This is a genomic window from Neorhizobium sp. T6_25 (assembly GCF_002968555.1).
In the GTDB taxonomy this organism is placed as follows: domain Bacteria; phylum Pseudomonadota; class Alphaproteobacteria; order Rhizobiales; family Rhizobiaceae; genus Neorhizobium.
This window is the reverse complement of the sequence record NZ_PVBL01000005.1, coordinates 1-113671: the sequence shown is the minus strand read 5'-3', so window position 1 is coordinate 113671 and position 113671 is coordinate 1. Positions and strand designations below refer to the sequence as shown.

General features: G+C 61.6%; 113 protein-coding genes, 2 tRNA genes and 1 pseudogene (1 of these 116 cut by a window edge). 61 read left to right on the top strand and 55 right to left on the bottom strand.

What is annotated here, in order from left to right; all coding sequences use genetic code 11:
* A protein-coding gene (locus C5L10_RS08770) for a translation factor GTPase family protein (RefSeq protein WP_105429325.1) crosses the window boundary here: on the bottom strand, positions 1-620 show its 5' end (the start). It extends 1318 nt beyond the left edge of the window; the window shows 620 of its 1938 coding nt (coding positions 1-620); the start codon lies at positions 618-620; its stop codon lies off the left edge, out of view.
* Between the two features lie 269 nt (positions 621-889).
* Between C5L10_RS08770 and C5L10_RS08765 the strand changes: the two genes are divergently transcribed.
* Entirely contained in the window at positions 890-2431 is a 1542-nt protein-coding gene (locus C5L10_RS08765) for a sodium:proton antiporter (RefSeq protein ID WP_105429324.1), read from the top strand.
* A gap of 136 nt (positions 2432-2567) precedes the next feature.
* On the opposite strand, the gene C5L10_RS08760 is transcribed toward C5L10_RS08765, so the two are convergent.
* Positions 2568-2882 (bottom strand): hypothetical protein, encoded by a 315-nt coding sequence (locus C5L10_RS08760; RefSeq protein ID WP_046630933.1) that lies wholly within the window; start codon positions 2880-2882, stop codon positions 2568-2570.
* Between the two features lie 273 nt (positions 2883-3155).
* Between C5L10_RS08760 and C5L10_RS08755 the strand changes: the two genes are divergently transcribed.
* On the top strand, positions 3156-3605 hold the full coding sequence (locus C5L10_RS08755) for a DoxX family protein (RefSeq protein ID WP_105429323.1): 450 nt from the start codon (positions 3156-3158) through the stop codon (positions 3603-3605).
* Positions 3606-3670: 65 nt separating this feature from the next.
* Here C5L10_RS08755 and C5L10_RS08750 read toward each other — a convergent pair whose 3' ends face one another.
* The 4 genes from C5L10_RS08750 to hisS all read right to left on the bottom strand — a co-directional run bounded on the left by C5L10_RS08750 (position 3671) and on the right by hisS (position 7669).
* Positions 3671-4066, bottom strand: coding sequence for a GFA family protein (locus tag C5L10_RS08750; protein ID WP_105429322.1), 396 nt, complete (start codon positions 4064-4066; stop codon positions 3671-3673).
* Positions 4067-4088: 22 nt separating this feature from the next.
* On the bottom strand, positions 4089-4787 hold the full coding sequence (gene hisG, locus C5L10_RS08745; protein WP_105418592.1) for an ATP phosphoribosyltransferase: 699 nt from the start codon (positions 4785-4787) through the stop codon (positions 4089-4091).
* The gene (locus C5L10_RS08740) at positions 4784-5905 is read right to left on the bottom strand and encodes an ATP phosphoribosyltransferase regulatory subunit (RefSeq protein WP_105429321.1); all 1122 of its coding nucleotides are present in this window, start codon (positions 5903-5905) and stop codon (positions 4784-4786) included. The genes hisG and C5L10_RS08740 overlap by 4 nt, the downstream gene beginning before the upstream one ends.
* A gap of 192 nt (positions 5906-6097) precedes the next feature.
* Complete coding sequence (gene hisS, locus C5L10_RS08735; RefSeq protein ID WP_105429320.1) at positions 6098-7669, bottom strand: histidine--tRNA ligase; 1572 nt, start codon at positions 7667-7669, stop codon at positions 6098-6100.
* Positions 7670-7813: 144 nt separating this feature from the next.
* Here hisS and C5L10_RS08730 point away from each other — a divergent pair, with 144 nt between their 5' ends.
* The 5 genes from C5L10_RS08730 (at position 7814) to C5L10_RS08710 (ending at position 10360) form a co-directional block, all read left to right on the top strand.
* The gene (locus C5L10_RS08730) at positions 7814-8044 is read left to right on the top strand and encodes a DUF6290 family protein (protein ID WP_038583958.1); all 231 of its coding nucleotides are present in this window, start codon (positions 7814-7816) and stop codon (positions 8042-8044) included.
* Positions 8028-8297: a type II toxin-antitoxin system RelE/ParE family toxin gene (locus C5L10_RS08725; RefSeq protein ID WP_046664638.1), complete on the top strand. Its 270-nt coding sequence runs from the start codon at positions 8028-8030 to the stop codon at positions 8295-8297. Before C5L10_RS08730 ends, C5L10_RS08725 begins: the two co-directional genes overlap by 17 nt.
* A 3-nt stretch (positions 8298-8300) precedes the next feature.
* Positions 8301-9053, top strand: a complete 753-nt coding sequence (locus tag C5L10_RS08720; RefSeq protein ID WP_105429319.1) for a hypothetical protein — start codon at positions 8301-8303, stop codon at positions 9051-9053.
* A gap of 143 nt (positions 9054-9196) precedes the next feature.
* Complete coding sequence (locus C5L10_RS08715; protein WP_105429318.1) at positions 9197-9568, top strand: DUF305 domain-containing protein; 372 nt, start codon at positions 9197-9199, stop codon at positions 9566-9568.
* 87 nt (positions 9569-9655) lie between these two features.
* Positions 9656-10360 carry an HAD family hydrolase gene (locus C5L10_RS08710; protein WP_046664908.1) on the top strand — a complete coding sequence of 235 codons (705 nt, stop codon included), beginning with the start codon at positions 9656-9658 and terminating at the stop codon, positions 10358-10360.
* Here C5L10_RS08710 and C5L10_RS08705 read toward each other — a convergent pair.
* Positions 10347-10976: a DNA-3-methyladenine glycosylase I gene (locus tag C5L10_RS08705; protein ID WP_105429317.1), complete on the bottom strand. Its 630-nt coding sequence runs from the start codon at positions 10974-10976 to the stop codon at positions 10347-10349. The genes C5L10_RS08710 and C5L10_RS08705 overlap by 14 nt on opposite strands.
* Positions 10977-11235: 259 nt before the next feature.
* Between C5L10_RS08705 and C5L10_RS08700 the strand changes: the two genes are divergently transcribed.
* From C5L10_RS08700 to C5L10_RS08690, 3 genes are all read left to right on the top strand, one after another.
* The gene (locus C5L10_RS08700; protein WP_371411927.1) at positions 11236-11991 is read left to right on the top strand and encodes a L,D-transpeptidase; all 756 of its coding nucleotides are present in this window, start codon (positions 11236-11238) and stop codon (positions 11989-11991) included.
* 198 nt (positions 11992-12189) lie between these two features.
* Positions 12190-12846, top strand: a complete 657-nt coding sequence (locus C5L10_RS08695) for a L,D-transpeptidase (RefSeq protein WP_245447964.1) — start codon at positions 12190-12192, stop codon at positions 12844-12846.
* Positions 12847-13027: 181 nt separating this feature from the next.
* Entirely contained in the window at positions 13028-13747 is a 720-nt protein-coding gene (locus C5L10_RS08690) for an outer membrane protein (protein WP_105429316.1), read from the top strand.
* A gap of 61 nt (positions 13748-13808) precedes the next feature.
* Here the strand turns inward: C5L10_RS08690 and glcF are convergent, their stop codons facing one another.
* The 3 genes from glcF to C5L10_RS08675 are packed head-to-tail and all read right to left on the bottom strand — an operon-like array spanning position 13809 to position 17775.
* Complete coding sequence (glcF, locus tag C5L10_RS08685; protein WP_105429315.1) at positions 13809-15113, bottom strand: glycolate oxidase subunit GlcF; 1305 nt, start codon at positions 15111-15113, stop codon at positions 13809-13811.
* Positions 15113-16339, bottom strand: coding sequence for an FAD-binding protein (locus C5L10_RS08680; RefSeq protein ID WP_105429314.1), 1227 nt, complete (start codon positions 16337-16339; stop codon positions 15113-15115). Before C5L10_RS08680 ends, glcF begins: the two co-directional genes overlap by 1 nt.
* On the bottom strand, positions 16336-17775 hold the full coding sequence (locus C5L10_RS08675) for an FAD-linked oxidase C-terminal domain-containing protein (protein ID WP_105429313.1): 1440 nt from the start codon (positions 17773-17775) through the stop codon (positions 16336-16338). Before C5L10_RS08675 ends, C5L10_RS08680 begins: the two co-directional genes overlap by 4 nt.
* Before the next feature lie 98 nt (positions 17776-17873).
* Between C5L10_RS08675 and C5L10_RS08670 the strand changes: the two genes are divergently transcribed.
* The 6 genes from C5L10_RS08670 (at position 17874) to C5L10_RS08645 (ending at position 24264) form a co-directional block, all read left to right on the top strand.
* Positions 17874-18647 (top strand): FadR/GntR family transcriptional regulator, encoded by a 774-nt coding sequence (locus tag C5L10_RS08670; protein WP_105429312.1) that lies wholly within the window; start codon positions 17874-17876, stop codon positions 18645-18647.
* Positions 18648-18861: 214 nt separating this feature from the next.
* On the top strand, positions 18862-19368 hold the full coding sequence (locus tag C5L10_RS08665) for an NUDIX hydrolase (protein ID WP_105429311.1): 507 nt from the start codon (positions 18862-18864) through the stop codon (positions 19366-19368).
* 143 nt (positions 19369-19511) lie between these two features.
* Positions 19512-21017, top strand: a complete 1506-nt coding sequence (locus C5L10_RS08660; protein ID WP_105429310.1) for an inorganic phosphate transporter — start codon at positions 19512-19514, stop codon at positions 21015-21017.
* Positions 21018-21030: 13 nt separating this feature from the next.
* A complete protein-coding gene (locus tag C5L10_RS08655; protein ID WP_105429309.1) occupies positions 21031-21768 on the top strand; it encodes a 16S rRNA (uracil(1498)-N(3))-methyltransferase in 738 nt (245 codons plus the stop codon).
* A 127-nt stretch (positions 21769-21895) separates the two neighbouring features.
* The gene (locus C5L10_RS08650) at positions 21896-23269 is read left to right on the top strand and encodes a glutamate--cysteine ligase (RefSeq protein ID WP_105429308.1); all 1374 of its coding nucleotides are present in this window, start codon (positions 21896-21898) and stop codon (positions 23267-23269) included.
* Positions 23270-23358: 89 nt separating this feature from the next.
* Complete coding sequence (locus C5L10_RS08645) at positions 23359-24264, top strand: DUF937 domain-containing protein (RefSeq protein ID WP_105429307.1); 906 nt, start codon at positions 23359-23361, stop codon at positions 24262-24264.
* Between the two features lie 80 nt (positions 24265-24344).
* On the opposite strand, the gene C5L10_RS08640 is transcribed toward C5L10_RS08645, so the two are convergent.
* Positions 24345-24644, bottom strand: a complete 300-nt coding sequence (locus C5L10_RS08640; protein WP_052751621.1) for a DUF1127 domain-containing protein — start codon at positions 24642-24644, stop codon at positions 24345-24347.
* Between the two features lie 195 nt (positions 24645-24839).
* On the opposite strand from C5L10_RS08640, the gene C5L10_RS08635 reads away from it, so the two are divergent.
* Positions 24840-25790: a LysR substrate-binding domain-containing protein gene (locus C5L10_RS08635; protein ID WP_105429306.1), complete on the top strand. Its 951-nt coding sequence runs from the start codon at positions 24840-24842 to the stop codon at positions 25788-25790.
* A gap of 30 nt (positions 25791-25820) precedes the next feature.
* On the opposite strand, the gene C5L10_RS08630 is transcribed toward C5L10_RS08635, so the two are convergent.
* From C5L10_RS08630 to C5L10_RS08610, 5 genes are all read right to left on the bottom strand, one after another.
* The gene (locus C5L10_RS08630; RefSeq protein ID WP_205837030.1) at positions 25821-26102 is read right to left on the bottom strand and encodes a hypothetical protein; all 282 of its coding nucleotides are present in this window, start codon (positions 26100-26102) and stop codon (positions 25821-25823) included.
* Positions 26103-26240: 138 nt separating this feature from the next.
* The gene (locus C5L10_RS08625; protein WP_105429305.1) at positions 26241-27125 is read right to left on the bottom strand and encodes a dienelactone hydrolase family protein; all 885 of its coding nucleotides are present in this window, start codon (positions 27123-27125) and stop codon (positions 26241-26243) included.
* A 180-nt stretch (positions 27126-27305) separates the two neighbouring features.
* Positions 27306-27725 carry an MAPEG family protein gene (locus C5L10_RS08620; RefSeq protein WP_105429304.1) on the bottom strand — a complete coding sequence of 140 codons (420 nt, stop codon included), beginning with the start codon at positions 27723-27725 and terminating at the stop codon, positions 27306-27308.
* A gap of 181 nt (positions 27726-27906) precedes the next feature.
* Positions 27907-29409, bottom strand: a complete 1503-nt coding sequence (gene guaB / locus C5L10_RS08615; protein ID WP_105429303.1) for an IMP dehydrogenase — start codon at positions 29407-29409, stop codon at positions 27907-27909.
* A 180-nt stretch (positions 29410-29589) separates the two neighbouring features.
* Positions 29590-30579, bottom strand: a complete 990-nt coding sequence (locus tag C5L10_RS08610) for an MBL fold metallo-hydrolase (RefSeq protein WP_172716954.1) — start codon at positions 30577-30579, stop codon at positions 29590-29592.
* Positions 30580-30774: 195 nt separating this feature from the next.
* Between C5L10_RS08610 and C5L10_RS08605 the strand changes: the two genes are divergently transcribed.
* Positions 30775-32178 (top strand): DHA2 family efflux MFS transporter permease subunit, encoded by a 1404-nt coding sequence (locus C5L10_RS08605; protein ID WP_105429301.1) that lies wholly within the window; start codon positions 30775-30777, stop codon positions 32176-32178.
* Here the strand turns inward: C5L10_RS08605 and C5L10_RS08600 are convergent, their stop codons facing one another.
* Both C5L10_RS08600 and C5L10_RS08595 read right to left on the bottom strand, forming a co-directional pair.
* Positions 32179-32988 carry an RlmE family RNA methyltransferase gene (locus C5L10_RS08600; protein ID WP_105429300.1) on the bottom strand — a complete coding sequence of 270 codons (810 nt, stop codon included), beginning with the start codon at positions 32986-32988 and terminating at the stop codon, positions 32179-32181.
* A complete protein-coding gene (locus C5L10_RS08595; RefSeq protein WP_371411929.1) occupies positions 32985-34577 on the bottom strand; it encodes an exopolyphosphatase in 1593 nt (530 codons plus the stop codon). The genes C5L10_RS08600 and C5L10_RS08595 overlap by 4 nt, the downstream gene beginning before the upstream one ends.
* A 278-nt stretch (positions 34578-34855) precedes the next feature.
* Between C5L10_RS08595 and C5L10_RS08585 the strand changes: the two genes are divergently transcribed.
* Positions 34856-34929, top strand: a tRNA-Gln gene (locus C5L10_RS08585).
* An 87-nt stretch (positions 34930-35016) separates the two neighbouring features.
* Complete coding sequence (locus tag C5L10_RS34270) at positions 35017-35517, top strand: DUF6538 domain-containing protein (protein ID WP_245447955.1); 501 nt, start codon at positions 35017-35019, stop codon at positions 35515-35517.
* Positions 35518-35654: 137 nt separating this feature from the next.
* Here the strand turns inward: C5L10_RS34270 and C5L10_RS08575 are convergent, their stop codons facing one another.
* Entirely contained in the window at positions 35655-36389 is a 735-nt protein-coding gene (locus tag C5L10_RS08575) for an NADPH-dependent F420 reductase (protein WP_105429297.1), read from the bottom strand.
* 136 nt (positions 36390-36525) lie between these two features.
* On the opposite strand from C5L10_RS08575, the gene C5L10_RS08570 reads away from it, so the two are divergent.
* Positions 36526-36909 carry a helix-turn-helix domain-containing protein gene (locus C5L10_RS08570; RefSeq protein ID WP_105429296.1) on the top strand — a complete coding sequence of 128 codons (384 nt, stop codon included), beginning with the start codon at positions 36526-36528 and terminating at the stop codon, positions 36907-36909.
* A gap of 98 nt (positions 36910-37007) precedes the next feature.
* Here C5L10_RS08570 and C5L10_RS08565 read toward each other — a convergent pair whose 3' ends face one another.
* Entirely contained in the window at positions 37008-37652 is a 645-nt protein-coding gene (locus C5L10_RS08565) for a TetR/AcrR family transcriptional regulator (protein ID WP_105429295.1), read from the bottom strand.
* 125 nt (positions 37653-37777) lie between these two features.
* On the opposite strand from C5L10_RS08565, the gene C5L10_RS08560 reads away from it, so the two are divergent.
* The gene (locus C5L10_RS08560) at positions 37778-38656 is read left to right on the top strand and encodes an SDR family oxidoreductase (protein WP_105429294.1); all 879 of its coding nucleotides are present in this window, start codon (positions 37778-37780) and stop codon (positions 38654-38656) included.
* A 148-nt stretch (positions 38657-38804) separates the two neighbouring features.
* Positions 38805-38969 (top strand): annotated as a pseudogene (locus tag C5L10_RS34875) (integrase); the annotation flags it as partial.
* Positions 38970-39015: 46 nt separating this feature from the next.
* Here the strand turns inward: C5L10_RS34875 and C5L10_RS08550 are convergent.
* The 3 genes from C5L10_RS08550 to C5L10_RS08540 all read right to left on the bottom strand — a co-directional run bounded on the left by C5L10_RS08550 (position 39016) and on the right by C5L10_RS08540 (position 42556).
* Positions 39016-40179: a mandelate racemase/muconate lactonizing enzyme family protein gene (locus C5L10_RS08550; protein WP_105429293.1), complete on the bottom strand. Its 1164-nt coding sequence runs from the start codon at positions 40177-40179 to the stop codon at positions 39016-39018.
* Positions 40180-40287: 108 nt separating this feature from the next.
* Positions 40288-41373 (bottom strand): tartrate dehydrogenase, encoded by a 1086-nt coding sequence (locus C5L10_RS08545; protein ID WP_105429292.1) that lies wholly within the window; start codon positions 41371-41373, stop codon positions 40288-40290.
* 217 nt (positions 41374-41590) lie between these two features.
* Positions 41591-42556 carry a tripartite tricarboxylate transporter substrate-binding protein gene (locus tag C5L10_RS08540; protein WP_046664672.1) on the bottom strand — a complete coding sequence of 322 codons (966 nt, stop codon included), beginning with the start codon at positions 42554-42556 and terminating at the stop codon, positions 41591-41593.
* Positions 42557-42676: 120 nt separating this feature from the next.
* Between C5L10_RS08540 and C5L10_RS08535 the strand changes: the two genes are divergently transcribed.
* From C5L10_RS08535 to C5L10_RS08505, 7 genes are all read left to right on the top strand, one after another.
* Entirely contained in the window at positions 42677-43582 is a 906-nt protein-coding gene (locus C5L10_RS08535) for a LysR family transcriptional regulator (RefSeq protein WP_046664673.1), read from the top strand.
* A gap of 505 nt (positions 43583-44087) precedes the next feature.
* A complete protein-coding gene (locus C5L10_RS08530) occupies positions 44088-44477 on the top strand; it encodes a cytochrome c family protein (protein ID WP_105429291.1) in 390 nt (129 codons plus the stop codon).
* A 130-nt stretch (positions 44478-44607) separates the two neighbouring features.
* Positions 44608-45423: a cytochrome c oxidase subunit II gene (locus tag C5L10_RS08525; protein ID WP_105429290.1), complete on the top strand. Its 816-nt coding sequence runs from the start codon at positions 44608-44610 to the stop codon at positions 45421-45423.
* Between the two features lie 48 nt (positions 45424-45471).
* The gene (locus tag C5L10_RS08520) at positions 45472-47250 is read left to right on the top strand and encodes a cytochrome c oxidase subunit I (protein ID WP_105429289.1); all 1779 of its coding nucleotides are present in this window, start codon (positions 45472-45474) and stop codon (positions 47248-47250) included.
* Positions 47247-47966 (top strand): cytochrome c oxidase subunit 3, encoded by a 720-nt coding sequence (locus tag C5L10_RS08515; protein ID WP_105429288.1) that lies wholly within the window; start codon positions 47247-47249, stop codon positions 47964-47966. Before C5L10_RS08520 ends, C5L10_RS08515 begins: the two co-directional genes overlap by 4 nt.
* Positions 47967-48003: 37 nt before the next feature.
* Complete coding sequence (locus C5L10_RS08510; protein ID WP_105429287.1) at positions 48004-48723, top strand: heme-copper oxidase subunit III family protein; 720 nt, start codon at positions 48004-48006, stop codon at positions 48721-48723.
* Between the two features lie 7 nt (positions 48724-48730).
* Positions 48731-49093: a cytochrome C oxidase subunit IV family protein gene (locus C5L10_RS08505; protein WP_105429286.1), complete on the top strand. Its 363-nt coding sequence runs from the start codon at positions 48731-48733 to the stop codon at positions 49091-49093.
* 26 nt (positions 49094-49119) lie between these two features.
* Here C5L10_RS08505 and C5L10_RS08500 read toward each other — a convergent pair whose 3' ends face one another.
* On the bottom strand, positions 49120-49944 hold the full coding sequence (locus C5L10_RS08500; protein WP_105429285.1) for a DUF2189 domain-containing protein: 825 nt from the start codon (positions 49942-49944) through the stop codon (positions 49120-49122).
* 547 nt (positions 49945-50491) lie between these two features.
* Between C5L10_RS08500 and C5L10_RS08495 the strand changes: the two genes are divergently transcribed.
* Together C5L10_RS08495 and C5L10_RS33570 are read left to right on the top strand one after the other, a co-directional pair.
* The gene (locus C5L10_RS08495; RefSeq protein WP_205837029.1) at positions 50492-50827 is read left to right on the top strand and encodes a phospholipase D-like domain-containing protein; all 336 of its coding nucleotides are present in this window, start codon (positions 50492-50494) and stop codon (positions 50825-50827) included.
* A gap of 194 nt (positions 50828-51021) precedes the next feature.
* A complete protein-coding gene (locus C5L10_RS33570; RefSeq protein ID WP_172716953.1) occupies positions 51022-51195 on the top strand; it encodes a hypothetical protein in 174 nt (57 codons plus the stop codon).
* A 125-nt stretch (positions 51196-51320) separates the two neighbouring features.
* On the opposite strand, the gene C5L10_RS33565 is transcribed toward C5L10_RS33570, so the two are convergent.
* The gene (locus tag C5L10_RS33565; protein ID WP_172716952.1) at positions 51321-51491 is read right to left on the bottom strand and encodes a hypothetical protein; all 171 of its coding nucleotides are present in this window, start codon (positions 51489-51491) and stop codon (positions 51321-51323) included.
* A 109-nt stretch (positions 51492-51600) separates the two neighbouring features.
* Positions 51601-51810 carry a cold-shock protein gene (locus C5L10_RS08490; RefSeq protein ID WP_038548738.1) on the bottom strand — a complete coding sequence of 70 codons (210 nt, stop codon included), beginning with the start codon at positions 51808-51810 and terminating at the stop codon, positions 51601-51603.
* Here C5L10_RS08490 and C5L10_RS33560 point away from each other — a divergent pair.
* The 13 genes from C5L10_RS33560 (at position 51809) to C5L10_RS08435 (ending at position 59079) form a co-directional block, all read left to right on the top strand.
* A complete protein-coding gene (locus tag C5L10_RS33560; protein WP_172716951.1) occupies positions 51809-52084 on the top strand; it encodes a hypothetical protein in 276 nt (91 codons plus the stop codon). The genes C5L10_RS08490 and C5L10_RS33560 overlap by 2 nt on opposite strands.
* 21 nt (positions 52085-52105) lie before the next feature.
* The gene (locus C5L10_RS08485; RefSeq protein ID WP_046664681.1) at positions 52106-52360 is read left to right on the top strand and encodes a hypothetical protein; all 255 of its coding nucleotides are present in this window, start codon (positions 52106-52108) and stop codon (positions 52358-52360) included.
* 110 nt (positions 52361-52470) lie between these two features.
* Complete coding sequence (locus C5L10_RS33555; RefSeq protein WP_172716950.1) at positions 52471-52611, top strand: hypothetical protein; 141 nt, start codon at positions 52471-52473, stop codon at positions 52609-52611.
* 689 nt (positions 52612-53300) lie between these two features.
* A complete protein-coding gene (locus C5L10_RS08475; RefSeq protein WP_046603328.1) occupies positions 53301-53483 on the top strand; it encodes a hypothetical protein in 183 nt (60 codons plus the stop codon).
* 74 nt (positions 53484-53557) lie between these two features.
* Positions 53558-53803: a hypothetical protein gene (locus C5L10_RS08470; RefSeq protein ID WP_046603327.1), complete on the top strand. Its 246-nt coding sequence runs from the start codon at positions 53558-53560 to the stop codon at positions 53801-53803.
* A gap of 176 nt (positions 53804-53979) precedes the next feature.
* The gene (locus C5L10_RS08465; RefSeq protein ID WP_046630870.1) at positions 53980-54876 is read left to right on the top strand and encodes a transglutaminase family protein; all 897 of its coding nucleotides are present in this window, start codon (positions 53980-53982) and stop codon (positions 54874-54876) included.
* 75 nt (positions 54877-54951) lie between these two features.
* Positions 54952-55767, top strand: a complete 816-nt coding sequence (locus C5L10_RS08460; RefSeq protein WP_105402129.1) for a transglutaminase family protein — start codon at positions 54952-54954, stop codon at positions 55765-55767.
* A 285-nt stretch (positions 55768-56052) separates the two neighbouring features.
* The gene (locus tag C5L10_RS08455; protein WP_037085395.1) at positions 56053-56262 is read left to right on the top strand and encodes a cold-shock protein; all 210 of its coding nucleotides are present in this window, start codon (positions 56053-56055) and stop codon (positions 56260-56262) included.
* 195 nt (positions 56263-56457) lie between these two features.
* Positions 56458-56838, top strand: a complete 381-nt coding sequence (locus tag C5L10_RS08450; RefSeq protein WP_105402130.1) for a DUF6481 family protein — start codon at positions 56458-56460, stop codon at positions 56836-56838.
* An 86-nt stretch (positions 56839-56924) separates the two neighbouring features.
* Positions 56925-57965: a fatty acid desaturase gene (locus tag C5L10_RS08445; protein WP_105429283.1), complete on the top strand. Its 1041-nt coding sequence runs from the start codon at positions 56925-56927 to the stop codon at positions 57963-57965.
* A gap of 139 nt (positions 57966-58104) precedes the next feature.
* Entirely contained in the window at positions 58105-58395 is a 291-nt protein-coding gene (locus tag C5L10_RS08440; protein WP_046603538.1) for a hypothetical protein, read from the top strand.
* Between the two features lie 199 nt (positions 58396-58594).
* Positions 58595-58738, top strand: coding sequence for a hypothetical protein (locus tag C5L10_RS33550; protein WP_172716949.1), 144 nt, complete (start codon positions 58595-58597; stop codon positions 58736-58738).
* 77 nt (positions 58739-58815) lie between these two features.
* Positions 58816-59079 (top strand): DUF1488 domain-containing protein, encoded by a 264-nt coding sequence (locus C5L10_RS08435; RefSeq protein WP_046664684.1) that lies wholly within the window; start codon positions 58816-58818, stop codon positions 59077-59079.
* 38 nt (positions 59080-59117) lie between these two features.
* Here C5L10_RS08435 and C5L10_RS08430 read toward each other — a convergent pair whose 3' ends face one another.
* The gene (locus C5L10_RS08430) at positions 59118-59567 is read right to left on the bottom strand and encodes a hypothetical protein (protein WP_105429282.1); all 450 of its coding nucleotides are present in this window, start codon (positions 59565-59567) and stop codon (positions 59118-59120) included.
* Positions 59568-60062: 495 nt separating this feature from the next.
* Between C5L10_RS08430 and C5L10_RS08420 the strand changes: the two genes are divergently transcribed.
* The 4 genes from C5L10_RS08420 to msrA all read left to right on the top strand — a co-directional run bounded on the left by C5L10_RS08420 (position 60063) and on the right by msrA (position 65121).
* Entirely contained in the window at positions 60063-61247 is a 1185-nt protein-coding gene (locus C5L10_RS08420; RefSeq protein ID WP_105429280.1) for an acetate/propionate family kinase, read from the top strand.
* A gap of 64 nt (positions 61248-61311) precedes the next feature.
* On the top strand, positions 61312-63705 hold the full coding sequence (locus tag C5L10_RS08415; RefSeq protein WP_105429279.1) for a phosphoketolase: 2394 nt from the start codon (positions 61312-61314) through the stop codon (positions 63703-63705).
* 152 nt (positions 63706-63857) lie between these two features.
* On the top strand, positions 63858-64349 hold the full coding sequence (gene msrB / locus C5L10_RS08410) for a peptide-methionine (R)-S-oxide reductase MsrB (RefSeq protein ID WP_105429482.1): 492 nt from the start codon (positions 63858-63860) through the stop codon (positions 64347-64349).
* A 43-nt stretch (positions 64350-64392) separates the two neighbouring features.
* Positions 64393-65121, top strand: a complete 729-nt coding sequence (gene msrA, locus C5L10_RS08405; protein ID WP_105429278.1) for a peptide-methionine (S)-S-oxide reductase MsrA — start codon at positions 64393-64395, stop codon at positions 65119-65121.
* Between the two features lie 60 nt (positions 65122-65181).
* Here msrA and C5L10_RS08400 read toward each other — a convergent pair whose 3' ends face one another.
* The 9 genes from C5L10_RS08400 to C5L10_RS08355 all read right to left on the bottom strand — a co-directional run bounded on the left by C5L10_RS08400 (position 65182) and on the right by C5L10_RS08355 (position 77635).
* A complete protein-coding gene (locus C5L10_RS08400) occupies positions 65182-66642 on the bottom strand; it encodes an MDR family MFS transporter (RefSeq protein WP_105429277.1) in 1461 nt (486 codons plus the stop codon).
* Between the two features lie 165 nt (positions 66643-66807).
* A complete protein-coding gene (locus tag C5L10_RS08395) occupies positions 66808-68715 on the bottom strand; it encodes a diguanylate cyclase (RefSeq protein ID WP_105429276.1) in 1908 nt (635 codons plus the stop codon).
* Positions 68716-68827: 112 nt separating this feature from the next.
* On the bottom strand, positions 68828-69277 hold the full coding sequence (locus C5L10_RS08390) for a PTS sugar transporter subunit IIA (RefSeq protein ID WP_105418493.1): 450 nt from the start codon (positions 69275-69277) through the stop codon (positions 68828-68830).
* Between the two features lie 28 nt (positions 69278-69305).
* Positions 69306-69998, bottom strand: a complete 693-nt coding sequence (locus tag C5L10_RS08385; protein WP_105429275.1) for a response regulator transcription factor — start codon at positions 69996-69998, stop codon at positions 69306-69308.
* Positions 69995-72700, bottom strand: coding sequence for a sensor histidine kinase KdpD (locus tag C5L10_RS08380; RefSeq protein ID WP_105429274.1), 2706 nt, complete (start codon positions 72698-72700; stop codon positions 69995-69997). The genes C5L10_RS08385 and C5L10_RS08380 overlap by 4 nt, the downstream gene beginning before the upstream one ends.
* A gap of 174 nt (positions 72701-72874) precedes the next feature.
* Entirely contained in the window at positions 72875-73444 is a 570-nt protein-coding gene (kdpC, locus tag C5L10_RS08370) for a potassium-transporting ATPase subunit KdpC (RefSeq protein ID WP_105429272.1), read from the bottom strand.
* Between the two features lie 12 nt (positions 73445-73456).
* A complete protein-coding gene (kdpB, locus tag C5L10_RS08365) occupies positions 73457-75544 on the bottom strand; it encodes a potassium-transporting ATPase subunit KdpB (RefSeq protein WP_105429271.1) in 2088 nt (695 codons plus the stop codon).
* Positions 75545-75762: 218 nt separating this feature from the next.
* Complete coding sequence (kdpA, locus tag C5L10_RS08360; protein ID WP_105429270.1) at positions 75763-77478, bottom strand: potassium-transporting ATPase subunit KdpA; 1716 nt, start codon at positions 77476-77478, stop codon at positions 75763-75765.
* A 67-nt stretch (positions 77479-77545) separates the two neighbouring features.
* Positions 77546-77635: a K(+)-transporting ATPase subunit F gene (locus tag C5L10_RS08355; protein WP_007760774.1), complete on the bottom strand. Its 90-nt coding sequence runs from the start codon at positions 77633-77635 to the stop codon at positions 77546-77548.
* Between the two features lie 509 nt (positions 77636-78144).
* Between C5L10_RS08355 and C5L10_RS08350 the strand changes: the two genes are divergently transcribed.
* Complete coding sequence (locus tag C5L10_RS08350) at positions 78145-79392, top strand: FAD-binding oxidoreductase (protein ID WP_105429269.1); 1248 nt, start codon at positions 78145-78147, stop codon at positions 79390-79392.
* A 105-nt stretch (positions 79393-79497) separates the two neighbouring features.
* Positions 79498-80817 carry an FAD-binding oxidoreductase gene (locus C5L10_RS08345; protein WP_105429268.1) on the top strand — a complete coding sequence of 440 codons (1320 nt, stop codon included), beginning with the start codon at positions 79498-79500 and terminating at the stop codon, positions 80815-80817.
* Between the two features lie 8 nt (positions 80818-80825).
* Here C5L10_RS08345 and C5L10_RS08340 read toward each other — a convergent pair whose 3' ends face one another.
* Together C5L10_RS08340 and C5L10_RS08335 are read right to left on the bottom strand one after the other, a co-directional pair.
* Entirely contained in the window at positions 80826-81482 is a 657-nt protein-coding gene (locus tag C5L10_RS08340; protein WP_105429267.1) for a TetR/AcrR family transcriptional regulator, read from the bottom strand.
* 212 nt (positions 81483-81694) lie between these two features.
* On the bottom strand, positions 81695-82231 hold the full coding sequence (locus tag C5L10_RS08335; protein ID WP_046664699.1) for a gluconokinase: 537 nt from the start codon (positions 82229-82231) through the stop codon (positions 81695-81697).
* 170 nt (positions 82232-82401) lie between these two features.
* Here C5L10_RS08335 and C5L10_RS08330 point away from each other — a divergent pair, with 170 nt between their 5' ends.
* Complete coding sequence (locus C5L10_RS08330) at positions 82402-83640, top strand: TadE/TadG family type IV pilus assembly protein (RefSeq protein WP_046664700.1); 1239 nt, start codon at positions 82402-82404, stop codon at positions 83638-83640.
* 3 nt (positions 83641-83643) lie between these two features.
* Here the strand turns inward: C5L10_RS08330 and C5L10_RS08325 are convergent, their stop codons facing one another.
* From C5L10_RS08325 to C5L10_RS08305, 6 genes are all read right to left on the bottom strand, one after another.
* Positions 83644-84675 carry an AbrB family transcriptional regulator gene (locus C5L10_RS08325; RefSeq protein ID WP_105429266.1) on the bottom strand — a complete coding sequence of 344 codons (1032 nt, stop codon included), beginning with the start codon at positions 84673-84675 and terminating at the stop codon, positions 83644-83646.
* Positions 84676-84845: 170 nt separating this feature from the next.
* Positions 84846-85328, bottom strand: a complete 483-nt coding sequence (gene rirA / locus C5L10_RS08320) for an iron-responsive transcriptional regulator RirA (RefSeq protein ID WP_105429265.1) — start codon at positions 85326-85328, stop codon at positions 84846-84848.
* A gap of 312 nt (positions 85329-85640) precedes the next feature.
* Complete coding sequence (locus C5L10_RS34710; protein ID WP_256384668.1) at positions 85641-85772, bottom strand: hypothetical protein; 132 nt, start codon at positions 85770-85772, stop codon at positions 85641-85643.
* 73 nt (positions 85773-85845) lie between these two features.
* Entirely contained in the window at positions 85846-86910 is a 1065-nt protein-coding gene (locus C5L10_RS08315) for a M48 family metallopeptidase (RefSeq protein ID WP_105429264.1), read from the bottom strand.
* On the bottom strand, positions 86900-87994 hold the full coding sequence (locus C5L10_RS08310) for a YjgN family protein (protein WP_105429263.1): 1095 nt from the start codon (positions 87992-87994) through the stop codon (positions 86900-86902). Before C5L10_RS08310 ends, C5L10_RS08315 begins: the two co-directional genes overlap by 11 nt.
* Before the next feature lie 179 nt (positions 87995-88173).
* Complete coding sequence (locus C5L10_RS08305; RefSeq protein ID WP_105429262.1) at positions 88174-89670, bottom strand: CoA-acylating methylmalonate-semialdehyde dehydrogenase; 1497 nt, start codon at positions 89668-89670, stop codon at positions 88174-88176.
* Between the two features lie 113 nt (positions 89671-89783).
* Between C5L10_RS08305 and C5L10_RS08300 the strand changes: the two genes are divergently transcribed.
* Positions 89784-90083: a putative quinol monooxygenase gene (locus C5L10_RS08300; protein ID WP_105429481.1), complete on the top strand. Its 300-nt coding sequence runs from the start codon at positions 89784-89786 to the stop codon at positions 90081-90083.
* 27 nt (positions 90084-90110) lie between these two features.
* On the top strand, positions 90111-90992 hold the full coding sequence (locus tag C5L10_RS08295) for a LysR family transcriptional regulator (protein WP_105429261.1): 882 nt from the start codon (positions 90111-90113) through the stop codon (positions 90990-90992).
* Positions 90993-91072: 80 nt separating this feature from the next.
* On the opposite strand, the gene C5L10_RS08290 is transcribed toward C5L10_RS08295, so the two are convergent.
* The 3 genes from C5L10_RS08290 to C5L10_RS08280 form a co-directional block, all read right to left on the bottom strand.
* Positions 91073-91318 carry a helix-turn-helix domain-containing protein gene (locus tag C5L10_RS08290; RefSeq protein WP_046630812.1) on the bottom strand — a complete coding sequence of 82 codons (246 nt, stop codon included), beginning with the start codon at positions 91316-91318 and terminating at the stop codon, positions 91073-91075.
* A 312-nt stretch (positions 91319-91630) separates the two neighbouring features.
* Positions 91631-92629: a TRAP transporter substrate-binding protein gene (locus C5L10_RS08285; RefSeq protein WP_105429260.1), complete on the bottom strand. Its 999-nt coding sequence runs from the start codon at positions 92627-92629 to the stop codon at positions 91631-91633.
* Positions 92630-92657: 28 nt separating this feature from the next.
* Positions 92658-94490 (bottom strand): TRAP transporter large permease subunit, encoded by a 1833-nt coding sequence (locus C5L10_RS08280; RefSeq protein WP_105429259.1) that lies wholly within the window; start codon positions 94488-94490, stop codon positions 92658-92660.
* 372 nt (positions 94491-94862) lie between these two features.
* On the opposite strand from C5L10_RS08280, the gene C5L10_RS08275 reads away from it, so the two are divergent.
* On the top strand, positions 94863-97115 hold the full coding sequence (locus tag C5L10_RS08275; RefSeq protein ID WP_105429258.1) for a bifunctional diguanylate cyclase/phosphodiesterase: 2253 nt from the start codon (positions 94863-94865) through the stop codon (positions 97113-97115).
* Positions 97116-97121: 6 nt separating this feature from the next.
* The gene (locus tag C5L10_RS08270; protein WP_105429257.1) at positions 97122-99032 is read left to right on the top strand and encodes a sensor histidine kinase; all 1911 of its coding nucleotides are present in this window, start codon (positions 97122-97124) and stop codon (positions 99030-99032) included.
* A gap of 7 nt (positions 99033-99039) precedes the next feature.
* On the opposite strand, the gene C5L10_RS08265 is transcribed toward C5L10_RS08270, so the two are convergent.
* From C5L10_RS08265 to C5L10_RS08255, 3 genes are all read right to left on the bottom strand, one after another.
* A complete protein-coding gene (locus C5L10_RS08265; protein WP_105429256.1) occupies positions 99040-99816 on the bottom strand; it encodes a molybdopterin-dependent oxidoreductase in 777 nt (258 codons plus the stop codon).
* Positions 99813-100667 (bottom strand): cytochrome b/b6 domain-containing protein, encoded by an 855-nt coding sequence (locus C5L10_RS08260; RefSeq protein ID WP_105429255.1) that lies wholly within the window; start codon positions 100665-100667, stop codon positions 99813-99815. Before C5L10_RS08260 ends, C5L10_RS08265 begins: the two co-directional genes overlap by 4 nt.
* 94 nt (positions 100668-100761) lie before the next feature.
* Positions 100762-101025 carry a pentapeptide MXKDX repeat protein gene (locus C5L10_RS08255; RefSeq protein ID WP_105429254.1) on the bottom strand — a complete coding sequence of 88 codons (264 nt, stop codon included), beginning with the start codon at positions 101023-101025 and terminating at the stop codon, positions 100762-100764.
* 185 nt (positions 101026-101210) lie between these two features.
* On the opposite strand from C5L10_RS08255, the gene C5L10_RS08250 reads away from it, so the two are divergent.
* A complete protein-coding gene (locus tag C5L10_RS08250) occupies positions 101211-101759 on the top strand; it encodes a sigma-70 family RNA polymerase sigma factor (protein WP_105429253.1) in 549 nt (182 codons plus the stop codon).
* Positions 101756-102400, top strand: coding sequence for an NrsF family protein (locus C5L10_RS08245; RefSeq protein ID WP_105429252.1), 645 nt, complete (start codon positions 101756-101758; stop codon positions 102398-102400). The genes C5L10_RS08250 and C5L10_RS08245 overlap by 4 nt, the downstream gene beginning before the upstream one ends.
* A 165-nt stretch (positions 102401-102565) precedes the next feature.
* Here the strand turns inward: C5L10_RS08245 and C5L10_RS08240 are convergent.
* Positions 102566-102642, bottom strand: a tRNA-His gene (locus C5L10_RS08240).
* Between the two features lie 147 nt (positions 102643-102789).
* Positions 102790-103236 (bottom strand): phasin, encoded by a 447-nt coding sequence (locus C5L10_RS08235; RefSeq protein WP_105429251.1) that lies wholly within the window; start codon positions 103234-103236, stop codon positions 102790-102792.
* A 237-nt stretch (positions 103237-103473) separates the two neighbouring features.
* Here C5L10_RS08235 and C5L10_RS08230 point away from each other — a divergent pair, with 237 nt between their 5' ends.
* Positions 103474-107325 carry an ATP-binding protein gene (locus C5L10_RS08230; RefSeq protein WP_105429250.1) on the top strand — a complete coding sequence of 1284 codons (3852 nt, stop codon included), beginning with the start codon at positions 103474-103476 and terminating at the stop codon, positions 107323-107325.
* 348 nt (positions 107326-107673) lie between these two features.
* Here C5L10_RS08230 and C5L10_RS08225 read toward each other — a convergent pair whose 3' ends face one another.
* A complete protein-coding gene (locus tag C5L10_RS08225; RefSeq protein WP_105429249.1) occupies positions 107674-109626 on the bottom strand; it encodes an acetoacetate--CoA ligase in 1953 nt (650 codons plus the stop codon).
* 181 nt (positions 109627-109807) lie between these two features.
* On the opposite strand from C5L10_RS08225, the gene C5L10_RS08220 reads away from it, so the two are divergent.
* Both C5L10_RS08220 and C5L10_RS08215 read left to right on the top strand, forming a co-directional pair.
* Complete coding sequence (locus C5L10_RS08220; protein ID WP_172716948.1) at positions 109808-111682, top strand: AsmA-like C-terminal region-containing protein; 1875 nt, start codon at positions 109808-109810, stop codon at positions 111680-111682.
* Between the two features lie 28 nt (positions 111683-111710).
* Positions 111711-111959 (top strand): hypothetical protein, encoded by a 249-nt coding sequence (locus tag C5L10_RS08215; protein ID WP_105418443.1) that lies wholly within the window; start codon positions 111711-111713, stop codon positions 111957-111959.
* A gap of 3 nt (positions 111960-111962) precedes the next feature.
* On the opposite strand, the gene C5L10_RS08210 is transcribed toward C5L10_RS08215, so the two are convergent.
* Entirely contained in the window at positions 111963-112781 is an 819-nt protein-coding gene (locus C5L10_RS08210) for an ABC transporter permease (protein ID WP_105429247.1), read from the bottom strand.
* A 1-nt stretch (position 112782) separates the two neighbouring features.
* The coding region (locus C5L10_RS08205; protein WP_245447954.1) for an ABC transporter permease subunit at positions 112783-113671 on the bottom strand (889 nt) is incomplete at its 5' end.

The following is a 113671-nucleotide window of genomic DNA, read 5'->3' as shown; positions in this document are numbered from 1 at the left end:
TCTGCGGTCAGACGGTCGGGGGCCGTGACATAGTCACGGAGCAGTGCGTCGTCGTTGTCCGCCAGCATTTCACTGAGTACCGTGAACAACGGTTCGGCAAGCAGGTCGGGTGTCTCCACCTGTACGAGTTTGCTGCCGGGGTCGATGACGGCGGACATCGCAATTGGCCGAACCGCCAGCTGGCGGGCGATATCCTCCAGCACGAGGTCATACCGAGCGCCTACCCGATCGACCTTGTTGATGAAGAAGACGAACGGCACGGCCAGGCGCTGCAACGCCCGCACCAATATGCGTGTTTGCGCCTGCACTCCCTCGACCGCCGAGACGACGACGACCGCAGCGTCCAGCAATCCAAGGACCCGCTCGACCTCGGCAATGAAATCGGGATGGCCGGGCGTATCGACGAGGTTGACGGCCGTGTCGCCAATCGTAAAGGACACGACCGCAGCGCGAATGGTGATACCGCGCTGGCGCTCGATCTCAAGGCTGTCGGTCTGCGTGTCGCCGGTATCGACGCTGCCCAGCCTGTCGATCACACCGGCATTAAAAAGGAGTCTTTCCGTAAGGCTAGTCTTGCCTGCGTCCACATGGGCGAGGATGCCCAGATTCAAAGTGCGCATAGATCCTCAACTTCTCAGAATTTCGAACGTGATTTTCGTGAGAAGGGACTCGGCGCATTGGGACCTCTATGTGCTGATGACCACGGTTTGATGCAAAACCTCTCGTCTTTAACGGAGGCGCATGTCCAGCTGTAGGAAAGTCTTCGAGGATATGTCAAGCGTGGCCATTCTGTCCTGGCCGAACACGAGGCAAGCGGCGCCCATATGCCTGAAACCAATTGCGCAAACCCGCAGCTGACAAAGACGCAGACCACAATTACAGTCGCGCCATGAGTTTCTTCGAGAGCCTGCTCGTCCTGCTGCTTGTCGCGATCGTGCTCCTGCAGATCTCGCGCCGGCTTTCCGTGCCCTATCCGTCGATGCTGGCGCTGGCGGGTGCCGCGGTCGCGCTGGTGCCGGGCATGCCCTATATCTCGCTCGATCCGCACACAGCGCTGGCGCTGTTCATCGCGCCGGCGCTGCTCGATGCCGCGTTCGATTTTCCGCTCGGGACGGCCCGCCGGTTCTGGGTTCCGCTGCTCGTCTTTGCGATCGGCGGCGTATGTGCGACGGCGGCGGTCGTTGCCTTTGCGGGATGGGCTTTTGCCGGGTTGCCGATTGCAGCAGCGCTGGTGCTCGGTGCGATCGTCGCTCCCCCCGATGCGGCGGCGGCGACGGCGGTGCTGTCTTCGATGTCGATCCCGCGCACCACCGATACCGTCCTCCGCGGCGAGAGCCTGTTCAACGACGCGGCCGCGCTGCTGATCTTCGACGCGGCGCTCTCCGTACAATCGGCCGGCAGCCTCGACACGGGCGTCGCGCTGCATCTTTCCGTTGCCGTGCCCGGCGGCCTGCTGCTCGGCATCCTTGCCGCCTGGGTGGTCCGGTATCTCATGCGGTTCGTCGCCGGCACGCTCGGCGGCATCCTCCTGCAGTTCGTCCAGACCTTCCTTCTGTGGATTTTGGCCGAACGGCTTGGCCTGTCGGCGGTGCTCGCCATCGTCGCCTTCGCAATGACGCTGGCGAGAAGCAGCGAAGCCCGCTCCTCGGCCCGCATGCGGGTGCAGTCCTATGCGGTCTGGACCGCAGTCGTCTTCGTGCTCAACGTCATGGCCTTCCTGCTGATGGGCATGCAGGTTCGCGACATCGTCGGTGGGATGCCGGCGGATCATCTTTGGGATGCCGCGCAGTTTTCGCTGATCACCATCGTGATCGTCGTCGCCGTCCGTTTTATCGTCTGCGTCGGCTACAATCGCCTCACTGCCTGGTACGAGCGCAGCCGCGGCAGGCCGGAACCCGCGACGACGACGCAGGCGCTGTTGGCCGGCTGGTGCGGCATGCGCGGCTTGGTGACGCTTGCGACCGCCTTTGCCCTGCCGATGGATTTTCCACAGCGCGACGTGGTGGTGCTGACCGCTTTTTCGGTGGTTCTTGCGACCCTCGTCGTCCAGGGACTGACGCTCACGCCGATCATCCGCTGGCTCGGCCTCGACCGCCGTGCCGAAGGGCATGGCGAACTCGCCGTCCTGCGCGGCAAGATCGCCCTCGCCGGCCTTTCCAGGCTCGACGGCGCGACCGAGACGGAGGCGGAACTGCTGCGCTCCAAGTTCCGCCTCGAGCAGCTGGCCGCTTCCCGTATCGAGGACGCCAACGCGCTCGAGACCTACCGGCGGCTTGCCCTGACGGCGATTGCCGCGCAGCGGGAAGAGCTGGAAAAGCTTCGCTCGGTGCACAAGGTCAATGTCGACGAATACAATCTGCTGCTCGAGGAGATCGACTGGCGCGAACTTTCGGTCCTCCCGGAAGACGCACGCAGGATCGAGGAGAGCTGATCTGCCGTTCACTCAGTGTTGTGGCGGGTAACGGCGAGCCGGTGCCGATCGGTGTTGTCGGATCAAGCTCCCTGACATGCGAAGGGCGGCCCGAAAGCCGCCCCGTTACACTGATCTACAGTTTCGCGTTGCGCGATCAGTAGATATCGCGGCCGTTGTTGCTCTTGCGGTAGATGTTGCGCGAGGCGCGGTCCTGCATGCGCTCGATCCGCTGACGCTCCCTATAGGAAATGTAGCCGTCACGGCCGGCACGGGACTGCGCCCGGTCGATGCGATATTGCTGGCGGGAGAGGTTGCGCAATTCGCGCGGCGTCAGCTCACCCCGGGCCATGCCGCGATAGATGCGGTATTCCTGGCGGTTTTCCCGCGCCTCGCTGCGGTAGGTCTGGGCAAGGCTCGGAACGGCGGATGCGACCAGGAGGGCGAGTGCGGTGATGATGATCTTCTTCATGAGGGGTTCCTTTCATCGGCAATGATCGCATGTTGAAGGAGAAACGATGAACCTTTGCTGAAGGTTGCGTTCAGCAAAGAGAACGCCCTTTAAGATCTACGCCGAGTGGAGCAGAAGGCGGCGCAGCATCGGCCGTGCGAACGATTGTCTCGTTTTGTCGAACAAACCGTCAATCATTGTTCATCTTCCGGATACGGATAAAATGGGGCACATACGGTCCCAGAGAATTCAACCCGCGTGTCCAACCAGAGACACCGATCCGGAGATCCCAAAATGTCCACCACCGCTACCAATTCCCTGCTTCTCGTCGGCCGTGTCCTCCTGTCCGGCATGTTCGTCATGTCCGGTTTCCAGAAGCTCATCGATCCCGCCGGCACCGCCGGCATGATCACCGGTGCCGGCCTTCCGGCCGGCATGCTGCTCGCCTATGTCGCAGGCCTGTTCGAACTGGTCACCGGCCTTGCCGTGCTGACCGGCTTCCAGACGCGCATCGCAGCGCTGCTGCTGGCCGCCTTCTCGGCTTTCACCGCGTTCGTCTTCCATTCCGGCGCCATCAACGTCCCGAACTTCCCGGAGGCCGCCAACGGTCTGCTGACGCTCTTTAACAGCCTGATGATGATGAAGAACCTGACGATTGCCGGTGGTTTCCTGGCTCTCGCCGCCGTCGGCGCCGGTGCATTTTCTATCGACGCCCGCCGCGGTTCTGTCGCAATCGCTGCCTAAGCTTTCGAAATTCCCTGCCCAAGACTGCCCGCCGGATGAGAAGTCCGGCGGGTATTTTTTTGATCTCAATCGGTCTGGACGGTCGGCAGTTCGCTCATTTCGGGCAGCCAGGAAACGGCCGAGCGGCACCAGATCTGGCGCTGCGGCCTCAACTCCGCCCGCTGGTCGATACTGCCCCAGCGGATGCCCCAGATTTTGGCCGCCTCACCTTCGCCGTTGACGAAAAGCGGCGAGCCGCATTCGGGGCAAAAATACTGCTGGCGGACGCGGCCGCTCTCGGCCACCTTGCGATAGAGCTTTGGCTCATGCCCGGTGAGCTTCAGATCGCTTTCCGGGACGACGGCGGTGACTCGAAACGGCGAGCCGCTGAGCGTCTGGCAATCGGTGCAATGGCAGATACTGATCCGCTTCGGATCGAGTTCGGCCTCATAGCCGCAATGGCATCGACCGGTTACATGCATCGTGCTTCCTCCTCTTCAAAACTCAGAGCGCGGCGCGGACTGCCTCCACGATCCTGGCGATCCTCGGATCCTGCTCGTGAGCCTGCTTGCGGGCCCTGACCAGGCAGGCTTCCGACTTCAGGATCACCCCATCCGAGAGGATCTTCAGGTGGTTGGCCCTGAGCGTCGAACCCGTGGAGGTGATATCGACGATGATATCCGCCTGGCCGGCAGCCGGCGCACCCTCGGTGGCGCCGAGGCTTTCGACGATGCGGTAGAGCTGGATGCCGTGCTGGCTCGAAAAGAACTGCTGGGTGAGCCGCCAGTATTTGGTGGCTATGGCAAGCCGCCGGCCATGGCGGGCGCGAAAATCCGCCGCCACGTCGCCAAGGTCGGCCATGGTTTCGACGTCGAGCCAGATTTCCGGCACCGCGACGACCACATCCGCGTGGCCGAAGCCGAGGCGGGCGCAGAATTCCACCCGTCCGTCGGCGCCGGCCATGCCTTCGCGTACCAGGTCTTCGCCGGTGACGCCGAAATCGACGGCGCCGCTCGCAAGCTCGCGGGCAATCTCGGAGGCCGAGAGATAGGCGATCTCGACGCCTTCCATGCCCTCGATGCGGCCGCGATAGGAGCGGTCGTTGCCGACCGCGGAAATGGCAAGCCCGGCGCGCTCGAAGATCTCGGCTGTCTCTTCCTTGATACGGCCCTTGGAGGGCAGAGCGATGGTGATCGTGCTCATCGTGATGCCCTCGCAGCTTCAATCCGGTCGAGCCAGAGCGAGAAACCGACCGCCGGGATATGTTCCCTGGCGCCGAGCAGCGTCAGCAGCCGGTCGAAACGGCCGCCGCCTGCGAGCACCGCGGACGAACCCGCTTCAGTCACCTCGAAGACGAGGCCGGTATAATAATCGAGCGGACGGCCGAAGGCGGCGCGATAGGTCATGGCGGAGAGATCGGCGCCGGCATTGGCGAGCGCCGCCAGCCGGGCGTCGAAGCGGGAAACCGCCGCGCCGAGCTTCAGGCCGGCGGCATCGGCAAAGCCGGCCAGGGCGGCGGGCGCTTCTGCGAGCGGCAATTGCAGCGTCAGGAATTCACGCAGCAGCAGCAGCGCGGTGCCGTCGAGCCGGGTTTCGGCCAGTTCCAGCTTTTCCTTGAGCCTTTTTGCGATCTCGGTCGGCGAACGGCTGGCATTGGTGGAATAACCGGTTTCCTGCATGGTGCGGTCGATGCGGGCGACGAGATCCGCCTCGTCGCCCGAAGCGATCAGTTCGGCGATCTGCGGATCGAGGCCGGTGACCGGCTGGGGCCTGGCGAGCCGTTCCAGCAGCGCTTCGAGATGCGCCATGTCGCCGAACGCGTGGATCAGCCGCCGCTGCCAGCCGAACGGCAGGCCGAGCGCCTTGACCACCGCCTCGAACACCGCCTGGTCGCCGAGCGTCAGGCTGAGTTTGCGGCCGGGCAGCAGCGCTTTCAGGATGCCGGTCGCATCACCGATGGCTCGGGCGTCGGAACTGGCGATATCCCTGTCGCCGAGATCCTCGATGCCGGCCTGATAGAATTCGTGGGAACCCTCACGGCGCTGGCGGAACACTTCGCCGAGATAGGAATACCGTTTTGGGGTGCCGGTCGCCGTTTCGATATGGCGCAGGCAGACGGGAATTGTGAATTCCGGCCGCAGGCAGAGATTGGCGCCGGTCTCGCTTTCGGTGAGGAAGATACGACGGCGCAGATCCTCGCCGGCCATGTCGAGGAAGGGTTCGGCCGGCTGGATGACCGGCGTGTTGACCCGCTCGGTGCGGCGGGCAGCGAATTCGGCGAGGAGGTCGGTGGAGAAATCCGGCATGTCGATCAGGGGCATGGGATGGCTCCCCAGGAATACCCCCCTCTGCCCTGCCGGGCATCTCCCCCACAAGGGGGGAGATCACAAGCGGCATGACCGACGCCCCCGAAGGAGCGCTGCGAAGGACGCGACGTTAGAGTGGTGAGCAGGAGCCCAGCCAATCTCCCCCCTTGTGGGGGAGATGTCCGGCAGGACAGAGGGGGGTAGCACTTACGCATTGCCCGCCCTTTTCCGATCCTCCGCCTGAGCGGCGAGAATCTCCTTTACCTTGGCGACCAAGTCCGCCTCGGGAACGGTTTCCTGCGCCACGCGCGCCTCGCGCCAGCTCGCATTGTCCTCGATCTCGCCGGAAAGGCGCTTGCCTTCGATCAGGTCCTTCAGCTGCACGACACCCTCTGCCCGCTCGTCGCCGCCCTGGATGATGGCGATCGGGCAGCCGCGGCGGTCGGCATATTTCAGCTGGTTGCCGAACTTCTTCCAGTTGCCCTGGTACATCTCGGCACGGATGCCTTCGTTGCGCAGTGCCTGGGTGAAGCGCTGGTACCGGCCCATGCTCTCGACATCGCCATCCATGACGGTGATCAGAACCGGGGCGATCACCTCGTCCTGGCCGAGCTTGCCGAGGTTCTTCAGCGCCGTCATCAGGCGCGAGACGCCGATCGAGAAGCCGGTGGCTGGAACCGGCTGGCCCATGAAGCGCGACACGAGGCCATCATAACGCCCGCCGCCGCCGACGGAGCCGAAGACGACCTTTTCGCCCTTTTCGTTGGTGACGTCGAAGGTGAGTTCGGCTTCGTAGACCATCCCGGTGTAGTATTCGAGACCGCGGACAACAGACATGTCGATAAGTACGCGCTCCGGCCCATAACCAGCAGCTGTGACCAAACTCTCAAGGCTAAGCAGCTCATCGATACCGTTCAGGTATGTCTCGTTTTGCTTGTTTCCTCCAAGTACGCCTTGCAACGGCAACATCATCGACCGTCGGGCTTCTTCTGAAGATTGGACCTGCTTAATCGATTCGCTATCTTTCGTTTCCAAGAACAAACTTGCAATGTAATCAATGTGCATTTGTTTGAGCCCCGCACCCTTGGTGAAGTCGCCGGACTCATCCTTACGGCCTTCCCCGAGCAACAGACGCACGCCTTCAATGCCGAACTTATCGAGCTTGTCGATGGCGCGCAGTACCGTCAGTCGCCGCCCCGCATTCTCCTCGCCCCCGAGCCCAATCGCCTCCATGACGCCGTCGAGAACCTTGCGGTTGTTCACCCGGATCACGTAGTCGCCGCGCTTGATGCCGAGCGCTTCCATCGTATCCGCCATCATCATGCACATTTCGGCATCCGCCTGGACGCCCGGCGCGCCGACCGTATCGGCGTCGAACTGCATGAACTGGCGGAAACGGCCAGGACCCGGCTTCTCGTTGCGGAAGACATAACCGGCCCGATAGGTGCGGAACGGCAGCTGGATCTCGTTGAAATTCTCCGCGACATGGCGGGCGAGCGGCGCCGTCAGGTCGTAACGCAGGCTCATCCACTGGTCGTCGTCGTCCTGCAGCGAGAATACGCCCTCGTTCGGACGGTCGCTGTCGGGCAGGAATTTTCCAAGCGCATCGGTATATTCGAACAGCGGCGTCTCGACCGGATCGAAACCGTAGCGTTCGTAGACTTCGCGGATCTTGGCGGTCATCTCGTTGGTGGCATGGATATCGGCGGCGGAACGATCGACGAAGCCGCGCGGCAGGCGGGCTTTGAGTTTCTGCGGTTTCTTGCTCTTGTCGTTCATGATCGGAATTCCATTGCCAAAGGCCCCGGAGAGGCCGGATTTGTGTGCGGTTTCTTAGAGGATAGAGGCCTGAGCGGCAAGGGCGGCGGCTGGTGAAGACGCAGGCGCGATGCTATATATTGTAACGGCGAAAGGGCAAAGGCCATGAACAAGCGCGTCACGATCGAAATGCCGGAAGAGATGCATGAGGCGATTACAGAACATGCGGCCAAGGCCGGTGCTAAAACCGACGCGTATGTTCTGGATCTGATCGAACAGCATCTGGAAGACCTCCACGACATCGCGCTCGCCGAAGCCGCCATGGAGCGCATTCGCGATGGTGAACCGACCTATACTCTGGAAGAAGTGAAGCTCCGCCTTGGCTTGGACGATTGAGCTTCGGGCGAGCGCGGAAAAGCAATTGGGCCGCCTCGCAAAACGGGATGCTGCGCGCATCATTTCCTTTCTTGAAGAACGCCTTGCGACCCACGAAAACCCCAGAGAGATGGGCGACGCGCTGAAAGGACACGCCCTCGGCGGATATTGGCGTTACCGCGTCGGCGACTACCGGATCATCTGCGACATCCAGGACCAGCGACTTGTCGTGCTGGTGATCGAGATCGGCCATCGCCGCGAGGTCTATCGCTAACTCATGCTCACCGAAGCCATCCAATACGCCGCGACCTCGCTAGTCACGCCATCAGAATTCCGTCCCTTCATCCGTTCGTCCGTCAGCCTATGGTCGCGGGCCGGGCGGTGCGCGAAGGATTGGGCGGCGCATGAAGAGAACTGCAAGACCTTCATTCGCGAGACGGTTGCCGGCATGAAGCAGCGGCGCACCGTCGTGGTGCTCGGTTCGGGCCTGCTGCGCGACGTGCCGATCGATGATCTCTCGGCAAAATTCGATACTGTGGTGCTGATCGACCTCGTGCATCTGGCGAACGTGCGGATGCGGCTGAAGGGGAAGCGGTTCCGAAATGTCCGGCTGATTTCGCGCGACCTCTCCGGCTTCGACGATGCGATCGCAGCCAAAAATCCCGAGCCGCTGTCGTTCCTGCGGCAGGTGCCGTATCTCGATCTCGTCGTCTCGGCCAATATCCTGTCGCAGATCGGGGTGGGATCGAAACGCCGGCTGGAAGCCGAGGATAATCCCGCACGCGACGAGATTTTGCAGCGGCTGGTCCGTGCGCATCTCGACGGCCTCACCGCACTGCCCTGCAAGACGGCTCTGATCACCGATACCGCCTATCGCGTCACCGATCGGGCGGGCCAGGTGCTGGAAGAGGCCGACCTGTTCCATGGCGTGCCGGCGCCGGCGGCGAAACGGGCTTGGACCTGGCCGGTCGCGCCCTATGGAGAGCTCAGCAAGGAGTATCAGGCGGTGCACGATGTCATCGCCTTGTGATCTCGGCGCGGTTGATTTCCCCAAGGACGACCGTAGATTCGGAACCATGTCACGCCGCGCCGCTGACGCCCCCTCCCCGCGCCTGACGTAAATTCGGCTCACGTCATCATCAAAACTCTGTCGGACACGGAAAAGGAAACCCTATGTCTGCGAAAATCATTCTCATGACCGCCGCCCTCTCCGCTCTCATGACCGGCTCGCTCGCCGCGCAGGAGATGAAGGGGATGGACCACTCCAAGATGAGCATGCCGACCGGCGGCAGCCCCTCCACCAAGGCATTCCAAGATGCGAACGCCAAAATGCACAAGGACATGGCGATCCGGTATTCCGGTGATCCGGATACGGATTTCGTGCGCAGCATGATCCCTCATCACCAGGGCGCAATCGACATGGCCAAGGTCGAGCTTGCGCATGGCAAGGATCCGGAAATGCGCAAGCTCGCTGAAGCCGTCATCAAGGCGCAGGAGGCGGAAATCGCCGACATGCAGGCCTGGTTGAAGGCGCACGGCAAGTAACGAGGCCTGATGCAGATCGGCGCCGGGCAGGCTTTCATCTTGCCCGGCGCGCCCTTTTTCGCCATATCAGCGGGTGGAGGCAGATCCATGCGCCCGATTACCGCCATCGGCTTCGATGCCGACGATACGCTCTGGCAGAACGAACAGTATTACCGGCTGACGGAGGAGCACTTCGCCAAGCTGCTCGGCGAGTTCGCCGAGGGCACGCACATTGCGGAGCGGCTGCTGGAAGCGGAAAAGCGCAATCTTTCCCATTACGGTTTCGGCATCAAGGGGTTCACCCTGTCGATGATCGAGACGGCGATCGAGATCACCAACGGCAAGGTGCCGACGAGGACGATCAGCGAGATCCTCGATATCGGCCGCGACCTGCTGCGCCATCCGGTCGAAACCCTGCCGCATGTGGAAGAGACGCTGGAGGCCTTGAACGGCGAGTATCTCCTGGTGCTGATCACCAAGGGCGACCTGTTCGACCAGGAGCGCAAGCTTGCCCAGTCGGGCCTCGGCGATTTCTTCGATGCGGTCGAGATCGTCAGCGAGAAGAACGCCACCACCTATCGCCGCATCTTTTCCAAGGTCGCGGACGGACCTGAACGGGCGATGATGGTCGGCAATTCGCTGAAATCCGACATCGTGCCGGCGATCGCGGCCGGGAGCTACGGCGTGTTCGTGCCGCATGCGCTGACCTGGGTTCTGGAACATGTGGACGCGCCGACCGACGCACCGCGCTTCCGCCAGATCGAACATCTGGGCGAACTGGGATCGGTGCTGTCGGAAATTACGGGCGCCTGAACTTCAGCCTGAGTTCATCGACTTCGCGCTGGCAGAAACAGCCGTCGAGATGGTCGTTGACCATGCCCATCGCCTGCATGAAAGCGTAGACGGTGGTCGGCCCGACGAAGGTCCAGCCGCGTTTTTTCAGAGCTTTGGACAAGGTTACCGACACCGGCGTGGTGGGGTTGGCCCTGAGCGTCGCAAGATCCATCACCTCCGGACGCTGGTGCGGACCGGGCTCGAAACTCCAGAAGAACTTTGCGAGCGAACCGAACTCGCGCTTCAGTTCGATGGCGCGGGCGGCATTGTTGATGGTCGAGACGATCTTGCCGCGATGGCGGATGATGCCTGCGTCGGCGAGGCAGCGGGCGATATCCTCCTCGCCAAACTGCGCGACTTCAACGAAATCAAAACCGGCAAAGGCGGCGCGAAAATTGTCGCGCTTCCTCAGGATCGTCAGCCAGGACAGGCCGGACTGGAAACCTTCGAGGCAGATTTTCTCGAACAGGCGGATGTCGTCCGTCACCGGCCGGCCCCATTCCTCGTCATGATAACGCCGGTAGTCTTCGAGACCGCCATGCCAGGCGCAACGTCCCTTGCCGTCTTCGCCGACGATGATTCCCGCCTTTTCCATTCCCAATTCCCTTAAGCCCTGATCCCTCGGGCGAATCCCTGCGATTAACGGCTTTTGGCCGGCTTTAACATTGGTCAACCATGTTTCAAAACCGGGCGGTAACCCTGCCAAAAGGTTTATAGGCCGGCCGGCTTTGAATGTTCCACCCGTTTACCATTCGCTTTCACCTCGCAGTCACCATGTTCGTCAACACCGACGCCAAATTATCCAAAAGTTTGAGGGGCGTCCGGTCGGTGATTTGTAACGTGTGGATCCGATCATGAAGAAAACCCTTTTCCTGGCCTTCGGCCTTGCTGCCGCCTTTTCCAGTTCCGCCACGTTTGCCCAGGACCGCTATCGCGAGCGTCCGCCCGTGGTCGTCAGCCCCGATCTTGCCGCCCCGTGGGTGATGCAGCTCGCCGGTCCCAACGGCCGCCCGGTCGTCCATCCGCGCCAGGCCGCCCAGCAGCGCGCCATCTACCAGCAGCGCGAGCAGCAGCCGATGGTTCGCCGCGGCATCTTCGACCGCTCGCCGGCCCAACAGGTTGCGATGCGGCCGCAGCCGATCCGCGGCCAGATCGAACCGCAGTTCCTGCCGCAGACGGTCGGCTACGACACCAAGGAAAAGGCCGGCACCATCATCATCGATACCAATAACCGTTTCCTCTATCTGGTCACAGGCAACGGCCAGGCGCGGCGTTACGGTGTCGGCGTCGGCAAGCCGGGCTTTGAATGGGCAGGCGAGCACCGGGTGACCCGCAAGGCCGAATGGCCGGACTGGACGCCGCCTTCCGAAATGATCAGCCGCGAAGCCGCCAAGGGACATTACCTGCCGGCCCGCATGGAAGGCGGACCGGAAAACCCGCTCGGCGCCCGCGCCATGTATCTCGGCTCGACGCTCTACCGCATCCACGGCACGAACGCCCCCTGGTCGATCGGCAGCGCGGTCTCTTCCGGCTGCATCCGCATGCGCAACGAAGATGTGACGGATCTTTACGAACGGGTGAATATCGGCACCAAAGTCGTCGTCATGTAACGCCGCCAAATGCCAAAGGTGAGGCGGCGGAGACACAGTACCGCCGTCTTTTTGCCATCACATCTTCTTTATTGCATCTATCCCGGCTTGCTTTGATGCCCGAGTCGGTTAGCCTTCGCCGTTCAACAGAGCGGAGAGGATTTTGGAATGAAGACAGGGGGAATGGGGGCCGGCAAGACCTTCGCGATGGCCGTGGGAATGGCTGGCGCGATCTTCTTTACCGCCGGACATGCGAGCGCAATCAGCCCGGCGGCAACGTCTATCGAACGCCCTGCGGGCGACGTGACGCTTGTCGCGATGCCACGGGAAGTTCCGGAACAATTCAAGCGCCGCGTGGTGCGCTTCTCGACGACCGAGAAACCCGGCACGATCATCGTCGATACCAACAACAAGTTCCTCTATTACATCGAAGGCCCCAACCGGGCGACACGCTACGGCATCGGCGTCGGGCGCGAAGGGTTCGGCTGGTCGGGCGTGGTCAATGTCGGCCGCAAGGCGGAGTGGCCTTCCTGGACGCCGCCGGCCGAGATGCGCGTTCGCGAACGCCGCGCCGGCCGCATTCTGCCGGCCGTGCAGGAAGGCGGCATCGACAACCCGCTCGGCGCCCGCGCCATGTATCTCTACAAGGGCGGCCGCGACACGATCTTCCGCATCCACGGCACCAACCAGCCCTGGACGATCGGCCTCAACATGTCGTCCGGCTGCATCCGGATGATGAACAAGGATGTCGAGCATCTTTATTCGCGCGCCGACATCGGCACGAAGGTGATCGTCATCGGCCCCGGCAACCGGCAGGGCAACGTCGACTTCAAGGATCGCGGCATCGATATTTTCGGCACGATTTTCGGCGGCTGAGAAACCCCGCCAAAGGTCAAAAAGGGCAGCAAAAGCTGCCCTTTTCAGGGGTTTAGACTTCGTTAACCATAAATCGCCTAGCTTCGTCGGCGACTGATGCAGAAAAAGCACAGACCGCCGATGCATCCGCCGCTAAACATTCAGTCATCAAAAGCCAACGTTCCTCCCTGCAGGCTGATTCATGCGCAAAATTCTTTCTTTCGCTTTCGCTTCCACGCTTCTCACCGCTGGTCTTGCTTATATTGCTCCGGCTCAAGCGGCCGACATGACACCAGCGACCCAGGCCTATGTGGCTCCGGTTCACACCGGCGGATTTGAAATCTCCGGTTACGGCGGTTACCAGTTCGCGCCGCACTCCGATGTCGACGTCTCGGACGGACCTGATTTCGCAGCCGGCTGGGATACCAAGCCCTTCGCGATGCCGCCCTACTGGGGCGTCCGCGGCACCTACTGGTTCGACGGCGGTGCCCTCACGAACTGGGGTGTTTCGCTCGATTACACCCACGCCAAGGTTTATGCAGACGACGAGACCATGGCCAAGGCCGGCGGCTGGAGCGTCTTCGAATTCACCGACGGCCTGAACCTGCTGACGCTCAACGCGCTCTACAAGTTCCCGATCGAAGGCAGCAAGTGGACGCCTTATGTCGGCGCCGGTGTCGGTATCAACGTGCCGCATGTCGAAGTGACCCGCGCTTCCGGCCGCACCTTCGAATATCAGTTCGGTGGCGCGACGATCCAGGCCCAGGCCGGCGTGAAGTATCAGCTCACCGAAAAGTGGTCGATGTTCGCCGAATACAAGGGCAACTACTCGTTCGTGGATGTGGATATCGACAGCGGCGCTTCGCTGAAGACCAACATCCTGACGCACGCCATCAACCTCGGCGTCTCCTACAAGTTCTAAGGCTTCAGGCCTTTGACGAAAAAAGCCGGCGATTTCGCCGGCTTTTTTATTGATCAGAGTTTTATCCGGCCGGGATCTTTTCCGGCTTCGGCCCGCCATAAGCCCAGTCCAGAAGCTCCACCGTGTGCAGGATCGGGATCGCGGTGCCGGAGGCGATCTGGGTGATGCAGCCGATATTGCCGGTGGCGATCACATCGGCCTTGGTGGCTTCGATATTCCTGACCTTGCGGGCCTTCAACTGCGCCGAGATGTCCGGCTGCAGGATGTTGTAGGTGCCGGCCGAACCGCAGCACAGATGCCCCTCGCCTGGATCGCGGACAGTGAAGCCCGCCGCCTTCAGCAGGTTCTTCGGCGCCATGGTGATCTTCTGGCCGTGCTGCATCGAACAGGCGGAGTGATAGGCGACGTTGAGCCGTTTCGGTTCGAGCGTCGGCAGGTCGAGCGCCGACAGATATTCGGTAATGTCCTTGGCGAGTTCCGAGACCTTGGCCGCCTTGTCCGCGTAAGCCGGGTCGAGCCTCAGCATGTGGCCGTAGTCCTTGATCGTCGTGCCGCAGCCCGACGCGGTGATGATGATCGCATCGAGGCCGCCCTTGTCGATCTCGCGCATCCAGACATCGACATTTCGGCGGGCAAAATCGAGCGCCTGTTCCTCACGGCCCATATGATGGACGAGCGCGCCGCAACAGCCCTCGCCTTCCGGCACCACGACTTCGACACCGAGCCGAGCAAGAAGCCGGAGGGTGGCTTCGTTGATGCCCGGATCGAGCACCGGCTGGGCGCAGCCTGACAGGATCGCAACGCGGCCGCGCTTCTCGGTCTCTGGCGCATCCGTGACAGGCATCGCCGACTGGGAAATCCTGGCGGCGGATTTCGGCGCGAGATCCAGCATCGCGCCCAGCGGCTTCAGCGCAGGAATACGCTTCAGGAGCGGCGCGAAGGGGCGACCGAGTTTGGCGAAACCAAGTGCCGCGCGGAAGCGGGCGGGATAGGGCAGAACGGCGGCGAGCAGGTCGCGGATCATCCTGTCCACCAGCGGACGCCGGTAGGTATTCTCGATATGGATGCGGGCATGGTCGACCAGGTGCATATAGTCGACGCCGGATGGACAGGTGGTGACGCAGGCAAGGCAGGAGAGACAACGGTCGATATGGGTGACCACTTGCTCGTCCGCCGCGCGGCCGTTTTCCAGCATGTCCTTGATCAGATAGATGCGGCCGCGCGGGCTGTCGAGTTCGTTGCCGAGGGTGACGTAGGTGGGACAGGTGGCGGTGCAGAACCCGCAATGAACGCAGCGGCGGAGGATCTTTTCCGATTCGGCCACATGCGGATCGGCAAGCTGGGCGAGAGTGAAGTTGGTTTGCACTAAAGGATCCCTCCCGCTGTCGGGGATGCATATCCCATCTTGCCCGGGCAGAAAATGCCGGCCGGGTCGAGCTTCTGTTTTACGCGCGCCGAGAGTGCCGCCACCGCATCCGGCAACGGCTCGAAAGCCTGCGTCCCCGCGCGCACCGCATCCGATGCCCGCAGCAGCGTCGCGTGGCCGCCGCCGAGAGCGCGGATATAGCGGCGCAGCAAATCCGCTTCCGGGTCGGCTTCCATGCGCATCCAGACCAACCCGCCCTGCCAGTCGTAGAAGGCATCGACGCCGGTTTCGAGCCGGAGCGCGGCGACGAGCTGGTGGCCCGCAGATGGGGCGATCGAGACGCGCCAGACGGGTTTCAGGGTCCCATCCGAATAGGGATAGACATCGCGGATCTGGCGCCAGAGCGTTTGGCTCTCCTCCAGGCCGAGGCGGGAGACCGGACCAAATGCCTCCATGACGGCCGCGAGTTTTTCGGCACGCACGGAAACCGACGCGGCAAGGCCTTCGAGGCGCAGGACGGTCGCCTCCCCGCTCGGCAATGCACCGCCGAGAAAACGGAACCGGACGGTCTGCGGCAGGTGGGCGGCGCCTGATACTTCGACCGGCAGCGCCATCGCCGCCGCCATCGCCTTTGCGGCGGCCGCGTCGTCGAGCCCGGAGATGACGATGGTTTCCACCGTCTGCGGCACCGGCAACACCCGGAAGGTCACTTCGGTCAGGAACCCGAGCGTGCCTTGCGAGCCGGCGAGCAGTTTGACGAGATCGAGGCCGGTGACGTTCTTCATCACCCGTCCGCCGGCGCGGATCGCCTCGCCCCGGCCATTGATGAACCGGATGCCCAGCAGGCTGTCGCGCGCGGCGCCCGAGACGAAACGGCGCGGGCCGGAGACATTGGCGGCGAACACGCCGCCGATCGTCGGTTCGCCGAGCGTGCCCATGACGCCGCGATGATCCATCGGCTCGAAAGCCATCATCTGCCGGTTGGCGGCAAGCGCGACCTCGATCTCGGCGACCGGCGTACCGGCTTTGACCGTCATCACCATTTCCGCCGGCTCGTAGTCGACGATACCGGAAAGACCGGTCGAGTTCATCATCTCGGCAGGCTCGGCGGAGTTGCCGAAACCGGCGCGGGTATTGCCACCACATAGGGCGAGCTTCTTGCCGTCGCCGGCGGCATTGCGGATGATATAGGCGGCGTCCGTTTCGGAATTCGGGATCAGGGTCATGCGGCAGGCCGTCCATCCAGCGGAAAGACCTTGGACGGGTTGAGTATCCAGCCTTCGTCGAAGGCGTAGCGCACCGCCATCTGCTGGTTGAGGTCAGCCTCCGAATACTGGTGGCGCATCAGGTCGCGTTTCTCGATGCCGACGCCATGCTCGCCAGTCAGGCAGCCGCCGGCATCGACGCAGAGTTTCAGGATTTCGTTGCCCGCCTCTTCGGCCCTAGCCGCATCCTCGGGGTCGTTGGCGTTGAACAGGATCAGCGGATGCATATTGCCGTCGCCGGCATGAAAGACGTTGGCGACCCTGAGCCCGAAACGATCGACGATCTCGGAGGTCTTGTTGAGCACATAGGAGAGCTTGCCGAGCGGCACCGTGCCGTCCATGCAGATGTAATCGGCGATGCGGCCGGTGGCGCCGAAGGCGGATTTGCGGCCTTTCCAGATCAGCGCCGCCTCGGTCGCCGACTGGCTTTCGCGCACCGTCTTGACGCCATGGCGCCCGGCGATCTCGACGATCGCCTTCAGCATCGCGTCCATCTCGGCCTCGGAACCCTCGACTTCGACGATCAACAGCGCTTCCACGTCGAGCGGATAACCCGCATGGGCGAAGGCTTCGCAGATCTCGATCGCCGGCTTGTCCATGAATTCAATGGCGACGGGGATGATGCCGGAACCGATGATATCGGCGACGCAGGCGCCGGCATGCTCCGACGTATCGAAGCCGAACAGAACCGGGCGGGCGCCTTCCGGCTTGGCGATCAGCCGAACCACGGCCTCGGTGACGATGCCGAGCTGGCCTTCCGAACCGCAGACGAGTCCGAGCAGATCGTAACCTGCCGCATCCAGATGTTTGCCGCCGAGATCGATCACCGTGCCATCGACCAGCACCATCTTCACGCCGAGCAGGTTATTGGTGGTGACGCCATATTTCAGACAGTGGGCACCGCCGGAATTCATGCCGATATTGCCGCCGATGGTGCAGGCGAGCTGCGAGCTCGGATCCGGCGCATAGAAAAAGCCGTCGATGCCGACCGCTTCGAAAATGTTGAGGTTGGTGACGCCGGCCTGCACGGTGGCGGTGCGGTTGGCGTAGTCGACTTCCAGGATGCGCGACATCTTGGACAAGCCGAGCACGACCGCATCCTCCTGCGGGATGGCGCCGCCGGAAAGCGAGGTGCCGGCCCCGCGCGGCACGACGGGAATGCCGTAGCGATTGCAGTATTTCATCACCGCGGCCACCTGCGCCGTGGTCTTCGGCAGGGCGACGGCGAGCGGCAGGCGGCGGTAGGAGACGAAGGCGTCCGTCTCGAAAGGCACCAGCTCGCGCGCCTCATGGACCAGGCATTCGGGCGGCAGAAGCTCGGTCAGGTCGGCAATGATCGCCGCCCGGCGCGATAGCACCGCTTCGCGAGGCTTCAGAAAACTGATCGTATCGGCCACCGGCTCCTCCTAAAGACATTCAACTGGTATACTTTTTTTACCAGTGATACAAGAAGCCCGAACGCCCGGCTGGCATCACCCGATTGGAGACGGTAAAGTTGACGCATGAGCTTTTCGCGCCGGTGCCGCATGGTCGAACTGCGGACGAGGTCATCCTGCAGATCGAGAGCCTGATCCTCAACGGCGTGCTGCGCGACGGCGACCGCCTGCCGGGCGAGCGCGAGCTGGCCCAGAGGTTCGACGTTTCCCGGCCGATCCTGCGGGAGGCGCTGAAGGAGCTTGAGGCACGTGGGCTGCTGGTGAGCCAGCATGGCGGCGGCACTTACGTGGCCGATATCGTCGGCCAGATCTTCTCGCCGCCGCTGGTTGCCCTGATCCGCCGGCATCAGCGGGCGGTTCACGACTATCTGGAATATCGTCGCCAGCTCGAAGGCATGACGGCGGAACTTGCCGCCGAACGCGCGACGGACACCGACAAGCAACTCATCGAGCGCATTCTGGAGACGATGCGCAGCGCGCATCGGGAGGGGCGTTTCGAGGACGAGCTGACCTCCGACGTCGAATTCCACAATGCCATCGGCGATGCGGCGCATAACATCATTCTGATGCACACCCTGCGTGCCTGCTACCGGCTGCTCAGCGACGGGATCTTTTACAACCGCCGCATCATCTTTAATGTCGGCACCGCCCATGATGCGGTGATGACGCAACACGAGGCGATCGGCCAGGCAATATTGGACGGTGATCCTGCCAAAGCCCGAAAGGCTGCGGAAGACCATATCGACTTCATCTCCAAGGTCACCCACGAGGCCCAACGCACGGGAGAATGGACCCGAATCGCACAACTCAGGATGATCCAGACCACGATCTGAGGCCCCTCCTGCAGATTGCCGGACGTCATGCACAGTTACAATTGAACACCTGTGCAAATTTCTATTGACGTGAAACTAAGTGGCCTCACAATGGTTATCGCTTCCGTGGTGGTTATCCACCGTGATTCTTGTCAAAAGAAGCCGCTGAGGGTCGTTAATCCTCGCGCAAGCATTATATTAGTAAATTACCATTTGCTGGAGGACTAAACAGAAATTGGGCTTGATGGATCGGGTTACGAGCAATCTCAAGTTGATGCTGCAGCGGCCGCCGCGGCAGCAATATGCTGCGCTTTGCTACCGGATAAAAAAGAAGCCGGGACAACTTGAGGTTCTTGTTGCGACCAGCCGCGATACCGGCCGCTGGGTCGTGCCCAAGGGCTGGCCGATGACCGACAAGAAAGCTCACCAGGTCGCCGAACGCGAAGCGTTCGAAGAGGTTGGCGTCAAGGGCAAGGTGGAGAAGGAACCCCTCGGTTTCTATCACTACCGCAAAACCCTCGATAACGGCCTGAAGATCCCTGTGCGGGTGCAGGTCCACGCGCTCGAAGTGGACGAATGCCTGAAGAGCTATCCGGAAAAGGGCTCCCGAACACTGGAATGGGTTTCCTGTGAAGAGGCGGCGATGCGCGTCAATGAACCGGAACTGAAGATTCTCTTCCTGCAGTTCGCCGAACGAATGCAGCCGCGCGTTCCGCAGCTTGCAATCAAGGCCGCAAGTTAGAGCGCTTCGAAGCACCTTCACAATTCCGCAATATTGCCTTCGCCTGCGCGCGCTATTAAGCGATAGGCCTTGATTTCTTCCGGGAGGCGGAGACGGCAGGCAGTTCCGTTCTCGCGCCTCACTTTTCACCCAAGGATGGAGATATGGGCCAGAAAAGGCCGCGCCTGGCGAAGCCGACGCTCGACAAGGATCTGGAGAAATTATCCTCGGTGGAGGAAGCCGCCCGGCAGATGTCGCGCGGGCTTGCCGCACCGGGAACGGCACTGCTGTTCATCATCCTCGTCGCCATCTTTGCGGCCGCCTACGTCACGGGCAAACCCGGAGCCGTCGTCGTCATCGCCGCCTCCGGCCTTGCCGCCTATATGGCGATGAACATCGGCGCCAATGACGTCACCAACAATATCGGTGCGGCCGTCGGCGCACGCGCCATGACCATGACCTTCGGCCTCGGGCTCGCGGCCGTCTTCGAAGTGGCAGGTGCCGTCATCGCCGGCCGGGGCGTCGCCAACACGATCGCCAACGGCATCATGCAGGGCGGCATGGTCACCAGCCCCGACGTGCTGATATGGGCGATGATGGCGGCACTCCTCTCGGCCGCGGTGCTGATCAACGTCGCGACCTGGCTCGGCGCACCTATTTCCACCACCCATTCGATCGTCGGCGGGGTCATGGGCGCCGGGATCGCGGCCGCCGGACTTTCCGCGGTCAACTGGGGAACGATTGCGGGCATTACCGCAAGCTGGGTCTTTTCCCCGATCCTCGGCGCCGTCATTGCCGCCTCCTTCCTGTTCTTCGTCAAGGAAACCATCATCTATCGCGAGGACAAGATCGCCGCGGCGAAGAAGTGGGTGCCGGTGCTGATCGGCTTGATGACCGGCGCCTTTGCAGGCTATCTGGCGCTGCTCGGGCTGGGGGAACTGGTGGACGTGTCGGCGCCGGTTGCCACGCTCGTCGCTCTCCTGACCGGCCTCGCTGCCTGGCGCCTGCTGATCCCGGTGATCGCCCGGCAGGCCGAGGGGCTCGAGAACCGCAATCAGTCGCTTCGCACGCTCTTCCGTATTCCGCTCATCCTTTCTGCGGCCCTGCTCTCCTTCGCGCATGGCGCCAACGACGTTTCCAACGCCATCGGTCCGCTTGCGGCGATCGTTTCCGCGGCGCAAAGGGGCATTTCGGCCGGCGTGCGCATCCCGCTCTGGGAACTGATCATCGGCGGCCTCGGGATCTCCCTCGGCCTGCTGCTCTATGGCCCGAAGCTGGTTCGGCTGGTCGGCGCCGAGATCACCAAGCTCAATCCGATGCGCGCCTATTGCGTCTCGCTGTCGACGGCGCTGACCGTGATCGTTGCCTCCTGGATCGGGCTGCCGGTCTCCTCGACCCACATCGCCGTCGGTGCGGTGTTCGGCGTCGGCTTCTTCCGCGAGTGGTATACCCGCCATTCCCGCCGCCGCTTCGAATACATGCGGGTGCGGGCCGGCAAGGACCTCGATACCACCGAGCCCTTCGAGCGCAATGACGATGAGCTGAAACGGCGTTACCTGGTGCGGCGCTCGCATTTCTTGAGCATCATCGCGGCGTGGATGATCACCCTTCCGGCGGCCGCAACCCTTGCGGCGCTGATCGCCACGGCTATGTTCGCGCTGTTCGTCTAGCTTTGAGGTTTCCATGCGCGCCAATTTCCGGATGCAGAGGCTGTTCATCGAGGCGCCGCTCGGCGCCGGTGCCCGCCATGAAGTGTCGTCGGAGCAGTTCAACTACCTCGCCAACGTGCTGAGGATGGAGGAAGGTTCGGCGATCCTGCTCTTCAACGGCCGCGACGGCGAATGGAAGGCCAGGATCACCTATCCGACCCGCAAGAAGATCGTGCTGGAGGCGATCGAGGAAACGCGGCCACAGCCGCCTGCCTCCGACCTGCATTATCTTTTCGCGCCGCTGAAGGTCGGTCGTCTCGACTATCTGGTGCAGAAGGCGGTCGAAATGGGTGCGGGGTTCATCCAGCCGGTCATGACCCAGCATGTGCAGGGCAAGATCACCAGCATGGACCGGCTTCAGGCGAATGTGGTGGAGGCCGCCGAGCAGTGCGGCATTTTGTCGGTGCCGGAGGTCGCGCCGCCGAAGAAACTCGGCGACCTGCTCGACACCTGGCCCGAAGAACGCCGCATCATCTTCTGCGACGAAGGCGACGAGGGCCAGAACCCGCTACCGATCCTCTCGGCGATCAAAGAGAGCAAGCTGGCGCTGCTGGTCGGCCCGGAAGGCGGATTTTCGGACGAGGAAAGGGAAAGGCTGCGTTCGCTTTCCTTCGTCACCGCGATACCGCTCGGGCCCCGGATATTAAGGGCGGATACGGCCGCGGTCGCGGCGCTTGCGGTCATCCAGGCCGCGGTCGGCGACTGGCGTTGACCCGCTTGACATGACGGCTCGAAAATTCTGAATCTATCTTGAAAGAAATTCACTTGCAGCGCACACCAATCCGGTCCAATCAGCCGGCTATCCGTCCAGATCAGGCATTCCGAGCAAGGTAATTTTCATGGCCCGCGATACGACCGACCAGACACCGCTTACCTCGGTGTCCGAGCTTTCCGCCTACCTGGCGCAGGGACCGCGGCCGAGGCAAGATTTCCGCATCGGCACGGAGCACGAGAAGTTCGCCTTTTTCCGCACGGACAACAGCCCGGTTCCCTATTTCGGAGACGCCAGCATTTCCGCGCTGCTCAAGGGCATGGAAAAGAAGCTCGGCTGGGAGCCCATCCTGGACGGCGAAAACATCATCGGGCTCGGCGAGCAATCCGGGATGGGCGCGATCTCCATCGAGCCCGGCGGCCAGTTCGAGCTTTCCGGCGCGCCGGTCGAGAACATCCATCAGACCTGTCGGGAATCCAACCAGCATCTCGCCGTTCTGCGCGAGATCGCCGAACCGATGGGCATCCGTTTTCTCGGCATCGGTGGCAGCCCGAAATGGACGCTCGCGGAAACCCCGCGCATGCCGAAATCCCGTTACGACATCATGACGCGTTACATGCCGAAGGTCGGTGCCAAGGGTCTCGACATGATGTACCGCACCTGCACGATCCAGGTGAACCTCGACTTCTCCTCGGAAGCGGACATGGCCGCCAAGATGCGCGTGTCTATGAAGCTCCAGTCGATCGCGACCGCGCTGTTTGCGTCCTCCCCGTTCACCGAAGGCAAGCCGAACGGGCTGGTCTCCTGGCGCGGGGACATCTGGCGCGACACCGACAACCAGCGTTCTGGCGTGCTGCCCTTCGTGTTCAAGCCAGATTTCGGCTTTGCCGACTATGTGGAATGGGCGCTCGACGTGCCGATGTATTTCATCGTTCGCGACGGAAAATACCACGACTGCACGCATGTCACTTTCCGCCAGTTCATGGACGGCGCCCTGAGGCAAGAGGTCGAGGACTGGGAACCGACCATGGGCGACTGGACCAACCACCTTTCCACCCTCTTCCCCGATGTCCGCCTGAAACGCTTCCTCGAAATGCGCGGCGCCGATGGTGGCCCGTGGCGGCGGATCTGCGCGCTGCCGGCCTTCTGGGTCGGCCTGCTCTACGACGACACGGCGCTTGCCGACGCCGAAACGCTGACGGCCGACTGGACGGTCGAGGACGTCATCGCCATGCGCGATGCCGTGCCGGTCAAGGGCCTGAAGGCCGAAATCAAGGGCAAGTCGGTGCTCGACGTCGCCCGCGAGGCGGTAGCGATCTCCAAGGCGGGTTTGAAGGCGCGGGCGCGGCTGAACGGCGAGGGACAGGACGAAAGCATCTTCCTGCAACCGCTTGACGAAGTGCTCGCCAAGAAGACGACCATGGCGGACGACCTGCTGTCTCTCTATCACGGCCGCTGGAACGGCTCGGTCGAGCCGGTGTTCGAGGAATACCAATACTGACCAGATTGAGATCGGTTCTAAAAACCGGTTTCCGTTCAGCACTTTCCGGATATAGTGGTGCATCACCCGAACCGGAAAGGATTCTCTCCATGCTGCCACTGTTCGACATGATGCTCAGAGCTCAGAACGGCGCAGGCATGGAGGCGATCGCCAAGCAGTTCAACCTGGCTCAGGAGCAGGCCACCCAGGCCATGGCGGCGCTGATGCCCGCCTTTTCCTCAGGGTTCAAGCGCACCAGCGCCAATCCCTATGACCTCACCTCGCTGATGAGCAGCATGGTGTCCGGTGCCTATGGCAAATATTTCGAGGATCTGACCAAGGCCTTCACGCCGCAGGGCACGATGGACGGCAATGCGGTGCTCGAAAAGCTGTTCGGCTCCAAGGAAGTCTCCCGCGCGATCGCGGCGCAGGCCGAACAGCTCACGGGGATCGGCCAGGAAGTCTTCAAGAAGATGATGCCGGCCATGGCCGACACATTGATGGGCGGGCTGTTCAAGCAGATGAGCGGTCAGATGACCGGCGCCAACGAGACCTTCGCCGCCTCCCCCATCGGCCAAATGCAGCAGCAATGGCTGGAAAGCATGGGCCTGCAGCCCAAGGCGAAGCCGCAGACCGCGGCCAATCCCTTTGACAATCCCTTCGCCCAGGCGATGCGTTCCATGTGGGGGCTCGACAAGCCGGAACAGCCGCAGCCTTCGGGCGGCAATCCGTTTGCGGACAATCCCTTCGCCAAGGCTTTCCAGGACATGATGGGCGGCGCCTTCGCTAGTCCCAGCCCGGCGGCAGCCCCGACGCCCGAGAAATCCAAGGAAGCGCCGGCGGACGAACCCAATCCCTATCGCGACGTGCTGAACAACATGTTCGACAGCGGGCTGGAAGTGCAGAAGAGCTACCAGAAGAACATGGAAGCGATCTTCGACACCTATCTGCGCAATGGAACGGGCGGCAATGACGAAGCGGCGGCCACGCCTGCCGCTCCAAAACCTTCCAAATAAAAAAAGCCCGGCGCGGATCGACCGGCCGGGCAAGCAGCAGGGCTATTGGCTATCACCCTGCGGGGAAAGGTCAGGCAAGATCAGCGATTGGCCGGCCTTGCAAAGCGGTTCCGCGCCCGCTCGCGAGCGGAGCGGGACAGAAGCAGCGACGGATCATCCAGCACGCCGGACCGATCGAGCGCCATCACCACATCATGCCGTGTGATGCCGATATCGTTGAGCTGGCGGTCGTCGAGATCATGGAGGCGGCTGCTCTCCATACGATTGCGAAAGGCACGCCACACGGATTTCGTTCGCAGCATCACGACAGCCAGACGGCCTTGCGTGCCGCGCTCCTCATGAACCAGATCGAGTTCAGTTCCGCAGTCGGTCGTGCTCATTGGTCTATCCTTTCGCAGGCACGAGAAAGGCCGTCCCTTCCGTGGAGGTCCGACGGAAAGGCTGCCCGGGGTGGGCGCTCAGGGAAGAAGCACCCTTCGATTTTGATTTGCGATCTCCTTATCGCGTAAAACCTATTGATCAGTCCAACGAATGTTTCTAATGATTAGCATCAACCTCTCTGATGGATCATTCTCATGTCCGCACCGCTCGATATCGATCAGTTGCATACTTTCATTTCAATCGTGGACACCGGCAGCTTCACCAAAGCGGCGGACCGCGTGTTCAAGACCCAGTCCGCCGTGTCGATGCAGATGCGCCGTCTCGAGGAACGGATCGGCAAGCAGCTGTTCGCCAAGGACGGCCGCGGCAACCGGCTGACGGCGGAGGGCGAGAAGCTCCTGAACTATGCACGGCGCATCATCCGCCTGAACAACGAGGCGATCGCCGCCTTCGACGATAACCGTCTCGAGGGCACGCTCAGGATCGGTACGCCGGACGACTATGCCGACCGCTACATGCCCGAGATCATCGGCCGTTTCGCCAAGACCCATCCGAATGTCGAACTCTATATCGTCTGCGAGCCCTCGGTCAGCCTTGCCGAGAAGATGGCACGCGGCGAGCTGGATATCGCGCTCGTCACCCACAACCCGCGCCAGCGGATTTCCGACGTGATGCGCACGGAGCCGCTCTGCTGGGTCGCCTCGGCCAACCATCCGCTGAAGGACGATGCGCCGGTACCGCTCGCGGTCGGCCGCCGCGATTGCCTCTGGCGGCAGCTCGCCTGCTCGGCGCTCGATGCGGACGGGCGCGAATACCAGGTCCTGTTCACGAGCTGGTCCTCGACCGTCGTCGCAGCCGCGGTGCTTGCTGGCATGGCCGTCTCGGTGCTGCCGGAGTCGGCGCTTCGCACCGGCATGAAGGTGCTGTCGTCCGCCGACGGCTTCCCGCCGCTGCCGCCGGTGCAGATCGGCCTGATGAAGCGGCCCGGGCTTTCACCGTCGCTGATGAACGCCATCACCGACCACATCACCGCCTGCCTCGACAACATCTCGCCGGCCGTGATGCCCGACGATCTCGACGGCGAGGTCAAAGCGTTCCAGCGCATGCCGCGGGCCCGGGCGACACAGGTAATGCCGGGGTGGTGAAACGACTAGCCGCCAAACGTTTGGCGGCTATCAGGAATGTTTATGGGCGCTGACGTAGGCACGAAGGACGTTCTGCATCTTCGTGAGGTGTCCCTTGCCATTCGCCTCTTGAAAGAAGAAATCAAAAACTTCCGGATCGATCTTCAAATGTACGGAGCGGGGTTTCGCGGGGCTTTTTACGTCAGCCTTGGCCCAAAATTCCGCGCCAAGGTTTTCTGTATCCGGCGCCTTAGGGTCATGAAAAAGCTCCCCCGCCTCCCTCATTTTCCTCAGCTCTGTGAGCGATACTCTTCTGATATTCTGATCGGTCATGCCGAACTCCTTTCCACGCTGTTATCAGCCGGATCACGTCGCCGCGCTCGTTAGATAATACGCAAATAGTGTACATTATGATAGAAAAAAGCCGGGCGAGCCCGGCTTTTTAACTTCGCGATATACGGAAGGTGCCGATTAAGCCAAGTTCTTCTTGAAAAACGCCACCGAACGGCTCCAGGCGAGATCGGCGGCTGTCTTGTCGTAGCGGGCCGACGAGGTGTCGTTGTTGAAGGCGTGGTTGGCGCCGTCGTAGACGAAGATCTCGAAAGTCTTGCCGCCTTTTTCAAGCGCCGCCTTGAAGGCCGGGATGCCGGCATTGATGCGCTCGTCGAGACCGCCGTAATGCAGCATCAGCGGCGCCTTGATGGCGGGCACGTCCTCGGCCTTCGGCTGGGCGCCGTAATAGGCGACGCCGGCGTTGAGGCTGGGCGACTTCACGGCAAGATTGTTGACCGCGCCGCCACCCCAGCAGAAGCCGATCGCACCGACCTTGCCGTTCGCGCCGCCGATGCCGGCGAGATAGGCGCGGCTTGCTTCGCCATTGGCCGAAACCTCTTCGGGCTTCAGCGAAGAGAACATCTGCCGGGCCTGCTCTTCATCCGCCGGCGTGCCACCCTGGGGCGACAGGAAATCGACGGCGAGTGCATTGAAGCCCTCGAGCGCCATACGGCGGGCGACATCCTTGATATGGGCGTTGAGGCCGCGGTTCTCATGGATAACGAGGACGCCGCCGCGCGTGCCGGAAGCATTCTTGGGTTTTACGAGATAGCCCTTCATCGTCCCGCCGTTGGCGCCCGGATAGGTAACATCCTCCGTGGTCAGCCGTTCGTCATTGGCAGGAATGATCTCCGCCATGGCGGAACTGGCGCCGATCAGGGGCGCGATTGCCGCGGCGGCCGCACCGGAGCCAGCGAGCTGGGTCAGCTTCTCCATGAAGCGACGGCGGTCCAAAGTCAGATGGGTGTATTCATCATAGGCGTCGATCATCGCCTGGGTGATCTTCGGTGTCTCGTTGTCCATGGCTATTCCTCCGTAGCAGACCGTATGACGGGGAAATCTATACCGAGGACCTGCAGCTTGCAGATGAAACACTGAGTGATCCAAGTGCCCGATATTACACTTGTTCGTGAGGTCGGTCGATCGGCCGCTCCGCCGGAATTGTAGCGGAAGCCACAAGCGCCCATCCTGACGCTGGCCAGGCTAGTTCAAAACCAGCCAGGCCGCGAGCCACGCCCACATTGCCATCACCGCAAAAAAGCCGACCATGAAGATCGGGCGGCGATAACGGAGCCGGTTGCTGGTGAGATGCACGTAGGAATGCGCATAGCGGGAAAGCACGAATATCCAGGCAAGAGCAACCGAGCCCCAATTGTCTGCAGTCGATACATAAAGGACGAGACAAACGGCGTAGAACAGGACCGGTAGCTCGAACTGGTTCTTGAGGTTGTTGTGGACAACCAGGCTTTCGCGCGGCTCCTCCCGGTTTTCACGGAACTGACCGGCCTTGGCGCTGCCGGACTTCACGGCCATGTACCGTTTCTTCGACAGGAGCCAGTAGAGAAAGAAGACCAGCGCGGCATGCGCTATCATCGGCCAGAGCGTCGCGTCGGTGGAAAGCATCGGTTCTCCTCACTCGTCAGAGGAACCCAATAACACGGGTTCGCCGATGCACAATGGCGCACACCGTCCGAGCGGCACCACAGTCTCACCGCTGCCTGCAGCCCACCACGGTCGCAGGCGTCCAACCAACTGTTTCAGAGATAAGGCGGAGGAGGCACACGACCTCCTCCGATCAGAAACGTCAGGCGCCGGCACCCGGATAGTTCGGGCTCTCGCGGGTGATCGTCACGTCATGCGCATGGCTTTCGCGCAGGCCGGCGCCGGAGATGCGCACGAAGGTGGCCCGCTCCTGGAATTCCTTGAGATTGGCGCCGCCGACATAACCCATGGCCGCCTTCAGGCCGCCGCCGAGCTGGTGCAGCACACCCGAGACCGGGCCCTTGTAGGGAACCTGGCCTTCGATGCCTTCCGGAACCAGCTTCAGCGTATCACGCACTTCCGCCTGGAAATAACGGTCGGCGGAACCGCGGGCCATGGCGCCTACCGAGCCCATGCCGCGATAGGCTTTGAACGAGCGGCCCTGGTAGAGATAGACTTCGCCCGGGCTTTCGTCGGTGCCGGCCAGCAGCGAGCCGATCATCACGGCGGATGCGCCGGCAGCGATCGCCTTGGCGAGGTCGCCGGAGAACTTGATGCCGCCATCGGCGATGACGGGAATGTCCTGCGCCCGCGCCGCCTCGACGGCCGACATGATCGCCGCAAGCTGCGGTACTCCGACGCCGGCGACGATACGGGTGGTGCAGATCGAGCCCGGGCCGATACCGACCTTGACCGCATCCGCGCCCGCATCGATCAGCGCCTTGGTGCCGTCGGAGGTGGCGACATTGCCGGCCATGACGCGCACGTGGTTGGAGATGCGCTTAACGCGGGTGACGGCGTCGAGCACGCGCTGCGAATGGCCATGCGCGGTATCGACGACCAGCAGATCGACGCCGGCCTCGATGAGACGTTCGGCACGCTCGAAACCATCGTCGCCGACGCTGATCGCGGCCGCGGCGCGCAGGCGCCCCTGGACATCCTTCGAGGCGTTCGGGTTGAGCTGGGTCTTTTCGATATCCTTGACGGTGATGAGACCGACGCAGCGGCCTTCGCCATCGACGACCAGCAGCTTCTCGATGCGGTGCTTGTGGAGCAGGCGCTTGGCCTCGGTCTGGTCGACGCTGCTTTCCTTGACCGTGATCAGGTTCTCCCGGGTCATCAGCTCATAAATCTTCTGACCCGGGTCCGAGGCGAACCGGACGTCGCGGTTAGTGAGAATGCCGACCAGCCGGCCCGGAACGTGACCGCCGCCGTTCTCGACCACCGGAATGCCGGAAATGCTGTAGGACTTCATCAACGACAGCGCGTCGGCCAGCGTCGCGTCCGGACCGATCGTCACCGGGTTGACGACCATGCCGCTTTCGAACTTCTTGACCTGGCGGACCTGTTCGGCCTGTTCGATCGGGGTCAGGTTACGGTGGATGACGCCGATGCCGCCTGCCTGTGCCATGGCGATGGCAAGCCGGCTTTCCGTCACCGTATCCATGGCCGAGGAAATGATCGGCAGGTTGAGTTCGATATCCTGGGCGATGGTCGTCGCGATATTCGTCTGGCCCGGCATGACTTCGGAATGGCCGGGCTGCAGGAGCACGTCGTCGAAGGTAAGCGCATCTGCGCCGGTTGCGGTTTCAATGATGCGTGCCATTGCCAAATTCCTTCGATCTAGAAAATGCGGGATGCGCTCAGGAACGACTCGATACGTCCCGACGCTCCGGCAACAATTGCTTGGAAGTTGGCGAGGGCTGGTAACACGTTCATGACAAGAAGGGAATAGCAAAAACCCGAGAGCGGCTTCTCCCGGGTTTCGATTGCTTTTCAACAACAATCAGATGTCGAACTGATAGGTCTTCGGCACGAACCGGTAGCCGGTATCCTGCTTTTCGACGAAACCGACCGCCGGGAAGGGCATGTGATAGCCGAGGAAAGCGACCTTGTCCGTGGCGATCATGTCGAGGACCTTCTTGCGAGTGGCCGCCCCCTGCGCCTTGTCCATGTCGAAACGGACCTCCCATTCGGGCCGCTGAAGCGACAGGACGTAGTGGTTGACCGTATCGGCGGCGAGGATCAGGCGCTTGCCTTGCGATTCGACATTGAAATTCAGCATGCCGGGCGTATGGCCCGGCGCCAACATGGCGGTGATGCCGGAGACGACTTCGCCGCCATCCTTCAGGAAGGTCATCTTTTCGGCAAGCGGCTTCACATTGGCGAGCACGCTCTTCTGGTTGCCCTCTGCGGGCGTGCCGGCGCGGGCGGCATCGGTCCAGAAGTCGTATTCCACCTGGCCCGTGATGTAGCGCGCTTTCGGGAAGGTCGGTTTGCCGTCTTCCATGAGCCCACCGATATGGTCGCCATGCATATGGGTGATGACGACGATCGAGATATCCTCCGGCATGTAGCCAGCGGCTGCCAATCCTTCGATCAGGCGTCCGACGCCCTGGGCGCGGCCCGGTTTGCCGAGGCCGGTATCGAACAGGATCACGTTGCTGCCGGTATCGATCAGCGTCGGTGAGAAGCTGTTGACGAACTGTTCCGTCGGCAGAAAGTTCTGGGTCAGCAGCGCTGCGAGCGTTTCGGGCGGCTGGTTGAGGCCGAAGGTTTCGCCGGGAGCACCGGAGGGGCGGGCACCGTCCTTCACCGCCAGAACCTGGAAACCGCCGAGCTTGAATTTGTGGATATCCGGCGGGGTCACATGATCGATAGCCAATTTCTGCTTCTCCTGGGCAAAAGCCCCGGCATTGATGATCGCCGGAGCGGCGAGAATGCCCAAACCGGCCGTGCCGATAAGGGTGCGCCGTCCGATACCTGAATTCGTCATGATGTCGCTGCCTCCTGGAATTGTGCCAGACCGTCAAAATCGGGTCCTATCCGGGGAAACATAACCGCGCTCCATGCCGAGGAAATCCAATCTCACGCAGACGTGACCCAAAATCCGAAACGGTGAGATTCCGCAATTGGCAGACGGGACCAAGAGGTCTATGGACGGGCCAATTCCCGCCATTGCAGGCACCCCATGAATCGCATCGTTCCGCTCATTCTCGCCGTCGCCCTTTTCATGGAGCAGATGGACTCCACCGTCATTGCGACAGCACTTCCGGCGATCGCCGCCGACCTCAATGTAGGGCCGATCACGCTCAAACTGGCGCTGACTTCCTACATGGTGGCCCTCGCCATGTTCATCCCGATCAGCGGCTGGATGGCGGACCGCTTCGGCGCCAAGAAGATCTTTCGTATCGCGATCTTCGTCTTTATCGTCGGCTCGATCTGCTGCGCGTTCTCCTCCGACCTCCTCCAATTCGTGGTGTCGCGCTTCCTGCAGGGCATGGGCGGAGCGATGATGACGCCGGTCGCGCGCCTGGTTCTCTTGCGCACCACGAAACGCAGCGAACTCGTCTCGGCGATGGCGCTGCTGACCATTCCGGCACTGGTCGGGCCCCTCACCGGCCCGCCGATCGGCGGTTTTATCACCACCTATTTCACCTGGCACTGGATCTTCCTGATCAACGTGCCGGTCGGCCTGCTCGGGATCTATCTCGCGACAATCTTCCTGCCGGAAATCGAGACCACCAATCCTCCCTCGATCGACTGGTGGGGGTTCTTCCTGACCTCGGTCACCGCCGCGGGCACGGTCTTCGGACTTTCGGTGGTCGGCCTTCCGGCGCTACCGCCGGCCGTCGGCATCACGGCTACGGCTTTGGGGCTCGCGGCCGGGGTCGCCTATGTGGTCCATGCGCGCAGCCACCCCGCGCCGATCCTCAACCTGCGGCTCTTCAAGGACGATGCATTCCGGGCCGCCAGCAGCAGCGGTACGCTGTTCCGCATCTCGACAGGGGCCATTCCGTTCCTGATGCCGCTGATGCTGCAGCTCGGTTTCGGCCTCAACCCTTTCCAGTCCGGCCTCATCACGTTTGCGGGCGCGCTCGGCGCGCTGATCGTGAAGTTCGTCGCGCGCCGCGTCTTCGCGATGACCGGCTTCAAGATGACGCTGATCGTCGCGGGCGTGCTCGGCGCGGCGACCACGGCGGCAAACGGCTTTTTCACGCCGGAAACCTCCCACGCGCTGATCGTCGCCTTCCTGCTGATGTCGGGCGTCTGCCGTTCCTTCTTCTTCACCGGCTCGAACGCGCTCAGCTATTCCGAGATCAGCGACGAACAGGCGAGCCAGGCGACCTCGATCGCCTCCGTCATGCAACAGATCAGCATGGCGCTGGGCGTCGCCTTCGCGGCCTTCATCCTCGAGGCCTCGGCGGCGGTCACCGGCACGCATCTGCAGCTCTTCGACTTCCACCTGGCTTTCTTCCTGGTGGCGGCCCTTTCGCTTCTGGCGATCATGCCCCTGCTGAGACTGGACCCGATGACGGGTGCTGCCGTTTCCGGCCACGGAGCCGCCAAGATCCAACCGGAAGCCGGCGAGTAGTTAGGCCCGATCGTCCATGTCGCGGTCTTCGGCTTCGGCGTATTCCACGTCCGCATCCTCCACCTCGGGCTCCTCCATCTCGGAACCCGGGGCAGTCTCGCCGGCCCTGCGGCCCTTGAAATGCTTGGCGAGCAGGAACATCTCGACCGATTCCTGGCGCGATGCGCCCGGCTTCACGTGGACGACCTGCTTGAAATTCTGCTTCAGCATGTTGAGCAGGTCGCGTTCGGTGCCGCCCTGGAAGGTCTTGGCCAGGAAATGGCCGCCCTCGCCCAGCACCTCGACCGCGAAATGCGCCGCCACCTCGCACAGATGCATGGTGCGCAGGTGATCGGTCTTCTGGTGGCCGGTCGTCGGCGCCGCCATGTCCGAGATGACCACGTCCGGCGTGCCGCCGATCGCTTCCATCAACAGGCGCGGTGCTTCCGGATCGAGGAAGTCGAGCTGCAGGATCTTGACGCCGGCGAGCGGCGCCATTTCCAGGAAGTCGATCGCCGCGACGCGGATATCATCGTCGGTCGAACCGGTGACATTTGCGGCGATCTGCGACCAGCTTCCCGGTGCAGCACCCAGATCGATGATGCGGCTGGCGCCTTTGAGGATCTGATGTTTCTCGTCGATCTCCAGGAGCTTGAAGGCCGCGCGGGCGCGATATCCTTCGAGCTTGGCGCGCTGGACGTAGGGGTCGTTGATATGGCGCTCGAGCCAGCGCCGTGACGACGCCTTGAGCTTGCCCTTCTTGACCTTCTGGCCGAGTTTGCGGCCGGTGCGATTGCCGCTGCCCGGGGATTTGGAGGGTGGTTTCGTCATCGCCTTGCTCCAGCCTCATCCTGTCCGCCGGCACCTTGACTGCCCGCCTGATTGCCCCCTGGGCGGCGCGGCCGCACCCGGCGCCACACGCCGTCGTCGGCCATCATGTCCGTCAGCAAGCCCTCGCGCAGGCCCCGATCGGCCACCCGCATGCGCTGGCTCGGCCAGCGGCGGCGGATCGCTTCCAGAATGGCGCAGCCGGCCAGCACCAGATCGGCCCGGTCAGGACCGATGCAGGGATTGGCGGCACGGCCGGCAAAATCCCAGGAGAGCAGTTTTGCCTGCATGGCGGAGACTTCGGCGTCCGACAGCCAGAGACCATCGACCTTGCGGCGGTCATAGCGCGGCAGGTCGAGATGCACGCCGGCAAGCGTGGTGACCGTGCCCGACGTGCCGATCAGATGGAAATCCTCGGCGCCCTGGCGGCGGAAGGCGGCAAGCGGCGGGCAATCGAAACCGGCCAGCATGCCTTCGACTTCCGTCACCATGGCGCTGAATACTTCCGGCGTAACGTCGCGCCCGCCATGCCGTTCCGACAGCGTCACGACGCCGACCGGAAGCGAGGTCCAATGGGTGATGTGATTGGCAAGCCGGCTCGAGCGGCTGTCATCGATGCGGATGACGGCAATTTCCGACGAACCGCCGCCGATATCGAAGAGAACGACGGACCGCGCCTCACGGCCAACCAGCGACGAGCATCCCGACACGGCAAGCCGCGCCTCGGTCTCGCGATCGATGATTTCCAGCTCCAGCCCGGTTTCCGCGATGACGCGAGCCAAGAACTCCTCGCCGTTTTCGGCAGCCCGGCAGGCTTCGGTTGCGATCAGCCGCATCCGGCGGATCGGCCGGTTGGCGAGCTTCGTGGCGCAGATGCGCAAGGCTTCGACGGCGCGGTCCATGGCATCCTGCGACAGCCGGCGGCTGGTGCCGAGCCCTTCGCCGAGACGGACGATCCGCGAAAACGCATCGACAACGCGAAACTGGCCTGGCCTTGTCGGCTGGGCGATCAGCAGGCGGCAATTGTTGGTGCCGAGGTCGAGTGCCGCATAGAGATCGTTGACGTAGGCAAATTTTTCGCCGCGCTGCTCAGCACCCGGGCTTTCGGCTCCGGCCCTGCCTCGGACATCCTTGGAGGAAACCTGGCCCGAACCGGCAGGCGCCGGAGCCTTGGCCACACCGGGCGCCGCCTTGGCAGGCGTCAGCGGCCGGCCCTGAAGGCCGCGACCGCCTCTGTTCTTCTTGCGCCGATTGCGCGACGACGACTTCGCCGAATGGGGCTGTTGCCCGCCCTCGGCACGAACCGGAACCTGCTGTGCTGCGGGTGCGGCGTTCGTCCCCTGTATCGGTTGCTGGGCGCCCGCGGATTTCGCGCGGCGCCGCTTGCGCTTGCGCGCCGACGGGTTGGGTTCCTGGCTGTTGGGACGTCCGGCAGAGGCGGCCGAGTCGACCGCTTCCGAATTGGTTACAGGCGCCGCGTCACGACGTTTGCCGTTCCGCTTCGCCTTCCGACGCCTCGAGGATTTACCCTCTCCGCGCGGTACCGCCGACGCCCCGCCTTCGGGCGGCTTTGCGCCGCTATCGGGGTCCATCACTGTTAAGTCCATCTCGCCGCGCAAAGCCTCTTGAAGGTATGCCGCTGGCGTCTGATTGTTTCGTTGGTGCGAAGATAACAGGCGGTGGCGATTTCGCCAACGGCTTTTTGCCGGTCCCGTCATCGCCCTGTCATCAGCCGGTTTTCCAGCTTTTCCGCGGCGGCGACGAGAAAGCCTCCGCCGCGTCGATTTTTTTCAAAATCGGTATTTGCATTCCGCGCGCTTTTGTTTATAAGCGCCGCACACCGGCCCGGGCATTCACCGGCGCGCCCTGCTGGGGAATAGTTCAACGGTAGAACGACGGACTCTGACTCCGTTAATCTTGGTTCGAATCCAGGTTCCCCAGCCAATTCTCCCTAAAAGCCCTTAATTTCCTGATTTTCCAGTCGTGCCGGATATCGTTTTGGCATCATTGGCAACCTGATGCCCGGAACTGGTGCCCACAGGTGATGCCCACGCGCGAAATCGCGCGGCGGCGTCGCAGGTAGCAGGCAAGGGCAAATACCCCATGGCGGTCCGCCACGACGTCGAGAACCTTATTCGCCGCGGCAACATCTTTTACTGGCGCGCACGCGTCCCCAACTCCTTCAAGCTTTGCCGACCGGGCAGCCGGCTTTCACTGAGCCTCCACTGTTCCGATCATAAAAAGGCTCAAGTCATCGGCCGAAAACTCAACATGCTGATGGTCGAGCTGAAGATGAATTCGAAGGGATCAATGTCCAAGGAACAGCTCCGAAAGCTTTGCGAACAAGAACGGGACGTGATGCTCTCGCATCTCGAAGACGTCTCGATCGCCGCGAGACGCTATGGCACGACCTTGTGGACATTGGCTGCACCCGGAGACATGGCAACGGTTCGACGAAGACGACGGCGTGTCTCTTTTGCCGAATCTGAAACTACGCAAGCAGTCCGGTTCGCGCGCCCTTGTCAGCCATAGACGTAGTTAAGGCATCTGCCCGAAAGCGGCCATCGCATTGATGTTTGAAGGCATGACATGTGTGTGCGGATATCGTCGGAAAAACTCGAGTTGTCATCACGGCGAGGATACCAGCCTTTCACGATGCTCCTTGTCGCTCACGCGGTCCCGGCGCGGTTTTGGGCTACGATTTCATCGTGAGTAAGGCTGTCGCCTTTTTCCATGAAGACCTTGATCAGGGCCTCGCGGTTATCAGCCGAGCGGTTTTGGTCAGCTTTTTCCAGAGCCGTTTGCAGCTCTTCAGCAGTCAGTTCCGTGCAATAGGCAGGCGTGCCTGGCTGTTGTCGCCATGAGGTCGCGAGACCCCCGGCATCGAGGGCGTCGAAGCCCGTCGCCTCCACCAGTTGCATGACGATCGACTTCTTTTCGAGGTCATCACCCGCTACCGGAAGGGCGATGCGGCCGGGTTGCGACTTGTCTACGCCCTTTTCCGCGAGAGTCGCAGAAAGCGCCGCATTCCAGGCTTTGACGATCGGTCGATTGATCTGCTCACTGACCCAGGCCGCTTCCGGTTTGCCACCATCAACATCGGTGATCGATCCGTCACGGAACGGATAGTAGTTGGACGTGTCTACGACAACGACGTCCTCGGGAACATTTGCGAATAAATCGGCAAGATCGCGATGAGCCGAAAACGGGATGGAAAGGATCACAATGTCCACCCCCGCCACGGCATCTTCCTTGGTCGTTGCCGTCGCGCCAACTTCCGCGGCGAGATCGCGGATGGATTCCGGACCCTTTGAGTTGGCAAGTTTGACCTCGTGATCTGCGGCCGCGAGCTTGCGTGCAAGTGTCGCGCCGATGTTCCCTGCGCCGACAATCCCGATGTTCATATCATTTCCTTGCCGCAAATATTGGATTTAACGCACCTCGAACGGAGGCGTGACTTATTGTGCTCCGAAGAATAGGATTAGCTACCGGATACGGCAAGAACCGACCAAAAGGTGGGTAACCTACCCAAAGGTATGTATGGCAGTTGAACGAGACTGGCGCTGCGAGGACCCGAAGCAGCGAATGATATGGGCGGCGGCAACCCAGGATGCTCTGCGGGTCCTTGAAGGGAAGTGGAAGATCGTCATCATCTCCCAGCTCTTCGCCGCAAAGGGTCCGCTAAGATTTTCGGAACTCGAAAAGCGCGTCGAGGGCGTGAACCAGAAGATGCTGATCCAGCAACTCAAGGAGTTGGAGAAGGATGGTATCGTGACAAGAACCGTCTATCCACAGGTGCCGCCAAGGGTCGAATATGCACTGAGTGATATGGGGATCGCACTCGGTCCGTCCATGGCGGAACTCACCGACTGGGCGTTCATGCGGCGTGATGCGCGTGCCGCAACGTCGCAAGATCCGGCGTAAGCGACCAGAATATTTCGGTGACTGCCCGCTGTGCATCGCCAGATCAAAAGGAAGCCGTTGCGTCGAGCCGCGCTGGCCGAGATCGTCTACCACACCGCTTAACCAAGTTCAGGTTCAGGCGACGTGATCAACGCATCCTCAAGCAACACCCTGGCTGCATCGCGGTTTGCCTCCACTATGGCAGGATCGCGTGTCGATTGTGCGATCACCATCGCGCCCTGGAAGAGCGACAGGATCTGGATCACGGCTCTTTCGGGTTTGCTTAATGCCAAAGGCTCGATGAGTGATGCAGCAAATCCATGTAAGCCCTTAAAATACGCGGCGATGGTTGCCTGCACGTCTGGGGAGTTAGCCTCCGGCCCGAACTCGGCCAATCCTTTCACGAAGGGACAGCCGCGGAAGGAAGGTCCACGGAACGGTTCCTCTAACGCATCAAAGATGGCGAGGACACGCTCCAGCGGCGACAGCCCGGCTCTTTCAGTCGAGGTCGCGAGCATCTGAAACCAGGTGTCAGTTTTGTAACGCAAATAGGTAGCGATCAGGTCTGCCTTTGATGGAAAGTGCTTGTAGAACGTCATCTTCGCCACGCCGCTTTCGGCAATGATGCGGTCAATCCCAACTGAGTGGATGCTGAACCGGTAAAACAGGTCCGACGCCGTCTTTAATATACGTTCTCGCGGGGCAAGGGCGTTGAGCGGCTGCCCCTCTACATCCACGAACTCAAGCATGCCGCGCGTTTCCATCCTTCGTTACCTCAGATTCTTCGTACACTGATATACAGACTATTCTGTCAATTTAAAGATTGCAAATACATACAGGTCTGTCTATGTGGATACGACGCCCTTGTATTTCAGAGAAAGGACTTAAGATGAACAGAAAAGTCGTTGTTGTGACCGGCGCGAGCAGTGGTTTTGGGAAACTGACAGTATTGGAGCTCGCCAGGCGGGGTCATACGGAGGTTGCGACCATGCGAGACACCGAAGGAAGAAATGCCAATGTCCGGAGCGAGCTCATCGACGCGGCGAAAGCTGAAGGGCATGTGTTGCACGTCCTTGAAATGGATGTCGCCGACGAGGCATCGGTCAATTCCGCGATCGAGCAGGTCATCAGGCCGCACGGAAAAATTGATGCCCTGATCAACAACGCTGGAACGATGGCCGTCGGGGTCACGGAAGCCTATACGGTCGCGGACGTCGAACGGCAATTTGCGGTCAATTTCTTTGGCGCCCTACGGGCCGACCGCGCCGTGCTACCGCACATGCGTGCCGCCGGCAGCGGACTTCTCGTTCATGTGACATCCCTGATGGGTCGCGTGATTTTTCCGTTCTTCGGCGTCTATTCTGCGAGCAAGTTCGCGCTCGAGGCGCTTGCCGAAGCCTATCGGTACGAACTGAAGGGCTTTGGAATTGACTCCGTCATCGTCGAGCCAGGGCCATTCCCGAGCAACCTTATCTCGTCGAGCCCGGAGCCCTCCGACCAGGCCGTGCTTACATCCTACGGCGAGGTCGCGGCGATCCCCGGTCAGATCAAGGCCCACGCCAACGACGGACACGACGAGGCTAATCCGCCACGGCCCCAATGTGTGGCCGATGCCATTGCGCAGTTGGTCGAGGCCACGGAACGGCGTCCTTTGCGCACGGTCGTCATGCCTGAAGGCATGGATCTCGGTGTCCAGCGGTTGAACGAAGCCGTAAGCCCAATTCAGAACGACCTGCTCACTTCGCTCGGCATGTCGAGCATGATTTGACACTCTTCGGCTGGCGGGTGGTGCCACCTCCCGCCCATTGAGGGGGCCCCTCGGACCTGCATGTGAGATAAGGGTCGCAGTAGCTTCGCTGCGCGCTGAGGCCACTGCTACCGCCGCAAGGCGCTATTGCCGCCTGACAGCGGCATAGATGACCTGGAACGCCGGCCGAAAAATCGGCGTCAAGGAGTCCCTGAAGCGGCGCCAGATTTTGGGCGATCCGCTTCTTCCTCGACCGGGAGGGGTGCATGAGAGATCACGCGCTGTTTGATCTCGCGGTCGACAGTAAGCTCAAGGCTGCGATCTTGTTAAGATGTCCTGAGAAGGAGCGGGCGAGGCAGTCCCCCCCGCTCCGCGTCTTGTTATTCCGCTAGTTCCCGCATCACCTTGATGAGGTCTGACTTGCCTTCGAAGCCGATGCCGGGAAGGTCCGGCATCACGATGTGGCCGTCCTCGACCTTCACACCGTCCGGGAAGCCGCCGTACGGCTGGAATAGGTCCGGATAGCTCTCGTTGCCACCTAGCCCCAGCCCGGCTGCAATGTTGAGCGACATCTGGTGCCCTCCGTGCGGAATGCAGCGCGACCGCGACCAGCCGAACTGGCGCAGGACGTCCAGAGTACGGAGGTATTCTACGAGCCCATAGGAAAGGGCGCAGTCGAACTGCAAATAGTCGCGATCGGGCCGCATTCCGCCGTAACGGAGCAGGTTGCGAGCATCCTGATGCGAGAAAAGGTTCTCACCGGTCGCCATCGGCGCGTCGTAGAACTCCGAGATGGCAGCCTGCAGCGCATAGTCCAGAGGATCGCCGATCTCCTCGTACCAGAAGAGCGGATAGTCGCGGAGCATCTTCGCGTAGGCGATGCCCGTCTCCAGGTCGAAGCGGCCGTTCGCGTCAACGGCGAGGCGCGCCTCGGAACCGATTTCCTCCAGCACCGACTCGATGCGGCCGCGGTCCTCGTCAATGGAGGCGCCACCGATCTTCATCTTGACGACGTTGTAGCCGCGGTCGAGATAGCCGCGCATTTCCTTGCGCAGCGCGCTGTTGTCCTTCCCAGGATAATAGTAGCCGCCTGCCGCATAGACGAAGACCCTCGGGTTGGCTTCACGACCCTTCATTTCGGCGAGGAGTCGAAAGAGTGGCTTGCCTTCGATCTTGGCGACAGCGTCCCAAACGGCCATGTCGATGGTGCCGACTGCCACCGAACGCTCGCCGTGACCGCCAGGCTTCTCGTTCTGCATCATCGTCGCCCAGATCTTGTGCGGATCGAGATTGGTGCCGGCGTCGTTCATCAGGCTATCCGGAGACGCTTCAAGAATCCGATCCTTGAAGCGCTCGCGGATGAGGCCGCCTTGGCCGTAACGCCCGTTCGAATTGAAACCGTAGCCGACAACGCGCCGGCCGTCCTTTACGACGTCCGTCACGACGGCGACGAGGCTGGCCGTCATCTTCGAGAAGTCGATATAGGCGTTGCGGATAGGCGAAGCGATCGGTTTCGTAACTTCGCAGACGTCGATGATACGCATCATGTACTCCGTTAGATAGAAAACGTTGAGATCAGTATTGAGCTTTGGGGGTCACGGCAGTGATCCGTCGGGGCCTCGCCGCGCTGCCCGCCAACCACCGCTTCGCGCTCAGATGAGGAAGTCGGCCACGGCCTTTCCGGATGTCATGGTATTGGCAGTCCCACCCAAATCCCGCGTCCGCAGCCGTGAATCGGCGAGCGATCCTTCGATACCCGCCATGATGGCGTCAGCCGCTTCCTGCTCACCTAGATGCTCCAGCATCATGGCGGCGGACCATATTTGGCCGATGGGGTTGGCAATGCCCTTCCCGGCTATATCAGGTGCCGAACCATGTACCGGTTCGAACAGCGATGGGAACTCTCTCCCTGGATTGATATTGCCGGAGGGTGCTATTCCGATCGTTCCAGTGCAGGCAGGCCCAAGGTCCGAGAGGATGTCACCGAACAGGTTGGAAGCGACGACCACGTCGAACCTGTCGGGATTGAGCACAAAATGCGCGCACAGGATGTCGATGTGGTACTTGTCCCAGGTGATGCCAGGGTAAGATCTCGCCATCTCTTCGACGCGTTCGTCCCAATAGGGCATCGTGATCGAAATCCCATTCGACTTGGTCGCTGAGGTCAATCTTTTCCTTGGGCGCTTTTCGGCCAACTCGAACGCGAACCTAAGGATCCTGTCGACACCGATCCTGGTCATGACCGTCTCCTGAACGACGGTTTCACGGTCGGTGCCAGGGAATATCTTGCCGCCGATCGAAGAATATTCTCCCTCCGTGTTCTCCCTGACCACGTAAAAATCAATGTCGCCTGGACCACGACCGGCCAAAGGAGAGGCCACTCCCGGCATCAGCCGACATGGCCTCAGACTCACGTACTGGTCGAACTCGCGACGGAACTGGATCAAAGAGCCCCACAGCGAGATATGATCGGGAACGGCTTCAGGCCAGCCCACTGCCCCAAAAAAGATGGCGTCGTGGCCGCCGATCTGAGCCTTCCAGTCCTCGGGCATCATCTGCCCATGCTTCAAATAGTAGTCGCATGAGGCGAAATCGAAGGAGTCGATCCGCAACTCGAATCCGAACTTCTTCGACGCAGCCTCCAAGATTCGTAGCCCTTCAGGGACGACCTCCTTGCCGATGCCGTCGCCGGCGATGGAGGCGATCCTGTAGATCCTGTTCGTTTTTTGGCTGGTCATGCCTGTCTCCAATCGATCAGTCTTCTTCCACGAAGTACGCCGACGAGGGTTCCGACAAAGCAAAAGAGAACATTGTACGGAGTCAGGGCGGCGCTCAAACCGAGCGCCAAGCTGCTGATGAAGTCCATTCGTCAAACTCCGATCCACGGCCGCGAGGTTTTTATATCCATTGGAACACCTGGTCTCGGCCCAGGAAATCCTGAGCCACACGCCGACCTCAGTCGGCGAACTGGCCGGCGGCCTTGATGATCGGATCCCACCGCTTGATTTCGCTGTCCAGCTTCGCGTGGAGGGCGTGGGGAGTTGCTTGTTCCTTGGTCGCCGGAATAGTCGCGATCTGGGCAAAGCGTTCTTTGAGCGCCGCGTCCTCCATGGCGGATCGCAAAGCTGACGAGAGCTTGTCGACGATCTCCTTGGGAGTGCCCTTCGGAGCATAGACGCCGTGCCAGACGCCAAGTTTGAACGTGGGCAAGCCCGCTTCCGTGGTGGTCCTCACATCCGGAAGCGTTTCGACTCTCTCGTCGCTCGTGATCGCGTAGGCCTTGACCTGGTTCTGGGTGATCGGGCCAACGGTGTTCGTCGCTTGGTCGCAGGTCATGTCGATCTGTTTGCCGATTAGATCGGTCATGATGGGGCCGTTGCCCTTGTATGGGACCGTGGTCATCTGTGTGCCGATCGTCGACATGAAGAGCGTGCCGCACAAATGGGAGGCAGCCCCAAGTCCGGCATGAGCATAGGTCACGTTGGTGCCCTTCTGCTTGATAAAGGCAAGAAGGTCTTCGAAGGACTCGGGCCCCAGGTCGGCGCGAGAGATGACCGTCATAGGGGCATCGCTGACAAGACCAATGGGCTCGAAGGCTTCGAGCGGCTTGTAGGGGAGTTGGCGATAGAGAGCAGGCGCCGTCGCCATCCCAATATGGTGGACCAGGATGGTGTAGCCGTCCGGGTCTGCGTCGGCGACACGACGAGCACCGATGGTGCCGCCTGCGCCTGCCACGTTTTCGACCACGATCTGCTGGCCGAGCGACTTTGACATCGCCGCGGCGGTAAGCCGTGCGATCGTGTCGGTGGGGCCTCCTGCCGCATATGGCACTACCATGAAGATGTTTCGGTCCGGATAGTCGGCTCCGAAGACAGGGGTGACGGAAACCGCAAGCGCGGCTATAGTGAGAGCGAGCTTCATTTCTTTCCTCCTCTTTTTGCCGTTGACGTCAACAACGGCACTCCTTCGCGAACCTTTGCCGACTACCGGTTGACGGTCCAATGCCGATCCGGCTTCATTTGATGCCGACGAGGAGATGAGATGGATACCGCCTGGCTTGCCGATTTGCGGGCACTCGCCGAGACCCTTAACTTTTCAAGAGCTGCAGAGCTCCGAAACATCACGCAGCCGGCCTTTGGCCGAAGAATCCGTGCGCTCGAAGACTGGAGCGGGACACCGTTGGTCGACCGCTCCACGCACCGCCTGAAGATCACTCCTGCCGGAGAGATCGTGCTTTCGGCAGCCGCCGATGTACTGCAACGCATCGAAAGGGCGAGACACGAGCTTGAGCAGACACGATCGGCCAGCGCGACGCTGACGTTCGCCGCGACCCACGCTTTATCGTTTACGTTCTTTCCAGGCTGGGTCCAGAGCCTGGGCTCTTCCACCACGACGGTGCCGATACGCCTCCTGTCCGACAATATGAACGAGTGCGAGAAGATGATGGCGGACGGACGCGCTCAGTTTCTGCTCTGTCATCACCATCCGGACAGCGAGATCCGACTGCACGACACCGATTTCAAGCATGTCCAATTGGCTAGCGATCTTCTGATACCCGTCGCGATGCGCTCCGACAGCGGGGAACCAACCTACAAGCTTCCTGGAACGCCTGAAGACCCCGTCCCGCATATCGCTTTCGATGAAAAGTCTGGCATGGGACGGATACTGGCAGCCACCATCCCAACTCGGGCGGGACACCTGAAGCTAGTTCGGGTATTCACCTCCCACCTCGCGATGGTCTTGAAGGCTCTGGCGATGGAGGGAAAGGGCGTCGCGTGGATTCCGCAGAGTCTGGCGGCTGCAGAATTGGCCAGCAGCGGCAAACTCGCCATTGCGGGCGATGAAGAATGGACAGTTGCTGTCCAGATCGTTCTCATCCGTCCCCGGACGAGGATGACGGAACTCGCGGAGCAATTTTGGTCGACGGTGATGGCTGCACGGAAGTAACTCCAGGCGATTTGAGCGGCAATGCCCTTAGAGGAACCAGACGATGTTCCCACGGAGCGCCAGCCCCATGCGCTGGGGCGCTCAACTATGGCGAGGTGCGGCCCCTTGTCGGTCGTCTGACGCCTGCGTAGCGACGTCCGCTTTATGGCGCACCGTCGACGAGGTCGTGCCCGAGACGATTCCCGCTTCAGGCAGGCGCGACGACGTGATGTATGACCGACGAGTGGGCGCGAAGTAGCAGGGCGCGTTTTGGCCGCCGGACGGCTAACTCGCAGTCAGACAGCGGAAGCCGATAGGCGAATTCTCATCCCACCATATCTATGCCCCCACTCCTTGACACACCGCCGTTAGCTCCATTGGGCCAAATATGATCCGCGACCTCTTGTGGGGCCGGTTGACTTACCCATCCGAAGGACTAGTTTTTTAGCAGTCGTAAACATATCCGCGCGAAGATGACGGTGGATGATGTGGCGATTGGGCAACCTTGAGGAGGATGAGGTTTGCCATGACCTATCGTGTTGTTCTGTTGATCGGCGCGTCCATCGTCGCCGTTTCGTCGTTTAATGCCCGGGCTCAGGAAGGTGACGCGACGGCGGGCGCCACCGTTTTCAAGAAATGTGCGACCTGTCATACCGCTGATTCCGATACAAACAAGGTCGGTCCGTCGCTGAACAAGCTGTTCGGACGAAAGGCCGGAACGCATCCCAATTTCGCCTATTCGACCGGCATGAAGGCGGCCGGAGACGGCGGTCTCGTCTGGGACGAGGCGGCGCTACGCGACTATCTGCACAATCCAAAAGCGAAGGTGAAGGGCACCAAGATGGCCTTCGTCGGCGTGAAGGACGAGCAGGAGATCACCAATCTGATCGCCTATCTCAAGCAATATTCCCAATGACCGGCCGAGAGGCGATCGGGTGGACATCCCTAAATTGCAGTAATTGCCCATCTTTTCCATTCGTGCGATAATAACCCGGTACTTTTACGGAATGCGGTTTCACGGTCGGCCTGCTCAGGGAGGGGCGGAAATGGCTGTTGTGCTGATTCTCGTCTTGATTGTTGTCGGCTCCGTGCTGTTCCATGTGCTGAGCCCGTGGTGGTGGACGCCGATCGCGTCCAACTGGACCTATATCGACAGCACGCTCGTCATCACCTTCTGGATCACCGGCATCGTCTTCGTGGCGGTGGTTTCGTTCATGGCCTATTGCGTCTTCCGCTTCCGGCACAAGCCAGGCAACCGGGCGGCCTACGAGCCGGAAAACCGCAGGCTGGAATGGTTGCTGGCATCGGGAACGGCAGTCGGCGTCGCGGCAATGCTGGCGCCCGGCCTCGTGGTTTGGAACCAGTTCATCACGGTGCCTGACGATGCCGTACCGGTCGAGGTCGTCAGCCAGCAGTGGCTGTGGAGTTTTCGCCTGCCGGGCGCAGACGGGAAGCTCGGCCGCGCGGAGACGCGTGACGTCAGCCCCGAAAATCCGCTCGGCCTGAACAACAACGACGCAAGCGGCCTCGACGACGTGATTATCGAGGGCGGCGAGCTGCATCTGCCGGTCGGCAAGCCGGTGCGCATATTGCTGCGCTCCATCGATGTCCTCCACGATTTCTATGTGCCGGAATTCCGCGCCAAGATGGACATGATCCCCGGCATGATCACCTATTTCTGGTTCACGCCGACACGGACGGGAAGCTTCGAGATCCTCTGTGCCGAGCTCTGCGGCATCGGCCATGCGCAAATGCGCGGGACCGTCGTCGTCGAGGAGGCGGCGGACTATCAGGCCTGGCTCGGGCAGCAGCAGACATTCACCCAGCTTACGGCATCGGGAGAGCCGCCGCCGGCAAACTGAACCGGTGAAGGGGTTCAGGTCGCATCGGAAGGAAAGGGAGGAGACATCATGGTCGAGATTCCATCCGGCAGCGCAGGCGCCATCCCCTCCGCCGAGGTCGAGGATGTCGAGCTTTATCATCCGAAAAGCTGGTGGACGAAATATGTGTTCAGCCAGGATGCCAAGATCATCGCCGTGCAATATTCGGTCACCGCCATTTCGATCGGCCTTGTGGCGCTGGTGCTCTCCTGGCTGATGCGTCTGCAGCTTGCCTTTCCCGGCTATTTCGCCTTCATCGATGCCGATCACTATTATCAGTTCATCACCATGCACGGCATGATCATGGTGATCTATCTCCTGACCGCGCTGTTCCTCGGCGGCTTCGGCAATTACCTCATTCCGCTGATGGTCGGCGCGCGAGACATGGTGTTCCCTTACGCGAACATGCTGAGCTACTGGATCTATCTGCTGGCCGTACTGATCCTGGCCGCGGGCTTTTTCGCCCCCGGCGGCCCGACAGGGGCCGGCTGGACGCTCTACCCCCCGCAGGCCGTCCTGTCAGGTACGCCCGGCGGCAAGGACTGGGGCATCCTCCTGATGCTCTCCTCGCTGATCGTCTTCATCATCGGCTTTACCCTGGGGGGCCTGAACTATGTGGTGACGGTGCTGCAGGGACGCGCGCGCGGCATGACGCTGATGCGCATGCCGCTTACCGTGTGGGGCATCTTCACCGCCACCGTGATGGCGCTGCTCGCCTTCCCTGCCCTGTTCGTCGCCTGCGTCATGATGCTGTTCGACCGCCTGCTCGGCACCAGCTTCTTCATGCCTGCCATCGTCGAAATGGGCGAGCAGCTGCAGCATGGCGGCGGCAGCCCGATCCTGTTCCAGCACCTGTTCTGGTTCTTCGGGCATCCGGAGGTCTATATCGTCGCGCTGCCGGCCTTCGGCATCGTTTCGGACCTGATCAGCACACATGCGCGAAAGAACATCTTCGGCTATCGCATGATGGTCTGGGCGATCGTCGTCATCGGCGCGCTCAGCTTCATCGTCTGGGCGCACCACATGTATGTCAGCGGCATGAACCCGGCCTTCGGCTTCTTCTTCGCCACCACGACGTTGATCATCGCCGTCCCGACGGCGATCAAGGTCTACAACTGGGTGCTGACGCTGTGGCGCGGCGACATCCACCTGACGCTGCCGATGCTGTTTGCGCTGGCCTTCATCGTCACCTTCGTCAATGGCGGCCTGACGGGCCTGTTCCTCGGCAATGTCGTCGTCGACGTGCCACTGTCGGATACGATGTTCGTCGTCGCGCATTTCCACATGGTCATGGGCGTGGCGCCGATCCTCGTCATCTTCGGTGCGATCTGTCACTGGTATCCGAAGGTGACGGGACGCATGCTGAACGAGACGCTCGGCCAGATCCACTTCTGGACCACCTTCCTCGGCACCTATGCGATCTTCTTCCCGATGCATTACCTCGGCCTGCTCGGCGTGCCGCGCCGCTACTTCGAGATGGGAGAGACGGCCTTCGTGCCGCCTTCGGCCCATACGCTGAACATCTTCATAACGGTCATGGCGCTGATCGTCGGGGCCGCGCAGATGGTTTTCCTGTTCAATCTGGTCTGGAGCCTTTTCCGCGGCAGGGAGGCAGGCGGCAATCCGTGGCGGGCTACGACGCTGGAATGGCAGACGCCGCAAACGCCGCCAGCCCACGGCAACTGGGGCAAGGAGCTGCCTGTGGTCTACCGCTGGGCCTATGACTACAGCGTGCCGGGAGCGGCCGAGGACTTCATTCCGCAGACCGTGCCGGCAAGCGGCGGCATCACACGGGAGGTTCCGGCATGAGCGTCACGCTGATCTTCCTTGCCGTTATCGGCGCCATCATCGTCTGGTGGCTGGCCGGACAGCGGCTGACCTCGAAACCCTGGCTCGAAACCGGGTCCGTGCAGCTGCCGGATCATCACGGCGCAGATCGGCAACAGCCGCCCGTGCCGGCGGTGAAAATCGGCCTCTTCGTGTTCCTCGGCGTCATCGGTGCACTCTTCAGCCTTGCCGTCAGCGCCTATTTCATGCGCATGGCGTCGGCCGACTGGTGGGGCATGCCGGTTCCGCGCCTCCTCTGGGTGAACACGGCGGCACTGGCCTTGAGCAGTGCGGCGCTGCAATGGGCGAGACGAGAAGCGGGACACGGCCGCATGGAACGCCTGCGGCCGGTGCTTGCCGCCGCATTTGCCCTTGCCCTCTTCTTTCTCGCTGGACAGGTCCAGGCATGGCGGGAACTGACGGCGGCCGGCTATGTGCTGGCCGACAATCCCGCCAACAGCTTCTTCTACATGCTCACCGGCCTGCACGGCCTGCATATCCTCGGCGGGCTCGCCGTGCTCGCGCATACGACGGCCAGGGCATTTTCAACCGACGTCGCGCCGGACAGGCTGCGCCTCAGCGTCGATCTTTCCGCCATCTATTCGCATTTCATGCTCGCCGTCTGGCTTCTGCTCTTTGCGCTCTTTGCCGGGTGGGCGAATGATTTCGTCGATCTCTGCCGCACATTGCTGACCTAGGGGCCGAACCAAGGGAGCTCAACCAGGAGATTTGCAGATGGCACAGACTATCGGGACACATGGCGAGCCAGACCTCAGGCCGGCCGGCCTGCGCGGTGTCGCCGCCGATTTCGCGTCGGATCAGCGCGCCTTCAAGACCGCCTCCTGGGGCAAGGCGATGATGTGGATCTTTCTCTTGAGCGACACCTTCGTCTTCGGCTGTTTCCTGATCGCCTACATGACCGTCCGCATGTCGACGCCGGTCGCATGGCCCAATCCGAGCGAGGTCTTCGCGCTGCATATCGGCGGCCAGGACGTGCCGCTGATCCTGATCGCAATCATGACCTTCGTGCTGATCTCGAGCAGCGGCACCATGGCGATGGCAGTCAATTTCGGCTATCGCCGCGAACGCCACAGGACCGCAATGCTGATGCTATTGACGGCGCTTCTCGGGGCAGGCTTCGTCGGCATGCAGGCCTTCGAATGGACAAAGCTGATCACCGAGGGCGCGCGCCCCTGGGAAAACCCCTGGGGGGCGGCACAGTTCGGATCGACCTTCTTCATGATCACCGGCTTTCACGGCACCCATGTCACGATCGGCGTCATCTTCCTCCTCATCGTCGCCCGCAAGGTCTGGCGGGGCGATTTCGACCAGGAACGGCGCGGTTTCTTCACCAGCCGGAGAGGCCGCTACGAGGCCGTCGAGATCATGGGCCTCTACTGGCACTTCGTCGATCTGGTCTGGGTCTTCATCTTCGCATTCTTCTATCTGTGGTGAGGTCGTCATGAACGAGACAACGGCGCATGCACACATCCAATCTGGACAGCAGCTCCAAACCGGGCAGCAGCATCCGATCCGGCTCTACCTCTTCGTCTGGGGCCTGCTGTTCGTACTCAGCGCCTTTTCCTACATGGTCGATTATCTCGGCCTCCAGGGCTATCTCAGATGGACACTGATCCTGCTGTTCATGATGGCGAAGGCGGGGCTGATCGTTGCGGTCTTCATGCACATGGCCTGGGAGCGGCTGGCGCTCGTCTACGCCATCCTGCTGCCGCCGCTGCTGGTGCTGGTTTTCGTCGCGCTGATGGTATCGGAAGCGGACTATACGATCTTCACCCGCCTCGCCTTCTTCGGCACTGCTCCCTGACGGGCAGTGCCGAAGCCGGTTTCGCCCTACCGACCGGTGCCGCTCCCCAAGACGGATTCCGGTTCAACGACCTTGCGATACAGATGCCAAGTCGCGTGCCCAAGTACGGGGATCACGATAGCCAGACCGGCAAAGAACATCGCAAAGCCGACGACCAGAAGCACCGCCACGATGAGACCCCAGAGCATGAATTCCATGGGATTGACCACGAAGGCTTTCATCGAGGTGTAAACCGCTGTCGCCGCACCGGTGTCGCGATCAAGAAGCAGCGGAAATGCAATGACTGTGGTGCAAAGCACGGCCAGAGCGAAGAGAAAGCCGACGGCAATTCCGTAGAGGATCAGCTGCCAGCCCCTGCTCGTCGCGAACACCTCGTTGACGAAAATCACCAGCGATTGCGGCCGTTCCGGCCCGAACAGGCTGACATAAAGCGACTGCGCCGTCAGAAGCCACAGGATAAAAATCACCGCCAGCATGAGACCGATGGCAAGGATTGCCGGGACCGCCGGGGAATGCCTGATTTCAAGCGCATGCTGCCAGGAGGTATCAAGGCCAAGCTCCCGCCGGCGGCTGATCTCATAAAGACCCAGCGCCGCTATCGGACCGATCAGGGCAAAGCCTGACATGAGCGGAAACAGCAACGGCAGCGCGTTGGCACCGGATGTCCAATACGCGAGGACCACACCGGCCACAGGGTAGATCAGACAAAGAAAGACGTAGTGCGACGGCTTGGTCCAGAAATCATCCAACCCCTGACGCAGCGAGGTGAAGACATCCGCCACATTGATGCGCCGCACGGTGGGATAGGCCGCCTTCCTGGCGCCTCCCGCGATCACGTGAAAATGTGCCATAACAATTCCTCTCCATTCTTGTCACAGACAACAACGACCACAACGGATACCCCGCGTGAGGAACGGCGCCATAGGACTGAACCTGCACGCGTGAAGATTATACGCCCCCTGTTGAAACTTGACCAGCGGCGCACTCTACGGCGCGGAATTGCTGCGCATCCAAGCGTCGACACCTAAACCATGTGTCAGTGAGTGGGGCATGGAATTGTCACGTTATCGAGCAGTGATCGAACTATGCCGCTGCTGTCTGAGATCGGGCAACGCTCGTCACGACTTTCCAATGCGCCATGGCGCGGATGCGATGAATGTCAGTGGCGAGAGACGAGCGTCCGTGCATTGGCATGACGAAGAGATTACCAGGTGCCAAGAAAATCGAGGCGGCTCGCACGGAGGCGAACCATCCTCAATGCTTTGCTTCAACCGCTCGAACGGTACATGGCCCTCTTCATAGAATAAGCGGATAATTTTTGTCCGCTCGCGCATGAAATAGGCCATGCCCATGAATTGCGCGCCTTGGTTGCCGTTGGCATAGTGATTATGGTTCGCGGTGGCCCTGGAGCTGGCTACTGCCAGGGGCGCTAAAATCGACATCTACGCCGACCCGTTGTTGAACGGGAACCCGACACCCGGCGGTACCAATCAAATAGAAGAAGCCGCTGCCGCGCTGAAACAGATTGGTGTCAGCCTGCACCGTCTTGAGAAGCTTCATAGCAAAATTATCGCCGTGGATGACGACCTTCTCTGTCTGGGATCCTTCAACTGGCTAAGTGCCGCCCGAGAGGGGCAATATGCGCGCCATGAGACGTCTTATGTTTATCGAGGCAAAGACGTCGAGGCCGAAATCCGCGTGACGAAAGAAGATCTAAAACGGCGAGCTAGGTAAATGACGGATTGATGTAGCCGATCCGGCCGCAGCCTGTCTCCGGCCGATTAGCTGGAATTAAAAATGGCGCCCGTCGTCACGAAGAGGGCTTTTGTCGTGCCGAAGCGCAGCAGCCGTGAGAAGGCCATCGTGTCTTCTGCGCTCGAAGAAACGGGAGTAGGATTGGCCGGTTCGACCAACCAGGGAGATCGAAAATGGGAACGAGAAAAGAGGCGCCTTCGACCGGAACGTCTGCCAAGGATATCGCCAAGGAGCAGGACGATTACCTGGAAGAGTCGCTCGAAGAGACTTTTCCGGCAAGCGATCCCATCGCACCGGGCCATCCCCAGAAACCGGAGAAAGGGCCAGTCGCTCCCAAGCGCAAGTGATCCAAATTCCGTGCGCCAACGCTGGCGTGGAGGCGTGGAGTTGGAAGACGCGGGCTTGCCCGGAAGGGACAGATCCGATCCGGGGCAACGGGCCGAAGTACCCCTCGGCCCGCATCATCGGATAGTTAGCTCTTGCCGCCGGGCTTGCGGCCCTTGTCGGCCTTGCCCTTGGCGGAAGAGGTCTTGGCGTCGTAGCCCTGACCGTGGTTGGTGCCGCCGAGATGGCCGCCGCCGCTGGTGTTGGCCACCTGGCGCTGGGCGCGCTTTACCTGCTGTTCTGCATCCGTCTTTTTCATGGAAATTCTTTCATTATTCAACAACAAAGGCCGAGGGGAATTGTACGTCCCGACCGCTTACGGTCCCGCGCCAGACATCCGTGACCGGAGCCCGAAGTTGGTTTTGGCTTTAAGCGATCTGCAGGTTTTCAGCTGCATTCTTGCCGGTGCGGTTGTCGCGCACGACATCGAAACTCACCTTCTGGCCTTCAGCCAGATAGGTCATCCCCGAACGCTCGACAGCCGAGATGTGGACGAACACGTCCGTCGACCCGTCGGCGGGCTGGATAAAGCCGAAACCCTTGGAGGTATTGAAAAATTTTACGATTCCGCTGCTCATGAAGATGGTCCTTCCGATCGAACACAGGTCGCCGTCCGGCAAGATGCCGGCGACAAAAGAGATCGATTTTGAAGGGAAAGATCAGCTCGAACGCAAAAGGCGTGAAAACGAAGCTCGACAACCAATTTCGATGGTTACCCCTACCCGTCAACTATGTCTTGAGCAAGGCATTTCTCACAACCCGCACATTGCGTTTGGCGCAAGTCCGGCGCATGATGGCGTGCTTCAGCAGCGATATAAAGGGCACTGCTGCTTCAGGATTCCCACGCCCTGACCCCAATGAAAGGAGGACGTCATGTCTTCCGAATTCTCTCAGTCCACCTCCCGCAATCTGGTCCGCGTCAGCGGTCCCGGATACCGGGAGAATATCGAACTCCATCAATTCGGTGAGCCTACACAGCCAAGCGGCATGCTTGTCGCCGGCCGGGTCGGCGCAACGGGGGCTGCCATCATGCTCGCCCGTTTTGGCGATCATCCCGAGAAGAGCTTTGGAGCCGCAATATCGGCCTCGTTGAGCAAACACAGAGATACCCCGCTACCGCAGCTTTGATGCTTCGGCTGGCAAAGGCAGGTTCTGCAAATCCGTTATTTCACGCCTTGCATGCCTGTCGCCGAACATGATTTCACTCTCCACATTCCATCGCCGCCCAGGAGGACAAAATGGCTAAAGGCCAGGTACGAAGTAATCGCGAAACTCGCAAACCGAAAAAAGACAAGGCCGCCGCAGCAACGGCCGCGCCCGCAGGCGCACAGGTCAAGCTCGCCGGCAGCGGCCTTACCTTGGGCAAGAAGCCGAAATAATATTTCGAGCAGGAGGCGCCGCATCCCGGCGCCTCTGACGCAGTCTTTATTCCTGATCGTGTAAAGATCGCATCGCCTGGATTTTCGCGGCGACGCATGCCGGGCTGTCTTTTCTGAGGAAGCCCGAAACCGATCTAGTTGGACCCGCGGCGCCTTTTCGAAACGCGGGCGGCATGGATGCCGTCAAGCCAAATCTCCGAACCTGTCAGCGGCACCCCCCGAATCAGCATATCCCGGAAAATCGCATGCAGGGCCGGGCCGTCCGGGCAGGTTTCTGTGGCTTGTTCAGCCTCCGGCTGACTGTTGGTCAGCATCTTCTGGAAATAAAGCTGGAAATTCGGATGCGAGGATCGTGAAGACATCGCGCCCCCCTTTTTCGTCGGGGCTAGGGCTCGGGTCCCTCAGGCGGCTGCGCCCTTACCAGTTGCAGCCGACCAGCCACGATGGGCCTCATTTCCGCCGATGGCAAGCGCCGCCCATCCGTATTTGAGACAAGTCTTGAAAGTGACGCATTATATCGCCATATATGATTCACGTTTTCAGCCTTTTCGGCTACCTGATCCTTCCGGCCCTGCCGGTTGCTTGGCGACACCCTTGATTTTGCGAACGTTGAACTCCGCCCTGTCGGCTGGAGAATTCTTGCGTTGGCCGTCGTCACGTCCCGCAGTCTACCCTTTAAGGTTACATCAATGATCGATACTGTCCGCAATACCGCCCAGAATCTGTTTCGCAAACCCGACGCAGAAGAAGGCTCCAATGCCGCCAAGCTCCAGGAATTCCGCCATAGGCAGGCCCTGAGAAGCCGCGAGCTCAAGCTCGCCCAGAAGCAGGAACGCCTCCAGAGGCGCGCGTCGCAATTGCAGCCGGCCTGACACGGGACCACTCCGACGAAGCCGCTCGTTCGGACCATCCCCTCGCACCTATCCTCGACCACAAGGACACCATCATGGCCGCCTTCAACTACAATGCCGGCGCGGGGCTCTACCCGTGCAAGAACTGGAAGAGAACGAGCAGGCTTGGCTACAAGAGGTTCGACACCGTGGCCGAGGCTCTGCGCTTCGCAATTGAGGTGATGCCTGCATCCCTGTTGCGCGGGTCCATTCTCGAGGTCGAAGAAGCCCGTTTCGACAGCACCCAGATACAGAGGCTCTACGACGCCGGCGATTATCCGCTGCAGCGCCGGGACCAGTGAGACCGCGCCGATCCGGCGTTCCGATGCCGCGTTCGCGGTTATCGTATTTTGCCGGCTGCGGCCGGTTTTTCCTGTCGCCGTCGCATGGCGCCTGCTATAGCGGTTATCCATGCAGGATTCGATAAGGCGCGCCCCGCGCCAGCGCATCCCGCCCTCAATGCTTTTGCGGTGATTGGATGACGATATTTTCCGTCCGGCATGTCACCTCCTATCGGTATACGAGGCCGGTAGAGTTCGGCGAACACAGACTGATGTTCAGGCCGCGGGACAGTTTTGACCAGACTTTGCTGAGTTCCCATCTCAACGTTTTTCCCAAACCGGACTATGTCCGGTGGATTCACGATGTCTTCGGCAATTGCGTCGCGCTGGTCGGGATATCCAAACCCTCATCCGAACTGCGGTTTGAAACGATCATCCGCCTCGACCATACGCCTCAGGCGGCGATGGACTTCCAGATCGACGAAGAGGCCCTCACCTATCCGTTCGCATACGATCCCGAAGAAGTCTTTGATCTGGAGCGGACGATCCAGCGCCACTATCCCGACCCAGAGGACCGGGTCGGCAAATGGGCACGGCAATTCATCAAGGTTGGCCACCCCACCGAAACCGGCCACCTGCTGATGACCATGTGTTTTGCGCTGCACGAGGGTTTCATCTACGCCCGGCGCTCCGAACACGGGACGCAGCCACCGCTCGAAACCCTGCAGCTGCGCCGCGGCACGTGCCGCGATTTCGCGCTGCTGATGATGGAGGCGGCGCGGTCGCTCGGGTTGGCGGCGCGTTTCGTCACCGGCTATATCTACGTGCCCGACCGCGACGGATCGATAACGCTCGGCGGCGGATCGACCCACGCCTGGTGCCAGGTCTATCTTCCCGGCGCCGGCTGGGTGGAATTCGATCCCACCAACGGCATCGTCGGCAACCGTGACCTGATACGCGTGGGTGTCGCGCGCGATCCGCGGCAGGCTGTCCCGCTATCGGGAAGCTACGATGGCGACGAGACCGATTTCGACAGCATGTCCGTGCAGGTTAACGTGACGACCGATGACCACAGCGTGAAACTGCATGGGTGACCGGAACACCCGGATTATTCGGGCGTTGCCGCTGAACTGCCATTCCGGCGAGAGTTTTTCCATAGGGATACGATCATGAAGATACGCGCAGGGTTTCGCATAGGGTATGAATGCCAGCACGATACGGCGATGCTGCTGGTTCTCAATATCCATCCCTCGCGTCGGGCGGATCTTCTGAGCGACCAGGTACTGAGTTTCGACCGGCCGATCGAGGCCTGGAGCTATCTCGACAGCTTCGGAAACGCCTGCAGCCGGATCGTCGCGCCGGCGGGGCTGACGACGATCTCGACGGAATTCGAAATCTACGACGACGGCATGCCCGATCCCGTGCCGCAGAATGCCTTCCAGCACGAGATCAAGGACCTGCCGGACGACGTGCTGGTCTTCCTACTCGGCAGCCGCTACTGCGACACCGACCGCCTGGCGGATTTCGCCTGGAAGACATTCTCCTCGACCCCCCTCGGCTGGCCGCGGGTGCAGGCGATCCTCGACTTCGCCCACAACCACATCACCTTCAACTATCAGAACGCGGATCCGCTTCGCACAGCTTTTGGAGGATTTACCGATCGCACCGGCGTCTGCCGCGATTTCGCGCATCTCGCCATCACGCTTTGCCGCTGCATGAACATCCCGGCGCGTTACTGCACCGGCTATCTCGGAGATATCGGCGTCCCGGTGGATGTCAATCCGATGGATTTCAGCGCCTGGTTCCAGGTCTATCTCGGCGGTCGCTGGAATACGGTAGATGCCCGCCACAACAAACCGCGCATCGGGCGCATTCTGATGGCGACAGGGCGGGATGCCACGGACGTGGCGCTTTCAACCGCCTTCGGCCCGGCAATCCTGTCTTCTTTCGAAGTGACGACCGAAGAAATACCGGCCTCCGCCTAGATCATCAAGCTGTCGGACCGCCGACCCGCGAGACCTTGATGCGGGTACCGCTGATATTCGTTCGCCCGCCAGAAAAGCTACTCACGGTTGCGTATTTCGCGAATTTCAAAACAAGAAGTTGACACTTCAATCCCGATACGGTAGGTAGAGGACATCGATACTTTGTTTGCCGATCTTTGTTTTTGCTGCGCTTTGCGCTTCTTGACGAACTTTCCCTCTCAAAAGTCGAAACACCCGCCGTGCGTCGCCCGGCGGCTTATCAATGTTGCTATGAAAGGGTTCGTTATGGCCACTGGCACAGTTAAATGGTTCAATGCCACCAAGGGCTTCGGCTTCATTCAGCCTGACGACGGCAGCGCCGACGTCTTCGTTCACATCTCTGCCGTCGAACGCGCTGGCATGAGCTCGATCGTTGAAGGCCAGAAGCTTGGCTTTGAACTCGAGCGTGACCGCAAGTCGGGCAAGATGTCCGCAGGCCAGCTCCAGGCTGCCTAAAACTTTAGCCTCCCATGACCACGGACGTACTGGCATGGCGGCAAAAGATATGTGAAGGCCAGGCGTATGTCTGGCCTTTTTCCGTTGAGGCATCTGGCTGACGCGAGTATCTGCATGGCCTCCCGTTAAGCGCGATATTGGTCTCGGCCACAAGATTTCAAATCTGACAAGTTCAAATCTGACAAGGACGATACATTGAGACACCCGAACGACAACAGCTTTGCCGAGCGCCGCAAAACCGCAGCGGATGCTAAGCGCGAGCTTTTGGCAAAGTTTGCGACCGCCCCTAAGCCGACGGATCCTGCCGTGCAGGAACGCCGTGCCGAGCGCGAAGCCATTGCGGCCGCGAGGGAAGCCCGCCGCGCCGAGCGCGAGGCCCAGAAGGCTGCCGAGAACGAGCGCCAGCTCCAGGAAGCGGCCGCATTGGCCGCCGCTGCGGAAGCCGATGAAAAGGCCGAGGCCGAGGCCCGGCAAGCGGAAACCAACGACCGGGTTGCCCGGGTCATCGCCGATGAAGCCGCCCGCAAGGCGGAGCGCGATCGTCGTTACGCTGCACGCAAGGCCCGTCAGGGCTGATATTTGAGGCATGTGCCTGAAGACGTGCAGGCACATCCCGCTTCGGGCGCGCCGCATGCCGAGGCCAAAAAGGTGGATCGATATCCATGAACGCCACAGCCCATGCGATTGCGCCCGTTGCCGAAGACGATATCGGCGCCTGGCTCAAGATTCTTTCGAAATACCGGCAGCCGCGTTTCGGACGCAGCACCTTCGAGCTGCTCGTCACGGTACTGCCGTTTGCAGCCTTCTCGGCCGCAGCTTATGTTTCCGTATTCCTCGGCTACCCGATCGGGCTGATCCTCGTCCTTCCGGCCGCGGCCTTTCTTTTGCGGCTGTTCATGATCCAGCACGACTGCGGCCACGGCTCGTTCTTCGCGCGCCGGCGCCTCGACAACTGGACCGGACGAGTGCTCGGGGTGCTGACCCTGACGCCCTACGATTACTGGCGCCGGGCGCATGCCGCCCATCACGCCTCGGCCGGCAATCTCGACGAGCGCGGCATCGGGGACATCACCACGCTGACGATCGACGAATATCAGGCCCTGCCCTGGTCGCGCCGGCTTGCCTACCGGCTTTATCGCCACCCGCTGGTGATGTTCGGCGTCGGACCCGCCTGGCTTTTCCTCTTCAAGCAGCGCCTGCCGTTCGGAATGATGAAGTCAGGCTCCCTGCCCTGGATTTCGACGATGGCGACCAATCTCGCGGTCGCCATTCTGGCGGCTCTGATGATATGGGCGATTGGGCTCGTGCCCTTCCTGCTCGTCCATCTGCCGATCGTGCTGATCGCAGGGGCCGCCGGCGTCTGGCTCTTCTACGTCCAGCATCAGTTCGAGGAAACCCATTGGTCGAAGACCGAGGAATGGCAGTTTCCGGAGGCCGCCCTTCACGGCGCGTCCCACTACGATCTGCCGCTGGCGTTGCGCTGGCTGACCGGCAATATCGGCATCCATCACGTCCATCACCTGTCGAGCCGGATTCCCTATTACCGGCTGCCCGAGGTGCTGCGCGATCATCCCGAGCTTGCGGGCATCGGCCGCATAACGCTTTGGCAGAGCATCCAATGCGTCAAGCTCGTACTCTGGGACGAAAAGAGCAAAAGGCTCCTGTCGTTTCGCGATGCCGCCAAGGCGAGAAAGACTTCTTAACCCATGCAATCTGCCAGGCTGAAACCACCGCCTGCGCAGCGAATGCACAAAGACTACCTCCGTACCGATCAAGGACCGAACATTGAACACGACCGAGAACACCAAAACAACCGCCGCCCCGACGCCTGCGGCGCACGCGCTGACCGTTGAGCTGACGCCGACCCAGATCAGGGGCCTGAAGCTCGCCAAGGACGGTGACCTGTTTCCGCAGGAAGCCAAGAAATGGACCCATCTGAATGCGGTCGTGACCTATGCGCGGAACGACCGGTTCAAGGAACGGCCCCAGAAGATCAAGTTCCTGACCACCACGACCTTGAATGAACTGCGGGAATACGGCCTTCTGCGTATCCTCAACGAGGATGTCCCGGCGGAAGAATCCGCGCATGGGATCACCATGGCCGGCAAGATGTGGCTTCTGAAGAACAAGTAGCCGACAACGCCACGCCGCTCAAAATAGCAGGCAGCCGGATCGCATGAAATGCGGCTGCGCCGGATCTCTCAACTCTTGAGGAGCGGAGAGACCTCCCCTTGTATTTGCCCGCTTTCGACCCATATTGAGCGCAGGTAGCAGATTCAGAACGGGCGCTGCGATCAAGGGCGCGAGCCCTGGCCCCAACGGGGAGGACGAGATGTCTTCCATCAGGCGAATCCAACCTTCTTCCCAGACAGGCCCGCAATTACACCGGGCAGGCTACGGCAGCCTGTTCCGCATGGCCGTGCCGGGAATATCCATGGTATTCATTCTCTACATCCTGCTTCGCGATCTGTTCTGACACGGTAATACGCATCATCAGAAACCCCGGAATGCCGTTTCCAAAGGAAATGCCTTCCATCTCGAACTGAAGCCATCATGACCCTGATATTTCCGAACAGAAGCCGCAGTTTCGACGAAGCGCGCAAGGTCGTTCGTTTCCTGGGCTATGACGGCATGTTCGAGGTCAGGTTTTTCGTCGAAGCCAAGGCACTCGCCCATAGCACCGCGACGAGCATGTCCGAGGCCGATTACCTGAGGGCTTTCGATGCCGCCCGGTCCAGTATCCAGGATGCGGCAATGAAGGCCTATCGTCCCAATCGGGGCACTACCTATACGCTGACGGCCGCCGACCTCGGCTGATCCGAGTGCGCCTATTGCACCCTTAACCGCAGATACCGTCAGTGAACGGTGCCGCGGTCGGTGCCCAGGTCATAGATCAATCCATCGTCCCAGGGGCCTGCTTCCCGGAGTGTATCAAGGCTATGACGAGCCTTCGATGCGGAGGACCAGAAATGGACCTTTTCGCACCCGTCCAGTTTTGCGCGCAGCTTGGCGAAATCGAAAAGACGTTTCGTGACACCCTGGTCATCGACGAGGCCAATGGACGCAAAAACCGGTATTTCGAGCTGGCGTCCGTAAACCGGATGCTCGCGGACAAAGACGTGGCAAAGGCCGCGGACATATCCCTGCGCGTCGGTAACAGCCAGCCAATCGCGACGCAACGAGGCTGAGGCGGTCAGGCGTTCCCACGTCTGCAGATCCAGGCCCGACATCACAAGCTGGACGACCGCGAAAGCGCGATAGATATCCGCCGCGTCCAGGACGCCCACGTCGTAATCTGTCTTCATATCCTCTCTCCGCCACAAGGCCCGTGAAGTGCCACGTCGGGCCGGCTCTCCCAAGACTTCGGGTTTTAGCGCCGTCACCGCCAGCGACATTGACGCGCGTCAACCGGCTCCCCCGATACAGAAACCGGGGGCGATCTGGCTGTTCAGCGCGAGATACGCGTTTCCATCCGCTCGACGGACAGCGAACGATAGGATGCCGGGCTACCCGGAAAACTCTGCCGCCGCGGCGCCGGCACATTGAGCTGCGTCAAGGAAAGCGGCTCCGTTGCCGGCGACACAGATCGTAGGCGCCCTCATGCGCTCTCGGCGAGAGGAACAGGTCGATACCGTGGATATCACGCTCAGACGTCACAGCCGTTGCGAGGCGATCATCCGCCAGGCGATTTCAATGCGGACGCTCACTTATTTCGCCAGTGTCGACGCTGCAGGACTGGTCCTCGGCGCCGGGGTTCCTATCATACTGACTGCGAAACGACTTGAAGCAAGGATGCCTCTATGACGGACAACCTTCTCCTGACGTTCAATGCCGGCTCCTCGACGGTGAAGATCGGTATCTTCGACGTGGACGGCGACAGGCCGGAACGGATCGGCAAGGCGGTCGTCGATTTCGGAACCCATCCGCTGACGCTACATCTGAAGGAAGGGCCGGAACAGTTCGACCTGCCGCTGGAGGGCGAGGCCGGCGACGATCTCGCCGAGCTGATGGACGAGGTGTTCCGGGAACTCGGCAAACATTTCGACCTCGATGCCGTCACGTCCGCCGGCCACCGGATCGTCCATGGCGGCGACGTCTTCGGCGGACCGGTGGAACTGACGGCCGAGACAATTGCCAAGGTCCAGTCGTTGACGGAACTGGCGCCGCTTCACCAATCGCAGGCGCTGCGGATGATCAGGGCAGTCAGGCATCTGCGGCCGGCGCTTTTCCAGACAGGCTCCTTCGACACCACCTTCCATGCCACGCAGGCGGATCTCGTGCGGCGTCTCGCCATTCCCCGCGCCTATCACGACCAGGGCATCAAACGGTACGGCTTCCACGGACTTTCCTACCGATACGTGGCCGGCGCACTTGCCAGGACCGCGCCTGATATCGCCGACGGCAAAGTCGTCATCGCCCACCTCGGCAGCGGCGCCAGCCTCTGCGCCATCGAGAACGGAGAGAGCCGCGATTCGAGCATGGGGTTCTCGACGCTCGACGGCATTCCGATGGCGACGAGGCCGGGCTGGCTCGATCCCGGCGTGCTCTTGCATTTCCTAGGCCCACTCGGAAAATCGATCGAGGAGGTGGAGGACATTCTCTACCACAAATCCGGCCTCCTCGGCGTCTCGGGCCTCAGCGGCGATACCCGCGAACTGATCGGGGACGGCGGCAGCCAGGCCCAAGAGGCGATCGACCTCTTCGCGCTCAGGATCGCCGGCGAGGTCGGGAGACTTACCTCGACGCTCGGTGGTCTGGACGCGCTGGTCTTCACCGCCGGCATAGGCGAGAACCAGCCGGAGGTAAGGAAGCGCATCGCCGACCGCCTGCTCTGGCTCGGCGTCGAACTGGATGCGGCGGCCAACGACAGCAACGCCTTGAAGATCAGCACGCCCGCAGCCCGCGTCGCGGTTTGTGTCATTCCGACCGACGAGGAACGGATGATCGCCGAGGAATGCCTCGCCGTCCTCAATTCGCAGCCTTGATCCATGTCATGAGCCCGGGTGGAAGCCCGCGGTAGATGTGGTCGACCTATCGAAGGAGAATGAGATGCAACTCAAGACCATCGAGCCGGAAAACCATGAGGCGACGGCTGAGGAACTGGCGCTCATCGACCGCTACTGGCGGGCGGCGAACTATCTCTCCGTGGGGCAGATCTATCTGCTCGACAACCCACTCTTGAGGGAGCCGCTGAAGCCGGAGCATATCAAGCCGCGCTTGCTCGGCCACTGGGGTACGACGCCCGGGCTCAACTTCATTTATGCGCATCTCAACCGGATCATCCGCAACCGCGATCTCAGCATGATCTATGTCTGCGGTCCCGGCCACGGCGGGCCAGGCATGGTCGCCAGCACTTATCTCGAAGGCACCTATAGCGAGATCTATCCGGAGATCGGCGAGGATGCGGCCGGCATGCGGAAACTGTTTCGGCAGTTCTCGTTCCCGGGCGGCATTCCGAGCCACGCGGCACCGGAAACGCCCGGCTCCATCCATGAAGGCGGCGAACTCGGCTACGCGCTGGTGCACGCCTTCGGCGCGGCCTTCGACAATCCGGACCTGGTGGTCGCCTGCGTCGTCGGCGACGGCGAGGCCGAGACCGGTCCGCTTGCCGCCAGCTGGCATTCGAACAAGTTCCTGAACCCCGCCCGAGACGGCGCCGTCCTGCCGATCCTGCATCTCAACGGCTACAAGATCGCCAACCCAACGCTGCTCGCGCGGGTGGCCGACGAGGATCTCGACCATCTTTTCCGCGGTTATGGATATGAACCCTTCTTCGTCGAAGGCCACGAGCCGGAGAAGATGCACCGGCAGATGGCCGCCGTGCTGGACGAGGTTTTCGATCGTATCCGCCCAATCCAGACGGACGCCCGCGCCGGCAAGGCACCTGAAGCCTGCCCGCGCTGGCCGATGATCGTGCTGCGCAGCCCGAAAGGCTGGACAGGGCCGAAGGAAGTCGACGGCAAGATGGTCGAAGACTTCTGGCGTGCCCATCAGGTGCCGGTGTCCGGTTGCCGCGAGAACGACGCCCACCGCAAGATCCTCGAGGACTGGATGCGGAGCTACGATCCGGAAGGCCTCTTCGACGGCAATGGACGTCTGAAGGAGGAGTTGCGCGCGCTCTCGCCCGGAGGCGAACGCCGCATGGGTGCCAATCCGCATGCCAATGGCGGCCTCCTGCGCAAGGAACTCGTCGTGCCCGACATCCGCGATTATGCGGTGCCGGTGAAGGCGCCGGGCAGCGAAATGGTCCAGACGACGGAGATACTCGGCCGATACCTGCGCGATGTGCTGAAGCTCAACGACGCTAATTCCAACTTCAGGATCTTCGGCCCTGACGAAACGGAATCAAACCGGCTCGGCAACGTCTTCGAGGTCACCGGCCGTGTCTGGATGGAGCGGATCGAGCCCTACGACGTGCACCTGTCGCGCGACGGCCGGGTGATGGAGGTGCTTTCCGAGCATCTCTGCCAAGGCTGGCTGGAAGGTTATCTGCTGACCGGCCGCCACGGTTTCTTCTCATGCTACGAGGCATTCATCCACATCGTCGATTCGATGTTCAACCAGCATGCCAAGTGGCTGAAAGTGTCGCGCGAGCTGCCTTGGCGCAAGCCCGTTTCCTCCCTCAACTACCTGCTCACCTCGCATGTCTGGCGGCAGGATCATAACGGCTTCTCCCACCAGGATCCGGGCTTCCTCGATCTCGTCGCCAACAAGAAGGCGGATATCGTGCGCATCTACCTGCCGCCGGATGCCAATACGCTCTTATGGATCGGCGATCACTGCCTGAAGACCTGGGACCGCGTCAACGTCATCGTCGCCGGCAAGCAGCCGGAACCGCAATGGCTGACGATGGACGAGGCGATCCGGCATTGCGAAGCCGGTATCGAGATCTGGGAGTGGGCGAGCAACGAGGGCGGCACGCTCGAGCCGGACGTGGTGATGGCCTGCGCCGGGGACGTGCCTACCCTGGAGACGCTTGCCGCGGTTTCCCTGCTGCGCGAGGCGATCCCCGACTTGAGAATCCGCGTCGTCAACGTCGTCGACCTGCTCGCCCTGCAGTCTCGGGACCAGCATCCGCACGGCCTGCCCGACGAAGAATTCGACCGGCTGTTCACCACCGACCGCCCGGTGATCTTCGCCTATCACGGCTATCCCTACCTCATCCACCGGCTGACCTACAAACGCACCAATCACCAGAACATCCATGTACGCGGCTTCATCGAGGAGGGTACGACGACGACGCCTTTCGACATGACGGTGCTGAACGAACTCGACCGTTTCCATCTTGCGATCGAGGCGATCGAGCGCGTTCCCGGACTGAAGGAAAAGGCGGCCGGCGTGATCGACATGCTGAAGGGCAAGCTTGACGAACATAGCCGTTATGTCCGCGAACATGGCGAGGACATGCCGGAAATCCAGAACTGGAAATGGCCGGCGCGGTGATGCCGTACCCATGAAGGTTCCCGGCCTCCGGGTCGGGAACCTGGCTTCGACGCGAGATCACGTTTCGGTGTTTCGCGTCGATGTGTGTAACCGATCACGCGCCTCTTCCGTAATCATGCAGGAAGCAGATTATGGATCCGGGAGGCTCCACCATGATGAACAGACGCATATTCCTGGCCGGCAGCGCGCTGGCGCTCGCCGTAGTCCCTCTGGCCGCGAGCATCCGCTCGTCGCTTGCGGCGGCCGGCACTTTCCCCGTGAACCATACGGCGGACGAATGGCGCAAGCTGCTGACGCCGGAGCAGTACAATATCCTGCGCGAGGAAGGCACCGAATATCCTGGCAGCAGTCCGCTCCTCAACGAGCACCGCAAAGGCACGTTCGCCTGCGTCGGCTGTGACCAAGCGCTTTTTTCGTCGGAAACGAAATTCGAAAGCGGCACCGGCTGGCCGAGCTTCTGGGCGCCTCTCAAGGGCGCCGTCGGCACGGTGCGCGACACGACGCTTGGCATGGTCCGCGTCGCCGTTCATTGCGCCCGCTGCGGCGGCCATCTCGGCCATGTCTTCGACGACGGACCGAAGCCGACCGGCCTGCGCTACTGCATGAACGGCGCGGTCATGAAATTCCGTGCTGTATCGGCCTGATCCGCCACCCTATCCTTCATTCACTTCGGTTGAGGAAACCGCCATGAAAAACAGAGCGAAAACACCCTATACTCTCACCGCCTTTGCCGGCGCGGCGCTGGTCCTGGCCGGCCTGACGTTCGGCGCGACCACCAACGCCACGGCCGAGGAGGGAATTGCCATCCCAGCCCCCGCGATCGACCAGGCGGCGAGCACGGCTGCGACCGAAACCGCCATCTTCGCCGGCGGCTGCTTCTGGGGCGTCCAGGGCGTGTTCCAGCATGTCGAGGGCGTCAAGAACGCCGTCTCCGGTTATGCCGGCGGCGCCAAGGAGACCGCCGTCTACGAGACGGTCGGTTACGGCAAGACCGGCCATGCGGAAGCGGTTCGCGTGACATTCGATCCGAAGAAGGTCACCTACGGACATCTGCTGCAGATCTATTTCTCGGTCGCCCATGACCCGACCCAGCTCAACCGCCAGGGGCCGGATACCGGCACCCAGTACCGTTCAACCGTCTTCCCAACCAACGAGGAACAGGCCCGCGTCGCCAAGGCCTATATCGGCCAGCTCGACAAGGCCAAGGTCTTCCACGCGCCGATTGCCACGACCATCGAGCCCGGCAAGGCCTTCTATCCGGCGGAAGCCTACCATCAGGATTTCCTGACCCAGAACCCGACCTATCCCTATATCGTCTATAACGACCTGCCGAAGATCGAAAACCTCAAGAAGCTGTTTCCGAGCGATTACCGCGACAAGCCGGTCCTGGTCGCACAGGCCGGCATCGGCAACTGAGACTTAGGGGCACAATTCCGCTGTCGCCGCCCGTCCGGCGATAGCGGCGTCTCGAAAGCCTCAGCTTTCCTGCACGGCCTCGGTGCGCTTCGTCACACCGGGCACGCAGAGGCAGGCGACGATGATGAGGGCGGTGATCAGGAACATCGCGATGAAGGTCATGTGCAGCGCGTGCTGGAGCGCAGACCGGATGGGCGAATCCGCCGCAAGTCCGCCGCCGACGCCCTGCAGCAGGTCGCGCAACTGGTCGGACGTGATCGGCCCCGCGACGGAATTGGCAAGTCCGTAGGTCAGGACGGCGCCGAGAAGTGCTGCACCGAGGGTGCTGCCGAGATTGCGTGAAAAGACGTTGGAGGCCGTCGCGCTGCCGCGTTCGGACCAGCCGACATTGTCCTGGATGATCACCAGGCCGGAGATATTGAGCAGGCCCATGCCGAAGCCCATCAGCAGCGAGCCGGCGCCTGCCTGGACGGGTGAGCTTTCCGGCGTCAGCAGCACCAGAAGAAACGCCCCCACCGGAACGAAGAGGCTGCCGGCGATCATCAGCGGCCGCAGCCCGAAGCGCGGGAACATCCGCGAGGCGAACGTCCCGCCGCTCGGCCAGCCGACCAGCAGCATGGTCAGCGTGAAACCGGCCACCAGCGGAGATCGGTTGAGCACCGTCTGCACGTACATCGGCAGGAAGGTCGTCAGCCCCATGATCGCCATGCTGGAGAGAAAGACCGCCGTATTGGCAAAGGCGATCGGCCGCTTCAGCCAGAGTTCCAGCGAAACCATCGGGGCCGATGCGCGCCGCTCCTGCCAGATGAACAGCAGGAAACTGACGAGGAAGATCGCCAGCGAGACGAACAGGTAGCCGCTAGTTCCTTCGGTTTCGGTGAGTGCGATCATCAGCGCGGAAATGGCCACGGCGAAGAGGCCCGCTCCCAGAAAGTCGATCGATGCCGTCCGGGTCTGTTTTTCTTCGTGCAGGTACACGATGAAACCGACCGCCGACATGATGCCGATCGGCACGTTGATCCAGAACACCCAGGCCCAGGGCAGGCTGTGGACGATGATGCTGCCGAGCAGCGGCCCGACCACAGCAGAAAGCGCCCAGACACTGGCGAGATATCCCTGGACCTTGCCACGTTCCGCCCCCGGATACAGATCGCCGACGACGGTCATGATGACCGGCTGGATCGCACCGGCACCGATGCCCTGCAACAGCCGGAAGGCGATCATCGACGGCATCGACCAGGCAAAACCTGCGAGCACCGAGGCGATCAGGAAGACCGCCGTGCCGAACAGGATGATCGGCTTGCGGCCATAGATATCGGAAAGCTTGCCGAACACCACGGTCATTGCGGTCTGCGCCAGCAGGAAGGAGGAGAACACCCAGCTATAGAGGTTCAGCTGACCGAGTTGGGCCGCGATCTGCGGCATGGCTGTCGAAACGATGGTCGCCTCGATTGCGATCATCGCCATGCTTGCCATGACGGCCGCAATGACGAGCGCCCGGTTGGAGCTTGGATTGGTCATGGGTTCACCTGGGAACGCCGCGCGGCGAACACGAAAGGGATGGATGTTCGGCGGTCAAACGGCCGTCGGCGGGGGATGTTTCTTAGTATCCCCCCACGGGCTGGCGTCAAGCGCGAAATCTGGCATTTATCAAGGATGTAACGAGGCCTTGACCGCAGCCTGCGGTCAGACGGATTTGATTTCCGGCCGGACGGTTCGCCTCACCGCCTCCTCCCCGCCAGCCGCGACCTGATTGCGGCCGTTGTTCTTCGCCCGGTAAAGCGCGTGGTCGGCGCGCTCGAACAGTTCCGCAGTCGTCAGCTTGGCGCCCGTTGCGGGATAGAAGGTCGCGGTACCGATGCTGATCGTCACATGACCCCAGGGAAGGTTCTTCTCATGCTGCAAATGAAGCCCGGCGACGCGCTGGCGGATGTTTTCCGCCACCTTCAAACCACCGGCACCATTGGTATCCGGCAAGAGAACGACAAATTCCTCGCCGCCATGACGGGCGGCAAGATCCTTCGACCGGCGGATCGAGCCGCGCACGACGTTCGCGACCGCACGCAGACAGTCGTCGCCGGCGGCATGGCCATAGGTATCGTTGAAGAACTTGAAGCGGTCCGCGTCGATCATCAGAATGGAAAGCGGCGTGCGCTGTTGTGCGGCCTGCAGCACCATGTCCTCGAAATGAATGTTGAACGAGCGGCGATTGGCGAGTTGGGTAAGCTCGTCGGTGTTGGCGAGCGCGTCCAGCTCTTCCTGGAGGTTCTTCTGGCGCGTGACGTCGCGTGTGACGGCAACGATGCGGATATCGTCGCCGTCGATGCCGCCCGGCAGCCTGTTCAGCGTGGTTTCGAGCCAGATCTGCTTGCCGTCGGCCCGCCGGCGTCGGACGATCATGTTTTCCCGGGGCGACCCTTCCCGCAGCCGGGTCATGACCTGGTTGACGGCGTCGTGGTCATCCTCATGCAGGTTCTCGAGGATATGGGTGCCAAGCATCGTCTCGCCGTCGACACCGAATATCTCCCGGACGGACGGCGACAGGTATTCCCTGATCCCATGGCCGTTGAAGCGCTGGATCAGGTCGGCTGAACCTTCAGCAAGCAGTCGGAATTCTGCTTCGCGCGCCACCAGCAGCGCTTCGCTCGCCCGCCGCAACATTACCTGCCGCCGCCAGCGCCAGACCAGGAAGCCGGTGATCGCCACCAGGATAAGGCAGGCGACCCATCGTATCCGTGCGCCTCTCATCCAGGTCGCCAGCGCTTCGGACTGAGATACGGCAGCAAGCCCGACTAGGCCGCTGCGCTCGCTCTGATAAAAGCCGCCTATGCGTTGCAGGCCATCAATCGGAGAGATGTAGTGATAAGAGCCTGAACGCCGTTGGCGGAGATGGTCCGTGAACAGATCATAGGACGAGATGCTCGATCCCAGCAGCGTCTGGAGGAATGGCGCACGCGCCAGCACGACGCCGTCGCGGCGAACCAACAGGAACGAGCCCTCGCTGCCCAGGCTGAAGCCCTGAAAGAAGTTGGTCAATTCGGTGAGGATGAATGCCGCCAGCGCAACGCCGCCGAAACTTCCGTCCGGGTTGCTGATCCTTTGCGTGACCGGCAATATCCACTGACCGTTCAACTTGTTCTTCAACGGCCTGCCCAATACGGGTTCCCGCATGTCGGAGGCTTGGTGGAATACGAAATACTCCCTGTCCGAAAAATTCATGCCGCTGGCGTCGATCGAAGACGATGTCGCGACCATTCTGCCATCGGCATCGAAGACGGCGAGGGCGTCGAGCCAAGGGGTGGTATCGACCTGGCGTTTCATCACCTGGGTGATCTTAGCCGGCAGGTCCACCACGTCGCGTTCCTGCTCGATCCGGGTGACCAGGGCCGCCAGCGGAAACCTCGCCATGTCGACCGTGTCGTCGGCATGTTGCACCAGCGCCTTGGCTGTCTGAGCCAGACCGGCCTCGATGCCGGCGACCTGGGATCTCCAACTGGAATATTCTCCCCAGGCGATCAGCCCCACAAAGCCGAAAACGGCAAATGCGACAGCAACGAACGTCCTGGCCGGCAGGTATTTGATTGCACCAGTCATCTCTCTCTCCCAAACCGACGCAATAGGGCGGCTCAGGAGTCGCGATCCGCCAGCCAGGGACGTTAGGGAAAAGTTGTTTACGTTCGCCTAAGCCAACATACCTGCATTTTAATCATGCATTTACGGGGCAGAGCCGCGAATAGACATCCTGCGGCGTCGTTGCACGACGTATGGCTGCAGCAGTCTCCTCATCGCGCACGCACCGCGCGATACAGGCGAGAACATTCAGGTGGTCCGGGCGGCCTTCCGGCGTGAGGAGCAGGAACACGAGATCGACCGGCTCGTCGTCCACCGCGTCGAAATCGATCGGATCTGCAAGCCGGGCGAACAGGCAGAAATGCCGGTCGATGCCGCTGATGCCCGCATGCGGGATGGCAATTCCGGCGCCGATGCCGGTCGATCCCAGATTTTCCCGATTGGTCAGCACCCGGGCGAGATCGCCCGCATCCAGCGCCAGCCGCTCGGCGGCGAGCCTGGAAAGCTGCTTGATCAGGATCGCCTTGGACGGCGGTGCCAGATCGAGCACGATGTTCTCCGGCGGGAGGTAGTCACGCAGTTTCATGGGTCATGTCCATTGATCGGATCCTGGCCTACTGGCCTTCCTGCAGCCGATAACCGACGCCGGTCTCGGTCAGGATGTATTGTGGCTGGTCCGGCGCCTTTTCGATCTTCTGGCGAAGCTGGCGCACGTAGACGCGCAGGTACTGCACGTCGGTCAGGCCGTCCCAGACGTGTTCGAGAAGGAAACGATGGGTGAGGACCTTGCCGGCATGCTGCACCAGGATACGCAGGATATCGTATTCCTTGGGCGACAGCTTGATCTCCTTGTCCGCCACCTTGACGATGCGCTTGACGAGGTCGACCGAAAGCTCGCCGGTCTGGAAGATCGGCTTTTCGCCCTGGGTCTGGAGCCGGTGGCGAAGCGCCACGCGGATGCGGGCGACGAGTTCGTTCATGCCGAAGGGCTTGGTCACATAGTCGTCGGCGCCGAGTTCGAGCGCCTTGACGATGCCAGCCTCATCGGTGCGGCTCGACAGGATGACGATCGGCAGGTCCAGCCCCTCGCCGCGCCATCTGGCGAGCAGATCGTGGCCCGCCATATCCGGCAGGCCGAGATCGAGAATGATCAGGTCCGGCTTCTCGGACTTGACGAGATCGATCGCGACCCGGGCATTCATCGCCTCGCTGACGGCGTAGTCCTGGGTGGAGAGGCCGACGCGCAAGAGCTTGCGGATCGGGGGCTCGTCATCGACGATCAGGACGCGCACGGCGGTATTGGTCATTCCTGTTCTCCCAGAATGGGCATTTCGGCCGGCACCGGCATGCGGATCGTAAAGATCGCACCGGCACGGTCGGAGCGGTTGGCGGCCCTGATCGTGCCGCCCATGGCCTCGATGAAGCCGCGGCATATGGAAAGACCAAGCCCGGTGCCGGCCCGCACATGGTCACCTTTCCGAACCCGGTAGAAACTGTCGAAGATGCGCTCCAGATCGTCGCGCGGGATGCCCGGTCCTTCATCCATCACCGAGATAAGAACTGAATCGCCATCCTGCCAGCCGCGGATGTCGATGACGGTCTCGTCGGGAGCGTACTTGGCGGCATTGTCGATGAGGTTGAACAGGACCTGTTCGAACAGGACCGGATCGACCTTGAGCATCGGCAAGTCCGCCGGAATGTTGACGTTGAGCCTGTGCCGGTTGGCGATCTTCGCCGCCCGGCTCAAGGCCGTGCCGACGATATCGCCGGCGAAATGGAAGGCATAGTTCGGCTCCATGGCGCCGGAACCGATGCGGGTCATGTCGAGCAGGTTGGAAATGAAACGGTTCAGCCGCTCCGACTCGTCGACGACGCTGGTCAGCAGTTCGGCACGCGCTTCTTCCGGGATATCGGCGCCGAAATCCTTAAGCGTGCCGGCCGACCCCATGATCGCGGCGAGCGGCGTCTTCAGGTCATGCGAGATGGATGTGAGCAGCGCGGTGCGCAGGCGGTCGGTCTCGGCGGCGAGCTTGGCCTTGTCGACATCCGATACGAGTTGGATGCGCTCGATCGCCAGCGCCGCCTGATCGGCCAGCGCATCGAAAAGCCGCTGCTGTTCGGGTGTCAGCAACGGTCCCTGCTTGTCGTTGTCGAGGCCGATGACGCCGACCGCTTCGCGGCCGGTACGCATCGGCAGGTAAAGGCGTTTGGCCCCCGGCAGCGTATCGGCAGCGCGGCCGGCCGGGCGATTGTGCTCCCAGGCCCATTTGGCAGCAGCGATATCGGCATCCACCAGCGTGTCGTCCGGCGGGTAACCGGCCTTGACGGCGATCGAGCCGTTTTCCGGCAGCAGGATGACCACCCGGACCTTCAGCATCGAGGCTATCTGGAAGGCGGTCGCCCAGAGCACGTCGTCCAGCGTGCCGGTGCCGGCGAGTTTTTTCGAGAAGAGGTAAAGGTCTTCGGTGGTGCGGGCCCGCTGACGGGCAGCGGCTGCCTGGCGCTGGACGGCCGCCGTCAGGTTGGAAGCGACGACCGCGACGCCAAGATAAAAGAGCAGCGCCACCAGGCTTTCCGGATCCCGGACCGTAAACGTGTAGCGCGGCTCGAGAAAAAAGAAATTGAAGGAGAGCGCGCCAGCCACGGAGGCGAACAGGCCCGGTCCCAGCCCGCCGCGCACCGCTGCCGCCAGCACCGCCATCAGGAAAACGAGGGCAAGGTTGCGGACGTCGAGCGTCTGGTCGAGCGCGGCACCGGCGATGATCGCGAGAGCCACAAAGATCGTACTTTTGACATAGGGCTTGAAGCGGAAAGCCTTGGGCAGCTGCGCCGCCTTCAGGCCGCGTTTCGGTTCGCCTTCCTTGGTGTCGCCGGAGATGACATGGACGCTGATATCGCCCGCGTAACGGATCAGGTCATAGGTGACCGACCCCTGCAAGATCTGCCGCCAGCGCGGTCTGGCCGGGCGTCCGACGACGATATGGGTGAAGTTGTTGGCGTTGGCATAAGCGATGATCTCGCGCGACGGCTGCAGCGCCGGCAGCGTCACGGTCTCGCCGCCGAGCTGTTCGGCCAGCCGCATGTTGGCCGCCAGCCGGTCCTTGTCCTGTTCGGGCAGATTGACCGACTGCGGCGTTTCGAGATGCAGCGCCGCCCATGGCGCCCGCAGGCGATCGGCCTGGCGGCGCGCGTACCGCACCAGGCTCGCGCCGTTCCTGCCGTGGTCGAGGCAGACAAGCACCCGGTCGCCAGCCGCCCAGGGGCCGGAAATGGCATGCGCCTGCATATGGTTCAAAAGCTGCTCGTCCACCCGCTGGGCGGTGCGGCGGAGCGCCAGTTCGCGCAGTGCCGTCAGGTTGCCGGGGGAAAAGTAGTTCTCGATGGCACGCCGCGCCGTCTGCGGCACATAGACCTTGCCGTCGTTCAGCCGCTTGATGAGGTCGTCGGGGGTGATGTCGATGATCTCGACGTCGTCGGCCCGGTCGATGATGCTGTCCGGCACCGTCTCGCGTACCCGGACACGGGTGATCTGTGCCACCACGTCGTTCAGGCTCTCGACATGCTGGATGTTGAGCGTCGAATAGACGTCGATACCTTGGCTGAGGATTTCCTGCACATCCATGTAGCGCTTCGGATGGCGGCTGCCGGCGGCGTTGGTATGGGCGAGTTCGTCGACCAGGACCAGGGCGGGGCGGCGCGCGAGAATGGCGTCCAGGTCCATTTCATCGAGCTGCTGGCCGCGATAGTCGATCGCCTTGCGCGGCACGATCTCGAAGCCCTCGACCAGCGCCTCGGTTTCCTGGCGGCCGTGGGTTTCGACCACGCCGATCACCACGTCGAGACCATCGACTTTCCGGGCGCGGCCGGACATCAGCATCTCGTAGGTCTTGCCGACGCCGGGCGCCGCCCCCAGAAAAATCTTCAGCCGCCCGCGCGCCTCACGCTCGGCATGCTCCAGAAGCGCATCCGGCGAAGGCCTGTTCTCACTCTCTCGACTGTCGTCGGGCATGCTTGGTCTTTCCTAATGGCGGAGTGCAGCCCCCTCACCCGGCCTCCGCTTTGCTCGGCCACCCTCTCCCCAAGGGGAGAGGAGGAACGGCGACGCCGCGGCATAACTTTCTTCTCCCCAGCGGGGAGAAGGTGGCCCGAAGGGTCGGATGAGGGGGCGACGCAGCTCGCTACTTCACCGAGTCATAGGAGCATCAAGCGCCATATTCAACGCAAGCACATTGACCACAGGTTCGCCGAGGAACCCGAGTTCGCGGCTTTCGACATGCTGGTCCACAAGCGCGCGAACCGCTGCCTCGTCCATTTGCCGTGCCTTGGCGACGCGCGGCACCTGGAAGTAGGCGGCTTCTGGCGAGACATGCGGGTCGAGGCCGCTGCCGGATGCGGTGACGAGGTCGATCGGCACGTCCGCGCTCGGGTTGGTGGCCTTCGCGGCTTCGTAGTCCGTCTTCACCCGGTCGATCAGCTTGGCGCTGGTCGGGCCGAGGTTGGAGCCGGAGGACGAGGCGGCGTTGTAGCCGTCGCCGGCGGCCGAGGGGCGACCGTGGAAATACTGGTCGCCGGTGAATGCCTGGCCGATCAGGGCCGAACCGACAACGGTTCCGTCCTTCTCGATCAGGCTGCCGTTTGCCGGGACCGGGAAAACGGCCTGGGCGATGCCGGTCATGGCGAAGGGGTAGATCAGGCCGGTAATGGCCGTGGTGGCGACGATCATGACGATCGCAGGGCGAAGTTGCTTGAACATTGTCATTTCTCCTTAAGCGAGACCGATCGCGGTGATGATCATGTCGATCGCCTTGATACCGATGAAGGGAACGAGGATGCCGCCGAGACCATAGACGAGCAGGTTGCGGGAAAGCAGCGCGCCGGCGCCGATGGCGCGGTATTTGACGCCCTTCAGCGACAGCGGGATCAACCCGATGATGATCAATGCGTTGAAGATGATCGCCGACAGGATGGCGCTTTGCGGCGTGGCCAGCCCCATGATGTTCAGCACGCCGAGCTGCGGGTAGAAGGTCAGGAACATCGCCGGGATGATAGCGAAATACTTGGCGATGTCGTTGGCGATCGAGAAGGTCGTCAGGGCGCCGCGGGTCATCAGTAGTTGCTTGCCTATCTCGACGATCTCGATGAGCTTGGTCGGATCGCTGTCGAGATCGACCATGTTGCCCGCCTCGCGAGCGGCGACCGTGCCGGTGTTCATGGCGACGCCGACATCGGCCTGGGCAAGCGCCGGGGCATCGTTGGTGCCGTCGCCGCACATGGCGACGAGCTTGCCCTTGGCCTGTTCCTCGCGGATCAGCGTCAGCTTGTTCTCCGGGGTCGCCTGGGCGAGGAAATCGTCGACGCCCGCTTCGGCGGCGATCGCCGCCGCGGTCATCGGGTTGTCGCCGGTGATCATCACTGTGCGGATGCCCATGCGGCGCAGTTCGGCAAAACGCTCGCGGATGCCGCCCTTGACGATGTCCTTCAGCTGCACGACGCCAAGCAACTTGCCGTCACGGGCAACGGCAAGCGGCGTACCGCCGGCCTTGGCGATTTCGTCGGCGATCGCCTGCAGCTCGCGCACGATATCGGATTGCGGGCTGGCGGCGATTGCCGCATTGCCGGAGACCGGCATCGTGCCCGAGCCGACATAGGCGAGCACCGCATCGACCGCGCCCTTGCGGATCTGGGAGCCTTCGAGATCGACGCCACTCATGCGGGTCTGGGCGGTAAAGGGGACGAAAGTCGCCTTCAGGCTCGCCATGTCGCGGCCGCGGATCGCGTATTTCTCCTTGGCAAGCACGACGATGGAACGGCCTTCCGGCGTTTCGTCGGCGAGCGAAGCGAGCTGGGCGGCATCGGCGAGATCCTGTTCGGAGACGCCGCGGACCGGGCGGAACGAAGTGGCCTGGCGGTTGCCGAGCGTGATCGTGCCGGTCTTGTCGAGCAGCAGCGTATCGACGTCGCCGGCAGCCTCCACGGCGCGGCCGGACATGGCGAGCACGTTGAAGCGGACGAGGCGGTCCATGCCCGCAATGCCGATCGCCGACAGCAGCGCGCCGATCGTGGTCGGGATCAGCGTCACGAACAACGCGACGAGAACGATGATCGGGATCGAGCCGCCGGCATAGATCGCAAAGCTCGGGATCGTCGCCGTGGCGAGCACGAAGATCAGCGTCATGCCGGCGAGCAGGATGTTGAGGGCGATCTCGTTCGGCGTCTTCTGGCGCTCGGCACCCTCGACGAGCGAGATCATCCGGTCGAGGAAGGTCGAGCCGGCAGCAGCCGTGATGCGGACGCGGATCCAGTCGGACAGGACTTGCGTGCCGCCGGTCACGGCCGAGCGGTCGCCGCCGGATTCGCGGATGACGGGCGCGGATTCACCGGTGATCGCCGCTTCGTTCACAGAGGCAACGCCCTCGATGACTTCGCCATCCGAGGGGATGATGTCGCCGGGTTCGACGAGCACGACATCACCGACCTTGAGGCTCGTACCGGCGACCATCTTGTACTGGGTGCGGTCGCTGCCCGAGAGCAGCTTGGCCTGGGTTTCGGTGCGGGCCTTGCGCAGCGAATCCGCCTGCGCCTTGCCGCGGCCTTCGGCGACCGCTTCGGCGAAGTTGGCAAACAGCACGGTGAACCAGAGCCAGAGATTGATCTGGAAGGAGAAGCCGAGATTGCCGTTACCGGCCGCGAGGTCGCGGAGGAAGAGGACGGTCGTCAGGACCGAGACCGTGGCCACGACGAACATGACCGGATTGCGGGCAAGGGTCCGCGGGTTGAGCTTCTTGAAAGCATCGCCTGCGGCCGGAATGAGGATGCGAGTATCCATGATGCTCGCGGATTTTGCCTGGCTCATAAGAGACTCCAGCTTTGAAAATGGAGGCGAAGCGGATCGCTTGGCCTTTGAGAATTTCGATAGGGCAGTTGCCCCTCATCCGCCTGCCGGCACCTTCTCCCCGTCTGAACGGGGAGAAGGACGCAAGCTGCGATGCCTTGCACCATATTCAAACGTGGCGTGTGGCACGTCCCCTCTCCCCGCAGGCGGGGAGAGGGTTAGGGTGAGGGCAGCCTTGCTCAAAACGTCTGGCCGGCGATCATGACCAGGTGTTCGACGACGGGGCCGAGCGCCAGGGCGGGCATGAAGGTGAGGCCGCCGACGATCAGGATCGTGCCGACCAGCAGGCCGACGAAGAGCGGGCCGTCGGTCGGGAAGGTGCCTGCCGAGGCCGGAACCGTCTTCTTGGCGACCAGCGAGCCTGCGATGGCGAGCGCCGGAATGATGACCAGGAAGCGGCCCATCAGCATGCCGATGCCAAGCGTCACATTGTACCAGGGCGTGTTGCCCGTCAGTCCGCCGAAAGCCGAGCCGTTGTTGGCCGCAGCCGACGTATAGGCGTAGAGGATTTCGGAGAAGCCGTGCGGGCCGGCGGTGCCGATCGAGGCGACGGCGGACGGCAGCACCGTGGCGATCGCGGTGAACACCAGCATGGCGAGCGGCAGGCAGAGGATGGCGAGCACGGCCATCTTCATTTCCTTCGCCTCGATCTTCTTGCCTAGATACTCTGGCGTACGGCCGACCATGAGGCCTGCCACGAAGACGGCGACGATGATGAAGAGGATGATGCCGTAGAAGCCCGCGCCGACGCCGCCGACGATGACTTCGCCGAGCTGCATGTTGATGAGCGGGATCAGGCCGCCGAGCGCGGTGAACGAGCCGTGCATGGCATTGACCGCGCCGCAGGAAGCCGCCGTGGTGATGACCGCAAACAGCGACGACAAGGTGATGCCGAAGCGGGCTTCCTTGCCTTCCATGTTGCCGCCTTCAAGACCGAAGGCATGCATCAGCGGATTTCCGGCCGCTTCCGCCCAGTAGGTGATGCCGACGCCGGCGATGAACAGGATGCCCATCGAGGCGAGGATCGCCCAGCCCTGGCGCTGGTTGCCGACCATGCGGCCGAAAACGTTGGTGAAGGCAGCACCGATCGCGAAGATCGACAGCATCTGGATCAGGTTGGAGATCGCATCCGGGTTCTCGAACGGATGCGCCGAGTTGGCGTTGAAGAAACCGCCGCCATTGGTGCCGAGCATCTTGATGGCAAGCTGCGAGGCGACCGGGCCAAGCGCGATGGTCTGCTTGGCGCCTTCCAGCGTCGTCGCCTCGACATAAGGCCCGAGCGTCTGCGGTACGCCGAGATAGACGTAGACCAGCGTCAGCACGATGCAGATCGGCAGCAGGATATAGAGTATGGCGCGGGTCATATCGACCCAGAAATTGCCGATCGTTTTCCTAGCCCCTGGACCGGAAGCGCGCGAAAAGGCGCGGATGAGGCCGACGGCGATCGCCATGCCGGTCGCGGCAGACAAAAAGTTCTGCACGTTGAGGCCGACCATCTGGGTGAGATACGACATGGTGCTTTCGCCGCCATAGTTCTGCCAGTTGGTATTGCTGACGAAACTGACGGCGGTGTTGAAGGAAAGCTCGGGCGGAACGGCACCCATGCCCACCGGATTATAAGGCATGCCGGCCTGCAGGCGCATTATCGCGTAAAGCACGACAACGCCGAGCAGGTTGAACATCAGCAGCGAGACGGCATAGGAAGTCCAATGCTGTTCTTCGCGTTCGCTGGTGCCGGCCATGACGTACAGTCCCCGTTCGATCGGAACGAGGACGGGTGACAGAAACGTGCGCTCGCCCGAAAAGACACGCGTCATGTAACCGCCGAGCGGTTTGACGAGCGCGATGATGATCCCGCAAAAAAGCAGGATCTGAAGCCATCCGTTGAGGGTCATTTGGAGTTAACTTTCAATACCCGGCTGCTTGGCTGGAAGCGCCAGTTCTTTTCAAAAGCGTTCTTTTTCAGAAGCGTTCGGGGCGAATGAGAGCGTAGGTGAGGTAGACGGTGAGGAACACGGTCACGGCACCGCTCAGGACATAGTCGAGGATCATCGGTGTTTCTCCCTTCAAAGCCTGTCGCAGGCGCGGGTATAGGCAAGGCAGAGACCGAAGAAGACGACTGCTGTGCCGAGTAGAATGACGTCCAACATTGATCTGGACTCCTGTTGTTAAGGCGAGGCCGGACAGGACAAGGGTGCCATCCCTCAAAGACGGCACCTTCCTGATGCTTTCCGGCTTGGAGACGATCTTTTGCGATCTCTCTGACGCTAATATGCGGCGCGACCGCATAGGGGTTCGAGACGGAGCGCAGAGGAAAGAAATAAAAATCCTATAGGAATTTCGTGCTTTCCGGCGGCTCAGATAGCCAGGATGCATTGGGCGCCGGCATCGGACCCCAGCGTGGTCGGAAAAAAGCGACAGACGATCGGCTCGCCTGGAGAGACCATGAAGAAATAGGGAATCCATATAAGCAACCGTGATTTTTCGTTTGCGCCGCAGCATTCCGGGCGGCATGTTGAAATCCTCGAACGATAAAAGACTTGGGAAATGGAATTCAGATCATGACAGCAGATGCGATCGTGCTGGGAGCCGGCATTGTCGGCGTTTCGACGGCATTGCAGCTCGCCCGGCGCGGCAAATCGGTGGTGCTCGTCGACCGGAAAGAACCCGGCATGGAGACCTCCTATGGCAATGCCGGCCTGATCCAGCGCGAGGGCGTCGTGCCCTATGGCTTCCCCCAGCAGTTCGGCCTGATCCTGCGCTATGCCATGAACAACCGCATCGATGCGCATTTCCACTGGAAGGCCATTCCCTCGGTCACCTCGTTCCTGGCGAAATACTGGTGGCATTCGAACCTGACCCGCCATCAGCTGATCGCCCGCGCCTACGCGCCGCTGATCGAGCACTCGATCGCGACCCATAACGAGCTGATCGAGGAAGCTGGAGCTCAAGACCTGATCGCCAAGAACGGCTGGACGGAGGTGTTCCGCACCCGCGGCAAGCATGACGGCGAGATCGGCGAGGCCGAGCGGCTTCACAAGGAGTATGGCGTCGCCTTCAAGGAACTTTCGCCGGCCGATATCGCCGAGCAGGAACCCAATCTTTCCAACGATTTCGTCGGCGGCCTGCGATGGGAAGACCCGTGGTCTGTCAAGGACCCGCTGGCGCTGACCCGCGCCTATGTGGCGCTGTTCGAAAAGCTCGGCGGCCGCGTGCTGAAGGGTGATGCCAAGAGCCTGTCGCAGACCAAGACCGGCTGGAGGATCGTCGCCGGCGACGGCACGGTGGAAGCCAAGGATGTCGTGGTGGCGCTCGGCCCCTGGTCCGATACGGTTACGAAACCGCTCGGTTACAATTTCCTGGTCGGCGTCAAGCGCGGCTATCACATGCACTATTCGGCCAAGGGCAATGCCAAGCTCAACGGCTGGACCATGGATGCGGAGCGCGGTTATTTCCTGGCCCCTATGAACCAGGGCATCCGATTGACGACAGGCGCCGAATTCGCCCGCCGCGATGCGCCGAAAACGCCTGTTCAGCTGGAACGCGCCGAAGCCGTGGCGCGCAGCATCTTCCCGCTCGCCGAGCGGCTCGACATGGAGCCCTGGATGGGTGCCCGCCCCTGCACGCCGGACATGATGCCGGTGATCGGCAAGGCGCCGCGCCACGACGGCCTGTGGTTCGCCTTCGGTCACGCGCATCACGGCCTGACGCTGGGCCCGGTGACCGGCCAGGTGATTGCCGAAGCGATCACGGGGCAGAAGACATTGATCGACATTTCGGCTTATCGTCCGGAGCGCTTCAACGCCTAGCTTTATCTAAAAGCGCGGGTTGGCCTGCGGGCAGCAGGGCCGGTCGGAGTTTGCCCCGACGCGTGACTGACGTCCAATGCGACGCCTATATCCGGACGGTACGAGATGGCTTTCATGATCGGCGAAGATCGGGGCAAGACGAGCGACAATCCCGGCCACACGAATTCGTGGTACGCGGCTTCGGCAAAGGACAAGCGTGTCCGCCCTGCCCTTGATGACGGCACAGAAGCGGATGTCTGCGTTATCGGTGCCGGCTTCACCGGAATTTCCGCGGCGCTCGAACTTGCCGAGCGCGGATATTCCGTCGTGGTGCTGGAAGCGGAGCGCATCGGCTTCGGCGCATCGGGCCGCAATGGCGGCCAGATCGTCAACGGCTACAGTCGTGATCTCGAAACCATCGCCGGCCGTTATGGCCGCGACAAGGCGGTGAAGCTCGGCGCCATGTCGCTCGAAGGCGGCGAGATCATCCGCAGCCGCGTCGCGAAATACGGGATCGATTGCGACCTGGTGCATGGCGGCTTCTTCGCGGCCTTCACCGACAAGCAGATCCGCGAGATGGAGCATCACAAGACCGATTGGGAGCGATACGGCCATGGCGGGCTGGAGATGGTCTCAAAGGCGGATGTGGGCAAATACGTGAAGACCGATCGATACGCCGGCGGCATGATCGACAAGTTCGGCGGCCACATCCACCCCCTTAACCTCGTGCTTGGGGAAGCCGCGGCGTTCGAGAGCCTTGGCGGACGCATTTTCGAAGCCTCGCGCGTGACCGGCCTCGACATGGGCGAAAAACCGGTGGTGCGGACGGAAAGGGGTTCGGTGAAGGCCTCGTATGTGCTCGTCTGCGGCAATGCCTATCTCTCTCCGCAGTTTCCGGAGATCAGCGGCCGGATGATGCCGGTTTCCAGCCAGGTGATGGCGACGGAACCGCTCGACGCGGCACTGATCGAAAGCCTGCTGCCGGCGAATTACTGCGTCGAGGATGCCAATTACATCCTCGACTACTACAGGCGCACCGCGGACAACCGGCTGCTCTACGGCGGCGGCATCGGTTACGGCGGCCACGACCCGAGTGACCTTACGGGCGTTATCCGCCCCAACATGCTGAAGACGTTTCCGCAATTGAAGGACGTGAACATCGACTATGCCTGGAGCGGCAATTTCGCGCTCACCCTGACGCGTATCCCGCATATGGGGAAACTGTCGGACAAGGTCTATTTCTCGCACGGCGACAGCGGCCACGGGGTGACCACCACCCATCTGCTCGGCAAGATCCTCGGCGAAGCGGTCGCCGGCCACGCGGAACGCTTCGACATCTGGTCGTCGCTCCCCAACCTGCCCTTCCCGGGCGGCCGCACATTCCGGGTACCGCTGACCGTGCTCGGCGCCTGGTGGTATGGGTTGCGCGACCGGCTGGGCATCTGATCGAGGGATCAAAGAGAAATCGGGAAGCTGCCTGTAAGGTAGTAGGTCGCCTGCGCCCGAACAATGGACTTGAACTGCGCCACGGTTCCGGCGGCTTCGTCTTCCGGAACCATGAGAGCCAGCCGCAGGGTGGCGCCGGCCATGTGAAACATCACCAGGAGCGTCTGCGCATAACTTTCTCGCAGCGGCTGTTCAACGAAAGGTTCGGTCGCCTTGTAAAAGACGTCGGCCTGGAAGCGGGTCTCGGCGATATCGAGGTCCGCAAGCGCCTTGTCCGCCTGGATGGCATTCAGGAGATCCTGGGTCGCCGGCCTTTCCCGCATATTGTAGTAGTACAAATCGAAAAGTTCGGCCGGTGCCTGCAAAGCTTCTTCTGCCGTGGTGATCCTTCCGATCTGCTCCGTCACCAGGGTACGGACCTCTTCGGCGTAACTCTCGTAGAGCGTGGCGATGATGGCGGATTTGTTCGGGAAATACTGATAGACTGATGCGATAGGCCCGCCGGAGAGGGCGGCTATTTCCTTCATGGTCACTGCGTCGATGCCCTTCTGGCCGATCAGCTCCATGGATACTTTCAGGATTTCATCGATGCGCTCGCGGCTCCGCTCCTGTTTCGGCACCCGGCGAAGGGAACCCCGCCCTGGTCCTTGCGTCGAATCTGGCATCCGCAAACCGTCTCCTCAAACACCTGCCAACCGCTGCCTTCGTTGCCGGTGAGGTTTCCGGTGACCGAGGGCAGAATTGCTTGAACACAAACTGTTTGTTTATACGACGCCCGAAGAGCATCGGATCACGAAGGCCTGTAATTTTTAGAATACTTTCCACGCCGATGCACAAGACAGAACATCGGAGAAAACGGGAGCTTAAATCCTATTATCTATGCTCCGGCGAGCGCTGTAATACCATCGAAAGCCTTGCCGACAATGGTATCGACACTTGCGTCGATGTCGACAGTTACCACGCCGGCCTCATGTTCAGGGCTTTCCAGGGTTGCAAGCTGGCTCTGAAGCAGTGACGTCGGCATGAAATGGCCGGTACGCGCGCCCATCCGCTGCTCAAGCACCTTGGGGTCGCCAGTGAGGAAGACAAAATAGAGCTTGCCACCGCTCTCGCGCCGCAACCGGTCCCGATAGGTTTGTTTCAAGGCCGAGCACGAAACCACCACGCTTTCGCCCCGCCTCCTCGCCTCCGCCAGTTGGTTGCCGATCAGATCGAGCCATGGCCAGCGGTCGTCGTCGGTCAGAGGAATCCCCTTGGCCATCTTGGCGACGTTCGCCTCCGGATGCAGGCGGTCACCCTCCACGAACGCGCAGCCAAGACGCGCGGCGAGGTGCTCGCCGACCGATGTCTTCCCCGATCCGCTGACACCCATAACGACGACGGCAAGAGGGGGCGTGACTTCAATTGCGGGCATGACTGACTTCCATTTGATAATGCGTTCAGGAGGCTGCAAGGCCGAATTGTGGAGATCGCAGTTAACCTCGGGTTTTCCAATTCTCTTACGGGAACCTTAGAGAGACTACGATAAAAGGATCCACCTTCGACCGAATTCCGTCCTCCAAATCCAACTCGAGATCCACGATCATGCGGCGACTCATCAATATTATTGCGCCTCGCGTTTATCACATCCTGCGCGATACGGGCGGCAATTTTGCGATTGCGACTGCTCTCGCGCTGCCGGTCCTCCTGACGACCGCCGGCGGAGCGGTTGATTTCACCCAGGCATCGTTGGAACGCAGCCGGCTACAGGGTGCGCTCGATGCGGCTGTGCTCAGCGCTGTTGCAAAACCTGATATCGCCAGTCAGCGCCGGGAAGCGCTACGCTTTCTGACCGATACGGTTCCGGAAGAGACCGACCTCGACACCGCGCTTGTCGTCGCCGCGAATAGCGACGGCAGCTTGACGGGTACCTATGCCCAAGCTGTCCCCACCAATTTCCTCGGCCTGCTCGGTATCCGCACCATCGACGTCAAGGTCCGATCCACCGCCATCGCGAACAAGAATGCGAAGCCTTCGGGCGCATGCATCTACGTGCTCGGCAATGCCTCACAGGCGGTTCTGATCAACTCAGGCGCCAACGTGCAGTCGGAGAAATGCGGCGTGGAGGTCAGTTCGACCCAGAACCCGGCCTTCATCATGAATAGCGGGGCGACGATCGATACGGCCAGCTTCTGCGTTGCCGGCACCCAGTATATCAAGAACGGCGGGACGCTCAGCAACCTGAAGCCCGGCTGCAAGGTTTCCGGAGATCCCTATGCCGGCAGCATTGCCGAGCCGACCGTCTCCTCCACCTGCACGACCAGTGGCACCAAGGACGGAGCGGTGCAGGAAATGGCTCCAGGCGTCCATTGCGGCACCACCTTCAACGGATCGCCGAAGATCACGTTTAAACCCGGGCTCCACATCATCAAGGGCCGGATGATCATCAATTCCGGTTCGACGGTCGTCGCAGAGGGCGTGACCTTCTATTTTCCCGACACAGACAGCGAAATCCGCGCCAATGGCAACTTGAGCTTCACGGCGTCGGCGCCGACCAGCGGCACCTACAAGGGCATCCTGATGTTCGAAAAGACCAGCGATACCGCCAACAATGCCCGCAAGCAGCAATACATCTTCAACGGCTCCAATGGCGAAACGCTCAAGGGAGTGATCCATCTTCCAAACCGCGACGTCACCTACAATTCGACGACGAACCAGACGAACCTCATCACGCTGGTGGTCAATACCATGATCATGAACTCGTCTAACTGGAAGATCGAACCCTATACGGGCGCTGCCGGTGGAAGCGGCTCCGAGATTACCTCGGTGCGCCTCGTCAACTGACGCTCAACGCTGCCGGGCGTCCTTGCCGAGCACGATTGGCATCAGCACCGACAGGAACATCAGCCGCAACACGTGGTGGGCGCCGACATAGGTGGGGTCGGCATGCAGCATGACAGCCATCGCCGACATTGTTTCGAGCCCACCCGGCGCAAACGCGATCAGCGCCGCATCGAGCGGCACGCCGGTCAGATATGAAACCCCGCCGGCAATCGCCGCCGCAAGCACGATGACGACCACGGTCACCACGCCGCCGGCCACGAAAGCGGTGCGCAATTCGCCGATCGATACGCCGCAGAAGCGCGTGCCGATGACCGAACCGAGGATGACGTAGGTCGGAACCAGCAGCCAGTTCGGAACTCCGCCGCTGACGAACCCCGTCACGTGCGTGGCGATCGACACCACGACGCCGCCCAGCAGCAGGGCTGCCGGAAAGTTCCAGCGCATGAACAGCAGGCCGAACAGCGCTGAGACCGCGAGCATGGCCAGGAGAACAGGCGTGCTCATTGCCAGAGGCACCAGAACCGGTTCATTGCCGACAAGATCGAAGATCTCCACGATCAACGGCACCGTGATCGTCAGTGCCAGCACGCGTACGCTCTGGCCGACACTGACGACACGCAGGTCGCAGCGGGTTTCCGCGGCGAGGCTGAGCACGTAACTCAGATGGCCGGGGGAAGAGGCGAGCAGCGCGGTGATCCGGTCATAGTGGAAGAACCGCTGCAGCACCCACGAGCTTGCATAAAGCAGGATCACGACCGCCACGAGCACCATGACGAAACTCAGAGGCCAGGTGCGCGCCGCGACGATCACCTCCGGCGTCACAGTCGCCCCCATCGACACGCCGACGACGATGAAACAAACGCTGCGGACCTGCGCCGGCACCGCCAGGTTCAACCCGGCAAGCCCCGCAATGGTGATCGCGATTGCCGGACCGATGAGGTAAGGAGCTGGAAAAGCGATGAGAATTGCGATCAGCGCACCGGCAGTGCCGATCAGCGCAGTCAGCGCGAAGGTGCGCAATTCCGAAAGGGGCATGGCTTGGTCCTGAAGGCGCCACAGGAAGGAAAACTGACAAAAGCCAGAAAAACGCCTAGTCCCCTTCTATTGCAAATGGGCGAGAGGTCAACCTCTTCTGCCGCATACGGGGGATAGCAAAAGGCGCCAGCCTCAACGGCGGCGCCTTCAAGAAGCATGAACGGGCAGGATCAAGCGGCCGGCGCGATGACCTTCGGGATGGCCTTCGGCAGATGCAGCATATCGATGCCCAGCAGGAAATTGATCTGCGGACGCGCCTTGACGAGGTCGTCGATCGTGTATTCGGCAAGCACGTCGAAGAAAGCGTTGAGCGCCTTGCGAAGCGCAGCGTTCAGGCCGCAGCTGTCAACAAGCGGGCATTCCGCAACGCCCTCTTCGAAGCACTCCGCCATGGCAAAGCTGTCTTCAGTCACCTTGATGACATCGAAAAGAGTGATGCGATCGGCAGCCCGGCCAAGCCTTACGCCACCGTTGCGACCGCGCACGGTTTCCACCAGGCCGGCCTTCGTGAGCGGCTGGAGGATCTTGAAGAGGAAGAGTTCGGAAACGCCGTATGCTCTTGCGATCTCGGGGATGCGGCTGAGGTGGCCGTCGTTGGCGGCACAATACATCAGCATCCGTACTGCGTAATTCGTCTGTTTGGTCAAGCGCATGCTGGTCTCCCGAGACTGGTACCCGCCCTATATAAAGGCTCCGCTAGTTTTGAACAATTCCAAAATAAGAAAATTGTCATCAAGTTTTCGCGCTGCACCAGCTTGCATTGTTCGTCCACACAAACGGAGACCGGGAAGGCAGAGGTTCAAGCTAGATCAGGGGCATAGGCAGACACCCGGGCGGGCTCTCTAGGGAAGACCCTGCTTTTGCAGCCCGCCGAAACGACGGGCCGGGGAATTATGGGTCGATTTCCCGCAGCCTCAGATCGCCATTCCGGATCCGCGGCGGCGCCGGAAAAGTTTCGGCTCGCATCAACTGGTCATCGCGATCGCCACCCAGGCCGGGACAGCTACCATCACCATTGCAGCCAGCAGGCTAAGGCCGATCTTCGCCAGATACGCGCGGCGGGCACGCTTCGCATCCCACTCGTACACCATGGACATACATCCCCACTCCTACTCCGCGGGCTAAATTAGGATAGTCTGCGGAAACGTCAATGGAGGCTATCGATCACGGCTACCTTGCCTGAAGCCTACCTTCCAGCTCAGCGGCATAATTGCGGATGTCCTGCTGGCGCTGCGGGGTGCCCGGATGGCTCGAGAGAATGTTTGCGTCTTCATGATCTCCAAGCTTGTCTTCGAGGACCGCGAAGAAGCGGGCCAGTGCTGCCGGGTCGTAGCCGGCCGCCCGCATCAGCTCGACAGACCGGCGGTCCGCCTCCGCTTCCGCGGCCCGGGAATAGGACAGCGCCAACAGTGCACCGCCCTGCGTGAGGATGTCCTCGACGCCCGAGCCGACATCGCCGGCGATCAGCATGACCAGCGCGGCGACGCCTGCGGCGCGGTAGAGCTGCCGCAGGCTGTGCTCGCCTTCGACGTGGGCGATCTCGTGGCCGAGCACGCCAAGAACCATTTCCCGGTCGCCACTAGCGAGCTTCACCAGATCGTCGGTAAGGATCAGGCTGCCGTCCGGCAGTGCGAAGGCGTTCGGGCCGATCACCCCTCCATCCCGAAAGTAGAGCTGATAGGCCTTTTGCCCGCCCTTCGAATGGACGGCGAGTTTTGCGAAGCCGTCGGAAATCGCCTGCCGTTCGCCTTCCGGCAATTCCGAGGGTTTCAGGATGGTCCGATCGAGGGATGCCAGCGTGCCGGAGCCGATCAGTTCCGGCACGAAGGGCGGCGTTACAACGATGGCAATCTCGACCAGCACGGGGACTGCAAACCGATAGATCGAGACGGCAAGCAGGATGACGGCGATCGTCATGACGATCAGTCGCGGATGGAACTGCTCCAGCCGGTGGATCAAGCCGCTGCCGGCGCCGCGCTTGCCGTGGAGATAGGTGTCGATCCCGTCGTTGTCGCGCGTCTCGAACACGGAACCGTCCGGGAAACTCACCCGCCGCGGGATCGAACCGACCCGCGGGCTGATCTCGGCCCGCTCCAGCACTGCCGACGCGAGGACCCGCTCCTCTTCCGCTGCGACAAGCAGAGTGCCGTCCTCGCGCAGGACGGCCCCGATTGCGCGGCTGGAATTGGCCGGATGCCATTCACCTTTGGCGATGACCGCTCCGTCAGAAGCCAAAGTCGAACCCTTCCATATCCATGTATTCGGCGCTGATCGCAGCACCGCTCGCCTCGATAGAGGAAAGGATCTCGCCCGGGTCGCCGTTGATGCGGATGCCGGTGTGTTCGTTGACATACCGCGCCATCCGGACCGCCGCCCAGGGGCGCATCAGCCCGAGCGTCAGGACGGTGACGATCACATTGCTGATTGCGATCCAGGTATAACGCAGCCGGGAGATGTCGCTGACCAGCTGATGGCGGACGTCAAGCTCCGCCGCCGACCAGGCGACGTTGCGCACTCCCGCCCGATAAAAGAGACCAGCCACACCGTAGAGGATGAAATAGATGAAGAGGCCGGCATAGAGACCGACGATGCTCAGCACGGTCATCTGCGTGCTCGTCAATTCGGCGCTCTCGCGCATGACGGTCGCGGCACCCATGATCGCGATGAAGGCAATGAACCCGAAGATGATGCTGCCCAGGAACACGATCAATGCCGGCAGAATCCAGACGCCATAAAGCCGGCCAAGCTGAGGGTCGCTGGAAAATGGCCGGTCGCCGTAACGCAGGTTGTTGAAGAGGTATCGCCAGGTCCAGCGGCTCGCAAGCGGCGCCAGGATGCCGAAGGAAATGAAGGCTATTAAGCTGCCGAGCATAATAGCAACGAAGGCGCCGCCTGCCGTGCCGACGAAATCGAAACGCACGTTGCGATAGCTCGTCACCCGGGCGTTGAAGCGCAGGCTGCGCTTGATGAGCCACGGCAGAGCGATCAGGATCACGATTGGGGTCAGGATGCCGATCGGCGGAAAGATCGCCGTGCCGATGTTGAGCACGATCAGGAACGCGATGACGATCATCCGGCCGATGAAGATCTGCTTGCCGGTCGCGTGATATTCGAAGGCGCGGTCGAGAATAACCGTGTTGCCGTAGAAATATCGCATGCGCCGCACCTTCGCCCAGGCCGAGTAGATGCCGAGGGTGACGATCGTCAGCAGGACGTTGACGATCCAGATGCCGAAATATTCGCTGGCGCTGCCGGTGAAGGATGCCCGTTCAAAAGACTGTCCTTCGGCCGCCCGAGGCGCCGTCTCTGCTATTGCCATGATGTCATATCCCCTTGCCGAATACCGTCGAGACGGCTGCCTGCCCGATTCCCCGCATGATTGTAGGGCCTGGATATGTCATTTCAATTGTTCGCGCGACACGTAATCAGGTTTTCGGTCGCCAAAATAAAACGGGCCTCCGAAGAGGCCCGTCCCGATGCTCTGCCCAGATTGCGGTTTTACTTCATCGTCGGCATGACGAATTCCGCACCGTCCTTGATGCCGGACGGCCAGCGGGCGGTGATCGTCTTGGTCTTGGTCCAGAACTTGATCGAATCCGTGCCATGCTGGTTGAGATCGCCGAAGCTGGAGGCCTTCCAGCCGCCGAAGGAATGGTAGGCGAGTGGAACCGGGATCGGCACGTTGATGCCGATCATGCCGATATTGATGCGGCTGGCGAAATCGCGGGCGGCGTCGCCGTCGCGGGTGTAGATCGCAACGCCGTTGCCGTATTCGTGCTTCATCGGCAGATCGAGCGCTTCCTCATAGTTGTGGGCGCGGACGACTGAGAGGACCGGACCGAAGATTTCCTGCTTGTAGATGTCCATCTCGGGTGTGACGTGGTCGAACAGCGTGCCACCGACGAAATAGCCGTTCTCATAACCCTGCAGCTTGAAACCGCGGCCGTCGACCATGAGCTTTGCGCCTTCCTCGACGCCGCGGTCGATCAGGCCGTTGATGCGGGCATGCGCTTCCTTGGTGACGACCGGGCCCATGTCGGCCTTGTCGTCCGTATAGGGGCCGATACGCAGGGACTCGATCTTCGGGATCAGCTTTTCGACGAGGCGGTTGGCGGTTTCCTCGCCGACCGGGACGGCAACCGAGACAGCCATGCAGCGCTCGCCGGCCGAGCCGTAACCGGCGCCCATCAGCGCGTTGACGGCCTGGTCGAGATCGGCATCCGGCATGATGATCATGTGGTTCTTGGCACCGCCGAAGCACTGGGCGCGCTTGCCGTTCATGGCAGCCGTGCCATAGACGTAACGGGCGATCGGGGTCGAGCCGACGAAGGAGACGGCGCCGATATCCGGATCGGTAAGGATCGCATCGACGGCCGCCTTGTCGCCGTTGACGACGTTCAAGATGCCGGCCGGCAGGCCCGCCTCGATCATCAGTTCGGCAAGGCGCATCGGCAGGGACGGATCGCGCTCGGACGGCTTCAGGATGAAGGCATTGCCGCAGGCGATCGCCGGCGCGAACATCCACATCGGGATCATGCCGGGGAAGTTGAACGGGGTGATGCCGGCGCCGATGCCGACCGGCTGGCGCATCGAATACATGTCGATCTGCGGACCGGCGCCTTCGGTAAACTCGCCCTTCGACAGGTGCGGGATGCCGATCACGAATTCGCAGACTTCCAGGCCGCGGATGACGTCGCCCTTGGAATCCTCGATGGTCTTGCCGTGTTCGCGGGACAGCATTTCGGCGAGCTCATCCATATTCTGGTTGAGCAGATCGACGAACTTCATGAACACGCGGGCGCGGCGCTGCGGATTGGTGGCAGCCCATTTCGGCTGCGCCTGCTTTGCGTTTTCGACGGCAGCGCGGATTTCCGAAACGCTGGCGAGCGAAACCTTCGCCTGGACTTCGCCGGTTGCCGGATTGAAGACGTCAGCCGCGCGGCCGCTGGTGCCGGCGACATGCTTGCCGCCGATGAAATGCCCGATCTCACGCATGGGTATGCTCCTCCATTTTGGTAAGTGGCGGGAGTCTACACTTCGATTTGCACAAAGCAATGGAGTGGAATAAGCATCCGTTGTGCAGAAATTGAAGCAAGATCGAGGCTATGATGTCTGGCAAGATGGTCAGGATTGCGGAACTGGAAATCGATCCCGCACAAATCGACGCCTATCGAGCCTTGCTTGCCGAGGAAATCAAGGCATCGGTGGACAATGAGCCGGGCGTGCTGATGTTGCATGCGGTCTCTGAAAAGGAACGGCCTGAGCAAGTCCGCATCCTGGAAGTCTATGCGGCTTACGAAGCGCACCTTCGGACGCCGCATTTCCTGAAATACAAGAAATGCACGGCGGACATGGTGAAGTCTCTCAGGCTGATCGACGCCGATCCGGTGATGATGCGGGCAAAATAAGCAACAGGCATTGAAAGACGACCAACAATGAACTGGGATGATGTCCGCATGTTTCTGGCGGTCGCCCGCGCCGGACAGATCCTGTCTGCTTCGCGGCGGCTCGGTGTCAACCATGCGACGCTCGGACGAAGGGTGACCGCGCTGGAAGAGGATTTACGCACCCGCCTCATCATCCGCCGGACCAATGGCTGCGAACTGACTGCCGAAGGCGAGGTGTTCTTTCGAGCGGCCGAGCGGATGGAAACCGAGATGCTGGCGGCGCAGGCGAGCACCGGGCGGATCGACGCGGCGATCGCCGGCACTGTCCGGATCGGTGCACCCGACGGTTTTGGCGTTTCCTTCCTTGCCTCGCGGCTCGGGCGGCTGACGCGCCGGCATCCGGAACTCAAGCTGCAGCTGGTGCCGGTGCCGCGATCCTTCTCGCTCTCCCAGCGGGAGGCGGATATCGCCATCACCATCGAACGTCCGGAACAGGGCCGGCTCGTCTCTTCGAAACTGACCGATTATACGCTGGGCCTCTATGCCTCGAAGACCTATCTCGATCAGGCCGGAACGCCGCGAACGGTCGAGGCGTTGAAAAGCCATCCGCGCATCGGTTACGTCGAAGACCTGATCTTCTCGCCTTCCTTGAATTTCACAGGCGAGGTGATGCGGGACTGGGATGCGAGCTTCGAGATTTCAAGCGCCATCGGCCAGACCGAGGCAGTGCGTTCCGGGGCCGGCATCGGCATCCTGCACGACTATGTGGCGCGGCAATATCCGGAACTGGTGCGCGTGCTGCCCGAGACCGTCATCCGGAGGTCCTACTGGACCACATATCATGAAACGACTCGCGACCTGATGCGGCTGAGGACGGTGGTGGAATTCTTGAAGGAATTGGTCGACGGGGAAAGCCACATCTTTGTGTGACGGACAAGACGGCCTTCAAGAGGAAAAAGAAGAAGACCCAAAACAGGGTCCGGCCGCCGGAGCGGCCGGAAAACCTTGTATCAAGAAGGCAAGAAGGTCGTAACCGGAACCTTGAGTGCCGCGGCAATGCGCTTCAGCTTGGCCGGGTCAGCATCGGTGCCGTTTTCAATGCGAACGATCTCGTCGTTGACGAGGCCGGTCGTGATGGCAAGCTCTTCGATGCTGTAGCCGACAGAACGTCGTATTTCGGCGACGGCTGAGGCGATATGCTGCGGAGAAAGCTTCGCTCCATTGGCGGATGCGAAATTATTGATCGAAATTGTCATTGTATGCTCCTTCTGGAATGGCCTGCCGAAAACCGGTCAGGTGAAGGGGGACGAACGCCCGAGACGCAGGAGTCTAAAAAATTAGGCACCGGCTGCCGCAAACATAGGCATGCTAACGACCGAGACAAGGGCGATTAGTGCAGTGCACAAAAATGTGTCCGCTTTTGGGTCGAAAGGAGGCGGCGTCTCTTTACCCGGCGCTGTCAAAATGGCCGGAATCGGGCATTGTTGCCTTAAATCGAGCTGAAAAAACATGAATGGCACCGCTTTTGCGGTGCCACATTAAATTTTCTTAACTTTCAAAAAACCGCGTCAGGCCGACTGAATCGACTTGATCCTGTCGATGCCTCCGACGATCGCGGCGAAATCCTGCCAGACGCCTTGAGCGCCCTTCTGCCATTCCTCGAAGGCTTCCGGCTTCAGCAATTTGCCGCCATTCTTGAGCGACACGGCAACGGATGCCGCCTCGTCGTCGACGATGAGCTGGTTGAAATAGGTAGCTCCTTCCTTCGACGCCTCCTGGAATACCGCCTTCTGCTCGGCGTTCAACTGGTTCCAGAAGCTGGCGGAATAATAGATCACGCCGGACGCCCAGATATGGCCGGTTTCGGTCATGCAGGGCACGACTTCATAAAGCTTGAAGCCGGCATAGGCGGATTTGGTGAGATCCATGGCGTCCGCGACGCCGGTCGCCAACGCATTATAGGTCTCGGTTATCGGAATGCCGACCGGCGCGGTACCGAAGGCGGCCCACAGCTTGGTGTGCAGCGGGCTCTGGATGACGCGGATCTTCTTGCCCTTCAGCTGTTCCGGACGGGTGACCGGCTCCTTGGTCAAGAGATGACGGGCGCCGTAGTTGATGAAATCGCCGATCACGAAATTCTGGGCGGCGAGCTTCTGCTTGAGATCTGCCCCGACATTGCCGTCGACCGTCTTGCGGACATGGGCTGCGTCGCGGAAGAGGAAGGGCAGATCGAGGACCTGCAGCTCCGGCACCCAGCCGGACAGTGACGAGACTGTCGAAAGGCTTGCCTGCACGGAACCGAGGCGGGCGCCTTCGGCCACTTCCTTCTCGCCACCGAGCGCGCCGTTCTTGACGACGTTGAACTTGAACTGGCCCGGCAGCTTGGCTTCCACCAGCTCGCCGATCTTCACCCAGATCTTCGATTCCGGCTTGTCGTCGCCAAGCAGCGAGGCGGTGGTGATCGTCGTCGTGCGAGCGGCTGCGCTGCGCACGAAAACGGGAGCGGCAAGCGCCGCGCCGGTTGCTGCGGCAGTCTTCAGAAGGGTTCGGCGGTTGATGTTGTCCATGTCTCAGGTCCCCGGAATTATGGAAGAATCAGAAGATGATCGCCCAGGCGCAAAGGATCGCCAGGGAAACCAGAAGTGCAAGCAGATAGGGCACGACCGCCTTGAACAGCGCGGCCGCAGGAATGCGGGTGACGCCGCTGACCACGAAGATCAGCATGCCGAGCGGCGGGGTCAGGCCGTGGATCATCAGATTGACGACGATGATGACGCCGAAATGGATCGGGTCGATGCCCGCAGCGACGGCGGCCGGCAGCAGGATCGGACCGAACAGCAGGATCGCCGCGCCGATATCGAGCACCAGTCCGACGACCAGAAGGATGACGTTGGAGAGGATGAGGACCGCGAGCGCACTGCCGCCGAGCATCGTCACGAACTCCAAGACGAGGCCGGAAACATTGTCAACGGCGAGCAGGAAGGCGAAAGGCCCGGCCGTGCCGATCAAAAGGCCGATTGCCGCGGACTCCGTCGCCGCCTGCCGGAACGAGGCGAGCAGCGAGCCTGCTCCGACCCCGCCCCAGACGGCGAGGATAATCGTATAGAGGGCCGCGAGAGCCGCCGCCTCCGTCGTGGTGACGATGCCGATGCGGATGCCGACCACGACGATGATGCCGAGACCGAAGGCAGGAATGGCGGAGATCGCCGCCTGCCGGCGCTCGCGCCCCGAGGCACGCGGCAAGGCAACCTGCTCTCTGACAGACAGATGGATGGCCACGGCGAGACAAACCGCCATGAGACCGCCGGCGAAGAAACCGCCAACCAGCAGCGAACCGACCGACAGATTGGTGGCCGTCGCAAGGATGAGGAAAGCGGTCGACGGCGGGATGACGTTGTCGAGTACCGAGGTCGCGGCGATGATCGCGCCTGCCTGTGCCGGCGGGTAACCGTGCTTCACCAGTTCCGGCTGGAAGGTGGAGGCGCCGAAGGCGGCGTTCGCGACGGACGAACCCGAGGCGCCGGAAAACAGCACGCTGGTCAGGAGCGTCGTCTGCGCCAGCCCCGCCCGGCGATGGCCGACCATGGATGCGGCGAACCGGACGAGCTGGTTGGCGACGCCGGAAGATGTCAGCAGCCCGCCGGCCAGTAGGAAGAACGGAATAGCGAGCAGCAGGAATTTCGACATGCCGGCCACCGTCGAAGAGACGATCGCCGGTTCCGGCAGGCTGCTGCCGAAGGCGATCGCCACATAGGCTGCCGCCAGGAAAGCATGCGCCAGCGGAGCGGCGAGGACGAGACCGAGTGCTGCCATCAGCGCCAGGAACAGGCTCGGCGGCAGTTCGCTGTCGATAAAGATTTCGGGAACGCCGAAATAGAGCGCGGCTCCGAGGACGAGCGATATCAGCACCGGCAGCGCCCTGCCCTCGGCAAGCCTTTGCAGGAGGAGTACAACGAGGATCAGCACGCCGCCGACGCCCAGGAACCCGAAGCGGATCCACTCCGGAACGCCGAGCGCCGGAGAAATACCGCCGAGCATGGACATGATTTCGGAACCGCCGAAGAGCAGGATCATCGCGGCCAGCACGGTGAACACGTCCGCCAGAACCTGGGTCGCCGGCAGCAGCCGGGCGGGAGCCAGACGCACGAAGACATCGAGCCGCATGGCCAGCGCACTGTTGAGGCTGAGCGGGGCGCCGATCGAGATCAGCGCCACATGCAGCCATATCCCGAGGTCTTCGGCACCGATGAAGCCGGTATTGAAGAAATAGCGCAGGCAGACGCTGACCAGCACGACCGTCAGCAGAAAGGCGAGGATGAGCGCTGCAATGGCTCCAAGCACGGTCTCGACGCCCTTCAGCACCCGCGCCGCAAGGCTACCGCTCCGGACTGCCGTCTGCTCTAGAACGTCGGATGGGCTGGCTGCCACGGGCTTCTTACCTTTGCCGGAATCGAGTTGTCCTGACCGTGGAAAGGTCACGATAGAAGAGCGTCTATCAGGTGAATGACACGCCGCCGACCTCTCGCGTGAGACATCGGGACGCGGCAATACCTTTTCGCCGAAGCGATGGGCTTCCTCAAGCAGCGGAGGCCCGAAAGAAGAAAAGTTTTCGGCGCCCAGCCCGTCGCGTGGCCGCAGGTCAAGCGACCATTCCCACGCCGCAACGGTCTCGATCCGCAGTTAAAACCAATATCTCGCTTTCGCTGCATCTTTTTGCGAGACACGCTTTGGTTTTGAGTGAATTAATGGATTCGCGGAAATGCAGGGGCGACCCTTGCGTGACAATCGGGGGATGTGTCCGTGGGCGATATCGAACAAGAAAAGAAATCTCAGGATTTCTTCGAATTTCATCCGGAGCCCGCCCCCCAGACAGGGGCTTCGCCCGACCCATTCCACGCGGAGATGAGGGATTTCACCATCTTGAGCGTCGATGACGACGAGATGTTCCAGAATTCCCTCAGGCTTACGCTTTCCGGCTTCACCTATCGCGGCGTCGCGCCGCGGATACTGATGGCCGCTTCTGCCAACGAGGCGGCCAAGCTTCTGCTCGAAACGCCTTCGATCGCGGTCCTGCTGCTCGATGTCGTGATGGAGACGGACGACGCAGGGCTCCGGCTGGTTCGCACCATCCGCGAAGTTCTCGGCAACTCGCAGCTGCGTATCGTGCTTCTCACCGGGCAACCGGGCATCGCGCCGATGCAATCGTCGCTCGAGACCTATGATATCGCCGATTACTGGCTGAAGACCGACCTGACCAATGAGCGGCTTCACAGTATTCTCACCGCAAATCTCAGGACCTTCGAGCAGATCGACGTGCTGAACCGCGCGCGCCGGGGCCTCCAGAGCATTGTGGAGGCGAGCAACAGCCTGGCGAGGTCATCGGGATTCGAGGACTTCTCCCGCCGAATGATCCACGAACTGGCCGCACTGCTCGGCGTCAGCGAGGACGGCATCGTCTGCGTCCGCGGACGTGACCGGGAACAGCCACCGAAGATCATCGGCTCGGCGGGGCGGTTCGCTTCGGTCCTCAACCAGACCCTCGATAGCATCCATGACGAATCCATTCGCGACCTGATCCAGCGCTCGCTCGACGAGCAGGCGAGTATCGAAACCGCGAAAGCGCAGGTTCTGTTTTTCCAGGGCCAGGCGGTCGCACCGCCTGCGGCAGCCTACATTGCGACAAACAGGCGGATCGACGACACGGAACGGGAATTGCTGCGGGTCTTCGCGACCAATATCGGCACCGGCCTGATCAATGTGGCGCTGACCAGCCAGCTCGACCGCACCGCCTATGAAGACGGCCTGCTCGAGATCGCGAACGGCAACGCGCTGAAGCGCGGCATTCAAGCGGCGCTCGAGGTTCCCCCGCCGCGCAGACGGAAGGTCCTGTTCATCGAACTGAACCAGTATGCGAGAAGCTGCGTCTCGCTCGGCGTCGAACAGGGCGATCACCTGCTGCGCGCTTTCGTGAAGCGCCTGGCAGCGGCCTTTCCGCCGCCCTGCATGATCGCGCGTCTGCACGAAGACGTATTTGCCGTGCTCGGACCGGAATATCTCGTGCGGATCGAATATGTAAACCGTCTCGAAGCGGGCGCCCACTCGCCCGAAGCCCTGTTCTTCGGCGCAGAGGCGGCCTCCCTCGATCTCAATCACTTCACGTCGGCTCAAACCGTCATCGCGACCGGACTTCTGCTCCTGAAGAAGGCCGGACTGAAGGGAACGAGCGGGCAGCTCATCGAATACGACCCCAATGTCGAAGACGAGACGCGCCGCCGGTTCGCTCTTTCGCAGCAACTTTACAAGGCGCTGCTCAACCGGGAAATCAGCGTCGTATTCCAGCCGCAGATCGACCTGACCGACAATCGGATCGTCGGCGCCGAAATCCTGGCACGCTGGACGCGTCCGGACGGTTCGGTGGTCTTTCCAGCGGAGTTTATTCCGCTCGCGGAGGCGAACGGGCTGATCGTGCCCCTTGGTCAGCAGATCCTGGAACAGGCATGCAGCGCGCTCCGGACCATGGGCGAAGCGGGATTCGCAAGCGTCACCATCGCCGTCAACGTCTCGCCGATACAGCTTGGGCGCAAGGAATTCATAGACGAACTGATCGCCACCACGCGCCGTTATGGCCTGTCACCGGATCGGCTGGAACTGGAAATTACCGAGACGGTCGCGATGGAAGAGCACCAGCACGCCAACAACATGCTCTCCATCCTCAGAAGCGAAGGTTTTGCGATCGCGATCGACGATTTCGGCACCGGCTATTCCTCGCTGACGAAACTGCGGTCGTTCGAGGCCGCCACGCTCAAGATCGACCCGTCGTTCATCGCCGGTCTCGGAGACACCAGCCAGAGTGACATGATCGTCGAGATGGTCATTCAGCTTGGCGAGCGCATGAACATGCGTGTCCTTGCCGAAGGTGTCGAGACCGAGCAGCAGGCGGAATGGCTGCGGTCGAGAAAGTGCATCCTGGCGCAGGGTTATCTCTACGCTCGCCCGGAGCCCTTCGAGCAGTTCCTGGCGCGGTTGCAAAACTCGTCGGTCAAGACGGTGTAGCGGCCGATGATCCCCGAGTTTGCCCCCCGCATGTTTCCGTCTTTCCGTGCCATTTATCGCCATCGCAGGCGGCTTGCCATCTTCGTGGTACCCTGGGTCGTGGGACTTGGCCTCGGCGTTCCATTGCTCTGGTATCAAATCGGCGCGAATGCGCGGGAACCCCAGATCCGCAACAGGGAGGAGACCCTGTCGCAGGGTTACGACATTCTTGGTCGAGCCCTGGATCGGCTGGGCCGCGACGCCCTGTTTCTCGCCGACCTGCAATCGCGCTTCGGCGAAACGACGACACGGCTTGCCCCGCTGAGCGCTGAAATATTCCAGAGTTTCGCCGCCAGCTCGCCGGATTACGATCAGGTGAGGTGGCTGGATAATGACGGCAATGAGCGGCTGCGCGTCAACCGCCGCAGCGGCGCGGAACCGGTCGTCGTCAGCAGCGAGCAGCTGCAGAACAAGGCTGACCGGCCTTATTTTCGCGATACGGTTCAGCTACCGCTGAACGGCCTCTATTTCTCCGCCCTCGATCTGAATATCGACAATGGCGTGGTCGAGGTCCCCCATCTGCCGACATTGCGCGTTGCAAGCCCCGTCTTCCGCAACGGGACCAAGCAGGGCATCATCGTCATCAACTACCGCGCCACGCGATTGCTCGAACGCCTGAAGCGGCTCGACAGGAGCGTCGAGCTCTATCTGATGAACCAGGCAGGATACTGGCTCCAAGGTCCAGATGCGGCTGCGAACTGGGGCTGGCAGCTTGAGGCCTCAATGCCCGGCCCGGCTGAGGCGGAGATGTTGCGGGCGATCGGCAAGGGGGACAGAGGGCTTTTCGGCAGCAGGGACGGCGTTTGGAACTACCGTCGCTTCCAGCCCGTCGCGAGTTTGCTGGCAACAGGCGAAGTCGCGGAAAGACGTGCCGCGGGTGCCGACCTCTATCTGCTCGCCCGTGACTCGGCGGCCGCGATCAACGACCAGGAAACGAGGGGGAAACTCATTCTCGCCGCGGTCGCGGCAATCCTCGCCATGGTGGCGCTTGCGGTCACCGGCCGCCTGGCCAACGGCATGGAGGCCGAGGCGGAATGGGCGCGGCAAATGGAGGACACGAACAAGGCGCTGCGCGAGACCAATGAAAAACTGAACGTGACCCAGCGGGAACTTGCGCGAGCCGAACGGCTGTCGTCACTGGGCCTGATGGTTGCAGGCGTCGCCCACGAAATGAACACGCCGCTTGGAAGTGCGGCACTCGTGCTCAGCAAGGCCGCCAAGGATCTCAGGCTTTTCAAGGAACGGATCGCAGCGGGGCTACGCCGCTCGGATCTCGACCTCTATATCGCAGACAGCGATGCCAGCCTCGATCTGGTGCGCGACGCCATCCACCGGTGCACCGCGCTGGTTCAACGTTTCAAACAGGTTGCGGTCGACCGCGCGACGCTGGAGCGACGGGATATCGATCTCGCCGCATTCATTCCCGATGCCGATCCGCGCCTGCGCAAATGGGACGCCACCGCTGGCATCAGCCTGACGCTGAACGTGCCCGACGATCTGGCGATCACCACCTATCCGGGACCGTTTGCCCAGGTCTTGTCGAACCTCCTCAACAATTCGCTGCTGCATGCCTTCGATGCGGGCAAACCCGGCATGATCAGCATCGATGTCCGCAGACTGGCAGACCAGGTCCTCATGGAATTTACCGACGACGGTCGCGGGATAAACGGGACGGACATCCAGAAGATATTCGAACCCTTCTTTTCCACGGCCCGCCACAGCGGCGGTACCGGTCTCGGGCTGCATATCGTCCACCAGATCGTCACCGAAGTTCTCGGCGGATCGATCGCTGTCGAGAGCCCGCCCGCCGGCGAGGACAGCGGCACCCGGTTCATCATCCGGCTTCCGAGAATTGCTCCGGCACAGGCGGGAACTTAAAGTCTCTTCAGATCCCGGCATACCATTCGTAGCCGCGATCCTCCCAGAAACCGCCGTTGCCGCCGTAAAGGCGACCGAGATCGGCCACCGCCTCGATGCGGGTCAGATATTTCGCCTGCTTGTAGCCGAGCTGGCGCTCGACGCGCAGCCGCAGCGGCGCGCCATGTGCGACTTCGAGGTCCCGGCCGTTCATCGTGTGGGCGAGGATGGTCTGCGGATGGAAGGCATCCACCAGGTCGATGCTCTCGTAATACCAGCCGCTGCCGTCGAGCGACTTCTCGTACTCGTCGGCGCAATGGAAGACGATGTAGCGGGCTTCCGGCTTCAGGCCGACCGTGTTGAGCAGCGCGCCGAGCGGCACGCCGGTCCATTTGCCGATGGCGCTCCAGCCTTCGACGCAGTCGTGCCGGGTAATCTGGGTGCGGGCCGGCAGCGCTTTCAGGTCGGCGAGCGACAGCTGCATCGGCTTTTCGACCAGGCCGAAGATATCCAGCTTCCACGTCGAGAACTGCCGGTTCATCCAGTCGAGATATTGCGGATTGTCCGGCATGCTGGTGCCGTTGGCCCGAAAGACCGGGGACAGATCCGCCTCCGTGAACTCCCGTGCCAGCGCGTTATCACCGAGCAGGAAGCGCTGGGTTTTCATCGAAAGCCCCTCGGCGATCTTGAGGACCGATTTCGTCCGGTCGCTTTCGACGAGCGCGTCGCAGCCGCTCAAACCGAGCGCCGAAGCCGTCATGGTCGCGCCGATCAGGAAGCGGCGGCGGGTGAAGATGCTGCTCATTGCCTGTCTCCCTTAATGTCGGCTTGGTCGATCGCGTAGTAGCCGGTGATCATCGAACGCAGATTGTTGAAGACGCCCGACAGGATCACCATCGCCACGTGGACCACCACGAAGGCGACCAGCGAAAACGCGGTGAGGAAATGGATCGTGCGGGCCGATTGGCGGCCGCCGAAGACATCGAGCAACCAGGGTGCCACGGCATTGAAGCCGGGCGACATGGTGAGCCCCGTGAGGATCATCAGCGGCAGGAGAAGGATGATCACCGCGACATAGCTGAGCTTCTGCAGCGTGTTGTAATGCCGCGCCTCCGGCCCTTTCGCAAACCGCAGCCGGGCGTGATTGGCGATTTCGTGGCCGATATGGGCGGGCGTCAGCTCATCCCGGGCCGGCAGGAGATCGCGGCGGAAATGACGGCTCAACAATCCATAGGCGAGATAGATGAAGCCGTTGATGACGAACAGCCACGCAAAGAAGAAATGCCAGCGCCGGCCGCTTGCTAGGTCCTGATAGCTCGGGATCGTCAGCCAATCGGGGAACCCTCGTGCGGTCGCCTCGCCGTTCACGTTAGAAACGCCGAGAAATCCGGTCGTGTCGAAGGTCATCGAGCCGATATGCGTAAGGCCCTTCGCCTTGTCGCCATCCTCGACCGCCTCCGTGGAAATGAAGGAAGGATCGTTATTCGCACCGTATTGGCCCCAGTAGAGCGTCGGGTGGGCATTGAATATCTGCAGGCCGCTGAACAGCAGCACGGTCATGCAGAGCACATTCACCCAGTGCGACAGGCGCACCAGCAGGCTGTGGCGGTAGATGACCGTCCGGCCGGTCGCAGCGCCGGCATCGATCGTGGCCATGGTGTTTCCTCCGAATGCGGAAATCGGGCTCCAGCAGATAGACGCGGCCGCCGGGCAGAAAGTTTCAGCGGCCGCGGCAGATCATTTCATGGCGTCACTTCATCGCGTCACAGGCCTTCATCATGTCGGACTTCTTCATCGCGTCCTTTTCCATGCCCGCCTTGTGCATGCAGTCGGTCTTGGTGCTGCCGGTCGCCATCGAGTCCTTCTTCATAGCATCCGGTTTCATGGCGTCGGTCTTCATGGAGTCCTTCTTCATCGTGTCGGTGCTCGTGCTGCTCTGAGCGTTCGCCGCACCGGCAAGCGAAAGGCCGACAACAAAGGTGCAGGCTGCGAGGCAGGAAAGAAGCTTGGTCATGGGATGTCCTCCTGGGATCAATCGATGTGTCCGCCGGCTGCGTGCCGAGGGCTCACACCCATCAATTCGACCCGGCCAGAAAGTCGTTACAGCGTCACGGTTATGTGATAGGCCGAAAGCATCCGGAATATTTTCCATTCCGGATGTAACCGTTTATGTGCTTCTCCGAATAATCATTGAACAGCATGACGAGCACCCATTCGGAAGAAGCCCTGAAGGCCCTGATGCTTCTGTCTCTTGATGGGGACGAGGCCGCCTATCGGCGTTTGCTCAACGCAGTGCGCGCCCTGCTTGTCGGATATTACAGCCGCCGAATGGCTGCTGCGACGAAAGCGGACATGGAAGACCTCGTCCAGGAAACATTGCTGGCGCTGCATTCCCGCCGGGAAACCTACGATCGCGAGCGGCCGTTTACCGCATGGTTCTTCTCGATCGCCCGCTACAAGCTGATCGACCACCATCGCGGCCGCGGCAGCCGGATGATGGCGGAAACGGAGCTCGGCGAGGATTTCGAGAGCGACTACAACGAGGAAGGCCTGACGGCGCGCATGGATGTCGAACGGCTTCTGGACGGCCTGCCGGCGAAACAACGGGAATTGATCCGCCAAGTGAAGCTCGAGGGCCAATCCGTCGCGGACACGGCAAACCGGACCGGCCAATCGGAATCGGCCGTCAAGGTCGGCATTCATAGAGGGATCAAGGCACTGGCGGAGAAATTGCGAGGCGGACAGTGAGAAAGACGGACGACATCATCGACAGCCTGGTGGGCGAATTGAAGCCTGTGCCGCGCCATGCGCTGGCGCGGCGCTTCGTGGCCGGCGTCCTGCCGGCGCTCGCCGTGTCGCTGGTGCTGATGCTGGCGATCCTCGGCCTGCGCATAGACATGGCGGAAGCTCTGATGTTGCCGGTGTTCTGGATCAAGTCCGCCTATAACGTGCTGCTGGCGATCGCCGCGTTCCTCGCCGCCTACCATCTGGCGCGGCCCGACGGTTCCAGAGGGCGGTTCTTCCAGGTCGCGGCGGCGATCGTTGCGATCATGACCGTGGTTGCCGTCAGCCAGCTGATGATGTCGCCGGCTGAGACCTATCGCTCCTTGATCATCGGATCGTCAGCGCTCCATTGCCCTTTGCTGATCTTCCTTTTCGCGCTTCCGGTGCTTGCCGGGAACGTGTGGGTGCTTCGCCGCGGCGCGCCGACGGACCTGAGGCTCACCGGCTTCATCGCGGGGATTGCGGCGGGTGCCGCCGGCGCCTGGGTCTATTCCTGGTTCTGCACCGAGAACGGCATGCCTTTCGTGCTCATCTGGTATTCGCTCGGCATCCTGCTGACCGGCATTCTCGGCTCGCTTCTGGGACCCCGGCTGCTCCGCTGGTGAGCCGGCGGGAAGATGCCTTGGGTCGATAATTCATTTCCAGCAGCCGACCAGTTTACGATAATATAAGGTGCGGAATTCAGCGGCAGACCTGGTCGATTACGGTGCACGAGTGCCTAAACACTCGGAGTGCCGTCCGTTCCGACAAAACTCTTGATCTGGAAGAAATGGTACGGTTGGGGGGTCTCGAACCTCCGACCTCAGGTGCCACAAACCTGCGCTCTAACCAACTGAGCTACAACCGCACAAACGCCCTTGGGCGCCGTTGGGGGGTCACATACGGCGATCGGACTTTTTTTGCAAGTCCTATCCCGCAAATAGAAAGTCCTTTCCCGCAAATAGAAGAGGCCGGAGCATGCTCCGGCCTTCTCCTTAAAATCATGCCTTAAGAATTAGGCAGCCTTGAAGGTCGTCATGACCTTTTCAGCGGCTTCCTTGCCCGGCTTCGTCACGTCTTCGACGATCTTGCGGGCGGTGTCCTGCATGGACTTGGCCTGCTCAACCGTGATTTCAGCCTGCTTGCGGATGAAACCAGTCTGCAGTTCGATCAGTTCGGCAAAGGATTTCACGCCGAGCAGCGATTCCATATGGGTCAGCGAGTTTTCAGCATTGGTACGCAGAGCGTCGATCGCCTTGAGGCCAAGCTCTACAGAGCCGGACTGGGCCGACTGCATTGTGGATTCCACCGTCTTGGTGGCTTCCTCGGCAGCGGTTTTCATCTTAGCATAGGCTTCGCGAGACTGGGTGGCACCCTTTTCGGCGAAGTCGCGAAAGCCTTCGGTCATCTTGGACGGATCGAAAGCGGAGAAGGAAAAGATATCGTCGGTCTTGTATGCCATCGTTTCAGGTCCTCGTTGGCGATTTCTTCGGCAGAACCGAAGATGTCATGCCTCTTATATAGACCATCTCGTTGTGCATTGCAATATCATTGTGCGCTGCACAATAAAATGAGTCCCGGCATTAACCCTATCCGAGGTTTGGACGGCGGCGCTCTCGACCCGAAGGCAGGGGAAGGTTATTAACAATCCGTTAAACTACGTAGAAATCCGGTCACAAACGCCCTGTAGGTCTTGCCTATGTCCGCAGTTCAATACCCGTTCATCGACATTGCCGTGCACGAGCGCGTCCGCGATCGTTTTGCGGCAGGCGAAGCGATCGTGCTGTTTTCTCCGGACATGCAAAACCCTCTCTGGGCGAACGGGCGCGGCGCCGATCTTTTCGGTTTCGGCTCCATCTACGATTTCCTCGACCAGGGTCCCAACCGCGTCGATATCGCCTTCCGTCAGATCGAAGCGGCCGCGCGCCAGCTTGGCGAAGTCGGCGACATCCGCAACCTGACGATCCGCGTCGCCTCCGGTTTCCAGCGCATTCCCGTGCAGGCTATCTGCGAGCTTGTCCAGGTCCAGGGCGAAACGGCCGTGCTGTTCAGCGCGCCGGTGGAACGGGGCAGGCTCGCGCCTTCGGCCTCCGCGGCCCGGATGATCGAAGGCTTCGACGATCCCGATACGCATATGGCGGTGATCGACGAAAACGGCGAGGTGCTTGCGGCCTCGGCCGAGTTCGCGGGGCTTGGCGTTTCCACCCAGACGGCCAAGATGATGGCGACCATGGCGGGCGCCGATCCGAGCCGCCTCGTCAAGCGCCCGATCCCGACCTCCAAGGGCTACCTGCCGGCTGCCATCGGCAAGCTGTCGAGCGAACCGGCCCTGCATCTCCTGTTCACGGTCGAGACGGAACAGGGCCGCGCCGCCGTCGCCAACGGCTATGAGCCCCGCGACGAGGCACCGACGCTCGCCGAAGACGATCCGGCGAATGCCGAGATCGGCGAGGAGACCACGGAACCCGCTGCGAGCGGCGACACCGAGGACTTCACGGTCGAGGCCGAGCCGGTGGACGATTTTGCCGAGGTGATCGCCGCTGTCTCCGAAATCGAGGATACGGAAGAGCCGGAAGAAGAAATTTCGCTGGAAGCCGGCGGCGATGCCTCGCCGGTTCAGTCCGCGGACTTCGAGGAGCCGGCAGAAGAGGTCGCGCCTGAAGAGGACGTGCCGGCCGCGGACGCCGAGGCCCTTTCCCCCGATGACGCGATCGAGGCGGCCGAGGAGCTGGTTTCTCCAACCGCGATCGAGGATACATCGGCTGCCCAGCTGGAGACCGTGGAGGCAGCGCCTGTAATCCAGCCTGCAGCCGAAATTACCGCGCCGGAACCGGCTGGTTTCGTCTTCCGCGGCGACGGGCGCGCCACCCGCTTCGTCTGGAAGATCGATGCGGAAGGCCGGTTCAGGGAAGTTTCGAGCGAATTTGCCGATGCCGTCGGCCCCCATGCCGCCGATATCAACGGCATGGCCTTTACCGATCTCGCCGCCCTCTTCCATCTCGATCCCGAGGGCAAAATCACCGAGCTGCTCCAGAAGCGCGACACCTGGTCCGGCAAGACGATCTGGTGGCCGATCGAGGGCACGTCGCTGATGGTGCCGGTCGATCTCGCCGCGCTGCCGACCTATACCCGCACCCGCGAGTTCGACGGTTTTCGCGGCTTTGGCATCGTGCGCATCGGCGATGCAGCCGAGGATCCGAATGCCGTCGGCCTGACCCTGACCCGGGCGGTGCCGGAGGATGTGGCCGAGCCGGAAGCTGAGACTGTTTTCGAAAGCTACGAGGTACCCGCCGATGCACCGGAAATGGTGGCAGACGACGGTCTGCAGGGCGAAGCCGAGGATGCCATTGCTGGAAGTTCCGAGTATGACGAACCGGCTGCCGAGGCTTCGGTGATCGAAGAGCTGGAAGTCGCGGAAGATGCCGAGCAGCCGGCTGCCGCCGAAGACATATCCGCCGATGCAGCGCCATCCGAAGACCTGCTACCGGAGCCGGCACAAGAGGAGGCGCCGCAGCCGTCCAAGTCGGGGCGGCAGATCCCTTCGCTGCTCGACTGGCCGGCCGGCGAACGCCCGGCACTGCGGATCGTCGACAATGCCGGCCGCCGCCATTCCGACAAGGTCATCCAGCTGGAAGAGCGCCGCTCCAACCGCCGCGACGGACTGACCCCCGTCGAACAGGCGGCTTTCCGCGAAATCGCCCGACAGCTCGACAATTTCGTCGGTCGCCGCAACGAGGAAAAGACGCCGGAGGCCCCGACCGAGGCGGAGCTACCCGTTGTCGAACAGAACGAGCCGAGCGCGATAGAGCCGGCTCAGCTCGAGCTTGAGGCGGTGCACGAGGAACCTGTCGCCCCCGTTTCGGAAGAGATTTCCGAGGAAGAGGCGATCGCCTTCGCCGAAGACGCGAACCAGGCTTTTGCCGACGGACCGATCGAGCCCACCGAAGAGACGGAAACCGCTGTGGAGGCTCCGGCCGACCCGCATCCGGAACTTTCCGACCGCGAACTCTTGAGCCAGATGATACCGGTTCGCGAGCGTATCGGCCTTTCCGCGGAGATCGTCGACCAGATGCCGGTGGCGCTTCTCGTCCACAGCGGCGACACCTTGATCTACGGCAATCCGGAATTCCTGCGGCTGACCGGCTATCCCTCGATCGACGAGCTGGCGGAAGTCGGCGGTCTCGATGCGCTGCTGCAGCGCCAGGACCTCGAAGGCAAGACAACGGAAGCCGGCGGTATGGTCGTGGTGCGCGCCGACGATGTGCTGGTGCCGGTGACGGCGCGCCTGCAGTCCGTCCGCTGGGACAATTCGACTGTTCTCATGTTGGCGCTGATGCCGGTCGTTGCCGAGAGCCAGGGCTCCACCGAGGATGGAGAAGCGGCGGCGGTCATTCCCCTGCGCGCGCCTCGCGCCGCCGACCAACTCGCCAAGCTGCAGGTCGAGGTAACCGAACTGCGCGCCATCCTGGAAACGGCCACCGACGGCGTGGTGATCATCGGCGCCGATGGCGACATCCGCTCTCTGAACCGGGCGGCGAGCGCACTCTTCAACTACGACAATGAAGAGATCAACGGCAAACCTTTCGTCACCCTGTTCGCCCATGAGAGCCAGCGGGCGATCCTCGATTATCTCGCCGGGCTTGCCGGCCATGGCGTGGCGAGCGTTCTCAACGACGGCCGCGAGGTCATCGGCCGCGAGGCTTCCGGCGGCTTTCTGCCGCTGTTCATGACGATCGGCAAATTGACCTCCTCGAACGGCTATTGCGCGGTCATCCGCGACATCACCCAGTGGAAGCGCACCGAAGACGAGCTGCGCACCGCCAAGCGTGCTGCCGAGACGGCGAACGCCCACAAGAGCGAGTTCCTCGCCCATGTGAGCCACGAAATCCGCACACCGCTCAACGCGATCATCGGCTTTGCCGACATGATGGCGAGCGAACGTTTCGGCCAGATCGGCCATGCGCGTTATGTGGAATATGCCAATGACATCAGCCGTTCCGGTCGACATGTGCTCGATATCGTCAACGACCTCCTCGACATTTCCAAGATCGAGGCCGGCGAGATGGAGCTCGATTTCGTCGCGGTCGGCCTGAACGAGGCGGTGTCGGAAGCCGTCTCGCTGGTACAGCCGCAGGCAAACGGCCAGCGGGTGATCATCCGCACGGCCCTCTCGCATGCCGTGCCGCAGGTGGTCGCCGACCCGCGCTCGATCAAGCAGATCGTGCTGAACATCCTGTCGAACGCCATCCGCTTCACGCCCTCCGGCGGTCAGATCGTCGTATCCACGGCCTACGAGACCAACGGCAACGTGGTCCTTCGCGTCCGCGATACCGGCATCGGCATGACCCGCTCGGAGCTGGAGCTTGCGATGAAGCCGTTCCGCCAGGTTGCGAGCGCCTCCCGCAAGCGCGGCGACGGCACCGGCCTCGGTCTGCCGCTGACCAAGGCGATGGTCGATGCAAACCGCGCCGCCTTCGCGATCACCTCTGCACCGAACGAAGGCACGCTGGTGGAAATCACCTTCCCCTCGCCGCGGGTGCTGGCGAACTGATCCGGGAGACTGCGACCAGTTTCGCATCCTCCTGGCTTGACCGGGGACAGTGGCAGGCAGCATTCGTGGTTGCGTCGAAGCTTATAGCTTCCCTAGGTTGTCTCAAACATTAAAAGAAAGGCAGCCGAAGCTGCCTTTGAAGTTTAATGCTGTCCAACGAGGGTCGGTGGAGACGTCATGTCTATGAAAACTCGCGGCTAGGCGTAGTTCATACACGAGACGAAACCATGTTGCTCCACTTTTGATCAAAGCGGCTTAATGGGTCGTTAACAGCGACCCATTTCTGGAATTCATGCCGAAGATGTGCCGTATCGATACATCTCGCCTCGTTGGCGATACGCGGGCGATTCAGCTTTTCAACTCGACAAGGCCGTCGAACAGATCGAGCGCTTCCGGATTGGCGAGCGTCTCCTTGTTCCTGACCGCCCGGCCATGCACGACGTCGCGGACCGCCAGTTCGACGATCTTGCCGGACTTGGTGCGGGGGATATCGGCGACCTGGATGACCTTTGCCGGTACATGGCGCGGCGAAGCGCCGGTGCGGATGCGGGCCTTGATCGCCTTGGTAAGATCGTCGTCGAGCTTGAGATCGCCGGTGAGGCGGACGAACAGGATGACGCGGACGTCGTCGTCCCAGTCCTGGCCGATGCAGATGGCTTCCGCGACCTCCTCCATCTGCTCCACCTGATTGTAGATCTCGGCGGTACCGATCCGCACGCCGCCCGGATTGAGTGTCGCGTCGGAGCGGCCATGGATGACGATGCCGTCATGTTCGGTCCATTCGGCGAAATCACCGTGGCACCAGACATTGTCGAAGCGCTCGAAATAGGCCGCCCGGTATTTCTGACCTTCGGGATCGTTCCAGAACATGAGCGGCATGCACGGGAAGGCCTTGGGGCAGACGAGTTCGCCTTTTTCCCGGCGCACCGGCTTGCCGTCGTCGTTCCAGACGTCGACGGCAAGCCCCAGACCCGGCCCCTGGATCTCACCACGCCAGACCGGCTTCAGCGGATTGCCGAGCACGAAGGTGGAGACGATGTCGGTGCCGCCTGAAATCGAGGCGAGATGCACGTCCGATTTGATGCCTTCGTAGACGAAGGAAAAACCTTCCGGCGAGAGCGGCGAACCGGTGGAGATGATGAGCCTGAGCGCAGCCAGATCGTGGCTCTGCTTCGGCACGATGCTGCCCTTGCGGAGCGCGTCGATATATTTCGCCGAGGTGCCGAACACCGCGAACTTTTCTGCTTCGGCATAGTCGAACAGGACGTTGCCATCCGGCGCGAAGGGCGACCCGTCGAACAGGCAGAGCGTGGCACCGACCGCGAGGCCTGACGCCAGCCAGTTCCACATCATCCAGCCGCAGGTGGTGAAATAGAACATCCTTTCGCCAGGCTCGAGGCTGCAATGGAAGCGATGTTCCTTGAGATGTTGCAGCAGCGTGCCGCCGGCCGAATGGACGATACATTTCGGCACCCCGGTCGTGCCGGACGAGAAGAGAATGTAGAGCGGGTGGGAGAACGGCAGGGGCTCGAACTCGGCGGCCTTCGCTTCATAAGGCGCCGTGAAATCGGCAAGTGTACGGCCATCGGCAAGCGATGCGGCGAGTGCGGGAGCGTCGCCGGCATAAGGCACCACCAGAACCGGCGTCTTCAGCACCGAGGAAACCGCCCTCACCTTGGCGACGACGTCCTGGAGCTTGCCGTTGTACCAGTAGCCATCGCAGGTGATGAACAGCTTTGGGTCGATCTGGCTGAAACGGTCGAGCACGCCCTGTTCGCCAAAATCAGGTGAACAGGAAGACCAGATGGCACCGATCGAGGCGGTGGCCAACATGCAGGCAATGGTTTCCGGCATATTCGGCATCATCGCAGCAATGCGGTCGCCCTTCTCGATACCGAGCACCCTGAAGGCCTGCTGCAGACGAGAGACTTCGGCGCGAAGTTTATCCCAGGACCAGCGATAGCCCACCTTGTCCTCGCCGCGGAAGATCAGCGCGTCTCCGGCGCCTGTTCCGGAGAGTAGATTTTCGGCGAAATTCAGCGTCGCATCAGGGAAGAAACGGGCGGCGAGCATGTCTTCGCCGTTGATCAGTGCGCGTTCGCCGCGCTCGCCCTTGACGCCGCAGAAATCCCAGACCGCCGACCAGAATTCGGCGCGCTCGCTGATCGACCACGCGTAGAACGCATCATAGTCGGGAAAGCTTTTGCCAAAGCGCTCGGCGCACCAATTGATGAAATGATAAAGCGGGGTTTTCTGCTGTACTTCCTTCGAGGGCTCCCAGAGCGGCTGTTCATTGCCCATTCCCATTCCTCCACCCTCGGAGAACCCCGCCCCGACATTGGAAACCAGGGTTCTGCCTCGTCTCCATCACACCAGACCCTGCGAGCTCGCAGCGTATCGGCTTTTATAGCATGTTGCACCGCATTATAAAGGAGACAGCCGGGGATGTTTCCCGGATTTGCACGGGGCCGGCATTTCCTATATGCGCGTGATGATCATGCTCACCAATCCGATCGGAAATCTGCGGAAGAACCTGGGCCGCCCGCTGGGCCGGCGGTCGCGCCGCGTTCTGATCGGCGCCATCGTCGCCCTCTGCCTGTTCGCGCTTTTCCAGGTTGTCGCACCGTTCCTCGTTTCATCGGCCGTCGTGCGCGAAAGCATGGAGCGGGCGGTCGCCGAATGGACCGGCCATGACGTGGAAATCGAGGGAACACCGGATATCCGCTTCTGGCCCGAACCTCGGGTCACGCTCAGGGACATCACCATCCGCAAGCAGGCGGAGGACGGCGAGCGCGTGCTCGGCCGGGTCTCACGGCTTTCGGCGTCGTTCGACCTCCTGCAGGCCCTGGTCGGCCAGCCCGAGTTCAAGGACTTTCGGCTCACGGATCCGGAAATCTACGTCATCAGGGAGGCCGACGGCAGGCTCGACTGGGCGAATGACGGGCTGCTCAGCCGTGCAGTGCGCGGTGCGCGGCCGGACGGCAGCGGCCAGACGCTGACGGCGGATGACGATGCACGCATGGGCGATGTCGGCATCACCAACGGAACACTCGAAATCTCCGACCTCGCCAGCGGCCGCGTCACACGGTTCCAATCGATCGACGGAACGCTCGACTGGCCCTGGCTTTCTCGCGGCCTGGAGCTCAAGGCGGATGCCGAGCTCAACGGCCGGGCGCTGACGCTGGACATAAGTTCGCCCCAGCCCCTGCTGCTGCTCTCGGGCAAAAGCGGCGATATCTCGGGCACGATGGCATCCTCCCTCTTTCGGGGCCAGTTCCGAGGCGTCGCCAACCTTGCGGCGCAGGCATTTCTTTCGGGCGATGCCGAACTGACGGTCCCCGACCTTGCGGCGGCGATGAGCTGGGCCGACCTGAACTTTTCCGGCACGGAACGCTTGAAAAGCTTCTCGTTGACGACCCACCTCGTTACCAACGACAACGTCCTTCGCTTCGACAACCTCTCCCTCAGCCTGAACGACGCCAAGGCGACGGGCATACTCGATCTGCTGCTGCCCGCGGACAAACCGCCGAGACTGACCGGCACGCTCGCCTTCGACCGGATGGATTTTTCCGCCGCACTTGCCGCCATTAAGCCGCGCACCATGGGAGACGCCAGCCAGGGCGATGGCCAGCTCGCCGATCTGGAACTCGACCTGAGGCTTTCCGCCCAGCAGGCGACACTCGGACCTTTCCAGCTTTCGGAGGCCGCCGTGAGCGTGATGAACACCGGCGAGCAATCCCGTATCGACATTGCCGACAGCGATTTCGAGACGGGCCGGCTGACCGGCCGGGTCGCCACCGTAAAAGGCGGCGTGGCAGGGGCCGTCGCCCTGCGCCTTGCTGTCCAGGACGCCGATTTCGGGAATATCGTCAGGGAACTCGGCCTCGCCGGGCCACTTCCGGCGGCACGCGGATCGTTGGACCTGGCGCTCGACGTCGACCGGCCGCTGGAGCCGGAAGCCTGGCGCAACGCCAAGGGTACCTTGCGCTTCCGCGCGGACCGCGGTTCGTTTTCAGGCGTCAATATTGCCGGCATCCGGCAGCTCGCGGCGCAAAAACCCTATTTTCCCCTGAGCGATGCCGGCACCGGCAACCTGGAATTCGACCATATCGACATATCCGCCAATCTTGCGGACGGTTCGGCCGATATCCGCGAGGGGAAGATCACCGGCGCCGCGGAAACGCTGACGCTTTCGGGCGTCATTCCTTATATCAACAACAGCCTCGCGCTCTCGGCGATCGTCGAAACGATCCCGCAGGGTGCCAATGCCGCGCCGCTGAGGGTCTTCATCGGCGGGTCCTGGCCAAACCCAGTCATCTGGCCTGTTTCGCAAACTCCGGCGAAACCCCTACAATGAACCGAATCAACCGGATGGGGGTAATCTGGTGGCGCGGTTCCTGATCAATCTATGCAAGGCGCTGCTCGCCTGTCTCATCATGGGCGCGGTCTTGAGCTTTTTCGGCATCACCATGCCGTCGCTGCTGGCGCTCCTGCACCTGACGCCGGACGATATCCGGATCGGGCTCGAGAACGCCTATGTCTGGTCGGTGCCGCGCGTCGTGCTCGGCGCCGTCATCGTGCTGCCGGCCTGGCTGCTCATCTACATCTTCATGCCGCCGCGCGGAGGCGAGTGAGCCTCAGGTCGTACCACGGGCTGCGACGTGCTCGTCGCGGATACGCCGCATCTCGGCCTGCTTGGTGGTGATCGAGGTGATGATGACGCCGATGGTGACAAGCCCGATCAGAATGGTGCAGATCGCGTTGATTTCCGGCGTGACGCCCAGGCGAACCTGGCTGTAGATCTTGATCGGCAACGTGGTGGCGCCGGGACCTGTGGTGAAGCTCGCAATCACCAGGTCGTCCAGCGACAGCGTGAAGGCCAGCATCCAGCCGGCGATGACCGCCGGAAAGATCAATGGCAGGGTGATCTTGAAGAAGGTCTTGACCGGCGGGCAGCCGAGATCGAGGGCCGCCTCCTCCAGGCTCCGGTCGAAGGTCAGCAGCCGCGACTGCACGACGATCGCCACATAGCACATCGTGAAGGTCGTATGCGCAATGATGACAGTCCAGAAACCGCGATCGATGCCGACCGCGACGAACAACAGCAGCATCGACAGGCCGGTGATCACTTCCGGCATGACGAGCGGCGCATAGATCATCCCGGAAAACAGCATCCGGCCGGGAAAGCGCGTGAAGCGCACGAGGGAAAGGGCCGCGAAGGTGCCGAGCACCGTACCGATCGTGGCGCTGATGATGCCGACGCGTGCCGTTACCCACGCGGCGTCCATGAGACCCTGGTTCGACCACATCGTGCGATACCATTGCAGCGAAAAGCCGCCCCAGACCGTGACGAGCTTGGAGGCATTGAACGAATAGACCACCAGGATGATGATCGGGATGTAGAGGAAGGCGAAACCGAGGGTCAGGACGGTGGCGTCGAAGCGGGATGATTTCATCTCAAGCCACCTTCTTCTGCTGGTTCTGGAAAATCATGATCGGTACGACCAGCATGACCAGCAGGATGACCGCCACGGCCGATGCCAGCGGCCAGTCGCGGTTGCCGAAAAATTCCGTCCACAGCGTCTTGCCGATCATCAGCGTGTCGGCGCCGCCGAGGAGATCCGGGATGACGAATTCGCCGGTGATCGGGATGAAGCAGATCATCGAACCGGCGATCACGCCCGGCAGCGACAAGGGGAAGGTGATCTTCCAGAATGCCTTCCAGGGCGGGCAGCCGAGATCGCTCGCGGCCTCCAGCAGAGTATTGTCCATCTTTTCCAGAGCCGCATAGAGCGGCAGGACCATGAATGGCAGATAGGAATAGACGATGCCGACAAAGACCGCGTAGTCGGTGCGGAAGACCTGAACCTGCTCATCCGCGCCGAGAAGGCCGACCGACTGAAACAGCAGCGTCAGCAGTCCGTCGGGCTTCAGGATGCCTATCCAGGCGTAAACGCGGATCAGGAAGGACGTCCAGAACGGCAGGATGACCAGCATGACCAGCGTCGGCCGCAGCGTGGTCGGGGCGCGGGCCATGGCGAGCGCCATGGGATAACCGATCAGCAGCAGCAGGAAGGTAGAGATCACCGCGATGCGCAGCGAAGAGAGATAGGCCTCTATGTAAAGCGGATCGTCGGTCAGGAAGAGATAGTTGTCGAGATCGAGTTCGGAAACGAAATCGCCGAATGCGCCGAACCCTTCGAACAGCGGCGTATAGGGCGGCATGGCGATCGCCGTCTCGGAGAGCGAAATCTTGAAGATGATCAGGAAAGGGGCGACGAAGAACAGCAGCAGCCAGAGATAGGGCACCGCGACCACCAGCCAGCGGGCGGGGTTGGGTTTGTTG

Bases quoted from the DNA above. Each gene is read 5' to 3' on its own strand.
- C5L10_RS08655 (WP_105429309.1), top strand. From the start codon at position 21,031: ATGCGCGCCAATTTCCGGATGCAGAGGCTGTTCATCGAGGCGCCGCTC.
- C5L10_RS08545 (WP_105429292.1), bottom strand. From the start codon at position 41,373: ATGACCAGCCAAAAAACGAACAGGATCTACAGGATCGCCTCCATCGCC.
- C5L10_RS08220 (WP_172716948.1), top strand. From the start codon at position 109,808: ATGCGCGTGATGATCATGCTCACCAATCCGATCGGAAATCTGCGGAAG.
- C5L10_RS08355 (WP_007760774.1), bottom strand. From the start codon at position 77,635: ATGATCCTCGACTATGTCCTGAGCGGTGCCGTGACCGTGTTCCTCACC.
- C5L10_RS08550 (WP_105429293.1), bottom strand. From the start codon at position 40,179: ATGCGTATCATCGACGTCTGCGAAGTTACGAAACCGATCGCTTCGCCT.
- C5L10_RS08645 (WP_105429307.1), top strand. From the start codon at position 23,359: ATGCTGCCACTGTTCGACATGATGCTCAGAGCTCAGAACGGCGCAGGC.
- hisS (WP_105429320.1), bottom strand. From the start codon at position 7,669: ATGAACGACAAGAGCAAGAAACCGCAGAAACTCAAAGCCCGCCTGCCG.
- C5L10_RS08600 (WP_105429300.1), bottom strand. From the start codon at position 32,988: ATGACGAAACCACCCTCCAAATCCCCGGGCAGCGGCAATCGCACCGGC.
- guaB (WP_105429303.1), bottom strand. From the start codon at position 29,409: ATGGCACGCATCATTGAAACCGCAACCGGCGCAGATGCGCTTACCTTC.
- C5L10_RS08690 (WP_105429316.1), top strand. From the start codon at position 13,028: ATGCGCAAAATTCTTTCTTTCGCTTTCGCTTCCACGCTTCTCACCGCT.
- C5L10_RS08435 (WP_046664684.1), top strand. From the start codon at position 58,816: ATGACCCTGATATTTCCGAACAGAAGCCGCAGTTTCGACGAAGCGCGC.
- C5L10_RS08700 (WP_371411927.1), top strand. From the start codon at position 11,236: ATGAAGAAAACCCTTTTCCTGGCCTTCGGCCTTGCTGCCGCCTTTTCC.
- C5L10_RS08385 (WP_105429275.1), bottom strand. From the start codon at position 69,998: ATGACCAATACCGCCGTGCGCGTCCTGATCGTCGATGACGAGCCCCCG.
- C5L10_RS08500 (WP_105429285.1), bottom strand. From the start codon at position 49,944: ATGGCACATTTTCACGTGATCGCGGGAGGCGCCAGGAAGGCGGCCTAT.
- kdpB (WP_105429271.1), bottom strand. From the start codon at position 75,544: ATGAGCCAGGCAAAATCCGCGAGCATCATGGATACTCGCATCCTCATT.
- C5L10_RS08300 (WP_105429481.1), top strand. From the start codon at position 89,784: ATGTCTGGCAAGATGGTCAGGATTGCGGAACTGGAAATCGATCCCGCA.
- C5L10_RS08415 (WP_105429279.1), top strand. From the start codon at position 61,312: ATGCAACTCAAGACCATCGAGCCGGAAAACCATGAGGCGACGGCTGAG.
- C5L10_RS08540 (WP_046664672.1), bottom strand. From the start codon at position 42,556: ATGAAGCTCGCTCTCACTATAGCCGCGCTTGCGGTTTCCGTCACCCCT.
- C5L10_RS08715 (WP_105429318.1), top strand. From the start codon at position 9,197: ATGTCTGCGAAAATCATTCTCATGACCGCCGCCCTCTCCGCTCTCATG.
- C5L10_RS08560 (WP_105429294.1), top strand. From the start codon at position 37,778: ATGAACAGAAAAGTCGTTGTTGTGACCGGCGCGAGCAGTGGTTTTGGG.
- C5L10_RS08720 (WP_105429319.1), top strand. From the start codon at position 8,301: ATGCTCACCGAAGCCATCCAATACGCCGCGACCTCGCTAGTCACGCCA.
- C5L10_RS08345 (WP_105429268.1), top strand. From the start codon at position 79,498: ATGGCTTTCATGATCGGCGAAGATCGGGGCAAGACGAGCGACAATCCC.
- C5L10_RS08710 (WP_046664908.1), top strand. From the start codon at position 9,656: ATGCGCCCGATTACCGCCATCGGCTTCGATGCCGACGATACGCTCTGG.
- C5L10_RS33550 (WP_172716949.1), top strand. From the start codon at position 58,595: ATGTCTTCCATCAGGCGAATCCAACCTTCTTCCCAGACAGGCCCGCAA.
- C5L10_RS08325 (WP_105429266.1), bottom strand. From the start codon at position 84,675: ATGCCCCTTTCGGAATTGCGCACCTTCGCGCTGACTGCGCTGATCGGC.
- C5L10_RS08595 (WP_371411929.1), bottom strand. From the start codon at position 34,577: ATGGACCCCGATAGCGGCGCAAAGCCGCCCGAAGGCGGGGCGTCGGCG.
- C5L10_RS08475 (WP_046603328.1), top strand. From the start codon at position 53,301: ATGATCGATACTGTCCGCAATACCGCCCAGAATCTGTTTCGCAAACCC.
- C5L10_RS08520 (WP_105429289.1), top strand. From the start codon at position 45,472: ATGGTCGAGATTCCATCCGGCAGCGCAGGCGCCATCCCCTCCGCCGAG.
- C5L10_RS08490 (WP_038548738.1), bottom strand. From the start codon at position 51,810: ATGAGCAGCGGAATCGTAAAATTTTTCAATACCTCCAAGGGTTTCGGC.
- C5L10_RS08505 (WP_105429286.1), top strand. From the start codon at position 48,731: ATGAACGAGACAACGGCGCATGCACACATCCAATCTGGACAGCAGCTC.
- C5L10_RS08310 (WP_105429263.1), bottom strand. From the start codon at position 87,994: ATGGCAATAGCAGAGACGGCGCCTCGGGCGGCCGAAGGACAGTCTTTT.
- C5L10_RS08390 (WP_105418493.1), bottom strand. From the start codon at position 69,277: ATGAAACTGCGTGACTACCTCCCGCCGGAGAACATCGTGCTCGATCTG.
- msrA (WP_105429278.1), top strand. From the start codon at position 64,393: ATGAAAAACAGAGCGAAAACACCCTATACTCTCACCGCCTTTGCCGGC.
- C5L10_RS08265 (WP_105429256.1), bottom strand. From the start codon at position 99,816: ATGAGCAGCATCTTCACCCGCCGCCGCTTCCTGATCGGCGCGACCATG.
- C5L10_RS08640 (WP_052751621.1), bottom strand. From the start codon at position 24,644: ATGAGCACGACCGACTGCGGAACTGAACTCGATCTGGTTCATGAGGAG.
- C5L10_RS08430 (WP_105429282.1), bottom strand. From the start codon at position 59,567: ATGAAGACAGATTACGACGTGGGCGTCCTGGACGCGGCGGATATCTAT.
- rirA (WP_105429265.1), bottom strand. From the start codon at position 85,328: ATGCGCTTGACCAAACAGACGAATTACGCAGTACGGATGCTGATGTAT.
- C5L10_RS08260 (WP_105429255.1), bottom strand. From the start codon at position 100,667: ATGGCCACGATCGATGCCGGCGCTGCGACCGGCCGGACGGTCATCTAC.
- C5L10_RS08380 (WP_105429274.1), bottom strand. From the start codon at position 72,700: ATGCCCGACGACAGTCGAGAGAGTGAGAACAGGCCTTCGCCGGATGCG.
- C5L10_RS08570 (WP_105429296.1), top strand. From the start codon at position 36,526: ATGGCAGTTGAACGAGACTGGCGCTGCGAGGACCCGAAGCAGCGAATG.
- C5L10_RS08210 (WP_105429247.1), bottom strand. From the start codon at position 112,781: ATGAAATCATCCCGCTTCGACGCCACCGTCCTGACCCTCGGTTTCGCC.
- C5L10_RS08705 (WP_105429317.1), bottom strand. From the start codon at position 10,976: ATGGAAAAGGCGGGAATCATCGTCGGCGAAGACGGCAAGGGACGTTGC.
- C5L10_RS33560 (WP_172716951.1), top strand. From the start codon at position 51,809: ATGAAGATGGTCCTTCCGATCGAACACAGGTCGCCGTCCGGCAAGATG.
- kdpA (WP_105429270.1), bottom strand. From the start codon at position 77,478: ATGACCCTCAACGGATGGCTTCAGATCCTGCTTTTTTGCGGGATCATC.
- C5L10_RS08755 (WP_105429323.1), top strand. From the start codon at position 3,156: ATGTCCACCACCGCTACCAATTCCCTGCTTCTCGTCGGCCGTGTCCTC.
- C5L10_RS08740 (WP_105429321.1), bottom strand. From the start codon at position 5,905: ATGCCCCTGATCGACATGCCGGATTTCTCCACCGACCTCCTCGCCGAA.
- C5L10_RS08630 (WP_205837030.1), bottom strand. From the start codon at position 26,102: ATGACCGATCAGAATATCAGAAGAGTATCGCTCACAGAGCTGAGGAAA.
- C5L10_RS08400 (WP_105429277.1), bottom strand. From the start codon at position 66,642: ATGACCAATCCAAGCTCCAACCGGGCGCTCGTCATTGCGGCCGTCATG.
- C5L10_RS08295 (WP_105429261.1), top strand. From the start codon at position 90,111: ATGAACTGGGATGATGTCCGCATGTTTCTGGCGGTCGCCCGCGCCGGA.
- C5L10_RS33565 (WP_172716952.1), bottom strand. From the start codon at position 51,491: ATGAAAAAGACGGATGCAGAACAGCAGGTAAAGCGCGCCCAGCGCCAG.
- C5L10_RS08765 (WP_105429324.1), top strand. From the start codon at position 890: ATGAGTTTCTTCGAGAGCCTGCTCGTCCTGCTGCTTGTCGCGATCGTG.
- C5L10_RS08340 (WP_105429267.1), bottom strand. From the start codon at position 81,482: ATGCCAGATTCGACGCAAGGACCAGGGCGGGGTTCCCTTCGCCGGGTG.
- C5L10_RS08460 (WP_105402129.1), top strand. From the start codon at position 54,952: ATGAAGATACGCGCAGGGTTTCGCATAGGGTATGAATGCCAGCACGAT.
- C5L10_RS08525 (WP_105429290.1), top strand. From the start codon at position 44,608: ATGGCTGTTGTGCTGATTCTCGTCTTGATTGTTGTCGGCTCCGTGCTG.
- C5L10_RS08285 (WP_105429260.1), bottom strand. From the start codon at position 92,629: ATGGACAACATCAACCGCCGAACCCTTCTGAAGACTGCCGCAGCAACC.
- C5L10_RS08515 (WP_105429288.1), top strand. From the start codon at position 47,247: ATGAGCGTCACGCTGATCTTCCTTGCCGTTATCGGCGCCATCATCGTC.
- C5L10_RS08680 (WP_105429314.1), bottom strand. From the start codon at position 16,339: ATGACCCTGATCCCGAATTCCGAAACGGACGCCGCCTATATCATCCGC.
- C5L10_RS08330 (WP_046664700.1), top strand. From the start codon at position 82,402: ATGCGGCGACTCATCAATATTATTGCGCCTCGCGTTTATCACATCCTG.
- C5L10_RS33570 (WP_172716953.1), top strand. From the start codon at position 51,022: ATGGGAACGAGAAAAGAGGCGCCTTCGACCGGAACGTCTGCCAAGGAT.
- C5L10_RS08660 (WP_105429310.1), top strand. From the start codon at position 19,512: ATGGGCCAGAAAAGGCCGCGCCTGGCGAAGCCGACGCTCGACAAGGAT.
- C5L10_RS08230 (WP_105429250.1), top strand. From the start codon at position 103,474: ATGTCCGCAGTTCAATACCCGTTCATCGACATTGCCGTGCACGAGCGC.
- C5L10_RS08610 (WP_172716954.1), bottom strand. From the start codon at position 30,579: ATGACGAATTCAGGTATCGGACGGCGCACCCTTATCGGCACGGCCGGT.
- C5L10_RS08255 (WP_105429254.1), bottom strand. From the start codon at position 101,025: ATGACCAAGCTTCTTTCCTGCCTCGCAGCCTGCACCTTTGTTGTCGGC.
- C5L10_RS33555 (WP_172716950.1), top strand. From the start codon at position 52,471: ATGGCTAAAGGCCAGGTACGAAGTAATCGCGAAACTCGCAAACCGAAA.
- hisG (WP_105418592.1), bottom strand. From the start codon at position 4,787: ATGAGCACGATCACCATCGCTCTGCCCTCCAAGGGCCGTATCAAGGAA.
- C5L10_RS08350 (WP_105429269.1), top strand. From the start codon at position 78,145: ATGACAGCAGATGCGATCGTGCTGGGAGCCGGCATTGTCGGCGTTTCG.
- C5L10_RS08455 (WP_037085395.1), top strand. From the start codon at position 56,053: ATGGCCACTGGCACAGTTAAATGGTTCAATGCCACCAAGGGCTTCGGC.
- C5L10_RS08225 (WP_105429249.1), bottom strand. From the start codon at position 109,626: ATGGGCAATGAACAGCCGCTCTGGGAGCCCTCGAAGGAAGTACAGCAG.
- C5L10_RS08335 (WP_046664699.1), bottom strand. From the start codon at position 82,231: ATGCCCGCAATTGAAGTCACGCCCCCTCTTGCCGTCGTCGTTATGGGT.
- C5L10_RS08445 (WP_105429283.1), top strand. From the start codon at position 56,925: ATGAACGCCACAGCCCATGCGATTGCGCCCGTTGCCGAAGACGATATC.
- C5L10_RS08290 (WP_046630812.1), bottom strand. From the start codon at position 91,318: ATGACAATTTCGATCAATAATTTCGCATCCGCCAATGGAGCGAAGCTT.
- C5L10_RS08535 (WP_046664673.1), top strand. From the start codon at position 42,677: ATGGATACCGCCTGGCTTGCCGATTTGCGGGCACTCGCCGAGACCCTT.
- C5L10_RS08485 (WP_046664681.1), top strand. From the start codon at position 52,106: ATGTCTTCCGAATTCTCTCAGTCCACCTCCCGCAATCTGGTCCGCGTC.
- C5L10_RS08510 (WP_105429287.1), top strand. From the start codon at position 48,004: ATGGCACAGACTATCGGGACACATGGCGAGCCAGACCTCAGGCCGGCC.
- C5L10_RS08625 (WP_105429305.1), bottom strand. From the start codon at position 27,125: ATGGACAACGAGACACCGAAGATCACCCAGGCGATGATCGACGCCTAT.
- C5L10_RS08760 (WP_046630933.1), bottom strand. From the start codon at position 2,882: ATGAAGAAGATCATCATCACCGCACTCGCCCTCCTGGTCGCATCCGCC.
- C5L10_RS08605 (WP_105429301.1), top strand. From the start codon at position 30,775: ATGAATCGCATCGTTCCGCTCATTCTCGCCGTCGCCCTTTTCATGGAG.
- C5L10_RS08305 (WP_105429262.1), bottom strand. From the start codon at position 89,670: ATGCGTGAGATCGGGCATTTCATCGGCGGCAAGCATGTCGCCGGCACC.
- C5L10_RS08575 (WP_105429297.1), bottom strand. From the start codon at position 36,389: ATGAACATCGGGATTGTCGGCGCAGGGAACATCGGCGCGACACTTGCA.
- C5L10_RS08465 (WP_046630870.1), top strand. From the start codon at position 53,980: ATGACGATATTTTCCGTCCGGCATGTCACCTCCTATCGGTATACGAGG.
- C5L10_RS08420 (WP_105429280.1), top strand. From the start codon at position 60,063: ATGACGGACAACCTTCTCCTGACGTTCAATGCCGGCTCCTCGACGGTG.
- C5L10_RS08250 (WP_105429253.1), top strand. From the start codon at position 101,211: ATGACGAGCACCCATTCGGAAGAAGCCCTGAAGGCCCTGATGCTTCTG.
- C5L10_RS08270 (WP_105429257.1), top strand. From the start codon at position 97,122: ATGATCCCCGAGTTTGCCCCCCGCATGTTTCCGTCTTTCCGTGCCATT.
- C5L10_RS08730 (WP_038583958.1), top strand. From the start codon at position 7,814: ATGAACAAGCGCGTCACGATCGAAATGCCGGAAGAGATGCATGAGGCG.
- C5L10_RS08650 (WP_105429308.1), top strand. From the start codon at position 21,896: ATGGCCCGCGATACGACCGACCAGACACCGCTTACCTCGGTGTCCGAG.
- C5L10_RS08750 (WP_105429322.1), bottom strand. From the start codon at position 4,066: ATGCATGTAACCGGTCGATGCCATTGCGGCTATGAGGCCGAACTCGAT.
- C5L10_RS34710 (WP_256384668.1), bottom strand. From the start codon at position 85,772: ATGTCCATGGTGTACGAGTGGGATGCGAAGCGTGCCCGCCGCGCGTAT.
- C5L10_RS08395 (WP_105429276.1), bottom strand. From the start codon at position 68,715: ATGACTGGTGCAATCAAATACCTGCCGGCCAGGACGTTCGTTGCTGTC.
- C5L10_RS08635 (WP_105429306.1), top strand. From the start codon at position 24,840: ATGTCCGCACCGCTCGATATCGATCAGTTGCATACTTTCATTTCAATC.
- msrB (WP_105429482.1), top strand. From the start codon at position 63,858: ATGATGAACAGACGCATATTCCTGGCCGGCAGCGCGCTGGCGCTCGCC.
- C5L10_RS08470 (WP_046603327.1), top strand. From the start codon at position 53,558: ATGGCCGCCTTCAACTACAATGCCGGCGCGGGGCTCTACCCGTGCAAG.
- C5L10_RS08565 (WP_105429295.1), bottom strand. From the start codon at position 37,652: ATGGAAACGCGCGGCATGCTTGAGTTCGTGGATGTAGAGGGGCAGCCG.
- C5L10_RS08530 (WP_105429291.1), top strand. From the start codon at position 44,088: ATGACCTATCGTGTTGTTCTGTTGATCGGCGCGTCCATCGTCGCCGTT.
- kdpC (WP_105429272.1), bottom strand. From the start codon at position 73,444: ATGTTCAAGCAACTTCGCCCTGCGATCGTCATGATCGTCGCCACCACG.
- C5L10_RS08695 (WP_245447964.1), top strand. From the start codon at position 12,190: ATGGCTGGCGCGATCTTCTTTACCGCCGGACATGCGAGCGCAATCAGC.
- C5L10_RS08235 (WP_105429251.1), bottom strand. From the start codon at position 103,236: ATGGCATACAAGACCGACGATATCTTTTCCTTCTCCGCTTTCGATCCG.
- C5L10_RS08620 (WP_105429304.1), bottom strand. From the start codon at position 27,725: ATGCTTTCCACCGACGCGACGCTCTGGCCGATGATAGCGCATGCCGCG.